The organism is Hamadaea flava (genome assembly GCF_024172085.1).
Lineage (GTDB): Bacteria > Actinomycetota > Actinomycetes > Mycobacteriales > Micromonosporaceae > Hamadaea > Hamadaea flava.
Genome location: NZ_JAMZDZ010000001.1, coordinates 5,770,281 through 5,884,800 on the forward strand (window position 1 = coordinate 5,770,281; position 114,520 = coordinate 5,884,800).

The following is a 114,520-nucleotide window of genomic DNA, read 5'->3' on the forward strand; positions in this document are numbered from 1 at the left end:
CATTGCGTGGTACGCGATGCAGCACCGCGACGCCGCGGGTGAGTTCCAGGCGGGCCTGGAGTCCGTCGCTCACCCGGGGTACGCCGTCGTGGTGCCCGACGTCGACGCGTTGCTCCGGCGGGACGCGCCGTTCGCCCGAGCCGGGCGCACGTCGATGCGGATCACCGCCTTCGCCGGCACTCCACTGTTCGTCGGGCTCGCGTCACCACCCGACGTCGCGGCGCTGCTCCAGGGCTCGCCCTACACGTCGCTGGACGGCGTCACGGTGGGCAGCCGGGGCCCGCTGGGCGTCTCGTCGCGCGCCTTCACGGGCACTCGGATGGCCCCGTTGGGCCGAGTCGAGGAACAGCCGATGTGGCTGCGATCCGGCCTCGGCTCGGTCGAATACCAGCCGTCGGAGTGGCGCGGGCGTACCGTCGCCCTGGTCGTCGTCGCCCCCGACGGACGTTCGCTGAGCGACGTCTCGCTCGGCGCGGCCGTACGCTTCGGCTGGCTCGACTCGACGACCTGGGGACTGCTGATCCTCGGCCCGGTCCTGCTGCTGCTCGGCTTCGTGACGCTGGCCTGGCCCGCGCGGCAGGTGGTCTACGTGCTCGCGCCCGGCGACCCGGGGATCTCGCTGCGCTCCGGTGAACCGGTGAGCTGGACGGACGCGCCCACGCGGGAGAGCCCGGTGATCCTGGCCCGGCCGGGATCGGTGTACACCTCCGCCACCTCTCCGTCCTCTCCAGACGCTTCGTCGCCGGTCTCTTCGGTTCCGGCTTCCTCGGACCTGGGTTCGGCTTCGTCGGCTTCGTCGGCGTCGTCGGCGTCGTCGGCTTCGTCGTCGCCGGAGGACTGGGCTCGGCCGCCGGCTGGCCCAGCTTCGCGTTCCACTGCTTCGGAATCCGGTGCTGTCTCGGCATCGGCGGTCGGCTCCGACGCCGTCTCCGGATCGGCGACCGGCTCCGGATCGACGGTCGAGGATCCGCCGTCGGCGGAGTGGCCGCCCCCGGAGGAGCAGCGGCGTACGCCCCCGCCGATCGACGTGCCCACCCAGGAGATGCGCGTTCTCGAGGATCTGCCCAACGTGCCGCTCGTGCTGAGCGGAAGCCGGTCCTCCTCGGCCGACTCCACGCCCGTCGCCCGATGACCTCCGATCCGGCGTACGCGATCACCATTGACAACGACTCGCAACTGGACGACAACCAAGCTCTCCGTGTATCAGCGCATCCGGTCGCTGCCGGCCGGCGCGGTTCCGCTGGTCTGGCAAGCGAAACCCTGCCACGTCAGCGCACGCGCGGCCGTCGACTGGACCGTCGACCCCGCCTTCGTCCGGGGCGAGAACGCCCGGCTCGCACCGGGTGCCAACTACCAGCCCGGCGACGTCATCCGAGCCCGGCCTGACCGAGCAGAACCAGGTGGTCCTCAGCTACGTCGGAGACGGGTTCGGGTTCAGCCGGCTCGGCACCGTGCCCGAATCAGGATTTCACTACGTCGCCGAGGACATCTCGGTGCCGGGCCCGGGCAACCCCGACCAGGGGAGCGTGGGCATCGGCATGGCAGGGGCAGGCAGCTTCGTCATGCCGACCGCGCCCACGGCAGTCTTTCGCGCCTCGCCCTTCGCGAAGTTGATCAGGCCGGCGGGGGAATGATCAGGGTCGCGGGGACACGACACTCCGGTCGATCACGACCGATAGTTCATGATCGCGCGGAAAGCTACGGGCGGGGCGGGGTGGGGTGGGAAGCCACGCGGGTGGGCCCGCGGGGAAGCGGGCCCACCCTCACCGGGGGAACGGTGTAAACGGCGAAGGCCCGAACCTTCTGGAGCCTTCGTGTGGGGAGACGAGTCCTGCGCGGTGGATCGTCCCTTCTATACGAAAGTTTAGCCCTGCGTCCCAGAACGGACAATAGGTCCGTTTTCGAGTGGCTCCGGCGCGGGCCGCCGGGTCGGCACCGGCAGCAGCAGGACGAGCGCCAGCGACAGCAGCACGAATGCGTTACGCAGCAGGAATTCGCGTACGCCGGGGGTCGGTCGCTGTTCGACGCCCCAGTCCACGAACGTGTCGACGCCTATCACGCAGATGGCGTACGCGGCGACGGCGGCCGGCAGCAGCCAGCCCCGGCGGTTGCCCCGGGCGGCGTACGCGGCCCCGACGAGCGCCACGATCGCCGGCACGAACCAGTACATGTGGTGGACCCAGGTGATCGGGCTGATCAGCCCGGCGGTCAACCCCGTCAGCGCCAGCCCGGTGATCTCGTCCCCACCGCGGGCGGCGATCGACGCGCGCCACAGCCCGTACACCGCCACCGCGACGGCGAGCCCGGCCCACAGCGCCTGATCCGGCCGGTCCGGCGCGGCCAGCCGGCTGAGCAGCCCGTTCAGCGACTGGTTCGCGGTGTAGTCGGTCCGGCCGACCCGCGAGGTGTCCCACAGCGCCCCGAACCAGAAGTCCCGGGTCGCGGTCGGGGCGATCAAGGCTGCGAGCAGGGTCACGCCGATCGCGGTGCCGGCTGCCACGAAGGCTTCCTTGATACGCCGAGTGACCAGCAGATAGATGATGAACAGCGCCGGGGTGAGCTTGATGGCGGCGGCCAGCCCGATGCCGACCCCGGTGAAACGGCTGCCCCTCGGCAGCAGCACCAGCAGATCGAGGAGGATCAGGGCGACGAGATACATGTTGATCTGCCCGAACGACAGCGTCGTCCGGATCGGTTCGATCACGAAGACCAGCGGCGTCGCCAGGCCGAAGGCGTACCAGTGGGGAATGGCGAGCCGGTGGGCGAGCCCGCCGGTGACCCACCACGTGGTGACCACGACGGCGGCGATCGTGCCCGCGGTCAGCAAGCCGATCCCGAGACCCTGCGGCAGCAGCCCGAGCGGCGCCATGATCAGGGCGGCGAACGGGGGATAGGTGAAGTAGAGCCGGCCCTGCAGATCGTCGGGCTGGGCGAAGTCGTAGAGCTCGTGACCGTCGAGCCACCACTTCTCGGCGCTGATGTAGATCTTCAGGTCGAAGAAGTGCTGCCCACGGAACAGCCACCAGAAGGCGACCGCGGCGACCACCCAGGTGACGGCGACGATCGCGAGTCGGCGGTTGCGCGCTGGCTCAGGCATGCAGACACGGTAGTGGACGCCGTGGTAACCAGAGTTGAGACACCCGTCGTAGGCTGTCCCAATGGCTGCTGATCTTCTCGTCTGGATCGACTGCGAGATGACCGGTCTGAACCTGGGTTCGGACGCGCTCATCGAGGTCGCCGCGCTCGTCACCGATCCCGATCTCAACGTGCTCGGCGACGGCGTCGACGTCGTGATCCACACCGAGGACGCGCAGCTCGACGGCATGCTCGAGGTCGTCAAGGAGATGCACGAGAAGTCGGGTCTCACCGACGAGGTACGCCGCTCGGCCGTCACCCTGGCCGAGGCGGAGCAGCTCGTCATGAACTACATCACGCAGTACGTGCCGGAGCCGCGTACCGCCCCGCTGTGCGGCAACTCGATCGCGACCGACCGGGGCTTCCTCGCCCGGGACATGCCGCTGCTCGACAACCACCTGCACTACCGGATGATCGACGTCTCCTCGATCAAGGAGCTGTGCCGCCGCTGGTACCCTCGGGTGTACTTCGGGCAGCCGCAGAAGGGCCTGGCCCACCGCGCGCTCGCCGACATCAAGGAGAGCATCCGCGAACTGGCGTACTACCGGCAGACGATCTTCGTGCCGCTGCCGGGGCCGGACGTCGACACCGCCAAGGGCATCGCGGGGACGCTCGTCTGATCCGCTGCTCTGATCGGCCGCGAGCGCGGTGCTGTGTGTCGCCGCATACCCAGTGGACAGCGCCGGTGGTCGTACCGCTATCATTGGTCGGTCGCCGCGGGCTGATAGGTCCGCGGTTGATGATGGTGGTCGTAGCTCAGTAGGTAGAGCACCGGGTTGTGGTCCCGGGTGTCGCGGGTTCGAATCCCGTCGATCACCCCATTCGCAGAAGCCCTGTCCGTCCGGACAGGGCTTCTTTCATCTCATGATCGTCGGGCGTTACGCGGAGGGCGTGGCAGTCGCGGTGGCGCTCGCTGTCGGGTCCGGTGTGGCGGACTCGGACTCCGACGGGGCGGGTGTGGGGGTCACGGCGGACACGAACGGGACGGCGCTGCCCTTGACGTACTCGTCCCAGGTCATGTTCCAGTGCGTCCAGCCGTTGCCGTTCTTCAGCTGCCGCTCGGTGCCCTTGGTGATCACCGGGTCGCCGATGCTGGTCAGGTTGAACAGCCACTTGGCGTTGGCGGGGGACATGTTGAGGCAGCCGTGCGACACGTTGCGCTTGCCCTGGGAGCTGATCGACCACGGTGCCGAGTGGATGTACTCGCCGCCCCAGGTCAGCCGCTGGGCGTAGTCGATCGGGGTGCGGTAACCCAGCTCGGGGCCGAGTTCGGCGTACGTGTCGAAGATGGTGTGCACGAACTTCTCGATGATCACCACGGTGCCGCTGGACGACGGGGTGCTGGGCTTGCCGAGGCTGATCGGGATCTTCTTGACGACCTTGCCGTCCTTGGTCACCGTCATCTGCTTGGTCTTGTTGTCGGCGACCATGATCACGGCCGAGCCGATGGTGAGGTTCTCCAGCGTGATGTCGCCCTTGCCGTAGTACCCGTCGCCCATGTCGAGCCCGCCGATGGCCAAGCGCGCGTTGACCTTGGTGCCGGCCTGCCAGTACTCCTTGGGCCGGTAGTGCACCTCGGTCCCGGAGAACCAGTGCCAGATCCCGTCCTGCACCGGCTCGCTGCTCACGAACAGCCGCTTCTGCACCTCGGCCCGCTGCGCCTCGGGGATGGCCCGGCTGAACTTGTACATCAGCGGCATGCCCACGCCGGCCTTCGCGTTGTCGCCCAGGAAGCTGGTGACCCGGACCGTCTTGCTCGGCTTGGCCATCGTGGTGAAGCCGCTCGTCGTGGTCCCGGTCTTGCCGTCGCTTCCGGTCGCGGTCACCGTCAGCGTGTACGCCATGCTGTAGCCGAGCGTCTTAGCCGGGACCCAGCTGCTGCCGTCGGCGCGTAGCTCGCCCGTGACGACCGTGCCGTTGGCGTCCTTGAGCTCGACGGTCGCCTCGGTGGCGTTCTTCAGCTCGTAGACGATCTCGGTGGCGGCCGACACCCCGGTGGCGTCCTTCGCCGGGGTGACGATGGTCGCCGCGGCGGCGTTCGGGTCCGGCTTCGGCGATTCGGTCGCCCCGCCGGTGCCGCCGCCGGAGCCCTTGTCGGAAGTGCAGGCGGCCAGGCCGGCGGCCACGCCCACGAGACCGGCGCCGGCGAGCAGGCCACGCCGGGTCGCGGTGCGGCCGGTTGGCGTACGGCCGGAAACGGTGCGCTCCATGTGCCCCTCATCCATCGGCATCGCGAACCGAACCCGGTCGCGGTCAACGATCTATCGTGCCTTAAAGACGTGGCGCGACAAGGTCTCGTTGCCGGTGGTGAAGGAAAACACGCCCGTTCGTAGGCCGGATTCAGCTGGCCGAGGGGGTCGGCGTACCCAATTGGGCGTTTCCGGCCGTTCCTGGGCTGGTGCTCGGCGCCACCGTCGGAGACGGCTTGGGCTTCGGATACGGCTCGTACGCGACCGCGTTGGCGACGTCGGAGGCGACCGGGACGGCGCTGCCCTTGAGGAAGGTCGGCCAGTCCATGTCCCACACCGTCCACCCGTTGCCGGGGGCGAGTTTGACCTCGGTGCCGCTGACGGTGACGGGGGTGCCGACCTTCATCACGGTGAACAGGTACGCGGCGTTGCCCGGTCCGATGTTGACGCAGCCGTGGGAGACGTTGGTGTAGCCCTGGTCGCTGACGCTCCACGGTGCCGAGTGGATGAACTCGCCGCCCCAGGTCAGGCGCTGGGCGTAGTTCACGTCGACCACGTAGCCGCCGTTCGGCTCACCCCGGGTGTCGAACCGATAGGTGTACGCCTGCTCCATGACCACCATGTGCCCGCTCGAACTGGGCGTGCTGGCCTTGCCGAGGCTGACCGGCATCGTCTTGATCAGGGTGCCGTTCTTGAATACCTGCATCTGCTTGGGGTGATTCGTGACCTTGACCTCGACCTTGTCCTTCGCGATGCGTACGCGGGCGATCTTGTCCTCTTCGCCGTAGTAGCCACCGCCGAGGGCCTGTCCCTTCAGGCCCAGCCGGACGGTCAGCTTCGTCCCCGGCTGCCAGTACGCCGCCGGCCGGTACTGCACCTGGGTCGGGCTGAACCAGTGCCACGCACCGGGCTGGGGCGGGTCGCTGGTCACGAAGAACCGCTTCTGCACCGCCGCCCGCAGGTTCGCCGGGACGTCCCGCACGAACTCGATCGGGATCGGCATGCCGACGCCGTACTCCTGACCGTCGAAGAGGTAGAAGCCGACGCCTTCCACCTGGGACGGCTGCTTCATCGTGGTGAACGCGACCGACTTGGACTCGTGATGCGTACGCGAGCCGACGGCGGTCACCGTGGCGGTGTAGCGCTGGGCGTACTTGAGCGGGGCCGTGGGCACCCAGGCCGACGCGTCCGAGCGCAGTTCACCGGCGATCTTCTGGCCGGCGGCGTCGCGTACGTCGACTCCGTCGACCGTTCCGGACCCGAGTTTGATGCCGATCTCGGCGCTGATCGGTACGCCCGACGCCCGGTCTGCAGGGCTGACGGTGAGCGCCAGGTTCTCCTGCGGCGCCTGCGCGCTCGTCGTCGACTGCGCGGCGTCCTTAGTGGCGGTGCATCCCGCCAGTGCCGTCGCGCCGCCCAGTACGGCGACCATGATCATCGCTCGGAATCCAGCCATCCCGCTGCCCCCCGTTTGTCCGCTTCACGGATATCGTGCACTATCGCGGGGGTTCGTGGGGCTTGGTCCTGGGATTCCATCGGGAGCCGGTTCGTAGCGGATCACGGATATGCATGTGATCATGAGGCGATTTGGCATGCATATCCGTGATCTGCCGCCGAAAGAACCTGGGAGCTAGCGGGCGGCGGCGGCGAGCCGCAGCGAGCGAACGTGTTCGATGAGCGCGATCAGCACCTCCCGGCCGGACGCGCGATCCCGGACGTCGCACATGACCAGTGGAACGTTGGGATCCAGGGCCAGCGCGTTGCGTACGGCGTCGGCTTCGAACGGCTGCTCGCCGTAGAAGCAGTTCACCGCCACGATGAACGGGGTCTCCCGCCGTTCGAAGTAGTCGATCGAGGGGAAGCAGTCGGCCAGCCGCCGGGTGTCGGCGAGCACGACCGCGCCGAGGGCGCCGAGGGCCAACTCGTCCCACAGGAACCAGAACCGGTCCTGGCCCGGAGTGCCGAACAGGTAGAGGACGACGTTGTCGCCGAACGTGATCCGGCCGAAGTCCATCGTCACCGTCGTGGTGGTTTTTCCCTCCACTCCGGACAAATCATCGGATTCGGTGCTCTCCGATGTCAGGACTTCCTCGGTGTGCAGTGGCAGGATCTCGCTCACCGCACCCACGAGCGTCGTCTTGCCTACGCCGAAGCCGCCCGCGATCAGGATCTTGATCGCCGTCGGCACCGGACGCGCCCGGCCGTCAGCTGGTTCGGAGGCCATGGATCACCGCCTGGAGTAGGTCGTCGTCGGGAAGGGTGTCGGAGGGGGCGTCGACCTTGGTGATCGCGCCCGCCTCCAGCAGGTCGGCCAGCAGCACGCGGACCACGCCCAGGCCGTAGCCCAGGTGAGAGGCGAGTTCGGCGACCGAGACCGGGTCGCGAGCCCGGGCGAGGATGGCCCGGTGCTCCGGTTGCAGGTGGATGGTGCTGCGTTGCAACGCGAACGGCGCCGCCGTCACGTGACTCAGCAGGTCGAACGTGGCCACGCCGGGTTTCGCCCGGCCGCCGGTGAGCGCGAAGGATCGCACGAGCGGGCCGGCGTCGTCGTCCAGCCAGTCGTGCGAGTTCCCGGACTCCCCGTCAGCGCGCATTCGCCGTGCTTCTGGGCTGGGTGGCCAGGTTGTGCCCGATCCGCTCCACCAACATCGCCATCTCGTAGGCGACCATGCCGATGTCGGAATCGGCGGCCGCCAGCACCGCGAGGCAGGACCCCTGCCCGGCCGAGGTGACGAGCAGGAAGGCGCTCTCCATCTCGATGATCGTCTGCCGGACCGCGCCCCGCTGGAAATGCCGGCCAGCACTGCGCGACAGGCTTGCGAAACCGGCCGCGACCGCCGCCATGTGCTCGGCCTCGGCCTGCGCGAGGTTGCGCGAGGCGCCCATCAACAGGCCGTCCACCGACAACACGACGGCCTGCTGGGCGGCGGGAACCCGCGCCACGAAGTCGTCGATCAGCCAGTCCAGGCCGTGGGCGGGGTTGCTCATTGCTGCTCCTCCGAACCTTCCAAGGGGGGCGCCGCCTGCTGGGCGGCCTCGGCGCGGCCCCGATTCGTGCCGGCTTGCAGCGAGGACAGCATCGAGCGACTCGCCTCGGGCGCGCGCGAGGTCCGCACGGGTTGCTCTTCTTCACCATTTTGTACGCGCAACTGAGGGGCCAGACTGGCCTGCCGTTGCCGCATGGGCAATCCTTCGGGGCTGAGCTGATGCGGCCCGCTGACCGGCTGGACTGCACTTCTGGCGGCTGGCCCAAGAGGTTCCCCGGCGAGTGCGGCGATCATGGGCTGCTCGGCGGTCGCCTCGTCCATCAGGGCAGGCGGCGCCGGTAACGATGAGCCGCTCGGGTGAAGAGCAGGAGTGCGGTCAGCAGCCACGGCGGTCGCTGCTTTCGGCGTATCACCGGCGGGGAGCGCGGCCAGCGCGACCTGGGGGCGGGCCACGGTGAGTTCGCCCTGCGCGGGCCGTTCCTCGACCACCAGCTCGCGCGGCAGCAGCGCGACGGCGGTGATCCCGCCGTAGGGCGACGCGCGGAGGGTGACCTTGATGCCGTGCCGAGCGGCCAGCCGCGCCACCACGAACAGACCGAGCCGCGAGCTGTGCGCGGGGTCGAAGTCCGGTGGTTCGGCGAGCCGGCCGTTGGCCTCGTCGATCGCCTCCTGGGGCAGGCCGACGCCGCGGTCCTCGATCTCCACCGCGAACCCGTTGGGCACCAGCTGCCCGGAGAGCTGGACGTGCGTGTCGCGCGGGGAGAAGGCGGTCGCGTTCTCCAGCAGTTCGGCGAGCAGGTGCACGACGTCGCTGACAGCCCGGCCGATCAGCGCCATCTCGGGCAGCGTCACCACCGTGATCCGGGTGTACTCCTCGACTTCGGACACCGCCGAGCGCAGCACGTCGTGCAGCGGGACCGGGTTGCGCCAGCCCCGGCCGGGCACCGCGCCCGCCAGGATGACCAGGTCCTCGGAGTGGCGGCGCAGCCGCGTGCCGAGGTGGTCGATGCGGTACAGCTCCTCCAGGTCCTGCGGGTCGGTGACCCGGCGTTCCATCGCGTCGAGCAGCGACAGCTGCCGGTGCACCAGCACCTGGCTGCGCCGACCGAGGTTGAGGAAGACCTGGTTGAGGCCGGCCCGCAGATGCGCCTCATGGACCGCCGCCTCGATCGCCGTACGCTGCATCTCGGCGAACGCGCCGCCGAGTTGGCCCAGTTCGTCGTCGGCGTGGCTGAGCGGTGGCGCCTCGGCGTCCACGTCGACCGCCTCGCCGCGCCGCAGCCGGCCGACGACGTCGGGCAGTTTGCGATCGGCCATGTCGAGCGCTTCGGCCCGCAGCTCCCGCAGGCGCCGGATGATCGAGCGCGCGATCCGGATCGACAGCAGCACCAGGCCGATGATCAGCAGGAGGCCGAGCAGACCGGCGATCAGCAGCCGCAGGATGATCCTGGTGGCTGCCGGGGTGGCCGCCTCGATCGCCCGGCCGGCGATCTGATCCTCCAGATGCGACAGTTCCAGGTTGAGCGCGGTGATGTCGGCGTCCCACTGCTTGCGGTCGATGCCGCCCGGCACCCGGGTGCCCGTCGACTCCGAGATCTTGTCCTCGGCCGCCCGGACGCGGGTGTACGCCTCACTCGTCGTGATCTTCTCGTACCAGGCGGTGTCCTCGGCGAGCAGGGAACGCGTACCGATGATGTAGAGATGGCGCTGGGCGCCGATGGCCTGCACGATCATGCTGCGCTCGCCGGGCGCGTACGTGCCGCCGCCCGCGAGCACGCCGCTGATCAGCGCGTCCTCAAGGGAGAACAGATCCCGGGCCTCGTTGATCGTCGCGGTCGTCGTCGACGCCTGGGCCAGCGTGTGATCGTCCACTTCGATCGCGGTCGAGAACACCGCGAACGCCTTCTCGATCATCGCCGTGTAGGCGTTGACCACCTGCAACCGCGAGTACCGGCCGGTGTCGACCGACGCGCGGGCGGTCGGCAGCGAGCCGAGCGCGGTCAGCATCTCGTCGATGCGTCGCATGGCCGCCGGCGACGCCGAATCACGGAGATCCTCGCCCTCGGCGAACTGCTTCAGCTTGGCCACCGTCGAGTCGGTACCGGACCGCTGATCCTTCAGCGCGCCGGCGACGCCGGTGTCCCCGCTGACGAGCTGGGACGACAGTTTGCGCTCCCGTTCCAGGGAGTACGCCACCGCACCGGTCGGCAACGCCGCGTTGTTGGCGCTGGTCTCGGCGTCGAGCAGGTTGCCGGCGGCCGACACCGACAGCGTGGTGCTGAACGCCCACATGCCGACCAGCGGCAACAGCGGCGCGAGCAACAGCAGCAGGACGCGCGACCGGATCGTCCAGGTACGCCGGAGGAAGAGGGGTCTGTTCATGGGACCTCATGGGCGGGCTTGGAGTTCGCGGAGGAGGACCCGGTGATCGTAGGCGATGATCACCGGTTGACGCAGTACGTCAGGCTCGGCTTTCGTTCCAGGACCGGTCGAGGGCCGTCACGCAGTAGCTCGTGCCACCCGTTTTGGCCGCCGCGGCGTCCTGCCACGAGTGCGTGCCGCTCGGCACGGTCGCCACGAGGACCCCGTCGCGATACACCGCGTACCGGTACGCCTTCGGGCCGGATTCGGTGGGACGCCACGTGACCATGGTCTTCTCCGCCGTTCGGCGTACCACCAGGGTGGGAGCGAGCGGCGGATCGGCCTTCAGCCGCGCCGAGACCGGGATGAGCGCGGGCGTCGCGTTGTGCGCGTCGCGGTAGCGCGTCACCGCTCCCAGCTTGTTCGTGCGGACGCTTTTGGCGCTGAAATGGATGCTGCCGAGCACACCCGACTTCTGGTTGAGCGCGATCTGCCGATCCAGTTCCGCTGGATCCTTCCACACGCCCGCGTTGTTGATGCGGTAGTCCGCCTGTCCGATGTAGAGATGCACGTCAGTGCCCTTGACCACCTCGGTCCACCAGCGCAGCAGTATCGCGTAGTCGGCGATCTTGAAACCGATGTACCAGTAGAGCTGCGGCACGATGTAGTCGAGCCAGCCCTCCTTGATCCAGGTACGCGTGTCGGCGTAGATCGCGGAGTAACTCTCCAGCCCCCGGGTGGCCGAGCCGCGGCGGTCGCTGTCGTCGTTGCGCCAGATGCCGAACGGGCTGATCCCGAAGCGCACCCACGGCTTGACCTGCTTGATCCGCTCGTACGTCTCCTTGACGAGCAGGTTGACGTTGTCGCGCCGCCAGTCGTTCTTGTTCTTGCCGCCGCCGTACCTGGCGTAGCTGGCCTGGTCCGGGAACTCCTGCCCGGTCTTCGGGTACGGGTAGAAGAAGTCGTCGAAGTGCACGCCGTCCAGGTCGTACTTCTCGACCGACTCCAGGATCGAGTCCTCGACCCACTTACGCGCCTCCGGAATCCCCGGATCGAAATACGCGTGCTTCTCCTCGCCGGCCTTCAACGGGTAGGTGACCGTCCACTCAGGATGCGGGTAGCCCGCCGGGACGACGGGATCCTGGCTCGCCTTGTACGGGTTGTACCAGGCGTGGAACTCCAGGCCCCGCTTGTGCGCCTCGTCCACCGCGTACGCCAGCGGGTCCCAGCCCGGATTCGTGTTGTCCTTCCGGCCGGTGAGCCAGTAGGAGAACGGGGCGAATCCGCTCGGCCAGAAGGCGTCACCGCTGGGGCGTACGTGGACGAAGATCGCGTTGTGGTTCATCTTCACGGCGAGATCGAGCCACTGCTGATACTCGGCCTTGACGGTCGCCTCCGGCAGACCCGGGCGGCTCGGCCAGTCGATGTTGCGTACGGTGGTCAGCCACATGCCCCGCAGCTCCCGGGGCGCGGTCTGGCCGCAGGCATTGCGATTGACGACCGCCTCGGCGGCCTGCTCGCCGATCGCCCGGCCGGGCCGGCTCACATCGGCCGCCGCCCACAGCCCCAAGCTCCCCACCAGGGCCAAGGCTGTCGCCGCGAACACCCACCTCGCGCGCATTGGCGGACTCTATCCGGAGTTCGCCCCCACCGCATGGGTTGACCGCGGCGATCTCCGCCGCTTTGTGATCTCCGGTGGGCCGTGCACCTATCCGTGCGGCCGATAGGTGCGCCATCCACCGGAGATCACCAGCCTTCGCCACGGGGAAATCGGTGGCTGGGGCGGGGTGGGGCTGGCAAGATCCACATATGGACGTGGTGGCGCGGGCGCGACAGCTCTGGGAAGTCTTGGCGGATCGGCCGGGGAGCTTCCCGGGGTCGGGAACGGCGATCGTCGTCGCGCCGACGTCCAAGCTTTGCCCGCCTGGTTGGTGCGGCACGGTGACGATCGGCGGCGCGACGCTCGTGACCTGCCCGGATGAGGCTTCGGCCCAGGCGATGCGTACCACCGGCGAGTGGGACGACCTGGCGGCGCGGACCCTCGGCCCGGCGCATTTGGCGTACCTCGATCCGGCACGGTTCCGCCCGGCCGGCTCGGCTGACGCGGTGGCGAAGGACGAACTGCGCGGCCTGCTCGGCGTGGTGGACCAGGCGGATGTCGACGAGTGTGGCCTCGAAGAGATCGACAGTCTCGCGTACACGCTGGAAGCGAAGGGTGAGATCGTCGCGGCCGCCGGCTATAAGCGCTGGCCGGACGACATCGCGCACCTTTGCGTTCTCACCCACCCCGAGCACCGCGGGCGCGGTTTTGCGCGCCGCGTCGCCTCGGCCGCCGTCGAGGCCGCGCTGTCCGAGGGCTTGTTCGGTCAGTGGCGGGCCCGGCCCGTGGCCAGCCGCAAGGTCGCGGCGGCTCTGGGATTTCAGGATATTGGTACGCAGTTCAGCCTGCGTTTGAAGGAGCGATGATGATCAGGTATCCCGCGCCGCTGCGCCCCGGTGACCGGATCGGAGTCACCTCGCCGTCGAGTGGGGTGCAGGAGCGGTTCCGCCCGCGGCTGGATTTCGTGCTCGCGGATCTGGCGCGGCGCGGCTACGCGGTGACCGTCGGCGAGTGCATGGACGGTTCCGGGATCGTGTCCGCGCCGGCGGCGCAGCGGGCGGCGGAGTTGACGGCGATGCTGACCGACCCGGGCATCGGGGCGGTCGTGCCGCCGTGGGGTGGTGAGCTGGCGACCGATCTGCTGCCGCGGCTCGACTTCGCCGCGATCGCCGAGTCGGACCCGGGCTGGCTGGTCGGCTACTCCGACATCTCGACGCTGCTGCTGGCGATCACGACGCGGACGGGTGTGGCGACGCTGCACGGGCAGAACCTGATGCACACGCCGACGCAGCGGCCGGACGGGATCACGCACTGGCTCGACGCGCTGGCCGCCGGGCCGGGTGCGGTGCTGGAGCAGCGCGCGTCGACACATCACAAGGCGCCCGGCTTCTACAACATCATCGAACAGCCCGACCTGGTCGAGGCGAACCTGGATCAGCCGGGCTCGTGGCGGCTGCTCGATCCGGGAGCCGGACCCGTCCGGGTGGCCGGGCGGCTGATCGGCGGCTGCGTCGAGACCGTCGTCTGCCTCGCCGGTACGCCGTACGGGGATGTGCGGGCGTTCGCCGAGAACCATGCGCCGGAGGGGCTGATCGTCTACGTCGAGGTGTGCGAGCACGCCGCCGCCGATGTCGCCCGGGAGCTGTACGGATTGCGGCTGGCGGGCTGGTTCGACCGGGCGAACGCCATCCTCGTCGGGCGTACGGACGCCCCGGCGGCGGGCTCGTTCACCCAGGACGACGCCGTACGCTTCGCGTTCGGCGATCTGGACATTCCGGTCATCCTCGATGTGGACTGCGGACATGTCGCGCCGGAACTCGCCCTGGTGAACGGTGCTCTCGCCGAGGTCGTCGTCGACGGCGCTGACCAGCGGATCGTTCAGACCTTGAAGTGAGGGCTCCACTGGACGGCCATCGCCTTGTACCTTTGCGGGCATGGGTCTCGCCACGAAGTTCCGCCAGAAGCTGCGTACGTTCATGCAGCGCCCCGGATCCACCGTCAGCCTCGCCCCGTTCGAGGCCCTGCTGCCTCGGATCGAGGAGCTGGAGGAGGAGCTGAAGGCGCTGTCCGACGACGAGCTGAAGGCTCGGGCGCTGGAGCTGGGCGACCGGCTGACCGGCGCTGGGGAGACGGAGGACAGCGAGCCCGAGGAGTCCCCGGAGTACGTGGACTCGCTCCAGCGGGCCCAGCCGGTGATGATCCACGACGACGACCTCGTCGAGATCTGCGCGCTCGGCCGGGAGGCCGGTCGGCGGGCGCTCGACGAGCGCGCCTTCGACACGCAGCTGCTGGGCGCGATGTCGATGCTGGCGGGCACGATCGTCGAGATGGCCACCGGTGAGGGCAAGACCCTGGCCGCCGCGATCGCCGCGTTCGGGTACGCCACCCGCGGCGCGCGCGTGCAGATCATGACGGTCAACGACTACCTGGCCCACCGGGACGCCGAGTGGATGCGCCCGGTCTACGACCTGCTCGGCATGACCGTCGGCTCGGTCGGCGAGGGCTCGACGCACGAGGAGCGCGTGGCGGCGTACGCGTGCGACGTGACCTATGCGTCGGTCAGCGAGGCCGGTTTCGACTTCCTCCGTGACCAGCTCGTCACCTCCAAGGACGACGAGGTGATGCCAGGTCTGGCGACGCTGATCCTCGACGAGGCCGACTTCATCCTCATCGACGAGGCCCGGGTGCCGCTGGTGCTGGCGGGCAGCGTCGAGGAACTGGTCTCGCCGGCGCAGAAGGCCGCCGAGATCGTGGCGAAGATGGAGAAGGCCCGCGACTTCATCCGGGTCGAGGGCGGCCGCAACGTCCAGCTCACCGAGGCCGGCGCGCGCCTGGTCGAGCGCGAATGGGACGGCATCGACCTGTACGCCCAGGACAACCTCGACAAGCTGACCGCGATCAACCTGGCGCTGCACGCACGCGTACTCGTGCACCGGGACGTGGACTACATCGTGCGGGACGGGCAGGTCCAGCTCGTCGACAGCGTACGCGGCCGGGTCGCCCAGCGTCGCCGCTGGCCGGACGGGCTGCAGGCGGCGGTCGAGGCGAAGGAGGGCGTGCACTCGACGGCCGAGGGCGAGATCCTCGCGACCATCACCGTGCAGGGGTTCGTCGGGCTGTACCCGACGGTCTGCGGCATGACCGGAACGGCCGTCAACGTCGGCGACGAGCTGCGGGAGTTCTACCGCCTCGAAGTCGCGGTGATCCCGCCGAACACCCCGTCGATCCGTAACGACGACGAGGACCGCGTCTACGCCACCGCGGAGGAGAAGGAAGACGCGATCATCGCCGAGGTCGCCGAGGCGCACGAGCAGGGCCGCCCGGTCCTGATCGGCACCCTCGACGTGGCCGAGTCCGAGCGGCTGGCCCGCTCGCTGCGGGAAGCCGAGATCGAGTGCGTCGTCCTCAACGCCAAGAACGACGCCGAAGAGGCGGCGATCATCGCCGAGGCCGGCGCCCTGGGCCGGGTGACCGTGTCGACGCAGATGGCCGGCCGCGGCACCGACATCCGCCTCGGCGGCCGGGACGAGCGCGACCGGGACGAGGTCGTCGAGACGGGCGGCCTCTACGTCATCGGAGCCGGCCGGCACGACAGCCGCCGCGTCGACGACCAGCTCCGCGGCCGCGCCGGCCGCCAGGGCGACCCCGGCGGCTCGGTGTTCTTCGTCAGCCCCGAGGACAGCCTGATCGTCCGCAACGGCGAGCCGTTCACGGCCAACGTCGCCGCCGACGGCCGGATGACCGGCGCCGAGGTCGACTACTCCGTCAGCCACGCACAGAAGGTCTCCGAAGGCGTGCACTTCGAGATCCACCGCAACACCTGGAAGTACGGCGTACTCGTGGAGCGGCAGCGGCAGCTGCTGGCCGCCAAGCGCCGGGAGCTGCTCAACACCGACCTCGCCGCGCGGTGGGTTCTCGAAGCCGACAAGGAGCGCTACGACGAGATCGCCGACGCCATCGGCGACGAGGAGACCGAAGAGGCGGCGCGCTCGATCGCGCTGGCGCACCTCGACCGGGCCTGGGCCGACCACCTGGCGATGCTGTCCGACGTACGCGAAGGCGTCCACCTGCGTGCCCTCGGCCGCCAGGACCCGCTCGACGAATACCACCGGGTCGCCATCCCGGCGTTCAAGGAGCTGACCGAGGGCATCCAGACGAGCACGGTCGAGACCTTCGCCGAGGCGGAGCTGACCGACCCGGACTGGGACACGTCGGCGGCGGGCCTGCCCCGCCCGACGGCGACCTGGACCTACATGGTGCACGAGAACCCGTTCGGGTCCGAGATCGAGCGGTTCGTCTCCGCGATGGCCCGGGCGCTGCTCGGCAAGCGCTCCTGACCCGTTTTCGCAAGGCGCCGGATCCCGTAAACAGGTCCGGCGCCTTCGTGCAGGTGCTGCACTTGAATTATGGCTAAGTACCTGATTCTGTACCGCGCCGACAAGACCATGAACGAGCAGATGAGCGGCTCCACCCCGGAAGAGATGAAGGCCGGGATGGACGCCTGGAACGCCTGGGCCGGCAAGGCCGGTTCCGCGATCGTGGACTTCGGCAACCCGACCAACCCGGTCGACGACGCCGGTGGCGGCCAGCCCGTCGGCGGCTACTCGATCCTGGAGGCGACCGACACGGACGCGCTCGACCAGATCCTGGAAGGGCACCCGCACGCGGCGCAGGGCGGCACCATCGCCATCTACGAGATCATGCCGATGCCCGGCATGTAACGCACTCTTTCGTTTCCTGCAGATCAGGGGTATGCAGCCTTCGAGGGCCCATGATCACATGCATATCCCTGATCTGCAGCCATAAGTCCGCCGGCCGAGCGGAGCGAGGCGCGCGGAGTGGGCGGAGCGAGGCGCGCGGGTCGGGCGCGGCGTCAGCCGTGCCAGGAGCGCCAGAGCGAAGCGTAGGCGCCACCCGCGCGTACGAGGTCGTCGTGGCTGCCTAGTTCGCTCACCCGGCCCCCTTCCAGCACCGCGACCCGGTCGGCGTCGTGGGCGGTGTTCAGCCGGTGCGCGATCGCGATCACCGTCCGTCCTTCGAGGACGGCGGCCAGCGCCCGTTCGGTGCGGCGGGCCGTCGTCGGGTCGAGGGCGGCGGTCGCCTCATCGAGGATCAGCGTGTGCGGATCGGCCAGGACCAGCCGGGCCAACGCCAGTTGCTGCGCATCCGCCGGGCCGAGCGTACGCACACCGTCGCCGAGTTCGGTGTCCAAGCCGTCCGGGAGGTCGCCGTACCAGTCGGCGCCGACGGCGACCAGCGCGTCGAGCATGTCGTCGTCGGTCGCGCCGGGCGCGGCGAACGCCAGGTTGTCCCGCAGGCTGCCCATGAACACGTGATGCTCCTGTGTCACCAGCGCGATCCGGCGACGCCGTTCGGCCGGGTCGATCTTCGTCACGGCGAGCCCGCCGAGCGTCACCACGCCTTCCCGCGGCGCGTCGATCCCCGCGAGCAGCCGGGCCAGCGTCGACTTGCCCGCCCCGGACGGACCGACGATCGCCAACCGCTCCCCTGGGCGTACCGCTAGATCTATGCCGTGCAGCACGTCGTGGCCGTCACCGTAGGCGAAGCGCGCGCCGCGCACGATCAGCTCGCGCTGGTTCGAGGCCGGAACCTCGCCGCGGGGCTCGGGCGGCACCATGCCGACGCCCAGCACGCGCGCGAAGGACGCGAGCCCGCGCTGGGCTTGTTCGAGCCAGATCATCACGCGGTCGAGCGGGTCGATGGCCTGCTGGACGTAGAGCGTGGCGCTGACGACGACGCCGAGGCTGAGCCCGTGCCGCATGAAGAACCCGCCTGCCAGCAGCATGGCGGCGGCGGGCAGTGCGTAGCCGGCCTCGACGATCGGGAAGAACACCGAGCGCAACGCCAGCGTCCGCCGCCGCGCCTGCCACTGCCGCCCGATCTTCTCGGTGCCGTGCGCCACGCGCTCGTCGGCCAGGCGCAGGGCCTCGACGGTGCGGCCGCCCTCGGCCGTCGTGGTCAAGGCCTCGGTCAGCTCGGACGCCGTCTCACCTTCCATGAGGTACGCCGGACTCGCCCGGCGCAGATACCACCGCGCCACGGCAGCAGTGGTGGGTACGCCGGCCAGGGCGACCAGTCCGAGCGGCGGATCCATGACGATCACGGCGCCGAAGATCAGCAGCAGTTGGATGGCGGAGATCAGCAGCGTCGGCACCACCGTACGCACGGTGTTGCCGACCGTGGCGACGTCGACCGAGCTGCGAGTGGCGAGATCACCGGTGCCGGCCCGTTCGACCGCCGAGACCGGCAGCGCGAGCGTACGCGCGACGAAGTCCTCGCGGAGCCGGGCGTTGGCCCGCTCACCGAACCGATGCCCGAGGTACTGCGCCTGTCGCGACACGAGCACCTGGACCAGTACGCACGCGCCGACCGCCAAGGCCATCTTGTCCACATCGGAAGCGCCGGCGCCCTTGCTGACGGCGTCGACGATCCGGCCGATCAGGAACGGTCCGCCCAGGCCGGCGACGGCCGCCACGACATGCAAGGCGATCGCGGCGGCGACGACCTTCTTCTCCCGCCGAGTCAGGTCCGCGGTCTCGCGCCAGACCGTCTTGCGGTCGGCGACCGGAAGCCCCTTCTTCATCGCGCCGCCCCCGTCGTCTCGTCCTCGGAGTCCCGGGCGACCAGCGCTCGGTAACCGGATTCCTGGTGAAGCAGATCCTCATGCCGCCCGCACGCGACGACCTTCTTCTGCGCGATGTAGGTGACCTCGTCGGTGCCGGCGAGCAGCAGGGGAGATGTCGCGAACACAACCGTCGTACGCCCTTCCCGGTGGTCCCGGAGACGGGCGGCGATCCGAGCCTCGGTGTGCGAGTCGACCGCCGACGTCGGGTCGATCAGGATCAGCACCTCCGGTTCGGCCAGCAGCGCTCTCGCGAGGCGTACGCGTTGGCGCTGGCCGCCCGAGAGGTTGCGGCCCCGGCTGTCGATCGGCTCCGCCAGCCCGTCCTGGAGGGACTCGACGACGTCGTCCGCGGACGCCGTGTGCACTGCTCTCGCGATCGCCCCCTCTGCTTGTTTTGGCGCTGGATCAGGGTTCTGGGTCGAATCTTGGGCCTTGATTCGACTTAGAACCCTGATCTGCTGCCCATCCATTTGCGGGCCGCCGGTGCCGGTGAGGATTTCGCGGAGCGTGCCGGCGAACAGGTACGACTCGTGGTCGGCGACCAGGATGCGTTCGCGTACCTCGGCCAGGTCGATGCTCGTGATCGGCAGCCCGCCCCAGGTCGCCGTCTGCTCGGCGGGATCGGCGGAGAACCGGCCGAGCCGGTCGGCGATCGCCACCGCCTCGCCCGGATCGTCGCAGGCCACCCCGATCATCCGGGCGGGCTGGACGGTCAGCCCCGACTGGGGATCGTGCAGCTCCGAGTTCGCCTTCGGCCCTGGTTCCTGCCCGGTCGAGCCCACCTCGTCCGGTTCGATCCGCAGCACGTTGATCATGCGTCGCGCGCCGACCATGCCGCGTACGGCCATGTAGCCGCCTTCGAGCAGGAACCACACCGGCACGATGAGGATCGCGACGTAGCCGTAGACCGCGACCAGTTCGCCGACGGTGATCTCCCCGGTGGCCGCCATCCGCGCGGCCAGCCACACGACCGCGGCCAGGAACAATCCCGGGATGCCGACGGTCAGCGCCTGCACCCAGCTCATGATCGATCCGACCCGGTAGCCCTTGTCCAGCAGCGTCTGGGAGCGCTCGGCGTACCGGCGCAGGAACAGGTCCCGGCCGCCGACGCCGGCGAGCACCCGCAGCCCGGAGACGATGTCCCCGGCACGGGCGGTCAGGATGCCCAGCTCATGCCGGTAGCTGCTGTCCACGCCCTGCAGCTTCGACAGCAGCGGCCAGACGAAGGCCGCGACCACGGGCACGCCCAGCAGCACGAACAGGGCCAGCATCGGGTTCACCGACCAGAGCACCACCGCTGCGACGGCGTACGCCAACACCGCGCCGACGCCCGGCCCGGTCATCGTCAACGCCCACGAGATCTGCGTGATGTCCGTGCCGCCGACAGTCGCCACCTCACCCGAGGTGATCTTCTTCGGCAGCACCGAGCCGACGCGCGTGATGTGCTTGAGCAGCACCTGAGCCGACCGGGCGGTGGCGTCCTCCCGGATGAAGGTCATCGTCCGGTGGCGGGTGATCCCGAGCCAGGCCAGCACCATCCCAGCCAGCACGATCGTGCCGACCCAGAACAGCAACGCCTCGGTGTCACCCGTACGCAACCCGTCGTCGATCGCGCGGGCGATCAGATACGGGCGTACGGACAACCCCACCATCCAGAGCGTGCCGACGACACTTCCTCGCAGTACGCGGGCCTTCTGAGCGGTGACGAGCCACCAGAGGTAGCGGATCGGGCTTCGGGTGTCGGGGACGCCGGGATCGGGGTGGGGGAGGCGTGGGGGCATGATCTCAGGCTACCGAGCCCGTCATGTGCCGTTCACACCCATTTCGCGTACGGCGAAGGGTGCGGTCAGGCCCTGCACGAGCTTCAATCGCGAACGAGCGTGACCTGCTCGGCCGTCAGATCGGCGCCCTGAGGTCGAAAGCCTGCGGCTTTGATGGCTTTTCCGAGCGAGTTCTGATGGTCGTACCAATAGGGCAGATGCCGCCGGGCAGACGGTGGAAGGAGTTGGCCGAGTACGTCCTCCATCTCGGTGAACGTCAGCGGAAGCGTGTCAGCCGTCTGTGCTTTGAGCCATTCGGTTATGGGCTGATATTTGCTCGTGTGCCCATTCGTCGAAGACTCAACGTCGGCCAGTTCCGCCGTAGGAAGCGCGTCCAGCTCAGCGTTGGCCAAAATGACCACACTTGGCAGCTCCTGGCTCGGCCTGAGCCAGATTTCCGTGAGCACCGTCGCGAGCTTGGCCGTACGCTGCTGGACGGCGGCGTCGTTCCACCGCTCAGCAGCCATCTCTACTATGTCGGCATTGATCTTCAGCGTGCTGTGCCGGAGGAGTTCCGACCGTTTGCCGCTGTTCCCTAGCTTCCGGCTCTGGGCGCTGGCGTCCGTCCAGGGGCGGTTGGACAAGGCGGGATTGAGCTTGTTGTTGACCAGCGTCAGGTTGCCCAGCGTGTGGAGCAATTGATCCCGTTTTGCTGGGTCGATGTCCGGGTCCAGGTCGGGTGCCCAATGTTCACGCCACGCCTGAGGCATGACGTGCTCGATGGTAAGTCCTCTGGGGCACCCCGGCTGCTCGCTCTTGTCGGTGCGCCGGTGATCCTCAATCGCCTCCAGAAGCATCCGGAGACGCCCGCGCAGCAGGGCCTTGTAGGCCGGCATCGAGGTGAGCGCTTCCACGACCATCGCGTCCGTCGGCCACAATCGCGAGTCGGCTGTCTGTGCTAGGAGGAAGGCTTCTGTGACGTCGCCCGCCGAACTCGGTTCTGCGTCGGCAAGCCGCTGAAGCAGATCGATGATCAGTCGATTGATGTCCTTGCTGGTCAAGCGGCAGACCGCCCGGCGAATCAGCCAACTCTCCAGGGCGGCGAGCGCCTTGTCTCGTTGGGCGACAGTCAGAGCGCCAGCGGGTTGACGCAGCAGGGCCAGCAGGAACGGTGTGACGACTGCCGAATCGAGAGCTTGAATCGCGCGATAGTGGAAGCGGCCGACCGCGGACCGTGCGGGGTGGGAATCCAAGGCCCGGTAGATGGCAGCGTCCTGGGCCAGTTCGGCCAGGATCGGTTCGATCGCAGGCTGGCCGGAGACAAGGTGGTCTCGGAACTCTACGAAGATGCGGTCGGCAGGCACTTCGTGCCGAAGGTGCATGACCAGCCAATAGTTGACGAAGATATCGATGCGTGGGATGTACTGGCGACCCCGAGCCACCTTCTGCCGCCAGTAGTCGCTGTCCAGTTCGCGCCAGTAACGGTTGTACAGCTCGGCTGTGTCGAGTCCTTGGCCGGCGGCGGTTTGGAAGACGAGATTCTTGATCAGGTCCGCCGCGAGAAGCGGCGCGCCTCGGTGGTTGAGCGTCTCGAAGATCACCTGAGCGTTGTCGCCGGGTTCGAGATCTATCACGACCATCTTGAGGTGCTCGCGAAGGGTCAGCGCAAGCGCCCTTATGCGAGCGATCGTCCGGTCGGCGTCGTCGGGCACTACCGCCCATTTCTCGATGGCCTTGGTGAAGAACTGATGTGCTCGCGCGACAGGACTGCTCTCGAGGTCAGGTGGAACGTCCGTGGAGTTGTCCATCGCCGCGAGGAACGCGTCCTGATCCCGATCCGTCGGCCAGACCTTGTAGACCTCGTAAGGATTGGGAGTGATCGCTGACTCGTTCAGGACCAGAACCTTTAGCGCCTGCGCGTCGATGGCTGCGCCGTGTCGGGAAGCTACCCACTCCGCGGCGTCCAGCATCAGCTGGAGTGTTGTGAGGCGCTGCTGTCCATCCACCACATGGCGTACGCCGATGTAGCCCGTCGGCGTCGGCGGTTGATCGAGGACGATCGCGCCGAGAAAGTGCACTGGCGGCTGCGGCGTTCCATAGCCGACTGGCCCGGCGAGCAGCTGTTCGGCGATGCGATGAACGTCGTCCCACAGTGGAGCCCACTGGTCCTCCTCGGACCAGACGTAAGGACGCTGGAATAGCGGAACCACATAGCGAACCTGGTTGCCGAAGATTGCTGCCGGAGTTAGCGTTCGAGCTTGCATCCGTTGCCCTCCCACGTGAGGCGACCAGGCGCGCGTTCGTGCGCGCTCGGCGAAATCATGAGCCACGTGACGATATGCGGTCGTCATGTCGGCCGTGCACCGATCATCGGCCGCGCGTGGTGTCCATTTCGCCATTAATCGCACGACATTGGTGCCGAGAACTACCCGAGTCGCTCGGTTGACTATGGCCGCGTGCGAGGCCCGTAGAAGACCCGTCTTGTACACAGCGCGGGCATCGTGCCATCCCGACGCCTGCTGGGTTGTCGCCTCCGGAACAGTGGGCGCGGGCAGCGATTGACCTAGCATCGACGAACTTATAAGTTTAACGTCACGACAAACTCAATCGTGGTCTACCAGGGATGTTGCTGGCCATTTCGTCGCCGTCGCCGTTGCGATGCACCACGTGCACCGCCGCCCAACGACGCCCCGCGCCGACCACCTCGTGGAAGGTCAAGTCATGCGTAGACGTGCTTCCGCCGCCCTGGCGGGTGTGGCGGCGCTGGTCGCCGCGACCGGAGCCGCGGTGATCACCGCGCTCCCGGCGTCGGCCGCGGCCGGCTGTACCGTCCAGTACTCGGTCTCGTCCCAGTGGCCTGGCGGTTTCGGGGCCAACGTCGCCATCACCAACCTCGGGAGCCCGATCTCCTCGTGGACGCTGGTGTGGTCGTTCGGCGCCGCGCAGACCGTCACCCAGTACTGGAACGCGACCGTCACCCAGAGCGGCTCCACGGTCACCGCCAAGAACGTCAGCTACAACGGTTCGCTCGCCACCAACGCGTCCACCTCGTTCGGCTTCAACGGCTCGTGGAACAACTCGTCCAACCCCGTGCCGGCCAGCTTCACCCTGAACGGCACTGCTTGCACCGGCACCGTCACCAGTTCGCCGACGCCCTCGGCGACGTCCGCCTCGCCGACGGCGTCCCCGAGTCCGAGTTCGAGCGGCTCCACGGGTGTGCCGTCGGATGCCGCCTGGGTGGCCACCGGGCAGTGGGACAGCTGGACCAACAACGGGTACACGCTGAACAACGACGTCTGGGGCTCGGGTGCCGGACCGCAGACGATCTGGGCGCGTACCGGGACGAACTGGGGAGTCATCGCCAACCACCCGAGGACGTCCGGGGTCAAGGCGTACCCGCACACCGGGAAGACGATCAACCGGACGATCAGCTCCCTGGCCAGCCTCACCACCTCGTTCAACGTGAGCGTGCCGGGCGATGGCGACTGGGAGACCGCGTACGACATCTGGGCCAACAACTACGCCTACGAGGTGATGTTGTGGACCAACAAGAACGGCGCGGTCGGGCCGATCGCCGACTCGTACGACTCCAACGGCGCGGTGCCGTCGTTCACCAACCTGAGCGTCGGCGGCCAGACGTGGAACGTCTACAAAGGCAACAACGGGAGCAACGCGGTCTTCTCGTTCCTGCGGACGAGCAACACCAACTCGGGCAGCATCGACGTGCTGGCCGTGCTGAAGTGGCTGCGGACCCAGGGCTGGTGGGCCGACGTGACCGTCGGCGACGTGCAGTTCGGCTTCGAGCTGTCCGGAACCGCCGGCCAGCAGGCCTTCACCTGTAACAGCTTCGCGATCACCTACAGCTGATCCGATCCCCGCCGCAGCGCGCACGAGTCTCCCCGCCAGGAGAGGAGTCCTCCTTATCCTGGCGGGGTGACGTTGCGATTCGAGACTCGCGGGTCCGACTCGCCGTGGATCGACACCGTGTGGACCTGCACCAGCGATCAGGTCACCGAGATGACCTCCGTCGCGGGGGTCTGCTGGGGTCTGGTGTTCTGGGAACGCGAAGGCGACGCGTACGCGGCGATCACCGGCCCGGAGACGAGCGCCGGAACCGCGCCGGTGCCCGAAGGCGCGACCTTCGTCGGCATCGAGTTCGCGGTCGGCACGTCGCTGCGCGCAGTCCCGGTGCCGGTGCTCGTCGGCGGCGGGATCGGCCTCCCCGACGTCACGCGAAGAAGCTTCCCCCTCGATGGAGTGCGCTGGGAGCGGCCATCCGCCGATGACGCCGAGGCACTGGTGGAGCGCCTCATCCGGGCCGGGGCCGTCCTCCGCGACCCGCTGGTCAGCGAGGTACGCCGAGGCCATCCCGCCGACGTGTCAGCGCGTACGCTCGAACGCCGGTTCCGGTCGACGACCGGGCTCACCCAAGGCGCCGTACGCCAGATCGAACGGGCGCGGACGGCGGCGGCGCTCCTGGCAGCGGGAACGCCGATCGCCGACGTCGTCTTCGCGCTCGACTACTTCGACGCGCCGCACCTGGCCGTCGCGCTGCGCCGCTACATCGGGCGTACCGCCGTGCAACTTCGCGAGGGCGACGGTGGCGCGATCGCCTTGGACCTCGGTCAGCGGGTCACGTCGTAGATCACCTTCATGATCCCGTTCGGGTACGCCTGCGACTCGCGGAGCGTGAGCATCTGCTTCTCGCGGTCGGACCGGCTGAACACGCTCTTGCCGTCGCCGAGCAGGATCGGGAAGACGAGCAGGTTGTACTGGTCGACGAGACCGGCGTCCGACAGGCGCCGGGCGAGTTCGGCGCTCCCGTGGATGAAGATCGCACCGCCCTCGCCCTGCTTGAGGGCGGCGACGTCGTCGGCCGAGCGCAGGATGGTCGTCGGACCCCAGCCGTCGACGACCGCGTCCTCGCCCAGCGTGCTCGACACCACGTACTTGGGCAGCTCCTTGTAGGCGGCGTGGTCCTCCGACTCGCGCCAGGTCGGCGCGAACGCCTCATAGCTGCGCCGGCCGAACATCAGCGCGGAAGTGTCGGCCAGTTCGTCACCCTTGAGGGCGAACGCCTCGGGCAGGAACTCGATGTCCTTGAACACCCAGCCGCCGCTGCGGTGCTCCTCGCCCGGCCCGCCGCCGGGGGAGTCCACCACACCGTCGAGGGACATGAACCCGGTGTAGACCAGCTTGCGCATCTGCCGTTCTCCTCACAACTCACGCGGCGTCGGTCGACGCGCTGTCGGGGCGTGACTTGACGATGCTAGAAGCCGGGCGCCGGAGCCGTCTTGTACGGAAACGACACGCCACCTGTTTCAAGAAGAAAGCCAGGCCCTCATGCGCTGCTCGGCCTTGGCCGTGAGCCGCTCCATCGACGCCGGCTCCGCTGACCAGCCCATCTCCCAGCCGGTCTCGTAGAGCACGGTGACCACGTTGCCGACGCGCACCACCGCGATCAGGCGGATGTCCTTGCCGCCAGTGAGCTTGCCGTCGATGTCCCGGGTCGGATACGCCCGCTCGAAGAGGAGCGATTCATCGCCGTGCTTGGGCCCGGTCAGCAGCCGGTTCGTGTAGGTGTAACCCTCGAGCGTCTCCTGCGGGCACGCCTCGACGGCAGCCTTGATCTCGGCGACCAGCCGAGCGCCGCCTTCACTGGTGTAGCTGCTGATCGTCTGCTGGATCGTGCCGTCCGGGGTGTTGTCGAGCGGCGTACCGGGGTTGTAGTAGCGCATCGTCCGGGTCTGCCGGACCTGCCGGACCGCGTCGCTGGCGTACCGCGCCTTGCACAGCGGCGGCAGCATCGGTTCCGAGATCACCGCCGGCCCGTCGGTGGACCGGGTGTCTTCCTTCTGCAGGAACGCCTTCGCCGGAATGGTCTTCGGGCCCGATCGCGTGGCCGGCGAGGACGACGGGGAGGCGGAGGGCGCCGCCGAGGTCGCGGTCGCCGTGGGCGAAGCCGGCGTGGCCGCCTGTTCGCGATCACAGCCGGCGACGATGACGGAGGCCAAGGTCAGCAGGGCGAGGCTGTAGCCGGTGGTGGTCTTCATCGTCATACTCCCCACGAGGTCTTCTATATAGATAGCTCACGGGAACAAGTGCCGAAGATTTTCCTTGGGCCGTGTCGATCCGTGGGCCGCTCGTTCGACCTGTGGGTGCGAGGGCCGAAGGGCGGCCCCGCCGGACGAGGAGAAACGCGATGTCGAAGTACATGCTGATCATGCGGGGCACCGACGAGTCGAACGCGGCCTTGATGGCCGGCTTCGAGGAGCTGGCGGCTTCGACGTATCAGTACATCGAGGAGCTGGTCAAGGCCGGTGTGTTCCTCGCGGCCGAGGGGCTGGACGATCCCGGCCAGAGTGTCGTGATCGACTTCAACGGCGCTGCCCCGGTCGTCACGGACGGGCCGTACGGCGAGACCAAGGAGCTGTTCGGCGGTTACTTCATGATCGATGTCGCCTCGAAGCAGGAGGCGGTCGAGTGGGCCAAGCGGATTCCGGCGGTGACCGGGTCCAAGATCGAGGTACGCCGCGTGGCCGGCGACGACGAGATGCCGGCGTTCGTCGAGGAACGGGCCGACAGCGAGACCACCGGCCGGATCTGATGGATGCGGCTGACGTCGAGGCCGTCTGGCGGATCGAGTCGGCGCGGATCGTCGCCGCGCTGACTCGGTTCACCGGGGACTTCGGGCTGGCCGAGGATGCCGCCCAGGAGGCGGTGGCCGAGGCGTTGGTGTCGTGGCCCGTGGAGGCGCCGAGCAGTCCGGCCGGTTGGCTGATGGCCACCGCTCGGCGGCGGGCCATCGACGCGATCCGCCGCCGGGCCGCCCTCCAGGACCGGTACGCCCTGCTGGCGGCCGAACCGGAGGCCGCGTTCGGCGTCGAGGAGGAGGCCGACCCGGATCGGATCGACGATGACATCCTGGCGCTGATGTTCGTCAGCTGCCATCCGGTGCTCTCGCCCGAGGCCCGGGTGGCGTTGACGCTGCGGGTGGTCGGCGGCCTGTCCAGCGAGCAGATCGCCCGCGCGTTCCTCGTGCCGGTGCCAACCGTGCAGGCCCGGATCACCCGGGCGAAGAAGACCATCGCAGCGGCCGGCGTGCCGTTCGAGCTGCCACCAGCCGACCAACGCCGCGAACGACTCGGCGGCGTACTCAGCGTGCTGTATGTGATCTTCACCGAGGGGTCGACGGCCACCTCCGGCGACCGGCTGGTCCGCCCCGACGTCGCGTACGAGGCGATTCGGCTGGCCCGCACGCTTGCCGCGCTTCAGCCGGACGAGCCGGAGGTGTACGGTCTGCTCGCGTTGTGCGAGCTGACGGCCGCGCGCTTCCCGGCTCGGACCGCCGCCGACGGGTCGCCGATCCTGCTGGAAGATCAGGACCGGCGGCGGTGGGACCGCTCCGCGATCCGCCGCGGACTGGCGGCGTTGGCCAAGGCCTCGCCGCGCGGTCTGGGTCCCTACGGTCTGCAGGCCGCGATCGCCGCCGCCCACGCGACGGCGCCGTCGGTGGAGGCGACCGACTGGGACCGGATCGTGGTCCTCTACGAGGTGCTCGGCCGCGTCGCGCCCTCGCCGGTGGTGGAGCTCAACCGGGCCGTCGCCGTGGCCATGGCTTCCGGTCCGGCGCAAGCCCTGGCCATCGTGGACGAGCTGATCGCCTCGGATCGGCTCCCTGGTTCCCATTTAGTGCCGACGGTACGCGGAGAGCTGCTGGCCAGGCTCGGCCGGCGGCCGGAGGCGCGTGCCGAGCTGGAATTGGCAGCCCGGCTTTGCACGAACGAGCGCGAACGTTCGGTGCTGGTACGCAAGGCGGCCGCATTGGGCTGACGAGGCACCCGAGCGGGTCAGGCGTTGACGCCGGCGGAGAGCTGCTGGGCAGATGAACGTCGGCGGCCCACGGCCAGAGCCGCTGCCAGGGTCGCCACCGTGAGGCATCCCCACAGCAGGGCCGGGCTGACATCGAGCAGTCCCATGAGCGCGGCCGGGGCGCAGGCCATGCCGAGCCCGGTGGAAAGCTGGAAGCGCACCAACGCGCGGCCCACCTGCGCGGGCGGCGTGGCCGCGATCACCAGGGCGGTTCCGCTTCCGGTGTAGAGGATCTCGCCGAGCGTGTAGACGACGCCGACCACTGCGATGGCCGTAGCTCCCACCGCCTCGCCCGCCCAGAAGCCCAGATAGGACAGGCCGAGCACGACCCCGGCCGCAGCCCACACCGTTCCGCGGGCCCAGCGCGACAACCACTTGACCAGGGGTACCTGAAGCGCGATCACCAGCACTGTGTTGGCGACGAACAGGGCCGCCGGCCAGGCAGCGCTGGCGTGCATCCGGGTCACGAGCAACGCCGGCAACACCACCTCCAGCACGCTGAAGCACATGGCGAAGGGGAGGTTGGCCACGAGCAGCCCGGCCATGCTGGGCGGCGTACCGGGGTCGTGGTCGTGCCTCGACTCGACGGCGGTCACTCGGGTCGACAGCGCGAGGCCGCCCGCAACGAGGAAAGCCACGGCGGTGCCGGCCAGGAGGCCGGTCAGAACGTTCCCACCGACGGCCACGGCGAGCATCGCCAGTAGTGCGCCCGAGCCCATCCCGGCATTGCGTACCGATCTCGTCATCGCGAGCGCGGCATCGCGTTCCCGCCCCTGTCGGAGCGCTGCCACCACCGCCGCGTGCGCTGCCGGGAACGCCTGACCGCCGATGCCCAACAGGGCCGAGGCGACAGCGAACGCCGCCAGCCCATTGCCGGTGAGGAGGACGGCCACCCCGACGACGCGGACGAACAGCGCCGTCGCGACCGTCGCCGACCGCGCCCCGCGGTCGATCCACCGTCCCACGAGGGGGAGCACCGCAAGCCCGGCCAGCGAGCCGACCGACAGCGCGACGCCGGCCTGGCCGACCCCCAGCCCGAGCACGGTCACGGCGTAGAGCACCAGGAACGGCCGAAGTATCCCGCCGCCCACCGAATCGACCACCAGGGCCGCCACATATCTGCGCACGCCGTCGAATCTCCCCGCGCGTACGCCGGGAGGCCCGTGGGTTGACGGGGATCGTCAACTCACGGGCGGTTGGGCGGAGTGGCGAGCACTATTGGCAGCGTGGCCATCTCGATCGACATCACCGGCGTGCCGCAGGAGCGATTCCTGTTCGCGCCGTCCCCGCTGGCCGAGCTGACCTCGATGCTGCACGCGCTGTCCGAGCCCGGCCATCACCCGGCACTGCACGGCTGGATCACGGCCACCTCCGCCGCACTCAAGCCGGAACTCAGCGAGCGCATGATCGAGGCCGACTTCCTCTGGCGGTCCTCCCGGGCCGACTTCTTCGTGCCCAGCCGGCCGAAGGCCACGCTGGCCGAGGAGCTGGACGAGGTCGACCAGCTCGACGACGAGGCGTACGTGTTCGCCGCGTTGATGACGACCAGCTGCGGCTCGGCACCGCTGTACCGCCGCTTCTCGCGCGAGAAGGCACTGGAACGGGCGTCGGCCCGTGGTCCTCGGCAAGCCGAGTTCGCCGAGCGCCTGCTCGCCGACCCACCACGGGTGCGGACCTGGGTACGCCGCCTGCTCGAAGACTGCGAACAGGCGTTCTTCGCCGAATCTTGGGCGCGAGTGCAGAACCAGCTCGCCGCGGACTCCCGGCACAAAGCGGATCTGTTGGCGCACCACGGTCTCCCGGCCATGCTCACCGCCGTGTCACCGTCGATCTCGCTGCAAGACGACCGGATCGTGGTCGACAAACTCCAGGACAACGCGACGACCGCGTACGGGGCCGGGATCACCTTCGTTCCGACGGCGTTCGGCCACCCCCACCTGCTGGTCGTGCACGCCCCGGGCTGGCGGCCGGTGATTCAATACCCGGCCGCCCAACCCGGTCTGCCACACCCGATCTCGCTCCAGGACGTGCAGCGGCGCATCGACGCCCTCGCACACCCGGTGCGGCGCAGGCTCGCCCGCACGATCGCGCGCGGGCCGCACACCACCGGCGAGCTCGCCGACGCCTGGCAGCTGACCGCGCCCGAGGTCTCCCGGCACCTGGCGGTGCTCAAACAAGCCGGGCTGGTGACGGTCAGCCGACGCGGGCGATATGTGCTCTACCAACTCGACCTCGTGGTCTGCGCCCGGCTCGGCGCAGACTTCGTCGAGGCGATCCTGCGCTAGTCGCGCTGTCCTCGTCGGTCCACCACCGCTGAGCGATACAGTGCAGCGAGTGAGCCATGATGCCTGGCTGATATCTCTGCCTTCGCCCATTCCCACGATGCTCGGCCTGGCCAGGAACCCAGCGACACCCGTCGAGCTGTTGTTGCGCTTGCTGGACGAGCACCCCGATCAGGCTCGCGTCGGTCTGCTCCGACGTCCGCACCTTCCGGCACCGGTCCAGGTCGCGATGCGGAGCCATCCCGACCCCCGGGTTCGTGGCGCCCTGGCGACCCACCTGGATGCTGAGCCTCGGCATCGGGCCGCCTTGCTGGCCGATGCGGACTGGTTGGTGCGAGTCCGCGCGTTCAGGCGGCACGGGCAGCGCCCCGTTCCTGATGATGCGTTGACGCAGCTGTTGACCGATATCGACGACGGCCCGGCGGACGTGCCGGCAAGCCGCCACGAGCTCTTTACGGAGTTCTTCATTTCCGGGGGGTTCCGGGTCGACCTCATCCGGCTGGCCGCCACCCATCATCGCCCGGGCGTACGCCGGGCCGCGGCCGGCAGTTTCGGCGCGCTCGACGAATCGACCCAGAACGCGCTACTGGCCGACGTGGCGGAAGAAGTCAGGCAGGCGGCTGCCGCGAGTGTGGCGTACGACCGTCAGATCATGCGGCCCGACGATCTACCGGAGTTGCGGGGTCACACCTATTTCATGGTGTTGCAGCGCACGCTGTCGCCCGAGCTCGCCCGTCAAGTCGCAGCCGGGGACGACATGGCGGCCATCGAATTCGTGGCCGGCAACCGGACGACCCCGCCGGACGTGGTCGAGGCGCTGCTGGTGCACTCCGACGTGGCCGTACGCCGAGCGGTCGCCAAGCGCCAGGATCTCACCGAGGAGCAGCTGACGCGGCTGATCGCAGACCCCGACGTGGCCGTACGCACCGAGGTCTCCGCCCATCCGAGCCTGACCGAGCCGCAACGGGCACTCGTGGACATAGATGTGGATTCCGTGTCGAGCGGCGACTTCGGCCCGGCGTCGGGAAATGTGCGAGTGTCACTGGAAAGCCGCTGGAGCGACGAAGACGTGTTGCGCTGGGCCCGGTCTGTGAATCCGTTGTTACGCCGACAGGCGGCCTACGACTCGCGGCTGCCGCTCGACGTCGTGCTCGACCTGGCGAACGATGCCGACCTCGGCGTACGCACCATTCTCGCGTTCCATCATCCCGAGGCCCCGCCAGAGTCGCTGCTGCGCTGCTACCTGGAGTACCGGGGTCGCGGGCGTGCACAGTTGATCGAACTGCCGCAGTTCCCGACCGCAGGGCTTGCCCACTATGCCGAAGATCCCGACCCGACCCTGCGGCAGTTGGCGCCCCGCGATCCCGATGCCGATCCGCTGCTGGTGGAGCGCCTTGTCATCGACCCCGAGCCGCCGGTGCGGCAAGCCGCGGCGGCCGGTCCGCGACTGCCCATCGCCCGGCTCGTGGCTCTGTTGGGCGACCCCGAACTGGCCGAGGTCGCCGCGACGAATCCCAGTCTGCCGGTGAGCGAGATGCGCCGAATCCTCACACCGGGAAGTTCGAGCGGAACAGCTGGCCCGGGTCGACCTGGCTCTTGATCTGCCGCAGGCGCTCCACCACCTCGGGGGTGAAGGCGTCGGCGACGGTCTCGGCCGGGTTGAGGAACGTGAACGGCTTGCGGCCGCTCACCGGCAGCGTCTCGGCCAGCGCCGCCTGCTTCACCAGCACGCCGGCGGGGTCCTGCGCGAGGCCGAACAGGTAGAGCGCGTACGGCTCGGTGAGGGGTCCGTGCGGGCTGTCGGACGGCTGGGCGAACGCGCCGCCGAGGTGGCGTACTTGGACGCTGAGCAGCGGTGCGATCGGCTCGGCCAGCAACGTTTCGTCGAGCGTGGTGAGCAGTTCGGCGCGGGACAGCCCCGCGCTGGGGTCGGTGGGTTCGCCGGTGATGCCGCCCAGTTCGGCCACCGTCATCACGCGCCGAGTGTCCGCGATCGGCTGCGGCAGCCGGTCCAGCTCCGCGATCAGGTCACGCGCCTCGGCCTCCGGGCCGAGGTGGGTGAGGTCCACGGTCACCATCGGGTCCGCGCCGGGGAAGTGGACCAGGTTGAACCACAGCGTCAGCTCGTCGGGGGCTTTATCCACGATCTGCTGGTACGCCGAGAGCACGGCGGAAGCGTGCGCCCCGGCCCACATCATGCGCCCCCCGTAGACGTGCGGTGCCGGGTGCAGCTCGAGTTCGAGCGCGGTGACGACGGCGAAGTCGCCACCACCGCCGCGCAGCGCCCAGAACAGGTCGGGTTCGGTGTCGGCGGTGATGTGTCGTCGGCTGCCTTCGGCGTCGACGATGTCGAAGGCGCGGACGCTGTCGGCGACCCAGCCGTGCTTACGCCCGAACCAGCTCAGTCCGCCGCCGAGGGCGACGCCGGTGACGCTGACGACGGGGGAGCTGCCGGGCAGCCCGGTCAACCCGTACGCCGCCGCGGCCTGCTGGAGCCGGCCGGACGAGACGCCGGCACCGATGCGGGCGCGCCGGTTCCCGGCGTCGATGTCCAACGCATCGAGCCGCCGAGTACGCAGGAGGACCGTCCCGTCAGTACGCCCGGTGGCGCCGTGCCCGTTGGGCTGGGTGGTGAGGGTGAGCCCATTCGCGCGGGCGTAGCGGACCAGGTCGGCGACGTCGGCTGCGTCGGCGGCTTCGACGACGGCGTCCACCGGTTGCTCGACGGCACGGTTCCACGGCAGGCGGGTGGTGTCGAAATCAGCCTCGCCCGGCAGCCACACCTTTCCGCGTACGACATGGTGAAGATTCTGGATATTTGACATCTAGGATAACCCCCTGAGAAGTGGCCGCGCGGAGCTGGTCAGGCGCGCAGCGCCGTGAATCTGTTGACCGTGTTGCCGGGTGTAGCCGGATAGCGCTGCTCGACCTGGGCCTTGAGCCCGGCGAGCGTCTGGCCGGCCAGCTCCTTGCGCCAGGCCAGATCGGCCCGGCTCATGGCTTGTGAAACGAGGCAGGACTGGCGGTAGTCGACGGTGGGATCGGCCCCCGGGCCCTCCTTGAGCAGCTGCTCGCAGCGGAACGCCGCGTCGGCGCCCTCGATGGCTACGACGATGTCGAGCAGGGTGATCGTCTCCGGGCTGCGGGCGAGCTGGAAGCCGCCGCGCGGACCGGAGGTCGACGTGACGATGCCGGCTCGCGCCAACGCCTGCAACTGCTTGTTCAGGTACGCGGCCGGCAGGCCGTAGAACGCGGCGAGCTTGGCGGCCGGAACCGCCTGCCCCGACGGCAGCCAGGTCAGGTTGAGGCAGCTGTGCACCGCCCACTCGACGCCCTCGCTCATCCGCATATCCTGGACAGTACATGTCCAGAATAGGTTGCGCAACCATCTTGGCAAGCCGGAGCGGAAGCCGACGACCATGGTCGGTCGGGGCGTAGCCTCGGCGGGGAGGGGTTGAGCGCCTCAACGGGGGAAGCATGACGAGATCCATCGTCGGCTTGATCACGCATCGCCGGGCTAAGTACGGCTTCATCATCTTCTGGCTGATCGTCGTCGCGGTCGCCGGACCGCTGGCGGGCAAGCTGACCGACGTCGAAAAGAACGAGGCCAAATCCTGGCTGCCGGGCAGCGCCGAGTCGACCAAGGCGCTGGACGCCCAGGCCGCCTTCGCGTCGCCGAACACCCTCCCGGCCGTGGTCGTCTACGAGCGGCCGTCCGGGCTGACCCCGGCCGACCAGCAGAAGATCGCCGCCGACGCGCAGACCTGGTCGGGCCTGAGCGAGCTGGACGGCAAGGTCGTCGGCCCGATCCCAGCACAGGACGGCCAGGCCGCGGAGATCATCATCCCGCTCGACCTGGGCGAGGAAGGCTGGAACAAGGCCGCGGCGGCGGTCGAGGGGATCACCGCGACCGCCCGGACCGGCGCGAACGGCATGACGGCCTACGTCACCGGCCCGGCCGGCATCGCCGCCGACTCCAGCAAAGCCTTCGAAGGCATCGACTCCACACTGCTCTACGGCACGATCACGGTAGTCGTGGTCATTCTGCTGCTGACCTATCGCAGCCCGGTGCTGTGGCTGTTGCCGGTGATCTCGGCCGGCGTCGCACTGACCGTCGCGCAGGCGGTGATCTACCTGCTGGCCAAGAACGCCGGGCTCACCGTGAACGCGCAGAGCGCGGGCATCCTGACCGTGCTGGTCTTCGGCGCGGGCACCGACTACGCCCTGCTGCTGGTCGCCCGATATCGGGAAGAGCTGCGTAAACACGCCGACCGGCACGCGGCGATGGCGGTGGCGCTGCACCGGGCCGGCCCGGCGATCATCGCCAGCGCGTCGACCGTCGTCGTCGGCATGCTGTGCCTGATGTTCGCCGAGACCAACGCGACCCGCGGCCTCGGCCCGGTCGCCGCCATCGGCATCCTCGTCGGCCTCGCCGTCATGCTGACCCTGCTCCCGGCACTGCTGACGACGGTCGGACGCTGGGTCTTCTGGCCCAAGCGGCCGGCCTTCGGCTCCCGCGAACCCACCACCACCGGGTTCTGGGCGAAGATCGGCGCGGGCATCGCCAGGCGTGCCCGGCTCACCTGGATCGTCACGACCCTGGTGCTGGCCGCGCTCGCCGTCGGCATCGTCCAGCTCGACGCGAGCGGGCTCACGAACGCGCAGTCGTTCCGCGGCAACCCGGACTCGGTCGTCGGGGAAGAGACAGTGTCCCGGCACTTCCCGGCCGGCGCGGGCAACCCGGTCGTCGTCGTCAGCGGGGCCGGGCAGGCGGATGCGGTACGCGCAGCGTTCGCCGGCACGAGCGGCATCGACCCCGCCAGCGTCACCCCACCGGTGATCCGCAACGGAACCGCGTACGTAGAAGGCACGCTGACCGCCCCGGCCGACAGCCAAGCCGCGTACGCGACGGTCGACCGCGTACGCGACGCCGTGCACGCAGTCCCCGGCGCGGACGCGTTGGTCGGCGGCAACACCGCGATCAACCTCGACGTCCAGCGAGCCGCCGAACACGACCGCAACCTGATCATCCCGATCGTGCTGTTCGTGGTGTTCCTGATCCTGATGATGCTGCTACGGGCGGTGATCGGACCCGTCCTGCTCATCGCGACCGTCGTGCTCTCGTTCGGCGCCGCCCTGGGCGCGAGCGCCCTGGTCTTCCGCCACATCTTCGGCTTCGAAGGCGCGGACACGTCCCTGCCGTTGTTCGTCTTCGTCTTCCTGGTCGCGCTGGGCATCGACTACAACATCTTCCTGATGACCCGCGTACGCGAAGAGTCGACGCGGCACGGAACCCGGCGAGGCGCACTGGTCGGCCTGGCCGCGACCGGCGGTGTGATCACCTCCGCCGGTCTGGTGCTCGCCGGCACCTTCGCCGTCCTGGCGACCCTGCCGCTGACCGGATTCGCCGAGATCGGCTTCGCCGTCGCCTTCGGCGTCCTGCTCGACACCATCGTCGTACGCTCGGTCCTGGTCACCGCCCTGAACCTGGACCTCGGCCGGCACATCTGGTGGCCGAGCCGATTGGCCCGGCAACCCGACGTGCCGGCCGAACAGGCGGCAGCCGAGGCGATGCGATCGCCCGCACCAGGCCCCGCCGCCCGCCTCGACTAGCTCTGCTTTCGGCGCCGGATCAGTTTCTCCTATGTCAAGGGGCTGATCGTGGCGTCGGCTTTGAGGCATCGATAGACGACGTCGGATAGGCGTCGTTTGAGCACCCGCAGGGCTTCCCTGCGGGTGTTTCCGTTGGCGAGGCGGCGCTCGTAGAGCTGCCGGCCGGGTGGGTAGTGCGACAGCTGGGTGATGGCGATGGTGTGCAGGCAGGAGTTGAGCTGGCGGTTGCCGATGCGCGAGAGCCGGTGGCGCTGTTGGTTGCCCGACCAGACCGGGACCGGTGCGCTGCCGTTGTGCCGGGCGTAGGCGTGTTGCGAGCGGAACCGGGTGATGTCGGCGGTCTGGGCCACGATCCTGGCCGCGGTCAAGGATCCGCAGCCGGGCAACGCCAGCAGAGTGGGCGCCAGGACCGCGATGTGCTCGCTGATCTGCCGGTCGAGCTCGCCAATACGCACGGTCAGCTGAGCACATCGCTGGGCCAGCTCACCGGCGAGTTCGGCGACCAGGCCAGTGGCGTCGGCCAGCCGACCACGCAACAGGGTGAGGTGTTTAGGCCGGTGAGCGCTGCGGGCGGGTGGTTGCCAGTCGGGGTTGATCTCGTGAATGTGCCAGCGCAGCTGGTTGATCACCCGAGTGCGTTCGGCGACCAGACCGGCACGGTGATCGACCAGAAGACGCAGCTGCCGTGGCGGGCCGTCCAGGACCGCGGTGGGCAGATCCGGTTCCCGCAGCGCGGCCCGGGCCACCGCCAGCGCATCGATCGGATCGGACTTGCCATAACTACGGGCACTGTCACGGGCCTTGGCCATCAGCTTGGGCGGCACCCGCGCGATGCGTTCCCCCACCGCCAGCAGATCGGCCTCCAGCCGCCGCGACAACGGCCGGCAATCCTCCACCGCGAACCGCCGCTCACCGAACTGACCAGCCCACCGCACCAACAACAGATGACCGGCGGCATCAGCCGAGACCGTCTTGGTGGCCAGCAGCCGACCCGCCGCGTCCACCGCCGCCACCGTATGACTGCGCTTGTGCGCATCGATTCCCAGGACCACCATGAGAAGCGTTCCTCTCACCAGTCGAAGCAGGGGAACCCCGCATCCGACCCGGAGGCACACCTCAGCTGGGGCGCAGCCACGCTCCTATCAAGCCACCCGGGACGGACCAGGGCACCCGGCGGGCCGCACTACTGACCAACGCCACGCAGGCAGGGTTCCGGAGAGCGAACCCGCCGGGCATGCCCCAACAATGACACTGAGGGTTCCGGGTCGAATCTTGGACCATGATCCGACCCGGAACCCTGATCTGGTGAGCGCGAAGGCGGGTCAGCCGCCGATCTGGTCGGCGACGTTCGTGGCCAGGGCCGCCAGCTGCTCCTTGGTGAGCACCGGGGTCGCCGCGCTCACCGGGACCTGGTCGCCGCCGAAGTAGTTCACGGCCAAGACATGCAGGGCGTACCCGCTGCGGGTGACCACTTCGGCGCCGTAGAAGACGTAGTGCTGACCGCCGTGCACCGGGCGCTCGGTCCACGTGGTCAGCCGCAGCCTGCTCGCGGTCTGGGTCTGCTCGCACTCGGCCTTGGACTTGTCGCATTCGATCAGTGGGGTGCAGGCCCGCACGCCGGGCTGGCCGACGGTGTCGCAGTCGGGTCTGGCCAGCCTGAAGAAGAAGCCGCCCCGCACGCTTCCGTTCGCCAGACCCGAGCGCGCGGAGAGCGAGACGGGCGGCGAAGCCGAGGCGTGCATCTGCGGATGCCCGTCGGGACCCGGCTGCTCGCCTGGGACGTCGGGCATGTACACCCAGGTCACGCCGGGTGCCGTCGACGCCAGGGCGCTTTCGAGCGCGGCCTGTAGGGCGTCGAGCGACTGCTGGCGCTGCTCGGCGGTGGCCACGCGAAGAACGAAGCCGGCGGCCGAACTCGACGCCGAGACCTCCGCCGCCAGCGGTGAAGGGCTGCGACCCGGTCCGGGCCCCGCCGCGAGGCTGACCGCGATGGTGATCGCCACGATGCTCGCGAACGCGGCCGAACCGAGGGCGGCCGTACGCCGCAACACCGATCGCCGCCGCTGCTGCGCGATGATGTCGTCGAGGTCGATGGTGGACGGCGGGGGAGTTCCCAGCCGCTGGTCGAAGAGTTGCTGATTCATCCGATGCTCCCTGGTGAGTTCGCCAGCGAGCGCAGCGTCTCGAGTCCCCGCGCCGACTGGCTCTTGACTGTAGTCAATGAGCGAAAAAAGCCAGAACAAATCTGAACCCAAGATCGTCCGCCATTCTGAATGGTGTGACCAGCAGAAATGCACCGCAACCCCGGCGTGCGCCAACGGCGAATCCCACCAGGGAACACCCGTCGTCATGCCCCTGGAACGCGGTGGCCCGTTCCCCGTCACGGTCACCGCCCAACTCCACATGCCGCACGCCGATTGGCTCACCGAGGTTTACATCAAGATCGAGTGGACGGGGCTGACCAATGCCGATCACGTGACGGTCGGTGGCACGGCCTACATCCCCGCCGACCTGATCGGCGAACTTTCCCAAGCACTCGGCGGCCTCGCCGCCCGCGCATCGGCCGACAAAAAGATCGAGCTCACCGAGTACCTGAACACCTTCCGCGCCGCCCACACCGACGAGGAGGTGACCGGCCCATGAACCGAGTCGACGCCGCCATCAAGGCAGCCGCCGGCGTGACCGTCGTCGGACTCGCTGGGATCGCCGGGGCCATCTCCTACAGCCACATGACCGAACTGGCCCACCTGCACGGCGAGACCGGCTGGCGCGGCCACATGTTCCCGCTGTCCGTGGACGGCATCGAGATCGTCGCCTCCCTCGTCCTGCTCGCCGACAAGCGAGCCGGACGGCGCTCCGGACGCCTGCCTTGGGCCGCGCTCGTCGCAGGGACTGGGGCCAGCTTCGCCGCCAACATCGCCGTTGGCGGCTCGGACTGGATTGGCCGCGCCGTCTCCGGCTGGCCCGCCTTCGCTCTGCTCCTGGCGGTCAAGCTGCTGTTTGGACTGTTGGAGCATCCTGCCAGCGTGGCTACCGCGACGCTGTCGGGGGCGCGGGTCTACGTGCAGGACACCGACGGTGGTCGCGGCGTCCCGGAAAGCGTCGCGCCGATCGAGCCGCCGGTGTTCGTTACTGCCTCGGCCGAACGGCCAGCGGCGTTTGCGGACGAAGATCAGGACGCGAACCGGACGGACGGACCGCAGGCCCCGGACGCCGGGGCTTCGGTCCAGGACCGTCGTCCGGTACGCCGGGCACGCCGGACGGGAACCGTGGACGGCGCGCGTGGCGGACGGACGGACCGGACGGCGTTGGAGGAAGCCGCCCGCGCCATCCAGGCCGCGCTGACCGAGGAAGGCACACCGCTCAGCCGTGACGTGCTCGCGGCTCGGCTTCGGGACGCGGGGCACACGGTCTCCAACGAGCGGGCCAGTGGCCTTGTCCGGCAACTCCGCCTCAACGGTGTCACGGTCGCATCAGCCGCAGGTGGTGAGCCCCAGCGTTAGCACTGGGGCTGAAGAGGGCGGGTGCCGCGTAGTCGGCTGCCCGCCCTCTCCTTTGATGCCTAAGCTTGCGGGTGACGATGATCTCGTTGGCTTCTATGCTGCGAGACGTGGATGACGTAACCCTGACCCGCCTTGGTGCGGACGACGTTCCCGCCATGCTCGACGAGATCTGCGACGCCTACGCCGACGCATATGGTGAAGTGGCCGGTGAGGATTCCGGCGTGAAGTCGTCGGCGTTTCGTGACCGCGCGACCTCTGCGCTGGATGCGCGCAATTACGAGATCGTGGTTGCTCGCAATGGGCAACAGATCGTTGGCTTCGTGTTCGGCTACAGCCTGCGCCCGGAGCGGGAGTGGTGGAAGGGCCTCAAGCCGGAGCCGCCATCTGGGTTTACGACCGAGACCGGTGATCGCACGGTGGTGCTGGCTGAGATCGAGGTCCGCCGTGCCTGGCAGGGGCGTGGTGTCGGGCGGGCACTGCATGACGCGTTCCTCGGCGGCCGGTCCGAGGAACGTGCAACGTTGGCTTCGAATCCGGCCGCCACGGCGACTCATGCGTTGTACGAGGGTTGGGGCTGGATCAAGATAGGCACCGTCCCCGGTCGCCCCGGCTCGTACTACCCCGAGTACATCAGGTTCGTGTTGCCATTGCCGGTCCAGAACTTGCCGCGATAGGTGACGAGTGCCTGATCGAGTTCGCGGACCGGCTTCGACCGCTGCCAGGGTTTGAGGCTGGCCCGCAGCTCGCTGATGCGCTCGTCGATGCGCTTGGACGGGTTGATGGTGGTCATGCGGGCGACGTCGGCAATGGTTCGTGCGGCCTCGGCGATCTCCTCTTGCATCATCCTTGCCTGGGCTTGGAAGAGAAGTCGGAACGACCAGTTGTGCACGTTGGCTGGATCGGAGGTCTGTAGCGACCGCTTGACCGTGTCCAATGCCTCGTCGGGCCGGTTGGTGGCAAGGGCTAGTTCGGTCTCGGTTCGCCAGTAGAAAGCCTCGTCGTAGAAGTACCACCATGACGCCGGCGTTGGTGCCTTCCTGGCCTCTTGAAGGGCTTCGTATTCCAGGTCGAGGTTCACTCGGCTCATGTCGGCCTGCTGGTCGGCGACGTAGGCGCGCACGGCGACATCGGCTGCGTACGCTCGGGCGTATGGGCTGTTAGCGCGTTGCGCCCAGACGGAGGCGGCTACGGCGTGGTCGATGCCGACTCGTGGCTTGCCCTGCCAGGTCGCCAGATGACTCATGGTGCACAGGATGTAGGTCACCAACTCGACGTTCTTGGCGTCGTGAGCGACGGTACGCGCGTCCTCGTAGTAGTGCAGAGCTGATTGGTGGTCGCCGATGTTAAAGCACAGCCATCCCGCGAGCTGGCTGAATTCGGCGTAGACCGACAGTGTCCGGTTGCGAAACTCTGCCGGTGCGTTTCGGGCGAGTCGCTGGGCGATGTTGCGGTAGGCCAGTGCGCTTTGCAGAGTGATTTGACCGCCGAGCACGTCGCCTTGGCGGCGAAGCTGGCCGATCATGTGCTCACAGTGGACCAGGGCGGCAGGGTCGAACCTGTCGTTGTTCAGTTTCTCCAGGGCTCGCTGCTGCTCGCTGCGATCGGCAGCGTCGAATAGGGGTGCCGCTGACGCGAGCGCGAAACCGGATGCGATCTTCGCCAGGAAGGTACGCCGGTCGAAGTAGGGGTCAAGGCGTTGTGCCCACATGACAATCACTTGTGCCAATTCACTGAGATCGACCTCCGCCAGCGCCCATTGGAACGCGGTCGCGCCCTCGGGCAGGAGCAATGGTTGCAGCACGCCAAGGGTGTCGGCGTGCTGGGGCATCAGGTCGACGATGCGGGACTCAAGGGGTGACCGCTCCAACTCTGCCCCGGTGCGTGGGGCAGCGGTGGAGCGGTCAGTTCGCGGTGAAGCCGGGTCCAGGCTTCGATATTTGGGCAGGTCTGCGATGAGGTCGGCGACGTCGCACTCGTAGAGGCGCGCCAGTCGGGTGAGCACGGCGAGGGACGGCTCGTGGCCGGATTCGCCGGGCCAGACCTCCCAGTATGAAAACTTCTTGAGGTTCTTCGGATCGTCCGGCCACCGCGAAGTCCACTCCTCGGCGGCCTGCCGCTGGCTCCACCCACGTACCAGCCTGAATGCGACGCGAGGGTTGACGCTGTAGCGCTGCCTGAAGACCTCGGCGATCTCGACCCATGTCTTGCCCTGCTCACGCAGTTCTGCCGACAGGCGAACCTGTTCCTGTTTGGTGCTGCGCGCGCTGGTCATTCCCACCTCCCGGTGGCCACCGGCCGGGCGTCGTGACCCGTCGTGGTCGGTTATAGACATTACCGCCCATGTGGGGTGTGCATGTCTTCCCCGTTTGACAGGGAAGATTCGCCGCGAAAGGTCCCCCCGTCGCAAGGTTGGCCAGCACAGCCTATTCACCCAAGCTGATCTCACGGAATCACCGCCGCGCAACTACACACAGTGAGATGTGCCGTGGATGAACCGATGGAGCGCCCCGGCCAGCCGAGACCTGCGCGCCGTCTGGCTGGGTGCCCCATCGACGCCGGAAGGGGGAAGACGTGCAACAACTCGCCGAACGGCAGCCGACCTTGGTCGACGCCGACGTGCGACGCGCCCAGAAGCTCGTTCGGGTGCATTGCTCGATCTCGTGGCCACACGGGCACCGCTGCCTCAATGACAACCTGCCATTCCCTTGCGCCGCTTACGGATGGGCGTTCGACGTGCTCACAGACGCGGGGTGGACGGCGGAACAGATCGCCGCCCTCGATGAGAGGACCGGACCATGGTCGTGACCGAGACGAGCCCATTTGCCACCGAGGACGACTCGGCCCGCCGGGTGCTGATGGTGCACCGGCCCAACGGCGATGACCTGTGCGCGGGATGCCTGGAAAACCGAGCGGTGTTCGCGTGGTTTCCGTGTGAGCAAGCGCGATGGGCATTGAAGGTCATCAGCCCAAGGTCGGAGGGTGATGCGCTGTGAAGCCGTTGCTCTCGCCAGTGCTGTCTGTGCATAGCCACTCGCGTGCGCGCATCTACGCGGCGTTGCTGGCCGAGTCGAAGCGCATCTGGACCATTAGCGGCCTGGCAGCACTGTTGCCGGACGTGTCGGTGGAGGCTGTCCGCGCGACGCTGTACCTGATGCTCGATGACCGGTTGCTGGACACGGTTCCGCACCAGCGCGGTTTGACCGTAGCTCTGACAGCCGAGGGCCGTGCCACGGTCGAGCAGATCACCGCCCAGTGGAAGCCCGCCGAGCCTGCGCAGGATCGGCCGTGAGCGGCGATGCGACGGCGACCGTCGCGGTGATGCGCGGTCCGGACGACGCCCGGCAGGTGATCGCCGAGCACCTGCGCTCGGACGCTGGTGGGCGGTGCCTTGGCTGCGGGCAGTTGGAACCGTGCGCCAACCGCACCGCCGGACACGTCGTGTTGTTCACTCACGGCCGTCAGCTTCCACGCCGCCGCCCGATGACGCTGATCGGCGTGCGGGGCGACTTCTCAGCCGCCGACTCCAGCCCATTCGACGCGTTCGGCTCGGCGGCATGAACACCTACAGGATTCCGGTCACTCCGGCTGACCGCCGGATATCCGGCCTGGTGGCCCGCGCGGAGCTGCGTACCGCGCGGGCCACCCAACACCGCACGACCTCAGCTGAGGGGAGGTGATCCATCGTGACGGAGCCCGACGAGCAGACCACCGCCGACGAGCAGTCGGACAACAGCGGCGAGCAGCCCGAAACCACCAGCGACGAGCAGCCCGAGCAGTAGGCCGCGTTTGCGGCCGGAAAGGAAACCCTGGATGACGACGAGCACCCCGCCCCGGGTGATCGCTCCGCTGTTCGCACCCTCGGCGCTGCTGCCGATGGGCGAGCCCGGCGGTGTGGCCTACCCCATGCAGCACACCCCCGGTGAGCTGCGGCCGTTCGGAGCCAGCCTCGCGGTGCCGATGCCGCAGGCGGGCAAGCACAGCACGGACTCCACGTCGCCCGCGACCAAGCAAGCAACCCAGCGGTCCGACGACGGCAAGGTCTACCCCGACACACTTCCCGACACCGGCTCCGACAGTTAGGCACGGGGTGAGACGGCCGTGAACAGCAAGGACATCATTTTGGCTCTGACCTGCGAGGACGATCCGACCACCGATGCCGTGGTGGCCGCGATCGACGCTATGCAGGAACCGGTGCGAGTCATGCGGCTCGACACGGGTGACTTCCCGATGGAGCTGCGGTTGACCGCGACCACCGCAGCGGACGGCGGCTGGAACGGCTCTCTGGTCCACCAGGCCGGCACCACGCTCGATCTGGAGCGGGTCCGCTCGGTGTACTACCGGCGGCCAACGCGCTTCCGGCTGCCTGCCGGGATGTCGCCAGCCGATGAAGTGTTCGCGGCCGTCGAAGCCCGTCACGGCCTCGGTGGGCTTCTAGCATCGCTGGACGCGTTGTGGGTCAACGACCCGATCAAGACCGCCGTCGCCGAGTACAAGCCGCTGCAACTGCACCTCGGCGCCCATTGCGGGCTGGCGGTGCCACGCTCGCTGCTGAGCAACACACACAGCGACGTCGCCGACTTCGCCAAGAGCGTCGGCGGGCCGATCGTATGCAAGCCGCTGTCGTCGCTGGTCTTCACCGAGGACGGCCAGCAGATGAGCAAGCAGTACACCACGATCATTGACCCGAGCACGGTCGACGAAGCCGCGTTCGCGGCGACAGCGCACCTCGTCCAGGAGTATGTCGACAAGGCGTACGAGGCGCGCGTCACGGTCGCTGGAGACGAAGTCCTCGGCGTGGCTATCCGCTCGTCGTCGGACGCCGGGCGCGTCGACTGGCGCTCGGACTACGACTCGCTGACCTACCAACGCGTTGAGGTGCCCCTTCCTGTGCGCCGTGGCGTGCGACGGTTCCTGCACCGGCTCGGGCTGGCCTACGGCGCGTTCGACTTCGCCATCACCCCGGCCGAGCATTGGGTCATGCTGGAGTGCAACCCAGCGGGTCAGTGGCTGTGGCTCGAACACCAGACCGGCGCGCCGATCGCGGCGGCCCTAGCGCAACTGCTGATGAAGGGAACCGGCCAATGACGGCCTGGCAGCCATACGCCGAAGAGCTCGCCGAGACACTGACCGGGACAGGCGTGCTCGCGCCAGGCTGGCGCGAAGCGTTCCTCCACACTCCGCGGCATGTGTTCGTCCCGTACTTCTACGACGGCGACACCAAGGTAGCGGCAGACAGCCCCGAAGGGCTCAAGGCTGTCTACGCTGATGAATCTCTTGTCACGCAGCTTGCCCCCGACCCGCGCGGCGCGGACTACTCCTGGCCGACCAGTTCTTCAACCCGACCCAGCCTTATGGCCCAGATGCTGAGCCTCCTCGACGTCACCGAGGGGGAAAAGGTGCTGGAAATCGGCACCGGAACCGGCTACAACGCCGCCCTGCTGTCCTACCGGCTCGGCGATACCAACGTCATCAGCATCGACATCGACCCCACCCTCGTCGAGACGGCCCGAGCCCGCCTCGCAGACCTCGGCCACCGACCCTTCCTCACCGCTGGCGACGGAGCTGCCGGAGTCGCCGACCGAGCACCATACTCGCGCATCATCGCTACCGCCGCCGTCGCTACGATCCCGCCTGCGTGGATCTCGCAGCTCGTACACGGCGGAAGAATCGTCACCGACATCCGAGGCGAGCTGGCCTCCGCGCTGCTGGTCGCCGACAAGAACACCGACACCTCCGTGCGGGGAAGGTTCCGCGACACACCCGGCCACTTCATGTGGCTGCGCGCTCGCGCCGACAACCCGCTTCGGCTCGGAGACGCGCCCTCAGCAACCTTCGACTTCACGAACCCGCAGCGCGACAGCAGCGAGATCCCGGCCGACGCATTCGACGAACGGGATTTCCTCTTCCTGCTCCAACTGGCCATGCCCAGCTTGGGGCCGGTGGGCAAACAGTTGCCCGATGGGCGACCGGGCGTGTTCCTGCACAGCGAGGATGACTACTCCTGGGTTCAGTTCGAGGCCAAGCATGGCGACGAACGCACCGGCGTCGCCTTCGGCGGACCACGCGCCCTCTGGCCGCAGATCGCCGAGCTATGGCAACGCTGGTACGAGTGGAAGCTACCGGGCGTACGTCGCTTCGGCATGACTGCCTACACCGATGGCCGGTGCCACATCTGGCTCGACCACGAGTACGCCATCGTGCTCACCCATACCAATCGGGAGGAAGCCGCCTGATCAGCGGCGTCCGCCGCCATTAGCCCCCGGCGGGCGTTCACCGACCCGAATCAGCGTCACCTGCCGCACTGAGGACCTGGCCTCGGCGCGTGATGACGCACGCCCGCCGGGCTCAATCCGTTATCTCATAAGGATTTCCCTTCATGGCTGCACATCTTCGGCAATTGGCGCCGAACCTTTCGGCGCAGCATTTCTTCGGCGCTGAGCTTCGTCACCGCCGAACCGAGGCCGGTCTTTCTCAAGCGGCGCTGGCCGGCAAAGTCTTCGTCACCGCCAACATGGTGGCCAAAGTTGAGGCCGCGCAGCGGTTCCCGAGCCTCAATCTTGCGACGCGCAGTGACACCGTTCTCGACGCGGGCGGAGCGCTCATGCGTCTGTACGCGTTCGCCGTGGCCGAACGCGATGAGCATCGCCGTCTGCGTCAGCAGTCCGGCCTCGACGTCGGCGAGATCATGCAGCTTCGTCGGCTGCTGGCCACGATCACTATGGTCCGCACGGTTGAGCCGAGTGTTCCGAGCCTCGATGTGCTGGACCTGATCGACGGTGCGTTGTCGTCGGCCGGTGCCATGGGCGCACAGACCGACCGCGTCGCGGTGTCGCGAGGGGGGCGGTGACTGTGCAGCGCAAGCCCAATACTCTGCTGCGGGCGGCGCGGCTGGGGATGCAGTCACCGTCAGGGTCCGGGCGGCCGTTGTCGCGTCAGGAACTGGCGGATTTGGTCAACGTCGAACTGGTCGCGCAAGGCATCCGCTATGCGGCGATGGACGCCAGTCACGTGGGAAAATACGAGCGTGGCGAGTATCGCTGGCCACAGCGCGCCTACCGTGACGGGTTGCGGGCTGTTCTGGGCGCGGCCGCCGATGCCGAGCTGGGTTTCTACATCGTCCGTGGTGCTGACGCCCCTGCGGCCGATGTCGCCGAGCCTGCGACGGGTGCGGGCACCGGCCACGGGTCGACGCTGGTGCCGACGATGGACGAGCGGCGCGCCTTGACGGTCTGGCTGCGTCCGAGCACCAGCGCCGAGCAGGCCGGACGTGTTGTCGCGGAGGCCATCGATGCGTGAGCCGACTTCGCTCCGCCTGCGTACGGCTGTGGTCCGCTGGTGGCGCATGCGCGGTGTGCGAATGTCGGGCGGGATCATCCGCAGCGACCGGCTGTGGGACGGCTGGCTGGCCGCGTACGCCGCTGCCGACCCGCGCACGGTCGACCAGCCTGCGTTGCGGTGTCCTGGCTGCCGCAGTCTCGGGTTGCGGTTGGTCTACACCGGCGGCGAGAACTTGATGGGATTCGCGTCGATGTGGTGCCCAGGGTGCCGGACCGGGATCTGGACCTGCCGCTCCGGCATTCCCGCTGACGCGCCCCGGCTGCCGTGGGACACGCCCGCCGAACAGCGAGATCAGATCATCGACGACTTTCAGGCGGTGCAGTCACGCCACGACGAGCCGACGCTGCGCCGCTGGACCAAACATGGGGCCGCCATCCTCGGGCTTGGTCTGGCTGTGGTCGCGATCCTCGGACTCGGCACGGCTGTGCTCGGACTTCCTGACGTCGCGCGCTTCCTGCTGACGAAGGCGATGCCCGCCGTGTTCACCGGCTTCGGGATCGTCTCGGCGATCAGCCTCGCCCAACGCTGGCTCGACCGTCGAGACGTCGACCCCGCGCACCCGCCCGGTCGCTTCGGCTGGCGACGCAAGATCCCCGCCAGCCGGATCGTGACCGGTCCGGACGGCATCCGTCGAATCGTGGAGTGACCACACGGTGACCTCAGAACACACCGCCGCCCAGCACACCGCTCCGCCAGTCGCCGGCTCGCCGGAGCCGGAGGGTCTGGTGTCCGCCGAAGTGCTGGCCACGCCGGACCAAAAAGCCCACGACAGCTTCACCACCTTCCTGCGGGCGTGCGAGGCGCTGGGGGCAAGCCTTGCGGTGTATCGCACCGCGGCAGACCTTTCTCGCCAGCAACTGGCGCAGCGGATGCGCAAGAGCGTGTCCACGATCCGCCGGGCGGAGACCGGCCAGAGCCTTCTGACGATCGACTTCTGGCGCACCGCCGATCACCTGCTGACCACCGGCGGGAGGCTGGCGGCGGCCTGGCCGCACGTCGCCGAACTCAAACGCATCGCCGACCTCAACCGGTCCGCGAGCGTCGCCGCCCACGAGATCGCCCTCGGCTGCCTGAACCCCCGTGACTGCCTGTGCTTCGTCGCGGTGGCGCACTGGACGCAACGAGAGGTCCGGGCGCTGCGGCTGGCACTGCGAATGGGGTTCTACGACTGGGCGTCCGCGATGCAGACCGATGTGGAAGTGGTGCTGGGCTGGGAAAGCCCACGCGGCCCGCTTCCGCGCCTGGAGGAACAGCTCCAGCTCGACGAACTCCTCGAACGAATCGCCCTCGGTGGGCGCGCCCGCTTCCGCCTGCTACTTGCCGGACCCGGCCAGCCGCCACCGCCCGCCACGAACTGACCCTCATGAAGCCCGGTTCGCCTGCACCGCAACGACTTCGCCCCTACTACCCGCCGAGACGGAACCTTCGGACATGCTGATCGCACCACGCCATGTACACCTGCACGCCCCGGCCGTGGAGGTGACGTTGTCGTCACGACCGGCGCGGCCCGCCAACGATCGGCTGCGATCGGCTCGGCGGGCGCGACGCTCACCTTCGGGCTCCGGGCGGGTCCTGTCGCGTCAGGAGTTGGCCGACGCGTGCAACGAGATCCTTGACGCGATGTACGCCACGGCCGGTCACGCCCCCCGGTGGGCGGGCATGAGCGCCAACTACGTCGGCGCGCTGGAACGCGGCGAGGTCCGCTGGCCCAACGAGAACTACCGGGCGGCACTGCGGACATACTTCAACGCCACCAACGCCGACCTTGGCCTCTACATCGACCGGCCCGAAAGCCCCGCCTCGGCCGAACCGTCGCCGGCCGGGCGCAAGGCCGCGTGATGGCCCTGGCGTAGCGCTCGGAACGCTTGCGGTTCTGGTTCACGGTCGTCGTCGTGGTCTGGATCGTGGCGGCCTTCGTGGTGCGGCTGCGCCTTCGGCCCGCACGCACACCGGTGACCGCTGCGACACGGCCGCGTGCCGCCACGACGGGCGGAGGCGATGCCGCCTGTCGTGGCGGTTGGCTACACGCCGTCCCCCCGTGGAGAGATGAAACCCGCAGGGAGTCTGGATAGGTTGATCTCGTCTTGCGCCGCCTGTCAGGTCGCATATGGGCAGGTCGCCCACCTGACAGGCGGCAGGTCGGCGGCTCGTGCGGGTCCTCGTCTCGCTGCTTCGCGAAGCGAGTACCCGGCTGAGGGTGAACCGAGAGCCCGAACGCATCGGCGAGAAACCTGACAGTCCGTGCGCCGCCCCGTCAGGAGGTCGGGCCTACGGAATGAGCGTGGCAGAATCGCTGCATGACGCTTCGTGCCCGAGTCGACATCAACGAGAACTTGACCTACGGCGACCTTTTCGACTTCGTGGACCTTGTTCGAGACAGCGACGTTTCACCGGACGATGTGGTGAAGCAGATCCGTGCCGATCACCACGGCGAAGACCTAGGCTTGGAGGCGTTCGAGGCAGACGTCACCGTCCCGCAGGTCCGGTCCGTGGTCCTGTACGGCTACGAAGTACGACAGCTCCTCGGCACGCTGGAAGAGATCATCGACAGCGAGGGAGACGCCCGGTCGGCTCTCGGCGCGCTCACCCGGCTACGCAAGCGGCTCATCGGGCTCGACGACTGATCATCGAGGTCGTTCGATCGATTGTGCGCCGGTTCAGCCGCGCCATTGACGGTAAGTGAAGTACCCAGTTACCACGGCCACCACGACACCGATCACGGTCCAGATGGTCGCAGCCTTGGACCATCCGGATTCTTTGGATTCTGCGGGCGGTGTGACGGTGACGGTGGCATTGCCGCCGTCCGTGGCTTGCGCGGTGTTGATGTTGACGATGTTTCGCTTGCCGCCGTGCAGGACGACGCTGACGGCTTCGGCGGCTGCCTCCTTGGAGGGAACGGTAGTGCCCGCCGGCCGCGTCGAGCGCATCTCGCTGGCTAACCGGACGAGGGTGGTGCGTATCAGGTCGAGCGTGCCCGCGATCTGGGCGGTACTCACGCTCCAGTAGATGCGCTCAATCCCGCCGCCTTGCTGGTGGTTCATATACGTCACCAGATCGGCGGCCCCGGGCGGCTGGAGGCGCACGAACGTTTCGCCGTTGCGATCGGCGTTGCGCAGTAAAGCTTCGAGCTCGCCCACACCACGCGCAAGCGGCACCTCGTTGGTGATGTGGTCGCGAGCGAATTCCGGAAGCTGCCAACTGCTGATCTGCTGACCTTCGATCTTGTGCCACGCCGTCTGACCATCGATGAGGATGGGCGCGTGGACGATCCGATACTCGGGGAGCTTGGTTTCGTCCCGATATCCTGTGGCCTCGTCGCTGGCCCAGTCCCGCAGCTCGGCGCTGCCAGTGGCACCACCGAGCGCGATGCATTTGCGAAGCAGCGACGCCATCGGGACGCGATCGTCAGCGGCACCCCGCGTGATCTCGGCAAGAAGATCCGGCTCCTTGGTCACGCGTCCATTCTGCGCGGACCGTCCGACGAGACCAGAGCCGGGCTCGCCGCGCCGCCGAACTCGCCGCCCAGGCGGAGGCGGCCCGCGACGCAGTCATGTCGCATCCCCCTGTGGAGAGTGAATCCCGGTAGGGAGTCGGCCTGGGGTGATCTTGGCTGTCAGGTGTGCGGCGGTGACGGATACGCAGGCGGGGCACGTGACAGGCCCGCCGGGCGGGTTGCTGTTCGGCGACGCCCCCTGCGGAGTCCCCAGGTGTAAGGACGAACGGAGCCCCCGGCGGCGCGCCGAGCTGCGGACCTTCCGGACCTGACAGGCGGTGTCTCGGCGGTGGTCGGGCGGGCTGGGAGGGGTGGCTGGGCTCGCCTGAGGCGGCGGTGGGGTGTCAAGCTGTGGGGGTGAGCTCTGACGCCGACCGTGTGCCCGCCTGGACGATCGAGGCGGCGGTTGCGCGTATGCGGGCGGCGACCAAGGCCCTGGACGGCCCGGCGGGCCAGATCCCGGCTGGGCATGAGTACGTCGGCGGGCTTGGGTTCTTCCGGGTGTGGCGGCGCGGCCAGCAGGCCGCCACACCACCTGCCGGGGTGAGCGAGGACGCACGGGCGCGGCGCAGGTTCGCCGAGCGGCTGGCCGACACGTTCGCCTACCCGGGGGCGGACGTTGCCCGTTACGGGCACGGCGGGGACTTCGTCGGCGAGTCCAGCGAATACGTGCCGGTCGCCGCGTCGCCTCTTGCCCTGCGGGTCATCGCGCAGGCGGAGGCGGTCACCGAGCAAGTCGCGACGATCCTCGGCGAGACCCGCGTGTACGCGACTGGTGCGGCCGGTGTGGTGGTGCTCGTGCACGGGCCGGACTGGAGTCTGGTGTTCGAACACGACACGATCGAGACCACGATCCGCGTGTGCGGCGACGAGTGGGACGAGGTCGCTCTCGCCGTGGATGAGGACCCCGATCCGCAGGTCCAGGCCCGGCTCCTCGCCATGGTGCAGGACGTGCTGTGGCAGTTGCAGCGGACCTCGGTCGGCGGGGACCGGTTCGCCGAAACCCCGACCGGCTCCGGCGACCAGTAACCCCGTCGTTCGCTCCTATCTGCTAGTCATGTTGTGCCGCAACGTTGTCGGCCCGTTCATGGGCCAACCGGTCGGCGACGAGCTTGATCGCCCGATGCTGGCGCATCCGCGCGGCCGGTTCGGTGAGTCCCAGCACGGCGGCGGCCTCGGCAAGCGAGTAGCCGACGATGTGGGTCAAGGCGATGAGCTTCGCGTCGACCTGGGCCAGGCGCTGCCCAGGGCGCTGCCGTGCCGTTTCGGTGACCAGCCGGGCGAGGACCGAGTAGGCGTCGGCGCGGCCGGGCTCATCGTGGCGGCGGCTGTGGGTGTTGCCGTCAGGCAGGATCTCGTGCAGCAGCTCGAATGTGGCCAGGTCGAGGTTGCGCCGGTCGCGGTTGTGCCGGTTCCACCGCCGGGTGGTCACCATGTAGACGCAGTGATCACGCAGCCGGGCGAACACGTACGGCTTGGCCAGGTCGAACCCGAACACGTCCCGGCCGGTCTGGTCGGGTTCGGTGCGGTGCAGTTCGATGACCATCTCGGCGGCGAGGACGTGTTGCACGCTGGCTTTGACCGTGGGCGGCTTGGCCGGGGTGAGCTTGTTGGCCTGTTTGAGCAGGCCCCGGCGGGCCAGCCCGAGGGCGTAGAGGTTCCACAGTCCGCGGTGGGCTCGGGTGGCCGAGATGACGTAGCTCCACACCCGATCGACGAGGTCGGCCGGGGCGGTCTTCGGGCCGATGACCGCCATGACGTACGGGACGCTGAGCCCGCCTTCGCCGGGGTCGTCGGCGGGGTCAGGCAGCGGCGCGCTCGGGTCGAGGACGGCGTCCGGCACGGTGGGCCAGCCGAGGCGGCGCGAGAGCCAGTCGATCTGCTCCAGGGGGTAGAACGGCCAGGTGTGCTCGTCGTCCGGTGTGGGCGCAGGGTCGAGCGTGCCGGTGTCGGTGTCCCGGCGTTGTGCGGCCCAGGTCGTGTCCGGGCGGGGGCGGGCGGGTGGCCCGTGGCGGATCGGCACAGGGGTGTCCTTCCAGCGGCAACACGTGCGGGTTGTCGAGGAGGCACACCGGAGGCAACGTAGGCGTCAACAAATGGCCGGTCGGCGGTGACCGTGTTCTGCTCCGGCGTGCTGCGATTCCGCCGGGAACCGAACAAGCGTACGAGGCTCGGTGCCGGGATGTCATCCCCGGTCTCGCCCCGTGAACTGCCTTCTTCGCGCCTTCGTGCCCTCGGGTGATCACCGGCAGCCGGTCGTCACCACCAGAGGCAAGACTAGATCGTCAGCCTATCGACCGGCACGAAGCGAATTTCCGCGAACGAATTTCGTTGATCTTGTGATTCCGAGCCAAGATCAATTCCTCTTGAACTATGAGAGCCTTTCCGGCTCGCACCGCCTGTGCCGTCTGGCCAGGCGGTTTCTCTTCTTCGTCCACGCACACGGGCCGTGTGCCTGGACGCCGTTCACCTGGAGCACACCCGTGACCGTTCACACCCTGCCCAAAGCCCCTACGACGTCTGTCCCTGCTCAGTCCACTGTCGCCGATGAAGGGACGTGGTCACGATTCCGACGACGCTGATCCTGCTGGCGGCCTGGCTGGCCGCCGGAAAGCCCTCGCCCGCTCCGTCTCCGAAGCCGGGCACGAGCCGACCACCGGAACCCGGCGATCTGGCTCACCGGCTGCTTGCCAGCGTGCTCGGTTGGCTGCACGCCCACGCGGCGCTGCTGGTCTTCGCCGTGGTGCTGACCGTCGCGATCGTGGCGGCGGTATGCGTGGCACGCCGCGCGCTGTGGCGGCGCGCGGTCGCGGCCGGTACCTGGGTCGAAGTGGTCCCGCCCCGGCAAACCCCGATCGGCCAGTCCGCCGCCGCGTGGAAACTGTTGTCCTCTTTGGTGGTGCGGGCACAAGGCGGCTGGCACCTAGTCAAGCCGCCCCTCGCGATGGAGGTCCACGGCGACGGCGGACGCCTTGCCCTGACCGTCTGGGTGCCCGCCTGGATCACCACCTCCGCCGTCGCGACGGAGGTACGCATGGCGTGGCCGGGCGCGACGACGCGCCCGTTCACCCCGCCGACTGGTGGTGACGGCTGGCACGCCGCCGGTTACCACCTGATCCCAACCCACACCGACCTCGGCCCGCTGGTCGACGAGACCAGCATGGGCCGCGACGCCCGTGATGCCGATCCGCTGCGGCCGGTGTTCGACGCGCTTCGTCACCTCGGCGGGCCGAACGTGCTGCAAGTCCTCGCCAGACCAGCAGGCGACCGGCGCATCAACGCCCTCGCCTCGGCGGCCCGGCGTCCGGCCAAGCCCCGTCGGCCGATCGGAGTCCACGCTGCCGATCTGGTGGTCAAGCTGCTGCTGTGGCTGCTCCGCACGGCGCTTGACCTGCTCCAGAACCTCGGCTATGGCTCCAGGCGGCGCACAGCCGGCGGCGAGGCATACCGGCCGCCGGACGCGTTGCAGCGGGCGCAGATGCGCCGCGCGGCCGACAAGCTCGCCGCCGGGCCACATCTGCTCGTCGCGATCCGCACCCTCGCGGTGCGGCCCGCACGCGCGTACGCGCGGGCCGAAGCCCGCACGGTGGCCCACGGGTACGCGGTGGCCACGAAACTGCGCCCACGGCGGCTACGGCGGGCTCTGTGGCTGGTCACCGAACGCTACGCCCACCGAGGTCACTGGCTGTTGGCGACTGCCTCGGAGCTGGGGGTGCTGTTCCACTTCCCGGCCGACCCCGCCCGGCACGGGTTCCCCGTCGCCGCGCTCACCCGCCCGTTCCCCACTGACGCCGCTGAGATTCATCCCGAGCGGCCGACCGCGCACACCTCCGGCTGGACCGGCCACCGGTGGAGCGCCCCCAAAGGGCTCGCCATCATCGACGACGAGCCGGACGAGATCGACCCGATCGCCTACCTGACAACCCATGGAGACCATCACGATGAACGCTGACCAACCATCCACAACAGACACACGCGAGCGCGGGCCGGAGAATTCTCCGGCCCGCCTTCTTCTTCGCCCGTTCGGCGACCCGTCCCGCACGCGTCCCAAACCGCTCGGTATCAGCGACGCCGACACCTCGGGGGCGCTCGTCGGCCTGCACGTCGTTGATGCCCGTCACCATTTGCACGTGCTCGGGCCGACCGGCACCGGCAAATCCACGCTGCTGCTCAACTACACGATGAGCGAGGTTCGGGCCGGGCGCGGCGTGGCCGTGTTCGACCCGAAAGGCGATCTCACCAGGGATCTGCTCGACCGGCTCCCACCCGAAGCCGCCGAGCGTCTGGTGCTCATTGATCCGGACGAGACGCAGGCGCCGGCCGCGCTGAACCTGCTCCAGCTCGCCGAGGACCCGTATGACACCGCCGATCAGCTCGTCGGGGTCATGGCCAAAGTGTGGGCGAGCACATGGGGGCCACGCACCGACGACCTGGCCCGCCACGCCCTGCTCACGCTGATGCGGCTACCGGGGGCGAGCCTGGCCGACCTGCCGACCCTCCTCGCGAACCCGCGCCTGCGGCAGGCGGCTCTACGGCGAGCTGACGACCGCGACGACGACGGCTGGGGCGTGGACCTGCACGCCTTCTGGTCCTGGTGGGACTCCCAATCGCCCGCGTTGGCCGCGCAACAGCTCGGGCCGCTGCTGTCCAAGCTCCGCGCGGTGCTGTCACGGCGGTTCGCCGCTGGACTGTTCGGCGTACCGCGTTCCACTTTCCGACTGGAGGAGATCCTCAATGGCGGCATCCTGCTCGTCCGGCTGCCCAAGGCCATGGGCGATGACACCGTCCGGCTCACCGGGTCGCTGCTCCTGGCGGCGTTACTGCACACCGCCGGACGCCGCGCCGCCGTGCGCGAAGCCGAACGGCTCGACGCGTCGCTGATCGTGGACGAATGCCACCAGTTCGTCAACCTGCCGATCGGGCTCGATGACGCACTCGCCGAAACCAGGGCGCTGCGGCTGTCGATGCTTCTCGCGCATCAGCACCTCGGCCAGTTGTCCAAGCCGGTCCGTGACGCGATCGACGCCAATGCCAGGTCGAAGGTGTACTTCGCCCTCGCCCCGGCCGATGCCGACGCGCTCGTGCACCACGTCAAGCCGTACTTCGCCGCCGACGACCTGATCCACCGCGACGCCTACGGCATGGTCTGTCGCCTGGTGATCCGGGGCCGCAACGCCGAGCCGTTCACCCTCCGCGCCCGGCCCGCACCGCCGGTGTGGCCCGGCCGCGCCGAGCTGCTACGAGCCGCCGCCCGCAACCGCGGACTGCCGCTCGACGAACGGCGCAAGCTCGCCGACGCCCGCCGTCTCGGCCCGGCTGTCCAACGAGCCCGCCGCACCCAACAGCCTGATGAGCTGGATCTGTTGGACGCCGACAGGTCCGCTGACAGCGGGCCGATCCTGCCGCCGGGAGGAACCCGGTGACCTGGCCCCTCAATCGCACCCTCACTCCAACCCTCGTCTGGTTTGGGGCCGCCGACAGAACCTCCGACCCTGCCATGCCTGACAGCGCAGCTCACGGCTGGTCTGTGACTGCCACACGAAAGAGAGACATATGAGATGACCTACCCAGATATCTACAACCAGATCCGAGCCTTGCGGGCCGCCCCGCGCGGCGGGGCGAACATCGCCGACGAACTGCGTCGCCTCATGCCCCGCGACCGGTGGCTGATCGACCTGCTTGGCCAGCACCGCGTCTTCACAACCGAACAGATCAACACCCTCGCGTTCGACAACCTGCACACCGCCCGCAACCGCCTCGTCCTGCTCAACTCCCGAGGCATCCTGGCCCGGTTCCGCAACGCGATCCGGCCCGGCAGCGAGCAATGGCGCTGGACCCTTGACCTGCTCGGCGAGGTCTACCTCGCCAGCCGCGACGACCAGAACCCGCCCCACTTCACCACCGTTCGAAACAAGATCAACAAACTGTCGGTCAATCCGCAGCTCAACCACCGCCTCGCCGTCAACGGTCTGTTCGTCGAGCTGATCGGTCACGCCCGCACCACTCCCGGCGCGGCCCTGACCGCCTGGCGGTCGGCCAAAGACTCCTTGGCGATCACCGGCGACTTGGTCCGCCCGGACGGCTTCGGCGACTGGACCGAGCACGGCCGGCGGATCACCTTCTGGCTGGAGCAGGACCAGGGCACCGAGTCCACACGCCGCATCCTGGCCAAACTCGACAGCTACGACGCGTTCACCCGCGCCTCCGGCCGCCGCGACGCGGTCCTGTTCCGGATGTCCGGCCCCCGCGCCGAGGCATCGTTTCGCGCCCGGCTCGCCGAACACCCCGCCGTCGCGGGCGGACGGCTGCTCGTGGCCACCACAGGCGGCAACCAGGGCCACCCGGCCGCCGCGATCTGGCAGCCCGCCACCAGTGGGCAGCGAGTCCGGCTCGCCGAACTCGCCGACCACCTCCCGACCTGACAGACAGGTCCCGTGTCAAGCCCTGCAAGGTTCTGTCAGACCGCCCCTGACCTGCCCTGTTAGACCGTGTCAGGTCGTGACAGGTCAGCGAAGGCGAAGCACGGCAAGCCTCTGCGGCTCGCCACACACCATCCCATGTCACAGCGGCGGCGGACCTATGGTCCGCTCGTGGCCCAGCACATTCCAGAAAGGACACCCAGCCATGTCCAAGCCGCAGCGCACTCACCGTATCCATCGAGTACACACCAAGGAGCCCTATGGCTGAACGCAGTCCGAGCGGCACCCCTCAACGCCGTACTGCAACCACACCACGCATCCCACGGCCCCGGCGAGCCGACCACGACACCATCGGAGACAACCCCGACACCGACGACACCACGAGCGCGCCCGCACCAGTGGGCGCGCTCGTGCGCTACCTGACCGACCCCGCCATCGAGGAAGCCATTCAAGCCTTCGTCGCCACCGCACCACCCATGAGCGAGGTCAAACGCGCCAAACTCGCCCGGCTGCTCGGCACCGACCGGTGCAACCTCGAACCCAGAGATTGACCGCCTGTCCGGTGTCAAACTCGCACCGTATGAGGCGGCGCACCGCGCGAGGCGGCGACGTCGCGGCGTGCCGCCTCACCCGGGCAAGCGGCGAATAACAACGCCCAACCAGCGCGGTTGCATGTCAGAGGGCTTCAGCGGAAGCTCCCACGAGACTAAAGACCCGGCCTCGCCGGCTTCGCGAGTTGCTTTGCCCTGCAGACAACCGTGGGTGACGATCGTCCGATGCCAGCACTGAGGAATGCCAGGCTCGAACAACTCCTGGGCGGCCAGATCAATGACAACCTCACCTACGGTCAGATCAAAGCGCTGATCCCCAACGTTGGCGAGGCTCCCGACTTGGACTTCAAGCGCGATCTGTACGACACGAAGGACAGCGGTCGCAAGTCGATGTGCAGCGACGTCGCGGCGCTCGCCAACGCCAACGGTGGGGTTCTGATCCTTGGCATGGACGAGGACTCGCAGGGCCGGGCCCACACGGACACGGGTGTTTCGATCGCCGATAGCGAGAAGAGCCGAATCTGGCAGACCGTACTCGATGTCGTCCGTCCAAAGCCCCAGTTCGGGGTCATAGCCGTAGAAGACCCCGACAGACCTGGAACCGGCTTCCTGATCATTTGGGTCGCGCCCAGCGCCGACCCACCGCACGCCCTCGTCATGCCGAACAAGTCGTTGCTGTACCCGCGCCGAATCGGCACCAGGACCGTTCATCTTTCGGAGACCGAAGTGGCGGAGGGCTATCGGGCACGGTTCGCCGGACTGGCTGACCGACTCGGGCACGCGAAACAGATCGAGAAAGACTTCGCGCCCAGCATCGACCCCAGCAGAGTGTTCGTCGTCGTGACACTCGTGCCCGACATCCCCGGCGCGTTCTCGATCGACACGGCCACGTTCCGTGCGTTCGAGCAGAGCATCCTCACAAGAAGGCCATTGGCGTTTGGTATCCCTGTTGTCCGCGGGTTCACCCGCGCCACAGTGCGCCACCGGCGGCTCGTCGGAGTCTCATCGTGGCAGCCAGGCAAGCCATACCAGGGTGCCGCCTGCGAACTTCATCACAACGGAAACGGCGTCTACGCCGCCGAAGTCGAGTCACATGCGCGTGACCTGTCAGATACGCCTTCGCTGGTCGACAGCCAGCAACTGGTCCTGAACATTGGCGCCGCGTTGCGACACCTGGCGCTGCATGCACGTGACCGGACCAGCGCCGGGGGCATGGCGAATCTTCGCGCCACGATCATCGGTGGCCCGCGCCCTGGCTTGGCGCTCGTCTCGAACCTCAGCTATCAGAACGAGCAGGTCGGCACCCACGTAGCAACAGCCCAACCGGAAGCCGACGCTCTAGCGGACATCGACGAACTTTGTGAAGCCAAGGCTGGCCACGTAACGGCAACCTATCGGCTCGCGAGCGGTCTGTTTCAAGAATTCGGCAGGCCGGAAGCTCCGCTCCTAACGCCGAGCGGAGACATCCGACTGCCTTACTGGGGTCGCGACGAACAGCGCATGATCTCAGCGTGGGCAGCGGAGTCCGGGGTCGGAACCGTTGCTACTGAGATCAACTAACGGCATCAACGACCTCGGCGCACGGGCCGCGCGAGCTGCACAGACCTCGCATCTGCGTTCACAGATGCAGCCGAACAACGACCAACACGCGGGGCGGTGTCCCAACCGGATGCCATCCCGCGTCAAGTTCGGACGACTGAGCTGGCTATGCGTATCAGGCGGGCAACGTGAGCCTCACGTTCAGGCTGTCCGCGGAAGGCCGCAGCTCGATCGGAGGGCGGATCGACGAGGCGCACTGGCGACCCAAATCGCCAAGGGCTCGCACCCAGATCGCCGCGTAGAACTCCCACCAGGACCCGAACGAGAGCACAAGGTGACGGCGAACCTTACTCGTCGTGTCCGCGTCGAGCAGCGACAGGTCGAGCGCGAGGGCGGTCCGAACGACTAGCTCGTCCCAAGCACGCTCTGGCGCGACGCGGGCGCGCGCTTCGTCCTCTGGCGTCACAGGATTGAGTTGCTCCGGAGCGATCTTGCCGTGTGCGCGGTCGAGATGATGGTAGCGCTCGCCTTCGCCGTAACGCCCCAGAATTGCGAGTAGTTCTCCGATCACTGGATCGGCGGCGACGAACTCAGCGAGCATCCGCAGCCATCCCCAGGTGGCTATGACGTCCTCGGCTGCTTCGGATACCGATCGGCGCACCTCGGGTTCGAACAGGTCAACACGGTGACCGCGGCGCTCGGGCGGGAGGGTGCCGTGGGCGTGCAAGTGCGCCAGGATGCGGGTGAGCTTGACCAGAGTCTCGCTGCCACGTGCCAGTGATTGAAGCACGACATCGAGATCAGGCGAGCGATACTCAGAGGAGGCGAGCATCTGAAGGCCGTGCGTAAGATTGCGCTGTGTTGCGCTCATCTGCTCAATGAGGGCAAACAACTGCGGCCGAGGCAGAGAATCCACGCTTCCATTGTGCGCGATTGTCGTAAGCGCGTCGTCAGGTTTGTCCGGTCGGTGATCATGACCCGCGCTGGCGCCCTTGGGGGAGCTGACCACTATGGGCCTTGTTGCGAACGTGGTCAGCTTCCAGCCCATCGGTGGAAGACTCGTTCGTGTTGCCCAGAGACCACAGACAGGAGGGTGATGTGCCGGTCAAGCCGAGGTGGTAGTGGATGTCGCGTCCGCTGTGGCGAGACGACGATGAAATAGCTCCTCCAGCGTCTTGAACATCAGCTGGACGGACTCCACGTAATCCAGCACCACCCGTGGACTCGCCTCGAATTCAGCATCGAGGTCACCGCTTCCCCGGTCGTCTGCATCGAAGTTGCCCATGTTTATCCCTACTAGGGACTGCCCATGCGTCATACCGCTAGCTGTGGACCAGGCCCAATAGGCGCGCAACTGCCCCAACTGCGGAATGTGTTCACCCGCAGCCGCCACGATAGATGTGAGTGCGAGCCGGCGATCAACCTCGACCCCTGTAGCTGCTGTAACCTGCGCAAGCCTTGCCCGAAGTTGATCACACGCAGCATCGTGTTCGTGAATGCCGGGGTAGTTCGGGTTCCCGGAGTACTTCTTCACATTCCTGCCGAATTTCGCCGCATCGGATAGTTCCGACTCCCAGGAAGCGAGCGTCCGCTGAATGCGTACGGTGGAATCTTCCGGTCCGAGAATCCATATCGCGGTCAGCAAATTCTCGATGATCGGCCGGAACAACATGTAGTCGACGTGCACCCCGAGTCCATGGTCTCTGAACTTGTACGACCATGAGCGAGTTGCCTCGCAGGCGGCGACCGTGGCGTAGATGGCCTTGGAGGAGACGCGGAATGGCGCAGTGAGAGCATCATCCTGTCCCAGGGCGCAGGCCGGATCGACAAGCGGGATGCCAGCTTGGAGCCAGGAGTCGGAGGTACGAAGTAGCTCGAACGCAAGCCTTTGTAGGGACGTAAACGCAAGAGCTTCTGCCTCATCGGAGGCTTTGCGTTGACTCACGACTGGCACGTCTGCACGCTTCCTTCTGACGGAAACCGGGAAGAGGTCTCGGATTGGCTGATCAGTTCCGTCGCAGACTGGTCGGCGTGCCGACCTCCGAGCCTACCCGGTGAACCCTAGCGGCATTGGCGTTGGCATTCCGACCCAAACACGCGCCAATGTCATCCTCGATCAGGCGACCGATCGTCGGCTCGACGCCTTGGACGTCGAGCGCGGTGTGGGCCGCCGGCCCGCGACGATTGTCACGCCCAGGTGACGGGTGTTAGCTCCGGTCGGCGATGGCGCCGGGGAAGACGGAGTTCACATCGTCCGTCCACTTTTCAACGGGGGCGTCGTCGTGCCCGTGGAACTGCACGATATTCAACAGCGCTGTGTAGAACATCTGCGTCACAAGTCGGCCTATCTTAACGAGCTCCTCGAACTCGAACACCCGGGCGGCGGCACCATCACCGATATCGACAAGTTGCGCGACGCTGGCGCTCATGCCCTGCGGGTGGGCCTGCAACGCGAGGTATTCGTAGATGGCGCCGCCGTTGAGATCGATGCCGCATGCGGTCGCCCAGTGGGCGGCGACCTCGGTGAAGTTCAGGTACCTCTCGCCTTCGAGCGTGATGTTGAGCTTCACCTTCGGCGCGTCCTCCAGCCGGAACCATTTACCCAACTGCTTAATCAGTTCCTTCCGCTGCTTCTTGGTCTGCTTGCTCAGTTCGGAGGAGTCCCAGTCCTCGACCCGGTACTTGACGGCCGCCACCCTCATGTCGAAAGTGTTCAGCTCCGTGAGCCACTGCCGCGCGCAGCGCCTGCGATGACTGACGTTCGGGTCGAGGAGCCAGGTGGAGCGGGTCATGAACTCGACCGCGGCCCGCGCGAGCGTCACCGGTGACTCCATGAACTCGCCCGCCTGGAACAGGATGCCGAGGCCGACGAGGTTGTTAACCGCCTGCTGGACCCAATTGATGGCGAGCTTGCTGGGCTCATGCGGAAGCCCGCTCGGCCAGGGCTCGTCCGCGTCGTGGCAGCGCTGGATGGCCTCGAAGTCCTGCGAGGCCGAAGATCCGGGCCTAGGTGTGCGAAGGCCAGAGTCCCAGACCTGGTAGAAGAGGTCGCGCGTCGACATGAGCAGGCGCCCGATCTCGGCCAGGCGCGCGGCCTGGCCCGAGTCCAAGGTCGTTTCGTACGGCATGACCCAAGATGTTATGAGTCTGTGCGACTCAAGTCGACCGAGTTTCGTCCTGGCTCACCGCTTGACGGTTCACCTTCGACTTCGCTGCTGGGCGCGGCTTGGCCGCCTGCAACGCTGCCGCAACCGGCTGCGCCGCCTGCTCGGTCAGCTCCGGCAGTTGCGCATCGTCGTCGGCCAGCTTCCACCGCCGCCACACCCGATGCGGGCCGAACGTGCGCGTGCCCTTCCCGACCGGGAGCAGCTTCAATTCGAGGACCTCGTTGATGATCTCCCGCTTGCGGGCCACGTCATCGCCGAGTTCCAACCAGTGCTGCTCGGCGTGCGGGCCGATCATCCCGCGCAGCACCGGCGGCACGCCCGCCTCTTTCGCTTCGACCTCGGCTGCGGCGATCTTCTTCGACAGCCCTTTCTCGGCGCGGGCAAACGACACCGCCGTCACGTCGCCCTCCTCTGCCAGCCTGCGCCAGTCCTCCAGTTCGTTGCGCAGTCGCTCGGCCTCGGCGCGGGCTTCGGCCACACCCTGATCGTCGAACCTGCGGTGCAACTGCTCTGCCGTCTGCGGCAGGGCGCAGTAGGCCACCACGATCCTCTCGACGAACTCGTCCAGGTACTCCTTCTTCACCGCCGCGCACCGGCGCAGCATGCACGAGTACACCTGCCCGGTCCAGCCGTGCCGGTTGACATTGGTGCATTGCAGCGGCCCGTCGCAAACCCCGCACTTGACCATGTAGGACAGCAGATAGCGGGCACGGGCGGGCTTCCACGTCGTGCGCTCGGGGTTCTCCAGCATGTTGCGCACCGACCAGTACAGCTCCTCGCTCACCAGACCCTTCCACAGCCCGTCACCGACCACTTCGCCGCGCAACACCCGCTTGCCGATGTACGCCGGGTTCAAGGCGATCTTCCGCACGATGCCGCGCCGCCACACGCCACCCTGCGAGGCGGGGATACCCCGGTCGTTCAAGTCGTTCTCGATCCGGATCAACGGCACGCCCTGGGCGATCTTCTCGAAGATCTCCCGCACGATGCCGGCCTTCGTGAAGGTCTCCGAGGTGCCGCCCTTGCCGACCGCCGTGTGCGGCGTCTCGTCGGGCTGCTGGCGCAGGAACGCCTTCGTCCGCGAGTCGTGGATGCGCTCGTAGCCGTAGGTGAGCTTGCCGTGCGGGCGACCGGCCGCCGCCGCGCCGTCGATACCGCGCTTGACGTTGTCGCGGATGTAGTCGGACTGGAACTCCGCCTGCACCGCCTGAAACCCCAGGAACATGCGGTCGTTGCGGTCGCGCAGGTCGAACAACTGCCCGCCCACCAGCCAGAAGTACAGCCCCACCTCGTAGCACAGATCCCGGATCTGCACGTAGACGCCAAGGTCCCGCTCCTTGCGGGAGATCTCCCACACCACCAGCACGTCATCGGTGCCGGTGCGGATGCGCTCCATCAGCTTCTCGAACTCGGGTCGGTCCTTGGTCGCGTGCCGCGACGCCGACCGGTCGTTGTCCCAGAACGACTTCCCGTGCCGCCACCCGTGCCGGGACACCTCGGCAAGGTTCAGCTTGCGCTGATCCGTGACCGACTTGCCCTGCTCCTTCTTGTCCTGGCTGGCCCGCTCGTAAGTCAGCGCCGAAACCAGATCCCCGCCAGCGAGGAGGTCCGATTTGGATTCCCATACCCGCCGCCGCGTCGCACGTCGTACCATGTCCGTATCACCAGCCCATCGGTCTCTACCTGTTAGGGACCAGCTTAGCTGTTATCGACCCTTGGGAGTTCCCGCGGAGATCCCGAGCAGCTCCGCGGTCTCCTCGACCGACTGGCCGAAGTAGAAGCGCAGGACGATCACGGCGCGCTGCTTCGGCGCCAGCCCTGCGAGCAGTTCGATGACGTCGCCGGAGTCGGCCGGTTCGGCGTACGCGCCACTCGGTTCGGGTGGCGAATCGGTCGGATGTTCTCGCCGCCAGGGCCGCCGCCGCTCGTCGAGCCAGGAATGCGTGAGCATGCGCTGCGCGTACGCGTCGGGGTTGTTGGCCGCGGCCACCCGCCGCCAGTTCTGGTAGAGCTTGCCGATCACGACCGCCGTGAGGTCGTCGGCGAGATGCCAGTCGTGACAGAGCAGGTACGCCGCACGCCGCCACCGGTCCATCCGGGCCCGCACGAAGGCGCGGAACTCGATCTCGTCGGACTTGTTCACTCAGCCTCCCCATCGTCGAACGAACGACGGAATCGACGCGGATTCAGGTTGCATCGAGCGAGCGGAAGACGCGCGGCGAAAGGGCGTCCGGGCGGACTCTGCAATCTGGGATAACTCGCCCCTGGAGGGGGCGGCTTCCCCGAATGGAGCATCGGCTCGCCTCGTGCTGCTGACGCTCGCTTCGGGTCAGTTCCTGATGGAGTTGGACAGTTCGGTCATGAACGTCTCAGCCGAAAGGCAGCGACAGCCCAGAGCCGTCCACCCGACTGTGATGTCCGGATCTTGCAGAACACCGTCATTGCCGCCAGCCGAGTCACCAGGTCAGGATGGGTTCATGCCCAGCACCCGCCGCGTCGTCATCCCGGTGTTCCCGGGCGTCGACCTGCTCGACGTCACCGGCCCGGCCGAGGTCTTCGCGCTGGCCAACCAGGAGCGCGGAGACGCGGCCGGCTATCAGGTCGACCTCGTGGGGCGTACCCGTGGTGAAGTGCGGACGTCGGCGGGCCTGAAGCTGGTCGCGGACCTGTCGTTCGACGAGATCGACGGGTGGACACGTTGCTGGTCCCCGGGGCGATCGACGCGGCCGCCAGTGGATCGACGGCGCGGGTGGACGCGGACGTGGTCGCGTGGATCGCTCGCGTCGCGCCGCAGGCTCGACGCGTCGTGTCGGTATGCGTCGGCGCGCACCTGCTCGCCGCGGCCGGACTGTTGGACGGCAAGACCGCGACCGCGCACTGGTCGACGGCGGCGCAGCTGGCGGCCGACCACCCTGAGATCACCGTGGACCCCGACCCGATCTTCGTCCGCTGTGGCAGCGTCTGGACCGGCGCCGGGATCAGCGCCTGCATGGATCTCGCGCTGGCGCTGGTCGCCGAGGATCTGGGGGAGGGGGTCGCCCTGACGGTGGCCCGGCAGTTGGTCATGTATCTCAAGCGGCAGGGCGGCCAGAGCCAGTTCTCGGTTCCGCTGAGCCGACCGCCCGGGACCCGCCGCGACATCGACGAGCTGCGGATGTTCATCGTCGACCACTTGGACGGCGACCTGTCCGCCACCACCCTCGCGGCCCGGATGTGCCTGAGCGAGCGCCACTTCGCGCGGGTCTTCCGCCGCGAGACCGGGACCACGCCGGGCGCCTATGTCGAGGCCGTCCGGGTGGAAGCGGCCCGCCGCCTCCTCGAGAGCACCGACCAGCCCTTGGCGCAGGTCGCCACCGCATGCGGGCTCGGCTCGGTGGAAACCCTCCATCGCGCCCTGCGCAAGCAGATCGGCACGACGCCGGCGGCCTACCGCCGACGATTCCGCCTGACCGCCTGACCCTCTTCCCTCGCCGGTCCGCGCGTCGCGCGAGACCGCGCTTCCCCCTGCCCAGAAAAGGTTCCGTCGATGGTCTTTCCGCAATCATTGAGTACGCTGCGCGAGCGCCCGTATCGGCTGCTGTGGACCGCGCGCGGCGTCTCCGCGCTGGGCAACGCGATGATCCCGGTGACCGTGGTCTTCGCCATCCTTCGCTCCGGTGGCAGCGCCCTCGACGTCGGCCTCGTGCTGACCTGCCAAGCCGTCGGCCAGGTGGCGATGCTGCCGGTGGGCGGAGTCTGGGCCGACCGGCTGTCCCGCAAGCTCGTGCTGATGGCGACCGACGCCATCCAAGCCATCTGTTACGGCCTGCTCGCCGTGCTGACCTTCCTGCAGTACGTGGCGGTGTGGCAGTTCGCCGTCACCTACACGATCGCCGGGATGGCTTCCGCATTCTTCACCCCGGCGTCCCGGGCCGTCATCCCCGAAGTGGTCCGCGCGGAGCAACTGCAACCGGCGAATGCCCTGCTGGGTCTGACGGACAGCACCACCAAGGTGGTCGGCCCGGCGCTTGCCGCCCTGTTGTTGGCGATCTCCAGCCCCGGCACGGCGATCCTCGTCAACGCCGTCAGCTTCCTGCTGAGCTTCGTGCTGCTCGCCCGGATGCGCCCGCACCGGCAGCCGCAGCGCTCCGAGCGACAGAACTTCCTGGCAGATCTGCGCGACGGCTGGCGGGCGGTGGCCCAGCGCCGCTGGTACCTGGCCAACCTGCTCACCTGGGGTGTGTGGAACTTCGCGATCGCGTTCTTCTTCGTCCTGGGCCCGGTCGTGATGCAGGACGGCAACGGCGGAGCCACCGCCTGGAGCGCGATCATGGTCACCGGCTCGGTCGGCTCGATCGTCGGCGGGCTGGCAGCCTTGCACTACCGGCCCCGTCGTCCACTCGTCACCGCGAACGCGGTCGCCGTGCTCGGTGCCGGCCCGCTGGCCCTGCTGGCTCGGCCCGCCCCGGTCTACGCCATCGCGATCGCCGTGGCAGTGGCCTTCGCGATGACGTCGCTGGTCAACGAGGTTCTGGCGACCACACAGCAGCAGTTGTTCCCCGAGGAGTTGCTGGCCAGGGTCAGCTCGCTGGACTGGATGATCTCGATGCTCGCCATGCCCGCCGGCTACGCCGCTGCGGCGCCAGTCGCCGAACTGCTCGGTATGCGTACGACCCTGCTGGTCGCAGCGGTGCTCATCGGCACTCCGTGCCTGCTGCTGAACTTGCTGCCGGGGGTCCGTTCGGTCCAGCGTTTCCCCGACGGCACCATCGGCATCGCCGCATTCGCGAACCGTTGATGGGCACCGCGGCGGCGGTCAGCCGGCGTCGGTGAGCTTTCGCAAGAGCCGCATCAGCTGGCTACGTTCGTCCGCCGACAGCGGTGCAAGCACCCGTTCTTGGACTTCGTCGATGACGTGGTCGAGTTCGCGGAGCCGGGCGTCACCGGCGGCTGTGATCGAGACGATGTTGCGTCGCCGGTTGCTCGGGTTGACCGTGCGCTCGACCAGCCCGAGTTGCTCCAGGTCGCCCAGCACGGCGACGACGTCGCTGCGGTCGACGCCGGTCGCCCGCCCGAGATCGGCCTGACCGACTGGCCCCCATTCCTCCAACGCGGCGAGCAGGCGGTAGTGGTAGCTGCGAAGCCCGGCGCCGTCCGCCGCGAAGCCGTCGTTCAGCAGGCCCCGGGAACGCTCGTAATTCCGGCTGATCAGCCAGGTCACCCGATCACGGATTCGGGACGGGACAGTCGCTGACGGCACTACCTGGTCGTGCACGAACGCAGCGTAGCACTTGTTGGTGTCACCAACATCTGCGTCGACCGTGCGGCTTCAGGCGTACGGTGGCTTCGGGTGATCATGCTGAGGGGTGCTTTATGGCGTACGCGATTCGCAGGATCGAGCCAGGGGAGTGGCGGCAGTTGCGGGCGCTTCGGCTGGAGGCGCTGTCGAAGGAGCCGACCGCCTTCGGCATCCGGTACGCCGACGCCGCGGCGCTCGCCGACGAGGACTGGCGACAGCAGGCAGAAGAGCACGCGACGTTCGTCGCCACCGTCGAGGACGGCGGTTGGGTGGGGATGGCCGGGATCGCTCCGCTGGAGAGGTTTCCCGGTACGGTCTGCGTCCACAGCGTCTACGTGACCTCAGCTCATCGCGGTGGTGCGGCCAAGCTGGCCGCCCGGCTGATGGATTCCGCGATCACCTGGGCGGCGGAGAACACCGACGCCGCCCGGCTCACCTTGGGCGTACACGAGGACAACCAGCGTGCACAGGCGTTCTACCGGCGCATCGGGTTCACCGACACGGGCATGGTGGTTCCCTACAACCTCGACCCGGCCAAGCGACTGTTCATTCTCGGCTACGAAGGATTCCGTCAAGGGCTCGCGGAATAAGGTCAGGAACGTACAAGAAGCCTTCGCCGTCGGCGGTCCAGAATCGCTTCCATGCAGACCGCGCCTGTCAATTTGACCGAAGCCCTGGCTACCTTCGACGACGTCTACAGTCCCCGGATCGTGGCCCGGGTGAACGACTACGACGTACGGATCGCGCATACCGAGGGTGAACACGTCTGGCATGTCCACGACGACACCGACGAGTTCTTCCTCGTCCTCGACGGCCGGTTCGACGTCGCGATCCGTGACGTCGACGGCAACGAGACCACGGTGGTGCTGCGCACAGGTGACACCTTCGTCGTGCCGAGGGGCGTCGAGCACAAGCCGTCGTCGCCGGGCGGGGCGATCCTCATGTTCGAACCGTCCGGGACCGCGACGACCGGCGACCGCCACGAGGGCGAGATTCCGGAGCACGTCGACAGCACCACTGGTCACCAGCTGACCTGACTTCCGTCCCCGAACCTGCCGATGCGGCGGGCTCGGGGACGGTTCGCGATGGTGGTCAGCCGTCCACGCTGGTGTGGGTGGCCGTGCCGCAGGACGAGCCGGTGGTGTCGCCGCTGCCGTCGACCAGGCAGACCTTCAGCTTCACGGTGTCGCCCGCCCGCACGTTGCCGTCGATGAACGGGTCCCAGATGACGTCGGCGCCCGCGACGCCGTTGCCGTTGTATTTCGACCCGAGGCTGTAGGTCAGGTCGCCGGCCGAGGTGTGCTCGGTGACCCAGGCCCACGCCCGGATCCCGTGGCTGTCGGAACAGTTGTCGCGGATCTGGACGTAGTCGTCGTTGTTACCGCCGCCGGCGGCACCCTCGCCGTAGTCGACGAAGATGGCCGACCCGCATGCGTTGGCGGTGGTCGCGGCGAACCCGTCGTTGTACGACGCGAACGCGGGGTTGGACAGCAGCAGGACTGTGCCGATGCTCGCGGCGGCGAGGGTCGACACTCTGCGGGCGGACCGTCCGAACGGGAGTTTCATGCGCACCCACCTTTGTGGAGAGACAATGAGCGGGTACTGATCATGACGGAGGTCGTTCCGTTGATCAAGAGTCGCCTCGTTGACTCTGCTGGTCGGGCGTGACGCTTGTTGGCATCACCAACATGCAGTATGTTGGTGCTGCCAACATTGATTGCTCAGTCCGAGAAGGAGCCGACATGCTCACTGTGCCCATCGAAGCCGCCGACGCGGACCCCGTCGTCCGCGTACTGGCGATCGGGCGAAGCGAGAACGTGCTGACCGACCTGGTGGCGATCCTGCGAACCAACGGGCACGCAGCCGGTGCGACCAACGAGTTCGACCGCGTCCTCGACCTGTTCGACGTCAGCCGGCTCGACGTCGTCGTCTTCGGCGGAATGGTGCCGCCAGACACCAAGGCGTACCTCCGCGAACAGATCACGAACCGGAACGCGGCCGTGACCTTCGTCCAGGGCTACGCGGGAATACCCGGGCTGGTGGCCATGCAGGTCGAGGCCGCCGTCGCCGACACCACCGACGAACCGGCCAGCTCGGTCACGTTCGACGCCGGGACGCGTACGCTCGACGTCTCGCTCGCCGCGCCTCGACAGGTGACTGTGGTCGCCTGGTGGCACACCTCGTTCACGCCACCGGAACCGAGGAGCACCTCACGGGTGCTCGTCGACACGCGACTATCGGCCGGTCGCCACGACGTCGCCATTCCGGAGGACGTGCCCGCCCAAGCGTCGTTCGCGACGGTCTCCGTCGGCCCGGCCGTGCACACCTTCATCATGGGAGCCATGCCGACCGGGACGACCATGGCGCGATTCCCCGGCACGGCGGGCCCGGAATAAATCGATTGCCTCGGCTTGCCTCCTCGGGCCAGCATGCGCCGATGGAGATCCGTCGGCTCGATCCGCACGACGCGACCGCCGCCGCCGGCTGGTACGAGGCGTTCCGCTCCGGTGGCGTCGCCGACCGCGAAGCGCCGACCTTCTTCGCCGCCGAATCGGTGCTCGGACCCTTGCGCGACAACGAAACGCGGCACGCGTACGGCGCTTGGGCGGGGGACACGTGTCTCGGTGCCGCCCTGCTCCACCTGGAAAAACCGCCCAACATGCACCTGGCGGAGATCGAACTCAACGTGCCTCCGGCGTACCGCAACCGCGGCGTCGGCGGCGCGCTGTTCGACACGGCGATCGGCGTGGCCGCCGACGACGGGCGGACCCGCTGCTCGACCGAACTCAACGTGCCCCGCGCGTACACGCTCGATTCGCATCCCGGCGGCCGGTTCGCTCTCGCGCGCGGCTTCACCAGCGTCTTGTCCGAGCAGCGCTACCTGCTGGATCTGCCGTTCGACGAGGCCGGCCTCGCGGTACTGTCCAGATCCGCGACGACCGGCTACACGGTCGAGTCCTGGACCGGCCCGGTCACTGCGGCCCGCGCGGACGTCTTCGCCCAGATGCGTACGCAGATGGAGCGCGACGTGCCGGCAGGCGAGCGCGATCACGAGCCGCCGACCTTCGACGCGGACCGGGTCCTCAGCGGTGATGCCGCGACCGCCGCGCGCGGCTGGGGACTGGTGACCACGCTGGTGCTCGACCCGGCCGGCGCCCCGGTCGGATACACGCGGATCTACGTCAACGCCGACGGCGTTCACGCCCAGCAAGACGACACCTTCGTGCTTCGCGCGCATCGCGGCCATCGGCTCGGCACCCTGGCCAAGGCCACGAACATGCGACAGCTCGCCGCACAGCATCCGACCGTGCGGCATCTGCACTCGTGGACCGCCGACAGCAACACCGCGATGCGTGCCATCAACGCCCGTTTCGGATTCCGCCCGGTGGAAGCGATGCATGTGCTCGAAGCCGACCTGAGCCGACCATAGTGGACAGATGATCATGTCTTTGCGCAGTCGTCGCCGGTTCGCTCCAGCGGTCGTGCGTTCACTCGCCATGCTCTGAGCACAAGGCGCAAGCCATCGTCTACGTCATCGCGCAGCACGACGCGAACGTCGCCCTGCTGCAAGAGACGGAGAAGCCGGCAGTCAACTGAGCCTGCTCGCCGAAGACCTATACCGAGGCCAGGCCGACGCGACGTTCGCCGCGCGCACCGTCTTCGGTACGCGCGGCTGGACGCCCACCAATCGCCCGCTGATCGCCGCCGGCGACGCCGACGGCAACGGGACGATCGACCTCTGGGCGACGGCAGGCGACGGGACGCTCCAGTTCTACGCCGGCGACGACAGCTCCGGGACCCCCACCGACGGCCCCCGAACCCAGGTCGGCGACAGCGGCTGGGGCTCGATCACCCGGATCAGCTGACCATCCCAAAGGACGCCCTCTTCGGAACGCCCCGCCGCCCGGTGCTCATCGAAGGCCGGCGAACAGGTCGTCCTCGGGAGTCGGTACGCCGGTGGTGTCGTGCACCCGGATGAACGTCTCCATGCCCATCAACTCGGTGAACTTCTCCTTGCCCATACGCAGGAAGAAGATGTTCTCCCCCTGACTGGCATGCGCGGCGAGCGCGTCGAACTTCTCCGACCCGTACGCCTTGGTATCCACCCAGGAGGTGACCTGGTCGTCCGGCGTACCCATCTCCGACCAGTCGATCTCCTGCTCGTCGTCGCGAGTGGGCTGCTCGTCCCACTCGACACCGAGCCCGGCCATCCGCTCCTGGAACCCCGCCATCCACGACCGCGGGATCGCCGACCAGTAGACCTTCGCCACCGGTGCCTGCTCCAGCGCCGCCATCGTGATCCGGTGCGTCTGAATGTGGTCCGGGTGACCATAGCCGCCACGCTCGTCGTACGTGACGATCACATCCGGCTCGTACCGCCGGATCAGCTCGGCCAGCCGAGCGGCAGCCGTCTCGACCGGCACAGTCCAGAACGAGCCGGGCGCGTCGTTGGTCGCCCAGCCCATCATCCCCGAATCGGGATAGCCGAGCAGCTCCAGATGATCAACCCCGAGTACCTTGGCCGCAGCCTCCAACTCGGCCCGCCGGAGGGTCGCGACCGCCTCCGGGTCATGCCCGGCATCACCGGGTTTGACCCCGTCGGGTCCGTCACCACACCGGCCGTCGGTGCAGGTTACGACAACTGTTCGGATGCCTTCAGCGGCATAGCGCGCGAGTACGCCGCCGGTGGAACTGGCCTCGTCATCGGGATGGGCGTGAACCGCCATGAAGGTAAGCACGCTCCCGACCCTACGTCGCGCCTCCGACAGACCTGAGCCGTTTTCGAGGCGCTCAGTCTTGGGGCCAGGCGGCCAGCGCCAGTTCTGCCGTTTCGGAGAGCTCTGTGATCGTCGCGCCGTCGCGGGCGCGCTGTGACATGCCCTGGATGACGGCGGCGAAGTACGCGGCCAGCGCGTGCGGGTTGGCCGCGGCGGACAGCTCTCCCTGCCGCTGCGCGGTCTTCAGGCGTGTCTCGAAGGCTTCCAGGTTCGCGTTGCGCAGGTCGCGCAGGAATTCCGCGACGTCGGCGTCCTGGACGGTGACGTTGGTGGTGGCGCTGATGGTCAGACAGCCGGCCGGGTGGGACGGGTCGGGGTAGACGACCGCCGCCTCGCGAAGGATGCGGCGGAACGCGTCACGGGCTGTGGGCTCCGCTTCCAGGGCGGCGCCGACGAACGCACCGACGGGGGAGCGTCCGTAGCTGCGGACGACCTCTTTGAACAGGGACTTCTTGTCCCCGAACGCCGCATAGAGGCTGCCGGGCTTGATGCCCATCGCGTGGGTCAGCTCGCCGATGGAGGTGGCCTCGTAGCCGTGCTCCCAGAACAGCAAGGTGGCGGCTGTCAGGGCAGTCGTGCGGTCGAACGACAACGGTCGTCCACGCTTCACGCCTGGTGCACTCATGCCTCGATTCTAGAGCGAGCGCTCAAGAATTTGTGCTAGGTTTCTTTCTTGAGTCAACGCTCAAGAAATGGGGAGGCGGGCGACTGCCATGGAAACAGGACCACTTGAGGGCAAGATTGCGCTGGTCACCGGCGGCAGCCGAGGCATCGGCCGAGCCATCGCCGAACGACTCGCCAAGGACGGCGCCACCGTTGGCGTCGCCTACGCCCGCGACGAGGCGGCGGCGAACGACACCGTCGAGCGAATCCACAAAGACGGCGGGCTGGCCTTTGCGGTGTGCGCGGAACTAGGACGGCACGGCGATGCGACCCGCTTGTGGGCCGCGTTCGACGCCGGGGGCAAGGACCACGTGCCTGACGGGAAGCTCGACATCATCGTCAACAACGCCGCCATCGGACGCAGCGCGGCGCTGACCTCGTTGACCGAGGACGGGTTCGACGAAGTCTTCGCCGTGAACGTGCGTGCGCCGTTCTTCATCGTGCAGCAAGGGCTGTCCCGTCTGCGGGACGGCGGCCGGATCATCAACATCTCCAGCGGCGCGGCCAGCCTGGCCATGCCAGAGATCATCGCCTACGGCGCAACCAAGGGAGCCCTGGACACCTTCACCCTCAATCTCGCCAAGGAACTGGGCCCGCGGGGCATCACGGTCAACTCGGTGGCCCCCGGAATCGTCGATACGGACACCAATGCGGGCTGGCTCCGTGGCAACCCGCAGGCCGAGGCGTACGCGGCATCCTTGGCTGCGCTAGGCCGGGTCGGGCAACCGGAAGACGTGGCCGACATCGTGGCCTTCCTCGCGTCCAACGATGCGCGCTGGGTGACAGGCCGGGTCGTCGACGCCACGGGAGGCGCCGGGCTGTGAACCGCTCCTGCCTGGAGCGCGCTGCGCCAGGCTGATTCGGGACCACCGGGGCGCTCAGCGGTGCTGGGCACGTGTGCGATCACGGTCCCAGCACCGCTTCGGTTTCCAGTGAGTCCACACCGCAGCACGAGGGGTCGCCGCGACCGCGAGGGCCGTCGTTCTGCGGGTTCGCCCACCATCAAGCAGCTACGGGACGTCCAGCCTCAGGAAACACTGTCCGTGACCACATAGGAGCACGGTGAGCACGCGGCTGGACCTTGCTCGGCGAACCATCGGCAGGAGCGGCGAATCGCACACTTCGGCAGGTCGAGCTGTGGCGCTCCGGTGCTCTGATATGACTCCACCGCCTTGGCTGCGAGTCCACAGTGTTCCCCCGTCCAGAAGCCGCAACCGGTGGTGACGCAGGGACCCGCGAACCGGTAATTGCGCTCCAAAGGCCCCTGCGACTCGTCCAGGCTCTCCCGGATCGCGTCAAGCGGCACCTGAGGAGTCACGTACGCCACTGTCCGCGCCGGTGTGATCATCCCGAGGAATACGGTGGAGTTCTCGACCGAAGTACTCGGGCACATCCGCTCCACGTCACCCGTCATCTCGGCACCCGCCTACTGGTAGAAGCCGATGTCGTTGATCTTTTGGCCGATCTCGTCGGCGAAGGGACCGTGAATTACCACCAGGCCCCACCACTCCGGACGCAGCTTGATGTTGCTGTGTCCCACCATGACAGGATTCGTCAGGCGGGCGACGTCCTGCAACGCGGCCAGGCCGGCCCGCTGAATCTCGGCGGAGATATGGGACTTGGCGGCCTCGTCCAGTTCGACCCCGTCGACGGCGAAGCGGAATTCGCTACGTGCCATGCGTACTCCTCACAGTTCTGTTCCGAGGCCGCGCCGAAGCGTGGCGCGGGTGAAATTCGCCCAGCCGGCGCGGCTGGTGATGCTGCCCTCGCGGCCGGACCAGCGGATAGCCCGGCCCGCCGCCTTCTCCCAGTCCGAAGACGCGTCTTGCCACACGGTGGCGAGCGCGGTCCGCACGAATCCGACCTGCGCGGGTGATCCGGAGAATCCGGCATGCCCGTCGCCGACCCGAATGTGCGTGTCGGCCAGCGTCACCGAGGAGAAGTGGTGGTAGAGGCTGGCGACCGTGGCCCAGTAGCGGGCATCGCGCTCGCGGGCGACGAAGCCGTCGTGACGGCGATCGGCGCGCGTGTACGCGATACCGGTCAGCAAGAACGCCTCGCCATCTGGCGTGGTCCCCGCCGATTGCACCTGGAACGGTGCGATCCAGCCGGTGGGTGCGTTGGCCCACCAGAATCGCAGCCATTCGCTGAGCCGCTCGTGGAAGTCCGGCGCGTACTGCAAGGTGACGCGACGCCCCTCCGGTGAAGTGGTGATGGCCTTGCCGAGCTGGTCCCGATCGACGAGTGCTGCGGCTGTTCGGACGTCAGCGCCTGTAGCGGCAACCGCCGGCGTGCCCAGCGCGAGGACCGAACCTGCGGCGGCCGCGCTGATGACCGTTCTTCGGGACATCGCTGACGATGTGGGTCCCATAGGCCCCCTTTCGTTTGATCATACTGATGCATAACGATAGATCAATCAGCTCGAGCCCAGGTGTCGGAAAGTTGTCGTCATCGATATTGACAGGCGCCAGTGTCGTATGCGCAGTCTGGCGCGCGCCAGGTATCTGTTGATGCGTCATGATCAGGGGCAATTACGTGTCGCTACGGCACGCTATGGCGACGTGGAATGACCCTGATCATGATCGGTACAGGTAGCCGGCGTCGATGATTGCCCGAATAGCGGAAGAGCCGGTCGAAATCGACCGGCTCAATCTTTGGTGCGCCGCCAGGGACTCGAACCCCGAACCCGCGGATTAAGAGTCCGCGTAGATTAGCCCATGCTTCGCCGCGCGGCTGTCAAGAGCCGCTGTTTGAGACTCTACGACGGTCGCACTCCAATGTCAACAGAGGAGCTTTGACCTGCTGTTTCATCACCGGATCGAGGTACGCGACGCCCTGACGTTAGCTGAGGGTTGAGATGGCCGATTTGGTGCTCCTGTCACCTCGTGCCAGCGCGTACCTTCCCCGTACACCGCATACGAGCACACGGCGAGCACACCGGTCGCGGTGTCTGCGGTACGGTCCGGGTGGTCCATAACAAGTGATCCACAACCCGGTGTACGTCGCGGCCTGGGGATACAGGTAGTTGGTCGGTGGGCGCGGAGAGCCCCATTCCAGTGTCGCGTACCGGCGGAGAGGGCGCGGCATACTGCCCGTCATGGGATCGCATAGCGGTCGGCTTGCCGATGAACTCGACGAACTCGGACTCTGGAGTCACCTGCCCGTGCACCAGCGACGAGGCGCCCATTCTGCTGTTGCTGAAGGCGGCTACCCGTTCAACATCAAGACGTTGATCGACTGGGTCTTCGTCGATGCGGACGTCATGGCGGAAGGCCGTGGGGAACAAGTGCTGGACGAGCTAGCGCCGATTCTTGAACGCCACGGCGTTCAGTTGGAGGTAGCCACGGTGCACGATCGCGGAGACGTACTTCTGATCATCAATGGAATCGGTTGCCGCGTCACCGATACGGTCAGTGATCCTCTACCGGCGACGTTGCAGCCTCTCGGAGTCGTCAACCATTTCCTCGAACGAAGTGGCGCTTCGACCCGGGTGCACCTGCTTTACGCTGGCACGAACTACGGCGTCGTACACCTTCTTCGTCCGGAGGTCGTCCAGGCTGTGCGACGCGCCGGAACCTTTCCTGACTACGAGATACCTGAGTTGGTCGAGCCTTATCTTGGACATCCCTGAACGACCGAGTTCTTACCTGTGTACGACAAGGTCCGCAGCCCGTTCGAAGACGGCTAGCGAGCCGTGGGCGCCGAAGATGGCGTCGGGCTCGATGCGGTGTGCACCGGATGACGCGGGGACCCGATTAGGTCCCCAGGGGCTCTCTCGCCGATATGCCGGACATCCTTAGGGACCGTACCCTGCGGTTGGCGCTTAGCAGTTGAGCCTTTGAACGCCACGGCCGATCTTGAGGAGTCGCAGTGGACGGCCGCCGTCGGCTAGGCAGGTGCGAGCTGGTTGAAAGCATCAGGATGAATGATCGGGATTCCGTACTTGGCGGCCTGCTTCGCTTTGCCGGACATGGAATCCGGGTCAGCCGCGATCAGCAGCCGAGTGTGCTTGGTGACCCGCTCGGCGACGACCAGTCCCTTCGCGTGGGCGCGGGCTTCCCAGACGTCGCGGGGCTCGTCCATCTGACCGGTGAACACCACGGTGTCACCACGCGCCAACGTGAACCGCCCAGCCTGTGCGGGCGCCTGCTGGGGTGTGTTGTCACGGGTGGCCTGGCTGGCGGCGTCGATGGCCTGGTCGAGATGGTCCGGGCCGAGTCCGAGAAGGCTGGCAACTGCGACGAGGTCGTCGTGCTCGTCGTCGGTGACGACGCCGTCGGCTAGGGCGGCGAACGCGAGCGCCTGCAGATAGTTCTCGTGTAGGGCGATGACCTCGTAGTAGCCGAGGTCGAGCTGCTCGGCGACGAAGATGAGCGCGTCGGCCTCGGTGGTCGAGATGTGTCGGTCCAGCAGCGCCCGGTCGAGGACGTCGAGGTATGCGTCACCCTGCGGATTGTGTAGACGCGGCAGCCGGGCGACCAGCCGGGACAGAAAGTGTTCCGCCGGTTCGCCTGGCTGCTGACGCGGCACCGGGCGCACCCCGGCAGTGGACGTTATGGGCGGCCAGACCTGCGCAGGCGCCTGTGTGACCAGACCCGTCCAAGGTGCTGGTTGTCCGGCCGCGCTCAGATAGCGGGCGAGCAGGGTTGCGGCGGCGCGAGCGTCGTGCAGTGCCGAATGTGCGTTGTCATGGGCGATGCCGGCGACGTGGCAGCAGTCGAGCAGGCTTCGTCCGGCTGCTGGCAGGTATCGCTCGGCTAGGCTCATCGTGCATAGGCCGTAGTCGAAGCCGATCGGAACGTTGAACCCGAGGCGGTTGAACTCATGGCTGAGGAACTGGGCATCGAACCGCAGGTTGTGCGCGACCACCACCCGGCCCCGCAGAAGCTCCACAACGGAGCCGGCGAGCTGGGAAAACGTCGGCGCACGGCGAGCCTCGCCGGCGGTGATGCCGTGGATGGCTTGCGGACCCAGGTCCCGCTCCGGGTTGACCAGACTGCACCACTCGCGTTCGGCGTTGCCGGCCGCGTCGACGTGCACGATGGCGATCTCGACCACCCGGTCGTGCCAGCTCGGCCGCAGGCCGGTGGTCTCCAGATCCACTACCGCATACATGGGCTCACCTCGTGACATCCCTCGCCGCTGACCTTCGCGCGCACGGCGGCTCGCGCGATGCTCCGCATCGGCCACCCCGCGCTAGCCTGGCCATGGCCCGCCATCAGCATCCGTGTCCAGAAGAGACTAGATCCGCGTGCCCGTTGAGCAGGTCGTCCGGATGAGCAGACTGCTGGATTCCGCCGTCTGGCAAGACGCCGCTTCTGGGCGATCTGGACGGCTGATCGACGGAAGACAGTGGGCGAACCGGCGTCCCCCACACGGACGGTCGAACCACTCATGCGCGTGCTCTAAGCGTGCCGATGCGCACGGTCGTTCCTTCGGAGGGTTGTTCATCATGTTCTCAGCGGACTCTGCGGGTGATCGCAGCCAGCCACGGTAGCTTCGTTACCTGGTCAGAGTCTCTGACTCACCCCCCGGTAGAGGTCTCACTGGAGGCGGGTGAGCGTGATGATCGACAAGGTGGGCGGGCAACCGGACGGCGTCTACCGGCGGTGTGGTTGCAAGGATCCGGCGACGGGCCGGCGGTGGGGGAGTCGTTGCCCACGGCTGGCAGATCCGGATCATGGGACCTGGTACTTCGCTGTCCAGGCCACCGATCCGCGCGGACACCGGATCCGGTTGCGCCGCGGCGGCTACGACTCACCGGCCGCGGCACAGGCGGCACGGAACGCGGTTGCCGATCACGATCTGCATGAGCGGTTCGGTGAGGTCGCCACGGTCCGTGATTGGCTGTATTCGTGGCTGGCCGATATCGAGGGCACGGTGCGGCCGACGACGTGGCAGGCGTACCGGTCGCATGTGGTCGAGTACCTGTCGCCGGGGATCGGCCGGATTCCGCTGCAGGAGCTGACCACGGGAGAGATCCAACACCTGTTCGACGGCTTGGGGAAACGGGTCAACCGGTATGCCGACCCGCTAGCTCCGGCGACGTTGCAGCGGATCCGAGCCACGTTGCGCCGCAGCCTCAACATCGCTGTCCGTGAACAGGTGCTGCGATGGAATCCGGTCCTGGGCCTGGTCCTGCCGGGTGGTCGAAGGTCGCGGCCGACGGTGTGGTCGCGCAACCGGGTCGATGCCTGGCGCCTGGACGGGTGGCGTCCCGTGGTCGGGGTGTGGACCGTCGATCAGCTCGCCGGGTTCCTCGACGGCGTCGAAGACGATCCGCTGTACGGGTTGTGGCATCTGGCTGCCCTGACGGGGCTGCGGCGCGGGGAACTGCTTGGCCTGAAGTGGATCGACGTCGACCTCGACTCACGGGAGCTGACCGTGTGCCGGCAGCGCACCGAGATCACCGGGCAGATCATCGACAGCCTTCCGAAGACCGACGCCGGCGTCCGGACCATCGCCCTCGACCGGGACACCAGCCAGGCGCTGGAATGTCACCGGTTGTCGGACTGGTCGTCACCAGCCGCCGACGGGTTTGTGTTCTGCTGGCCCGACGGAAGACCGTTGCGTCCGGACTGGCTCACCCACCGGTTCGCCGAGCTCCTCAAACAGCTGAAGTTGCCACCGATACGGCTGCACGACCTGCGCCACGGCGCGGCAACCCTCGCACTGTCTGCCGGCGCGGACGTCCGGGTCGTGCAGGAGATGCTCGGCCACACCAACTACGCGTTCACCGCCGACACCTATGTCAGTGTGCTGTCCGCGCAGAGCCGGGCGGCCGTCGACGGTGCCGCCGAGGCTGTGCGCGCCAAACGTGCACGCCCGCATCGCGCCATCACCAACACCGTGCACGACAGGGGCGGTCGACTTGGTGGCTGACGGCGCTGCAGTGGAACCGCCGCTAGCCGGTATGCGGTTCTGGTAGGCATGGTTCGATTGCGGTGGCTGTCGGCGGGTGATGCCAGAATCAGCGCATGGCAGACGAAGCCACTGTCGGCCGGCATCCTGCGCTCGCTCGACTGGCCTCACTGCGGCAGCATCGGCGCGATGGGCGGCGTGCCCCGCACAAGCCGCTGCTGGTCCTGCTGGCGTTGGGCCACCTGGCGACGGCCGGGTCGAGCCGCTTGACGTGGGCCGACGCCCAGCGCAGCCTGGGCGACCTGATCGCCGAGTTCGGACCGGCGTCGAGGACCAGCCGGGTCCAAGCCGCCGCGTACCCGTTCACCCGGCTGCGCTCGGACGGCATCTGGATGCTCGACCACGAGGTGCCGATGGACGCCATCGGACCGCTGAACGCTGCCGGCGCCTGCGGCCAGCTCACGCTAAACCTCGAACAGGTACTGCTCAACGACCCGGCGCTCCTGCTATCCGCAGCGCGGACGCTCGTGGACAGCCACTTCCCGCGGTCGGTCGCCCCGGACATCCTGACAGCGGTCGGACTCGACCCCGAGACCGTTCTGCGTGCTCCGAACGAAGCGCCCGACTCGATCACACCACGCCAGCGAGACCCCAAATGGCGTGACCTGGTCCTGCAAGCCTGGGATCGTCAATGCGCCTTCTGCGGATTCGACGGCCAGGTCTACGGCGCAACGGTCGGGGTCGACGCCGCTCACGTCCGCTGGTTCGCCCTCGACGGTCCCGACACACTCGACAACGGACTGGCGCTGTGCACGCTGCACCACAAGCTGTTCGACCGTGGCGTCCTGGGCATCGACCACAACCTGCGCCTGTGCGTCTCGACCGTCTACACCGCGCGAACCACTGCCGGCAAGGCGGTCTACGACCTGCACGGCCAGCAGTTGCAAGGCAGGCCCGGCACACCACATCCGGCTCAGCCACACATCGCCTGGCACCGCGAGCAAGTCTTCAAGGGGCAACCCCTCACCGCATGACGAGCCGCAGCGGCCGCATCGCGGTGTGGCCGGCAATCTCCGATGCTGTCGAAGAACCGAGTCGCAGGCGCCGATGCGAGCGCAGTACGACAGCCTTGCTGCCGCGTTACGGTGTGGGCATGGCCGCGATCACCGTCACCAATAGCACGCCGGGATGGCTCACATTGTGGATTGAGCCGCTTGGTGAGGACCGCTGGCTTCGACCGGGCGAAGCTTTCGTGGTCCGGTCCGACTACTCCGGTGACCAGTCGGCATTCACCGTCCAGTACTCGGTGAATGCCGGCGACCGTGCCGCTGGGATTGAGAACGTAACGGTGTGGATCGATCAGGGCGATATTTATGCAACCGTGGTCGACGACCAAGGCCGCGTCATCGAGTGCGGACATCAACGGCCCGCCGACATCAGCGCGAGGTGGCGTGCCAGCACGGACTTGGCTGGCGGAGGTAGAGCAGCGCGGTAGCGCGCCAGCCATATAAGCCGGAGGTCGCAGGTAAATCCTGCCTCCCCAAATCCCAGTGGGTCTAGACGCGCTTCCAGTGCCATCGGCCGTCGCTGGAGTAGTACGAACACCGGTAGAGGTTGCCCGCCGCACTACGGCCGTACCAGCCGTGCTCGGAGTCGGGGCAGTACGCACCGGGGACCACTGTCCCGCTGTGGTTGTGTGTCGCCGACGTCTTCGGCGACGGTTTCGGAGACGGCTTGGTCGAGGTCTTCGGCGGTTTCACCGTGGTCGGTTTCGGTGAGACGACGACCTTGGCGACCGTCGGTGAGACGGTGGGGGCCGCTGACGGCGAGCTGGACGTGGAAGCGGATGCCGTCGGTGTCGCGCTCGCGCTCACCGTGGCGTACGCGTCGGGCTGTTCCTTCTCCGAGGGGCTGCTGGCGCATCCGACGACGGCGATACATGCGGCCGCGATCGCGACCGCGATCCGGCGGTGTGACGAGTTCGCTGCGGGCATCACCGCACCGTACGGAGACAGCCCACGGCAAACAACCAACTGTCGGTGACACGACGCCAGGCGCGAGTCGGCATCGTCATATATCTATAGGTCAGCGGGCAGAGCATTCGCGCGACTGGTGAGGGGCAGTCGGTTCGAACTCGCCCGCGGACAGGCCTGATCAGGTGCCGTGCCGGCGCTTTGTCGGTCCAGGGCGGGAGTCTTCGAGGTCTTCGCGCAGATTTGGATCTCGATGCGAACGGTTCCCTTGTCGCCTAGCGGGTAGAGCGCACGGCTGTTGACTGACAAGTCGGAGGTTTGCATCCTCCTGATGGGGCTTGTAAACGCAACAGCCTGCCGCGGCCACGCGGCGCCTGGCGAGCGGGGGTCCGTTCGTCAATCGTCGTTGCGCTGCTGGCGCAGCCAGGTGCTGGCGTCCTCCCGTTCGTCAGGACGTCCAGGACCTCGGCCTGGAGCAGTCGCGTCCAGCTCGTACGGGGATCGTGACCTGGATCGAACGCACCCACCCGTCGGCCGACGGGTGGGTGCGTTCGGCAGGTTGACCCCTGTCGAGTTCGAGACCATCAGGAACCCAATAAGCCAGTCAGACCGCGTGACGACACATGCCACGGTGCAGCAGACCCGTTCGAGTGGCAATCGACGGCCAGTGCGGTGGCGGCACGGCTGAGAAAGCGGCCGTTTGAGGCGGTCCGACGTCAGGCACATAGCGTTACTGATAACGATTACGTAACGCCTGCATATCTGCTGGTGAATGTCAAGATTCGACGACGGTCGCTGCGTGCGGCGATCACTGAGAGTAATCGATCCTTGCGGTGAAGGGAAGGCTCATCGGGATCTGTTAATCAGGTTATGCATTCGAGCGAGGGCCGTTCGACTTGCCGAATGGCCGGGCGGCCCCCCAGCTGAGCAACGGTGTCGTTACTGTGCCGATCCGCTAGGTCGTTGATCAAGGAGCCGTCGTGGATCGTCTCAGCTCGTGCCGTCTGTCTGCGCGTAGGTCCAAGCCTGTACATCGCGTGAGTTTGCTTCTGGTGCTTGTAGCGGCGATGTCGCTGCTTCTGCAAAATGTGGTCGTACTTCCAGCGCGCGCTGCGTGGCTCTGGGACGATCCGCTGACTGGCGCGGCGTATGAGACGAGCGCGTTGGCACATTATCGGCTCGACACAGACTCAGGCTCCCAACTGAAGAACTGGGCGGTCAGCGGCAAGGACGCGGTTGTTCATGGCGACGTCCTGTTCGAGGCGAATCAAGGCTGGTCCATGACCGGCGGATCGTCGGCGACCCTCGATGGGGAGGGCGATTATCTGAGTAGCCCAGTGGTAGTCGACACCGCACGGTCTTTCACTGTCTCGGCCTGGGCATCGCTCAAGAAGAACTCAACGACAGCAGTCGTCGTCTCGCAGGATGGCACCGAGACTTCCGGTTTTGCGCTCGAGCTTGGATCGGACGGCAAGTGGGCATTCCGCATGCCTACGGCGGACTCGGCGGGTGCTGGCGCAGACTTCGTCGTAGGCCCACAGCCGAACCCCGACAACGGCCAGTCTGACAATGAACACTTCCGATGGGTTCAGCTGACGGGTGTCTACGATGCCGCCGCGAGCCATATGCGGTTTTATATCGACGGCACGAAGGTCGGCACCGCTCAGCACGCCGCGGCATGGAAGGCAACTGGCGGCCTGCAGATCGGGCGGGGGCAAACTGCTGGCAGCCCGTCTGGTTACTTTCCCGGCTACATCGACGACGTCCGGGCTTGGCAGCGTGCCCTGACCGAATCTGAGATCAGCGACCTCACGGTGTCCGCGGTGGTAGCGCGACAGGATGCCTGCGCGGTCGCGTGGTGGTTGCATGCTGGCGCATCCGAGGTCAAAGCCACTGCGGCTCAAGCCCTACAAGGCACGCCCGCCGATCGTCACCTAGCTCTCAACGCAACATCCTCGGACAAGACGCTTCCAGCGGCACTTCAGCGCGACGATAATGCCAGACAGGGACGGGCCAGCAGCTTCGCGCAGGAGGCCTCCGGCTGGGAATCGCTCGTCAGCGGTTACCCGATCGCCGAGCGGCCTGCGGACTGGGCCAAGCCCCCGACCGATATCTCCGACGAAGTTCGGCTCTACTACCAGCAGCGATCGGACTGGAATAGCAGCTACTACACCATCCCGAAGCCTTCCAAGGGCAACCCCGACCTGGTCGAGTCCGCTGTCGCGGTATTCCACCAGTTGGAGAAGAGCGACCCGTACATCTCCTGGTTCGTCAACGAGGAGATGATCCGCGATCCCAACAGCTGGTTCGCCGAGGACATTCGCATCTTCGTCCAGTACGGCGGATTCCCGACTACCGCGCCGACGCCCGGATCGACGACGTTCCGATCTGAAGTCGAAGCGCTCAAAACGCGGTGGGCCGGATGTGATCCCACCAATCCGATCGACAACAACCATGTGTGGACGGACGTCGTCAGCACCGCCCGCAACGAATACGAGGCGGAACTCGCGGCGGTCACGACACAGCGAGTCGGGATCGTGGACGCAGAGGCCAAAGCCTCCGTCCAGCTCCGGATCGCGACGGATGCGCTGATCAGGTCGCAGGCCCAGGCCTGGATCGCGCGGCAACTGCTGGACTGGCAACAGTATTGGACCGATCACAAGGATCAGTTCACCCAGAGCAACTACGACCCAGCGCTATTCGACGAGGCGACCAGCGAACTCGCGGCGGCACAACGTCTTGCGTCCGAGCAAGCTCAAATCGCAGACGCCGCCGCAGCCGAAGCCAAGGTGCAGGCACAGCGGGTTGCTGCGGCGCAGGCGACCGCAACACAGACAGCGACCGTCAACGGCACCCCGATTGGGCGTGGCCTCGCCTACGCCCAGCAGTCGGCTCAGGTTGCCAAGGCGTCCGCCGCGGCGGCGCTGGCTGCGGCGAAGGCATCCGCGACCGCGGCAGCTGCCACCACGGCGACACTCGCTGACAGCGCCGCGTTGGCGACGTTGTCGTCGGTACAGGCGCAGGCCGTGCAGTCGGAGTTCCGCCGTGCGGCAGCGGTCGAAGCGGCCGACCAGGCACAAGCGGCCGCTGTTCAAGCCGCTGATCAGGCAGATCGCGCCACAGCGGCGGCCAGCCGGGCACAGATCGCGAAGACCAAAGCCGGTCAGCTTGAGCAACTCGCGGGGGCGGCAGCGGCTAAATCGCGTGAACAGCGGTTGATCGCTGAGCAGGCCGGGACCGCGACCGCCGAGGCGCGCGCCAAGGCTCAGGCTGCCGCGACCGTGGCACAGAGCCAGTCGGCACAGGCCGCCCAAGCCGCGCAGGACGTCAAGGCATACACAGCCGAGGCCGACGACGCCGAATCGAAAGCCAAAGCTGCCGCGGAAGAGGCCAACACGGCAGCCGTTACGGCGCAGAAGGCCCAGACCGACGCGGACGCTGCCCGCAGTGCAGCCGACGCGGCGATGACCGAAAGCGCCAAGGTCGCAGGGCAGGCGTCCGCCGCGACCGCGGCGGCTGCTGCGGCGCGGGACGCGGCCGCCGCCATCGTGGCCGCAGCCGATGAAGCGATGGCGCAGGGATCGCCGTTCCGTCAGACCGATCAGACAGCTGGCCTGGCCGTTCTCGTAGCAGGCAAGGCTAGGACGTTTGGTCTGGCTCAGGCGGACATCGCGCAGGCACGGGCCGACGAGGCCAGCCGTGCCGCCGTCTCAGCCGAAGCGGTGGCGACGATGGCCAACGGCGACGCGAAGGTCGCAGCCTCCGCTGCTCAACGGGCTGCAGCAGACAGCGTTACCGCGGCGCAATGGCTCGTCACGGCCCATGACGCCGCCGCAGCAGCCACCACCGACGCCGAGTCCGTCCGGCAGTCCGACGCAAACATCGTCAACCTCGCCGACCAAGCCCGTGTCGACGCCGACGCCGCAGCGCTCGCCGCCTCCGGCGGCACGCCGCAGCCACCAACCGGCGACATCAACTACAGCCCGATCAACGGCCTGGGCAGCGAACTTCGGCTGGAACAGTGCCGGGCCGGGCTCATTCTGCAGGCCGGCGGCCAGCACGTGCAGAACACGATCGCGGGTGCCTTGGCTGGTACGAGCGACGACGTGCACAACGTCCTCAGCGCCGGCGGCTGGTCAGCCAGCGGCCCACTGGTCGACGCGTACCTCGCCGACGACGAAGCGACCCGCACCTACCTGGCCAACCGCGACCATCGCTACCAGTCATGGGAGACGATCCTCGACCCGTACCCGATCTGGGGCGAGGACTTCATGACCTTCGACCGAGCCCAGCCGTTCGACCAGAACCTCGCCGACTTCCGTACCGAACGCGGGGAGCAGACTCTCAACGCCTGGAACGCCGATCTGACGACGCACGCCTCGCAGACCGAGCTGGACCGAGCGATCACCGTCATGAGCGAGCAGGCCGGCGCCGACCCCATGGTAGATCTCGTCTACAACGGCGAATGGCTGCGCAGCTACGCCTCGGCCGATGACGTCCGCCTTATCCTGCAATACGGTGGCGCGCCGAAAACCGCGCCGGACAAGGGCTCGCTGGAGTACCGCAGCGAAGTCGAGGCGCTTAAAGCCCGGTGGGCCGGCTGCGACTACCACGGTCTGCTCGACCCGTACAAGGTACTCACCGACGTTGCCGCCACCGCCCACAGCGAATGGCAGGCCGAGCTGAGCTCGCAGGCCACACAGCGGGCACAGATCGTCACGGCGCAGATGCAGGCGACCAAGGATCTGCAAGCCGCCTCGGACGCCATGGTGGAGGCCATCGGACAAGCGTGGGTCGCCGCGCAGCTGCTCAAGTGGCAGAAGTACTGGTCGGGGCACATGGATGCATTCGATCAATGGGGCTACGACCACGCGTTGTTCGACCAAGCCACGGCTGAACTGGGCTCCGTCAGGACCCGCATTCAGGCCCAGATCGACATCGCCACGTCAGCCGCTCAATCGGCCAAAGCCCAAGCGGACGCAGCCACCGCGGCGCAGGAGCAGGCCCAGCAGATCGCAGTCGGCAACGGAACACCCGTCGGCCGCGGCCTGTCGTACACACTACAGTCCGCCCAGGTGACAAAGGCCGCTGCCGCAGCTGCGCTCGCTGCGCAGAAGGCAGCTGAGACCGCCCTGAACACCGCCAAGGCGACCGCTGAAGACAGCGCCGCGCTGTACTCACTCGCGACCGTCGAAGCGAAGGCCCTGCAAGCCGAAGCCCGCCGCGCGGCCGCTCAAGAAGCCGCAGCCCAGGCAAAGGTCTCCGCCGACGCTGCCCGCGCTCAGGCCGACCAGGCCCAGGCCAACGCCGACGCGGCCAAGGCCAGCATGGACGCGGCCAAGGCGGCCGAGAAGAAGGCCGAAACCTTCGCCGCCGATGCCCGCGCGAAGCGGCAGGCCGCCGAAGCCGAGCGGCCAAAAGCCGCCGCCGCTCGAGCAACGGCCGAGTCAGAACGTGCCAAAGCGGCAACCGCCGAAGCCCAGGCGCAATCACAGCGTTCGGTAGCGGATGCAGCAAATACCGACGCCCAATGGGCGGCAGAGACTGCCGACCAGAAACGCCGTGACGCTGAAGCCCAGGAAGCCAGAGCACATGAGGCTCGGCTCAACGCCGAAGAAGCCGAACGCAAACGAGACGCCGCCGAAGCACGCGCCGAAGCGCTAGAAGCCGCCGCGGCCGCCGCAGACGGCACCGACGACGCCGAAGCCGCTCGGGCCGCAGCAAACGCCGCTCGTGCGGCGGCCAACACCGCCGCCTCGGCAGCGACAGCCGCACGGTCTGCAGCCAACGAAGCCACGGCAGCAGCGGTCGCGGCACGCAAGGCGGCCACCGAAGCCACCGCTGCCGCCAAGCGGGCGCGAGCCGACGCCGACAGCGCCTGGGCCGACGCCGCACAAACCCAGGCACAGGCGGCGGCAGCGCACGCCGCGGCAGCTGACGCGATCCAAGCCGCCGACGCAGCAGCCCGCAACGTCCGCGCGGCCGAGCAAGCCTCCGCAACCGCATCGACCGAAGCCGCCAAGGCCCAATCGGACGCAGAAGCGGCGCTGACCGCCGCTAACGCCGCGCTTACTGAGAGCGCAGTCACCGCGGGCAAAGCCATCGCGGCAAGCCAGTCCGCACAGGCAGCAACCGGTTCAGCGTCCGCCGCAGCTACCGCAGCCGATGACGCGGTCCAGCTAGGCACCCCCTACCGCAACAGCGACGCCGCCGCCGGCCTCGCGGTGCTAGTCGGCCAAACCGCAATGACTCTGGCCGAGCAGCAGAACGCCGCAGCGAACGCCACAGCAGCCGAAGCCGAAGCAGCCGCACAGCGGGCCGCCCAGCTCGCTGCTCAGGCAGCCGCAGACGCAAAGCTTGCCGCCCAGGCTGCCGCAGATGCTGCAGCTCAAGCGGCACGTGCCGCCCAAGCGGTTACCGAGGCACGCACGTCGGCGACCCAAGCGGCCCAGTACGCGGACGAAGCCAAGGCCGCAGCCGAACACGCTGGCAAACTCGTCGACCAAGCCATGGCCGACGCATGGCTGGCCGAACAGGCGGCCTTTGACGCCGAGCGCGACGCCGCCGTCGCACGCGCAGCTGCCTCCGAAGCGGAAAAGGACGCGGCCAGCGCACGCACCGCAGCTTCACAGGCCGCAGCCGAGGCCGCCTCCGCACGTACCGCAGCTAACGACGCAGACGCCGACGCCGACGCAGCCGAAGCGGCAGCCGCTAACGCACAAGCCGACGCCCAAGCTGCACAGGACGCGGCGACCCGCGCCGAGCAGAACACCAGCCAACAGCAGCAACAGGATTCCTCAACGTGGGACGGCAACGTCGCCGGCTTCGAGGGCGCGTGGATCATCCCGGACGAAGACTTCACCCAGGAGACCACGATCCTGGACTGGAGTTGTACCGGCTACCACGACCTATCAGACCCCAACGACACCTGCGACATTCCGTACAAGATTCATGTTCGCGGGCATCTGCACTATTATGAGCTCACTTGCGCCTCCGCTGATGCCACCGGCACCACCGCGTACTGCGACGCCGACTATGTCGGAACGTTCCTACTCGATGAGACTTACCCCGAGTCCGGATCAGCGATCGTCAAGGTTCCGGCGGGACAGCTCGTTGACCAGAAGATCGGAGGCTTGATTTCCAGCCTCACCCACGACTTCAAAGAATGCGCAAAGTGGCTGACCAGCCAATACGGAAGCGCGACAGCATGCGCCTGGGTCATCGCCATGCTAGCCGCACCGTACGGGTTCGCCGCAATCGCCAGAGGGCTGCGAGCCGCCCGATTCGCGATCCTTTCGGCTGATGGGATGGAGTCGGCGCTTGCGACGATCCGCGGCCTCAACCTCGACAGTGCGATACTGGCCCGACTCGAAAAGATGGTCGACTTCGCCCGACTGATCAAGCAGCTCAAGGTCGAGGGACTGCTCGGCGACGCGATCCCTTCTGAATTCGCTGCCCAGTTCAAGAGCTGGAGCCGTTACGGTTCCATGTCTCGTGAAGAGTTCATCAACAAATACTGGGACCCGGCGGCGTCCGGTCCATTCGGGATCACCGGTAACTGGCGGTATCCAAGCAACTACGCCGTCGCGGGCACGGAGCAGATTTACCGCCCTGCTGTTGGCCAAACCATGGACCGCTGGGGCTTTACCGGAGGAAAGTGGTTCTCGCCAATACCTGCGGGTGGGCCGTATGACTACGCGTCTCGTGCAATCGCGCCGTCCACCGTCAAAGACGGATATCATCAGTACCGCTGGATCAAAGAGTGGACCGCTGCCGATGAAGCCGCATACGGCACTTTCGAACGAAGTAAGGTTGCTCCGTGGTTCGAACAGCCAGGAGGTGCCTTGCAGATCAAGTCTCCCGTCTCGGCCGAGTGGCTCGAGACAAACGGGTACATTGAGCCGATCTCATAGTGAACACACTCGAGCTGCTGAATGCTCTTCGGGCTGCCGGCGTTCCCGACCGCGCCTACGGAGTCCCTGGTAAGCCCAGGCCGATCGGTGAAGGCGCGCTCTACCTCGCCAAGGAGGCCGACGGGCGCTGGGTGGTCGGTGTACATGAGCGTGCGCAATTCACCCCGGAGACCTATTTCGAGTCCGAGGAAAGTGCATGCCGGCATATGTACGAGCGCTTGACGCGGGTCAAGCCTGAACCCAGGGCACAGACCAAGAAAGAGCAAGAAGAGTCCGCTGCGGCCAACGCCGATTTCTTTGCTGATTATGAGCGGCGGCAATCCGAAAGGGGTACCGGCGAGTAGCGCGAATCGAACGGCATTTCTGGTCTCGGGAGGGCTCCGCAGTCTTGCGGGGCCCTCCCGATGACGGCCGGGCAGAACAGCTGACCGGACGTGTCAACGGCTGGCGGCAAGATTCGTTCGGGCGCAGCCGAAGTGGTCGGTGCCCGCTGGCCGTCGCGGCTGGTCTCACGCTTCCGCAGCGCCCGATCGGCGTCCCTTGGCGCGATATGATTCAAGGTCTGTGACGCCGAGCAGTTCTAGCTGCTCGTCATGTTGGCCACCGTTTGCTGTCTCTATGGGAGGCCGCCACTCGAACGTCGGCTTGCGAGACGTGGCGGTCCAGAAGATGTCTGCCGGCACTCGGCACTGGTCGGCGAGCACTCCGCCGTCGTAGCCGGCTTCCTCGAGAAGTTCCACGCTTCGCGCTAGCAGCGAGGGCTGTTCGGGTAGCGTTCCCTCGCCTGGCTCGTTGGTTCGCCAGCCTTTGGTGGACAGATTCACCATGGCGCGCTGGTAGGTGGTGTCGTTCATGACTTGCAGTTGACGGCAGCGCATGAGCAGCGCTTGGATGCTGACGCCCCAGCGCTCCTTGAGTTCGAACAGCCGGGGCCAGTCGGTCTTTCGTGGCAGTTCGTGTTGAATGTCGATAGCTGGCATGAGGAACTCTGCCGCGAACCGGTTGGCTTGATCCTCGGCGATCTTGTTGCCAGGCTCTGGATCTGAATGCATGACGAGATGACCGAGCTCGTGTGCGACATCGAAACGCTGGCGGGAGAAGTCGTACTTTGCCGGGTTGAGCAAGATCAGCGGCCACGGCTCGGCGTCGATGGAAAACGCGTCGATGGACACCGCTTGCGGGATGGAGTAAGCGACCAGGACGCCGTTGTTCTCGGCAAGCCGGATCAGATGACCAAGCGGTCCGCTTCCAACGGCCCACGCCTTTCGCAGTTCCATGGCGGCTACCTCAGGTTCATCGACTGAGATTGTGTCCGGCTGAACGGGCAAACGTGGGGTGTTACGTGGCGGAAGCTCCACATAGCGATCTAGGAAGATCGCGATCTCGTGCACCAGGCGGCCATACGCATCGGCTTGGTCGCGAACGAGCTGCGTGGTCGTGCGCAGCGACCTGAAGTGTGGTGTTTGGGTCACCGCTTCATCGCCGCGGCCGCCGATGAAGAACGACGGGTCGACGCCGAGCGTGAGCGCTAGCTCTGCCACGGTGGACGGTGCCGGCCGCTTGCTACCGCTTTCATAGGCTGCTACCGCTGTCGCTGTCTTGCCGATCCTCTCGGCGAGTCCGTTCTTCCGCAGGCCTGACACTTGGCGTGCAAGTGTCAGGCGGCGGCCGCTGAACAGCCGCGCGACGTCTGCGAGTCGCGCGGCTGCTGGCTGGTCGCTCCTCATTGTCCCTTAATATCCTGAGTTGCCCGCTTTTCGGTGATGCTTGGCCGAAGTCGCACCGGCGCGTCGGCGACGCTATCAGGATCTTGGGGACGAGGCGCGGGGCCATGCACGCGACTGGGCATGCCGTCGTCGCCGCGCCCGATCAGCTTCTCCAGCCAATCCCAGGACGGGCCGCCCTCGGTATTGAGGCGAGGCCGACCGAGGAAGACTTCGTCGAAGCCGGTCAGCGGCTCGATGGCGTGGGCGAGGATCAGCTGCACGACGCCGCCCGCAGACGCCTTCACGAGCTCCTCGGCGATCGTCCGGAAGTCGCCGGAGAGGTTCAGCGGCTGGTCCGGCCCGTCATACATCGGGATAACCAGCTGGTCGCGATCGTTGCCGCCCATCCGCGCTGCGATGCTCTTCTTCGTCGGACTCTTCTGACCCCACGGGATCTGGCCGACCTCACCGTAGGTGTAGGACGCCAGAAACCACTGATAGTTGTCGTAGCGCCAGCCGGGCGAACCGTTGAGGTTCTTTCGTATCACCGGGACGCTGATCTCGCGCGGCATCTCCTTCTGATCGCGGTCGGTCAAGCCTTCGATGAGGGTGTCGATCGCTTCGACCTCTGCTTCGGCGCCGTCGTCTACCGCAGGTCGTGCGTACTTCATGCACCGGAAGGCTCGATCCTGGCGATCCCGGATCAGGGCATGCGCGATGGTTCCGAGTACGACCAGATCGTGGCCGGTCTCAGGACGAAAGTCCTGGAAGGCCTGGGTGTGGGCAGAGCGCGCAGCCCACTCCAGGGCGTCGACGATACCCACTGCTCGAAGCGCGGCTAGTACATCTTCCTGCTCTGTCACGTCATGGATAGTAGCATTTCTTGAAGATTGCGTCCGAAAATGAACCAGAGTCTAGGCGGAATTTGGGAGGTACTGAGAGCTACCGGCGAGCAGCGCGGTGATGTGCCTGCGTTGCTCGCTGTGCGCGCCACACCCCCAGCACCGTAGCTACGCGGTACGACAAGAAAGCCAGATACCACTGGGCCGGTCACGCGTTATAACTCCCGGCGGGCTGATCGGCCGTGGGAGGAATGTTGAAACAGCGAAGGATGAGGTCGGACGGCGGCTCGAGCGACGGAGGCAAGAGCTGGATTCGTGTCAGCATCCGCCTCAGGGGCGCGCTAAGCGTGGGCGGTGTGGCTCTGGTGGGCCTGATCTCAGCGATCTTCGCGCTGAACCAAGACGCACGTGGAACCGGCGCTGGCCAGAACGCGAACGTGGCTGTCGCCGCCTCGCCGTCGCCGACCGGCATGAGCCCATCGCCATCGCCGTCAAGTCTAAAAACAACGCGGCCTAGGCGGCCTTCAGCACCTGACCCAGCCCCTAGCAGGTCGGCTATTCGGTCGCCGGCTCCGGAAAGCACAGTGGCTCCGTCTGCGAGTCACCCGATTTCGCTTGTTCGACCGGCAGAGCCGTTCGAACGCGGCAACCCGATCATGGCTCAGGTCGACCAGGCGACCACGACCACGTCCCGTCTGGCGCTCATCGGACACATCGCGAATGAACCAAACTGGACGGTCTTCGGAACGTGTGAACGAACGTCAGCGACCACGTTCCGCTGCTTTCTCGACCCGTGGCCGGACGCCCCCGCTGGCGCCCGATACTACGTTCGGGCGTTGCTGCTTACTGATGCGGGCCTCGACCTGGCCGTGGCACTCGGCTGCATACCTGTTGGCGAGGTAGCTGAGCGTTTGGCTGGGGTCCTGATCGCTCAGGCGGAGCAGGTGTCCATCTTGCTCGGATAGAACCACACGGAGCGCGTGACCCGGAGTGCCTGGCAGTTTGCATGGCGTGCCACTTCGGCGGTGGCTCCAGGGCAAGCACGTCGCGTCACCCAGGGTTTGCCAAATGCCCGAACTGGATGTCTCGCCGCCGACGGCGAATGTCTCGCCGCCGACGGCGCTCCTAGCCGTGTCCGTTTCGTCGACCCGTGGCGTCAAAAGGCCGCCGTTACGCGGCCGCCAGCACCAAGCCGAAAAGGATTAGCAAGATCAGCAGCCATGTCACCGCCGTCAGGATGTGGCGCGGCGGCCGCAGCAGGCTCAGCCCGGGTGCTTCTTCCTGACGGATTTCGATCCATTCGCCGTGGTCGGTCATCTGCCAGTCGCGGATGGTTTCCATCGGCGGGGGAGGAGTGCGTCCGACGATCGTGTGGCCGGCGGTCGACAAGGCCGCCCACCGCGGTGTCGGTAGCTGCGCGTACCCGCGGTAGAGCGCCACCCACTGGTCGAGCCATGCCTTCTGCTGTTCGTCGGGTAGGTCGATGGCTTTGAGGAAGCTGGTCACGTTGGGTTTCGGGGGCAGCTTGTTCGGGTCTCCGCCGTTGGTGGCGCGGTGCCAACTGCTCTGCCGGAGCGTGGGGTGGTAGTTGCGCTCTACTGTGATCTTGTAGATCCGGTTGTAGCTGAGCCCGGACAGTTCGCGCAGCATTTTCAAGCCTTCGACGTACAGCTGTTTGGTGCTGCACGTGGTCGGGTCGGGCAGCGGCTGCCCGTGCCACCAGGGTGTGGCCGGCTGGACCGCTTCGGGCGGGCTGGCGGCGGCCTTAAGCCCAGCGGCGATCCGATCGCGGTGCTCGACGAACGCCTTCACGTCTGCCTTGCTGTCGCAGGCGCCGACGTAGGCCTTGACCACCTCGACGGTGGGCAGCTGGTATCCGTGGTCGGCGGCGTGTAGCGCCGCCCGTGAGTAGTAGGTGCGCCGGGCCAGTTCGGCGTAGGAGTATCCGCCCTTTTGCCGCAGCTGCCGCAGCTCGTAGCCGAACTCGGCGATCGGCCCGTCGGCCGGGTCCGCGGGCGCCCGTTCGTTCTGCCGTGCCATGTCGTCGTCCCTTTCCCCGTGCGTGGAGGACGGGCCCACCATCCGGTGGGCCCGACTTCTCGCGTGGATCAGCTGTTGGCCCGCTGGTGGATGCGTACTGCGGCCAGCCCGCCGGCGAGCGTCACGGCGACCGCGGCGTAGGGCGACACTCCGGCTGTCACGAGGAGGGTGACGAAGACGAGTACCACCACGATGATGGTCACGACCGCCGGGCGGCGGCGCGGGCGCAGGCAGTACGCCGTATACATGGCCACGAGGGCCAGGTAGCCGGGGATGGTCGCTGACCGGTCCGGCGCGGCGGGCAGAGCGGATCCTGCCGGTGGGGTGAGGGACACGTGCGTCTCCTAACGCGTTGTGTGTGTGGGTGTGCGATCCGGTTTGGCGGAGCTTGGGCACCGCGCGTCGGCGGGTGGTCGGACTTGGTCCCGTCAGGACTCACCCACGCGGTGATCTCTTCGCCGACACCACTTCACCCCGTGTGCGCCGGTGCCGGTAGTGCGACGCTGTCTGGAGTTACCTGTTCCAGCGAACCGAACACCGCGAGGTACGAAAATGTCGCTGTGCCCCGATTCGCGAGAATTGCTGACTCGGAACGGGACGGCTGAACGGCAGAGTCGGCTCGTATGTTCAGGGCGGCCGTTCTGGAACATGCAGACCTGAACGCCGGACCCCTTTCTGTCCCGTGTGGTGTGTCGGTAGACATGTGGCACCGCATTCAGCGGTGCTGCCGCCCGCTGCTCCTTACGGTGTGGCGGTGTGCGATCCCCTGTAACGAGACCGTCCGTTTGGTCCCGGGCGAGCTCACCGTTCACGGCGTCATCTGCTGATATGGCCGTGAACTGCTCCATCACCCCGGTGCTTTTCGCCGGTCGGCGTGATGCGTTTCCATCTGCGGATCGCGGGTGCCGGGCTCGACGCACCGCCGCGGTCCCGCCTGCGGATCTGCGGCGGTGCTCAGAGCGGTTCTTCACGTCGCGTTCACCGCAGAGTGTTCCGGCGGTGGCAGGTGCCGATCCGTGCTGTGCCGATCCCGGTCCGTGACAGGCTCGCCGTGACGTCCGGTCGGCTGGACGGCGGCAGACCCGCGCAACCGTGATCGGATGGAAGTTCCGCCAGCCCGCGGTGACGCGCCCAACCTGGCCGGCCTCGCCCCGGCGCGGCCGGCCGCGAGGCGCCCCTGTCCTTCCGGCTCGTCGGCGAACATTCCCCGCCGGCTGAGGCTGGGGAGGTGGTCTGCCGCTCGGGTTCGTGGCGTCCGCCTGCGGGGTGGGTGTGGTCGCCTGGTCGTCATGGGATCCGGCTCATGGTCGTGTTTTCCAGGTACAGGACATAGTGGGCGGTGGCGACCGCGGTCCTCGTCTGACTGCCGGCGGCGGCCGGGGCGAGGAGGTCTTCCTCGTAGCTGAGTAGCGCCCCGGTTTCCTCGTCGATCACCATCAGGAAGCGGGTGGCGCTGGGGCCGTCGGTGTCGAGGTCGATACCGAACGCGATGCCGGGCCGGCCGGCCCGGTCGTGGACGTCACCCATGTAGCGCAGACCGCTCTCGGCCAGGATCGACAGGACGGCGGCGCGTTGGCGTGGGCTCAGGTGATGCTGCCGGTAGAGATCGGCGACCGCCCGCAAGGTGGCGGTGGTGCCCGTGGTGCCTGGGTGTGCCGCGGCCAGTTGCGCGGTGAGCTGGCTGGGGGTGTCGGCCGGGTCGGGGATCTGCAGCCGGATTCCGTCGTCGTTGCCGGTGCCGCTGCCGGGCAGGTCGCGGTAATCGCGCACCGGCTGGCCGGCGGGGATGGGTTCGTGCAGATACGGCTCGTCGAACACCCCGGCGGCCGGTGTGGGCAGGGTGACTCTGCGGGTGTGGGCGCTGCGGTCGGGAGCCCACCACACGTGCAGGTCGTATGCGATTTGGCTGCGGGCGTGGGTGGGGTCGGCGTCGCTGATGTCGGCCCAGTAGTCGCGTAGCCGGACGTAGGTGACGGGCAGAGCCGGTGGCGCCGTAAGGTCCCCGACATGTTCTGACATGGTGCGCAGCATCATGGTCCCGTCTTGGGAGATGCTCACCAGTTGCGGTGCTGGGGTGTCGGCCATCCGCGCCCGGGCGGTGGGGGCTGGTGACGCGGTGGTCGCGACGGGCGACGCCGTGGGCGGGGTGGCGACGGTGTTGGCTGTGGTCGTCACGACCGCCGCCGTAGCCAAAGCGAGAAGCCCAGCCGCCGCGGACACCACCGCTGCCACCCGATTGCGGACGCGGTCGGTCAGCAGACGTGCCATCGACACCGGCTCCGGCAGCCAGTCGCCCCGCCGGGCACGTGCCACCGGAATCGCCATGATCTGCTCCGGGGACGGCGGCGCCGCAGCAGGCCGCTCGGCGTCCGCGGCCGCGTGCAGGAGCGCGGCGACGTCGTCAGGGCTGAGCGCACGCCGGCGGTCTGTGCGCGTCATGCGTCGTCTCCTTTCCGTGGCTGGATGAGGCGAAGCCGTTGCAGGCGATGTATTTCCTGAACATGAGGGTCGGAGCTCAGCTTCTTCAGAGCTCGTTCCCGTCGCTTGGTGACCAGGTTCGCCGAGTACCGCACCCGGAAAATGCGGCCCATGATCGTGGCCACCTGTTCGTGTGGCCGTTTGTCGACGTCGGTGAGCCACAGCAGGATGCGGTCGACCGGTTTGAGCGGCCTGACGAGGTCCTGATAAGCGTCGTTGATGAGGATCTTCTCGTCCGGCTCAGCCGAAACCGGGTGCTCCGTGAGGCTTTCCAGGGGAGCTTGCCGGTCGCTGAACCGCTTCTCGTGCCGCCGGCGGGTGCGGGCCTTGTTCCTCGCGACGGCGTAGAGCCACCCCGTCGGATCCTCGTCCAATTCGCCGCGGCGCTGCACCGCCAAATGCAGGGCATCATTGACCGCGAGCGGAGCCAGGTCGACGAAGTTCGGATAGAGCATGTTGCTGATGAAACACACCAGTTCGGTGTAGTGAGCTGCCGTGAGTTCCCGTAGCCAGGTGTCGTCATCGGCACCGTCCGCACTGAGGGGCAAGGGGATCTACTCCATCGTGTAAGCCCGGCAACCCGGCCATTGCCAGATCTGAGTGTCCTTCCACTTACCTCAGTGCCGGGTGATGCCCCCCAGATGACACCTGACCGTCACGAATCAGCAAGAAACCACGAATAGCCGAGTAGCCATCCACGTTGGTCGCTTGCCTGGTCACATAACATGAGGTCAGGATGATGACAATCACTCATGTATATTTTCGGTCAGTGTTCGCCGCCATTCGGATGACCCGGCATACGATCAGCGGACTCGTTGCCTAAAGCAATCGCAGCATCACTCAGAGGTGACGATCGTGAGGCTCTGGCCAAGCCTCGCACCGCGCGCGGGACCACAGTCTTCAGCGCCCACCGTGGCGCCATCCCATCCGGAGGCACACATGACCCCCCGCATCACCCGGCGCATCCTCGCCATCGTGCTGACCCTCGCCGCCACCGCCATCGTCGCCGACGCCGTCCAGCCCGAAGCCGCCACCGCGGCCGGCACCACGAAGCTCCAGGCCGAGATCAACGCCTACCTCGTGAGGAACCCCGGCGGCACCCAGATCAACGCCACCGACATCTCCTACAGCGGCGGCGCCTTCATCGTCACCCTCGGCCGCACCACATCGCTGAGCCTGACCGCGGACTGCCCGGCCGGCTGGTTCTGCTTCTACGACGCCACCGACTACAACGGCGCCCGCGGCCGGCTCTCCAGCTGCGGCTGGCAGGACCTGGCCCAATGGAACTGGAACGACCGCGTCGTGTCGGCCTACTTCAACACCCAGAAGTCCGGCTACGTCGACTTCCTCGACCACGCCGCCGGCTACACCTCCCACGGCCACGACACGAAACTGTTCACCGTCAGCGCCAGCTCACCCGGGCTGCGGCTCGTCCCGTACCCTTACCGCGCTGACCACGTCAACTACCACTGCTGACCCCGCAACGCACGGGGTGGACGGCGGTGACCGCCGTCCACCTCGGCCACCGGCGAGACCTCGGCCGCGCACTCCGACGCCGGAACAGCACAACGCAGACGACGCTTTGAGCGCCGCAGCCCGGACATCCACATAGAACCGAGACGTACTCCGGCCTATTCGCGCGGCGAGCGCCAGAGCGGCCAAGTGATTCGCGTCGGGCAGGCCATCGAAGATCTGTAGTTGATCGATCAAGTTGTCCACAGATCATGCGTAGGGTCTTGTCTATGGCTGACTCGTCTGCCTAACGTCGGCACGAGTGCCCCAGGGGGAGGGGTGCTGCGACGGGGGAGGTTCGCGAGGTGGGTAATCCGCTGGTAGCGCAGACACAGTCGTCAACCACCTGGTACACCGGGCTCGGCCTGATCGAAGACGCCGCCCAGATCACGAACGGCATCAAGAACGACAGCTGGGTCGACGGCACGCTCGGCACCGTCGGCGGCGCCCTCGACGTCCTGGGCATGGTCATCGACCCGCTCGGGACGCTGGTCGCCTGGGGCGTGTCGTGGCTGATGGAGCACGTCAAACCGCTGAAAGAGGCCCTCGACTGGCTCGCCGGCAACCCCGACGAGATCTCCGCCCACGCCCAGACGTGGGAGAACGTCGCCAAACACGTCCTGGACACGCAGAAGTACTACGCCGACGCGGTCAAGACCGAGACCGCGTCGTGGATCGGCCCGTCCGGCGACGCCTACCGGCAGCACGCCGGCAACCAGCTCAACGTCATGGAAGGCATCGGCAAAGCCGCTCATGGCATCCACTACGCCGTGATGGGCGCCGGGCTGATCGTCGGCCTGGTGCGCGGCATCGTCCGGGACCTGATCGCCCAGTTCATCGGCACCCTGGCCGCCCGGCTGCCGCAGTGGCTCGCCGAAGCCGGACTCACCCTGGGCCTGGCGACACCAGTGGTTATCGGCCAGGTCGTCTCGCTGGTCACCACCTGGGTCAACAAGATCCAGAAGTTCATCCGGGCGCTGCTGTCGAGCCTGCGCAAACTCATCCCGATGGTCAAGAAGCTCGGCGACATCCTGGAAAAGCTCAAGGACCTGCTGCGCAAGCTCGGCCGCACGGGCGCCGGCAAACACGGCGACGACCTGCCGACCTCGACGCCGAAAGGCCCGCCGAAGATCGACGACCCGGACTTCGCACCCCGCCCGTCACAGGTCGACCGGCACGGCAACCTCACCGACGGCACCTACCGGGTCAACAGCGCCGGCAACAAACGCCACACCTACGGCGAAGCCCCCGAAGGCAAGAGCTACTTCAACGAGGGCACCGACGTCGACCAGCTCAGCATGGACGCCGCCCAATACGCCGATCAGAAAGGCCTGTGGTACGGGCAAAACCCCGGCCACCCCAGCGACTACCCCAACAAAGCCAAGGTCGTCTACGACCAGCCCGTCGGCGTGCACGGCAGCACCAACCAGCCCACCAATGTCGTCAACGTCTACCGTAAGAAGAACGGAACCATCCACGTCACACCGGGGAGCCCAGAGTGATCAACCTCGACACCGCGCTGGCCCCGTTCCAGGACCCAGCCGCACACGCGGGCTGGTCCGGCGAACAAGCCAAGAAGGCCGCCGACATGGCCGCGGCCGAGGCCGGCTACGCCGTCACGTGGGAACCCGGCGACGAAGAATGGGTCCTGCTCGCCGACGACACCGCCTACCAGGCGATGGTGTCGGTCCGATACCCCCTGGCCCTGGCCACCCCGACCGCTGCGGTGTACCTGCGTGGTGGTGAAGTCCCCCTGACCCTGATCGAGATCACCGACTTCCTCGCCGAAGACCTCGAAGCAACCCCGGAACTGCTGACGATGACCGTCCTGCCCTACGGCTGGGCCGACGACTTCGACCCCGGCGCGTTCTGTGCCAACGACCTGTTCGTCGAAAGCGTCTGAGCAGACACGGCAGTGATGAACCAGCAGTCCACGAGTGCGTGGGCAGCTCTGCGGACCGCCGCACCCAATGCGCCTGACAGCCGCTGGCCAGGCGGCTATCAGGCTCCGCAGCATCACAGCTTGTAGGACCGCAGGCGCCGGCGCATCTCAGCCGCGCGGTCGCGGAGAGCGACCGCGGCTTCGAACTGATCGATCGCCTGGCGGCCAATCACATGACTCGGCTGCGAAGCCGCGTCCGACATCGACCGCATACGCCGCCGCAGGTTCGACGGCTGTGGCAGGGCCGATCGGTCAGTCCCAGCAGGCGCACCCGGTGGGGGATCGAAGGGGTGGGCGAGCAGATCGAATACAAGGCCGGCCACGCCGCCTTCGTGACGACCAAGCTGAAGGTCATCACCAAGTCCCTGGTGAAGGTCTTTCGCCAGGACCTCCAGTTCCTCAGCCAGCTCGCGGATCCCGCTATGGTCGAGTTGTGCCCGGCTCAGCGGGATCTTATCGACAACAATCCTGCTCGTTTGCACCTCCACTCTGTTCAAGATCTCAATCGCGCGGTCGATCTCCGGCTCGTGCTGGCGGCAACGTGCTTCGAACTGCCGCTGCTTGGCTGCTTCTACTTTGTCCGCTCGCTGTTGCTTGCGGCTGCCGACAAGTCTGATCGCGCGAATCGCGCCCAGTACCACGGCGGCGCCGAACGAAGCGGCACCACCGAAGTTCGCCACATCCTCAAGCGAAGACATGTGCCATCCCCGGCGGGAGCGAGCGTGTCCGCACCACTCGGCGGTGCCCCGAACAGGGGTGATGTGCTGCTGTCGATGTGAACCCATCGACGTCACAAGCCGCGGTGCGGACCGGCCCGCTGGCACTCGGCCCCACCCGCCGACCGGCGCGCAACCGGGCTTCGAGACCGGTGCAAGCGCTTGTGCCGCCAATCCCACGCCCACGACCGTCCCACGCCTGGCGCCGAACCCACGGTGCCACCTTCACGATTCTTCTCCTGTCACACCTCGCTGAGCGGCTGGAGGCGGTCGCCAAGCCAGACCGTGGAGCGCGTTGTCTCCGAAGACGAATGACCGCCCTGCCCGCCGAACTCGCTGAACTCGCTGAACTCAGTACGATCGGCGGCCCTCCGCTCGTGGCGGAGGTCGCCGTCGAACACTATGAAGAGGCTCCAGGCCAATGTCGACGGACAAGCAGTGCGACGGTGGCAGATGTTGGTCTCGTGAGTAAAGCGTGCGACGTGGGGATGTAGATCCAGACGGCCCTCGCGAGTAACCCCAATTGCGCAAGACTTTTAACTCACGGGTTCAACAACTGGGCGGCGATGCACCTACAGGTGAAACCGCTCCGGCACGTCATACCAGGCCGTGTCGACTGCACTGTAGAACAGGTAGCATCGGCGCGCATGAGCGTAGGTGAGGGCATCCACCGTGACCCTCCCGCGCGTTCCCGCCTGCACACCGGCAGGCAAGATCGCATACTCTCGGCGGCCTACAAGGTGTTCCTCGTCGACGGCTATGTCGCGGCCAAGGTCGAAGACATCGCTGCCAGAGCAGAGGTCGCGAAGCCGACCATCTACAACTATTTCGGCACGAAAGAGCGTCTGTTCGACCAAGCGGTTGGCCGCGCCATCAAAACTCTCCGCGCCGAGCTGATCACCGTGACGGGCTCACTTCCGCATCGTCTGTGCGCCTACCACCTTCGTCCGGCGCTGACCCAGTGGGCGCAGGCAATCACCTCCACCTTCACCAGATCCGATGTCACCGAGCTGAGGCGTCTTCTGCTCATCGACGGCGTGCGCCTTAGCGGCTGGCCCCACGTCGGCCGCGACTTCATCGCTCATCCGTTCCCGATGACCATCCGAAGCTGCCTCGCCCGGCAGGTCCAATTGGGGAACCTGCTCGTGCGATCGCCAGAGGAGATGTATCAAGCAGGTCAGCAATTTGTCTCCCTGGCCCTGGGCGACGTCGCCCAGCTCACCTTGATCGGTTTGGCGCCAGATGGCGACGGCGACCTCGTGGTGAACGCCGGGATCGAAACTTTCCTGGCCCGCTACGGTGCTCCCGCGACGGTGATCGGGCACCAAAGCGAGCCCCGCGATCATCAATACGTCTGGCATGAGGGTTGCCTGAGACCCGTTCCTTCAGCCTCCGTTTTGGGATGACGCGCTACGCCGGTGTGCGGGCGGTGGTTGCCGTGCTGGTGGCGGACAGTTTGTCTGGCAGATGAGCGTGCCGCCGACCGGTGTCGCTGCCCGGCGTGGTGGAGGTACCAGCGTCGGCGATCAAGGTCCTCGTCGGGCCGGGTGCGGCGATCCAGCGGGTGCCACTGTTTGCTCGCCGAGCGAGCGCTGCCGTTCGCAGCTCGTGGAAGAGCCGCGAACTAAACGGTGGCCTCCTGGCAATGACTATGTAGAAGGGCGTCAGGGGAGGTTGTCTGGTGGGGGTTGAGCGGGGGTGGCGATGGGTGGGATGCCGCTGGTGACTGTTGAGGTGGAGTCCGATGCTGCGGTGCTGGCCGCGTCGGTTGTCGACGTCGGCCAGTTCGCCACGGTCTACGACCGGCATGTGTCGGCGTTGCTGCGTTACGCGGCGAGCCGGATGGGTGCTGAGACCGCCGAGGACCTGGTGTCGGAGACCTTCCTGGTGGCGTTCCGGCTGCGAGCGCGCTTCGACCAGAGGTATGCCAGTGCACGGCCGTGGCTGCTGGGGATCTTGACAAACATGATCTCCCGGCATCGCCGGCGGGAGCGCGCGTATCTACGTCAGCTGGATGCGCTGGCGGCGCCGAGACCGGTGGACTGGCAGAGCGAGCTCGTGGATGAGCTGGCGGCGGACGCGGTGCGGCCGGCGATCCGTGCAGCGTTGGCGCGGGTCCCGGCACGGGATCGCGATGCGCTTCTGCTGGTGGTGGTGGGTGAGCTGAGTTACGCAGAGGCTGCGGAGGCGATGAGGGTGCCGATCGGGACGATCCGCTCCCGGGTGAGCCGGGCACGACAGCGGTTACGGCGGCTACTCGGCGATGTGATGGGTCAGGCGGGAGGGGAGGTTCGATGAACGACGAGGACCTAGACCGTGGTGTTCGGCTGGCGCTGGTGCCGGCTATGCAACCGACAGGAGAGCTTCGCAGGCGGGTGCTAGGACAGCTAGCGGAAGCGGGCAGCTCGCCCGAGGGGAGTCGGCGCGCGGGACGCCCGCTGATGGCGCTCGGGTTCGCGCTGGCTGCCGCGGCTGCGGTCGTTGCAGTGCAAGTGCTGCCCGGCGGCAGCACGGGGGGTACACGGGCCTATGCGGCGGGTGTGCTGCATGACGCCGCGGTGGTTGCCGCTTCGCAGGACGGGGCGGCTCCCGAAGGTGACCAGTTCGTGTTCACCGAGACGATGGCCGCCGCTCCGGCCAGATCCGGTAGCACGACGACGGTGCTGACGCGGATCTGGCGGTCGGCCGACGGCGCGTCGGATGGTCTGGTGTGGACGCAGGTGCCGAATGCGCAGGGGCGTACGCAGGTACCGCTACCGGGTTGCCGTGATGGCAAGGCCAGGTCGTGGCTGCCCGATGGGCAGCTGTCGGCGACCGCGGACCGTGCGTGTGTGGCTGAGCCTGGGTTCGCCGCACAGTTGCCGGCAAACGCTTCCGCGATGACCGACTATGTGCGGTCCTTGGGGCCGGACGTGTTCGCGCAGGTGGTCACTCTGCTGTCGACGAGCTACCTGACCGGGCCGATGCGGGCGGCGCTGTTCGACGCGTTGGCTGGGTTGCCTGACCTGCATGTCATTGAGCGGGTCGACGACAGCGCGGGGCGCTCAGGGGTGGCCGTATATCAGGGCGAGTCGCAGGCGGCGTTGGCGCTGATCTTCGACCCGGCAACCAAGCAGTTGCTGGGCTGGCAGGTTGTGGGATCGGCGAGCGTGCAGCTGCGATCGACGGCGATCCTGCGTCAGGCCGTCGTCGACACTGCCGGCCAGCTGCCCTAATGCGAGCCTGATGGACGCACATCGGTGCCGACCCGGCTGGGAGATGCGGGTCGGCACCGATGCTCACTGCGACATCACCCGGTTAGGGGTAGTAGACCGTCCAGCTGTTTGCGGTGCTCAGGTAATTGCCGGAGCCGTCGAAGAAGTCGACGATGGTGTACGCGCTACCGCTGCCGACGGAGGTCATCCAGACCGGGGACTGACCAGTGAAGTTGGTCAGGATGGTGCCCTTGTACAGCTCGCTGCCGTTGATGTTCTGGTAGACGTACGCGGTGCCGTTCGAGCTGATGCCGTTGAAGCTGTTGATGTAGAAGTCCGACCAGATCTTCGGGCTGTGGAAGCTGATGCACGATCCGGCGCCCAGCGTGTCCCGGCAGCCACCGCCCGACTGCAGCGGCCCGATTCCGGCGGAGCCAACCGACGGATTATGCGGCTTGGGGTGAACCGTGGGGTCATACCACTGCGTAAACGTGGTGCTCTTGGCCGGTGTGCCGGCATCGGCCAGCGCCGCCGACGGCAACGCGAGCAGGGACAGCGCCGCGACAAACGCCGTGGTCAACCGCTTGATGACAGACAAAAATCCTCCCGTGTGCTGAGGGGAAACCTCAACTCCCAGCAAAGATCACAATAGTACATGTGTTCTAATCGCGCTAGATCTATTCCGGATAGAACGGTGGTCGGAGGGCGACGATCGTTGCTGGGCAATGTGAATCCTCGACCGCCCCATGCCGCCTTGCGTCCTTTAGGGCGTGACTGGCGCCTGCATCCCACGGTGTTAGGCGACAGCGGCAGTGGGGATTGCCGATGTAGTGATGTCGCGGGCGCGACGCGACGCTGCCATGATCTACGGCGAGCTGTGGAGCCCAAGTTCCAGCGCGCCATGCACGGCTTCAGGCTGTCGGTCAACCGTGATCCCGACACTATCTGGGCGCCACGGCTGGCAGGTAGTGCTCCAGCCCGGCTCGATGTATCGACGTTGCGGCTCGGCCGGAAAGATCGAGGCAAACCAACCAATCGCGCAGCAGTCGACAGCGCGCCATTTCCCGACCGAGTGGCAGGAGAGGGAACAATCCGTTGGCCGCCGGATCTGCGGGCGCCGAGCCATGCCTGGCCCTCGATCTGCCCCTTGATTGGCACGAGCTCCTAGCGGCTGAGTATCACCACGGTGCTCCATCCGGCGTAGGAGACCGGGTTTGCGCCGTCGTCACCCGCCATCTCGGGCTCGCCGACCAGCACTCCTCGCCATACCTGTCGACCGCTGGCGACCTCGATACCAGCGAACTCACGTTCGACCCGCGCATCTTGGCCACGGGTAGTCGCCGGAATGTGGCCGAGCCTCATCGGCGTCAGCTACGCGGTCGAGTCGGCCTACCAGCAGGTTCTCATTCAGCGAAGGTGCGAAGCGCTCAACGTTGTCAAGGCACACAACAGTGCGGAGGTTGCCAGAGCCAATGCCGTGATCGCAGGCAAATAAACAGCCTGGCAAGCCCGCGGGCGGTTGGCTGGCTCGCGCCTATGACACCGCAGCTGAAGATCGACGGGCTCCTGTACCCAGGGCCTCACGACGTTGTCCGAAGTGACCACGGAGCAAAGGTTCCCCTCCCCTTCGACCAGTCTGGTGTTTCGGACGCCCAGGCACCCATCAGTGCGACCTCGAGAAGGAGCGCCGCCCTCGGCGAGCTCGCGAAGTATGCCTTCGAGGCTGGGCAAGGGCTGGACAACGCGCGACTCGGTGACTTCCGGCAGCGCGCAGCTACAGAGCGGCCCGGCGTGGAACGCCCCTTCGCAGTTGCCCGCCGGCGCGGCCTTCGAAGTCCCCACGTCGACACCGCCGGGCCGTCCCGGAGGCTGGCGTCAGGAGGCCTGACCCGACCTCATTGCGTATGCAGGTGTCCTGAAACGACAGTGCGTTGCTGGGCCGCGGAACCTTCAAGTCAACGCTCGAAGCTGCAAAGATCTAAACTTGTAAGTGTAGGGCTATTGCGCTGGGTGAAGGTCGGTTGCTAGCTTCACAAGGTCATTCGCGCGGGGGACGGTGCTGATGACACCACCCCCCGCCGGTCATCATTGCACCGATTAGGAGCCGGTATGACGACCAAAGGCATCGTACAGCGAGCCCTTCGAGCGGCGGCAGTGTCTGGAGCCGCCGCCACCCTCGCGGTGGTAACGATGCAAGGCCCAGCGTCCGCGTACGCGTTCGCTTCGATCCCGGGTGGCCTCGGGACTGCAGAAGCCGCGGTGGGAAACCGCTACTTTACGGCCTGCGACGGCAAGCCGAACGGCATCGGCGTATATGGACGGTTCCACACCAACAACAATGCGGACGTTGACGTCGCCGATCTGGACGGCCACGGCGGCAACTGCGGCGAGCTTGATTACTCCGATTCGCCCTACTATGCGGTGCGCATCCAGGCCATTCAGCGCGACGGCACCGCGTCTGCGTGGTCGAACACGACCGTGTGCCTTGCCGCCTGCTAGAAAGACTCGTCAGAGGTCGCAATCTGGTTATTGCGGCCTCTGACATGGTGGTTTAGGTGAGGATATCGGTGTGAAATTCTGGAACCGTCAGGCATTGGTCGTGACTCTCTGTCTCGCCACGATGTTCGCCACTGGCTGCTCCTCGCAGGAAGATCAGTCGCGCGAACCTCATGCCGAGCCGTCGGTCGGGCCACTCGCACCCGTAGGATCCGCTGCCGAAGTCAGCCTGCCGTTGGAAGCCTATAAGCCGAGTCCTGAGCAGAAAATTCTCAACGCCCGCGGACGGGACATCCTTATTGCCGACTGCCTGCGTAAATCGGGCGAGACCTGGGGAAACAGCGAAGAGCAGTTCGCGATATCCGTGAGCAACCGCAATAGCCTGCGACGAGAGACCCGATTCGGGCTCGTCGCGGAAACTGACGCCGCGCAATTCGGCTACCACGGAAATCCTCTGCTGAGGCATCCTCCAGGCGGACAAGGTGAGGTGTCGCCCGCCGGGGACAAGTGCATCAAAGAAGTGACGGCCAGCATAGCCGGGGACAAGTATCCGTCGCCCGATGATTTCATCAAGGCGGACAAACTCTCGGAAGAGGCTGCGGCCCGCACGAACAACGATAGCCGTTACATCGCGATGGCCCAGCTGTGGACAAAATGTATGGACGACAAGGGGTACGACTTCCAGTCGCCGGAAGATGCCTCGACGGATGTCCGCTGGCCCACAGAACAACCCACTGCGCAGGAAATCCAGGCGGCGACCGCCGACGTCAAGTGCAAGCACGACGTCGAGTACCTTCCACTGGTCGTGGCGCTGCGCACGGCGTATGAAAATCAGCTGATTGACGCGAGCGCCGAGGCGCTGCAGGGTGTCAAGGAGTACTACGATCGCCTGGCAAGGTTGATGGCGACGATCCTGGCTGGCAAATGACAAGCGAGAATCAACAGGGCGGTACGCACCTCAACACCAGACGCAAGGTGCTGGCGGTGGCAGCTGGTGCCGGCCTGGTATCCCTGGGCGGCGTCATCGGTGCGGCATTCGTCAAATCGCCCGAGCAGTTCCGTGCAGAAGCTGCTGGTCCGGATGCGACTGTCTTGACAGCCCGAGTGGAAAAGCGGGTTCTGGCTTCAACGGTGATCACCCGGGGAGCCGTCGGCGCGACACACCAGGTGGAAGTCACGCCAGCCACGGCCGCAGGGGCGTCGACCGCGTTGGTCACCGGTGTTTACCGGGAGATCGGTGCCCGTGTGCAGCCGGGCGACCTGCTGCTAAGTGTGTCGGGGCGACCGCTGATCGCATTGCCAGGTCCGCTAGCCGCGTACCGGGATCTGCGGCCGGGAGACAGCGGACTGGACGTGGAACAACTGCACCGTGCGTTGCGGGCACTCAAGCACTACGCCGGTGGTGACCGCGTGGGTGTTTTCGGCCCAGCCACCAAACTCGCGGTGCGCCGCTTGTATCGACGTGTTGGTTATGCGGTGCCCGACACCGGAGGATTCAACGGCCGCGGCGACCTGCCGGCGTTGCGTGCGGCCGCCGACGCGGTCGAGCTAGCCCAGGCCGAGGTCGACGCGGCACAGGCGAGCGTTGCTGGTCAAGGACAACTGGCGGCCGCGAAGCGGAAATTGGCCCGGGCCAAAGACGACCAGGCGGCGTTGATCGCGACTACAGGTCCCATGGTTCCCATGGCTGAACTCGCGTACCTGGCGGCCTTCCCGGCAACTGTCGTCTCGGTGGGCGCAGTCGGCCAGCCGGTGAAAGCCCCGCTGATCGTCCTGTCGTCCGGCGCGCTGGAGGTCGCCTGCCGGATGCGTCCGGACCAGGTCGGCGCCCTCCAGAATGGAATGAAGGCTCAAATCACTTCGGAATCGTTAGGCAACAGCACGTCCGGGACGATCACCTCGATCGGCCCGCTGACTACCGACACAGAAACGTCGGCCACCGGCGCAGCGCCAGTGTCCAGCGGTGCGGCATACCGGCTGGTCACGGTCACGCCGACGAAGGCGCTGGGCAGCGAGTGGAATCGGCAGGATGTGCGCGTCGCCATCACCGCAGCGCAGACCCCCGGCGAGGTACTGGTCGTGCCGGTGTCAGCGCTCAGCGCCGGCGCCGACGGGAAGACAACGGTGAGCGTTGTCGCAGGTGACGGCCAGCAGCGACTAGTCGAGGTGCGCCCGGGGATCTCCGGGGACGGATTCTTCGAAGTAACCCCGGTCAACGACGACCTGGTACCCGGCAGCAGGGTCGTGATCGGGAAGTGACCGCGGTGCTGCGGCTGAAAGGGATCGGCGTCACATACCCCGGCCCACCACCCGTCTGCGCCCTGCAGTCGGTCGACCTGACCGTTGAACCCGCCGAGCACCTGTCGATCGTTGGCCCCTCGGGCTCTGGAAAGTCCACCTTACTCAACGTTATTGGCCTGCTCGATCGGCCGACCACAGGTAGTTATGAGCTCGACGGCGTAGACACCAGTCAGCTCGGCGAAGCCGATCGGGCCGCATTGCGCGGATCGCGGATCGGCTTCGTATTCCAGGCGTTCCACCTGCTCGCCCACCGCACAGCGCTGGAGAACGTCGCCCTCGCCCAGCTCTACACCGGGCCGCCGGCGGCAGCGAGGCGAGAAGCCGCCCGCGTGGCACTGGACCAGGTTGGCCTGACGCATCGGTCGATGGCGTTGCCGACCCAGCTGTCCGGCGGCGAACGACAGCGCGTGGCAATCGCGCGCGCACTGGTCAACGAGCCGGCACTTTTGCTATGCGACGAGCCGACCGGCAACCTCGACTCAGGCACCGCCGATGCTGTGCTCGCGCTACTGGACGCTGTACGCGACAAGGGATTCACCATCATCACAATCACGCATGATCCGCTTGTCGCCAGACGTGGAACGCGAACCGTCACCATCCGCGACGGAAAACTGCAATGATCCCCCGATCCCGATCCCGATCCCGATCCCGATCCCGATCCCGATCCCGATCCCGATCCCGATCCCGATCCCGATCCCGATCCCGGCTGCGGCTGCGGGACCTGCTCAGCGAGGCGCTGACTGGTGTGCTGCAGCGGCCCGCACGGTCCGCTCTCACCATGCTGGGGACAGTGCTTGGCATCGGCGCATTCATCGCCGTCGTGGGACTTTCGGCCACCGCGGGCGGTCAGATCGACAAACGCTTCACTGCGTTGGCCGCGACTTCGGTATCCGTCGAAGACGTGGCCAGAACCGACGCATCCGGCCTCACCACCCTCAGTTTTCCTGCCGATGCCAGCGACCGAGTACGACAGGTCGACGGCGTCGTCGACGGCGGTGTCTACTGGGCGCTGCCCGTGCAGAATCCACGAATCGCCGGCTCGCCGACCCAAACCGGCGGCAGTTCGGGTCTTGCGCTATATGCGGCAGATCCGGGTGCCATAGCAGCCATGCGACCGCATGTGACCGCCGGCCGAGTCTTCGACGGCTTCCACCAAGCCCAAGGCGCACGAGTGGCGATCGTAGGCAGAGCCGCCGCGCAGCGCTTGGGTATTCGCCGCCTGGACGCGCTTCCAGCCGTCTTCGTCAACGACATTCCCTACACCGTGATCGGCGTCTTCGACGACCTCCAGCGAGTACCCGAACTGCTGCTCAGCATCATCATCCCCACGTCAACGGCACTGGCCGCCTACGGGCCGCCCGTCGACCAACCAGCCCGAATGCTCGTGGAAACCCAACTGGGCGCCGCACCGGTCGTTGCCGGCCAACTCGCGGTCGCCCTGCGACCGGAAGCACCCGAAAGCTTTAAGATCATCGCACCGCCCGACCCGAAAACCCTGCGCCACAACGTCACCGGAGACTTCGACGCGCTCTTCCTGCTACTGGCAGCCCTCAGCCTGGTCGTCGGTGCGGTGGGCATCGCGAACACGACATTGGTCGCCGTGATGGAGCGCATCGCCGAAATCGGTCTACGGCGATCGCTTGGCGCACGTGCTCGCCACATCGCCGCTCAGTTCCTGGCGGAGTCCGCCCTCATCGGGTCCTTCGGCGGATTGATCGGATCGAGCCTCGGCGTCGTCATAGTGCTCGCCGTCGCCATCGCCCGGCACTGGACAGCGGTCCTACCGCCGTGGGCGGCAGTGTCGGCCCCGCTGGCCGGAGCCGTGGTAGGTGTAATCGCCGGACTTTATCCAGCGATTCGCGCAACGAAGATCGAACCAGTCGAGGCTCTGCGCCGGTAGGCTCGAGCGCCGAAACGCACCGCGAAGCCTCCTTGCCAAGAGGAAGCGCAGCGCGTGCGACTCATCGCAACTGCCAAGCCAGCAGTTGGGACCAGAGCCCCGATCGGCAGCCTCTGCCGCATAGTGCTGCAGGCACGACATCGCCACGCCTGACCGCGCGGTGGGTCCCGAGCCACCAACATGGCGCCGTAGAGCAGCGGACTCGGTCTCCGCCGGGTTCCTGGATCTACGCCATCAAGCTCGCGCGACACGGGCCGGGAACGGTCGCGCTGCATAGGTCGATGCTGGTGGGCCAACACTGTCCGTCGTGGATCTGGTGAGGTGACCTGGCGTCGATAGCGCGTTTGTAGAAAGTGGACGGAAAGCAGGTGGCACAGAGCAAATTTGCGCAGCGGCCTAGCTGTGCGGCCCGCCGCTGACCTTCTGCCGGGCTCGCTGGTGCCGTTATGTCTGTCCTGTCAGGTCGGTCGGCGATGCAGCCGGCGAGCAGATCGGCGTAGCAGCAATCGCAAGATCGAAACTCATTGCGCTCGATGGCGCCGAGTTGTTAGATTCACTGGCAACGCCGCGGGGGACGGTGGTGATGACACCATCCCCCGCAGGGTCATCATCTATACCGTTTGGAGGCGGGTATGACGACCAAGCCCATTGTAAGACGGAGTCTCCGGGCAGCAGTTGTGTCCGGAGTGGTGGCCACCCTAGCCATGGCAGGCTTGCAATCACCGGCGTTTGCTTATGGGAGAATGGACATTTCGGGTGGTCTCGGTCATGCCACCACCAACAACGTCAACGACGTGCTGTTCGGCTGCGATGACAAGGCCAACGGCATTGGCGTTTACGGTCGCTTCATCATGCAAGAGGGGAGTCTCGTCGACGTGCCCGATCCTGATGGCGAATCCGGAGGGTGCGGCGTAGACGACTGGCGCGGTACAGGCTACTACGCATACAAGCTTCAGGCGGTGCAGCGAGACGGCACAGCGTCAGCCTGGGGCTACACCTACTAGGTCGCAATTCACGTCGCCACGCTGACAATTGGTCAACCTGGACGGTCGCCCAGTCGTACAATGGCCGGGCGACCGTCCAATTTCGATGCAGAGGGTATGGCTACTGTGAACCGTCTTGGATGGCGCGGGCTGACCGCGATTTTCTTGAGTGCTTCCGTGTCGATGGGATGTTCATCTCACGACCAGAAGACGCAGTCCAATGTTATCGAACCGAGCATTGGTGTGCTTGCTCCCGTGAGTTCAGTGTCGAGTATCTCGCTGCCTCTCGACGCCTACCGGCTAAGTTCAGAGCAGAAGCTTCTCGACGCGCAAGCTCAGGACCTTTTAATGAGTGATTGCATGCATAAGGCCGGAGCCTCTTTAGAGGGCGAATCAGTAACCTATTCCGTGGCCGTAAACGAGTACGTCCAGAAGCAGCGCGACAATTCGTTTGGACTAGTTGACGAATCGAAGGCTCAGCAGTTCGGCTATCATGGCGAGCCGATGCCGATTCCGGAGGAGAAGCAGTACTCGCCCTCGCCGGCTATGAGCCAGTGTTCCGCTGAAGTAAAGCAGTCCATGGCAGAGAAGGCGCCATCTGTCCAAGATTTTAGCAAGAGCTTCAGGCTTCCGGATGAAGCGGTGGCCCGTACCCGTAACGACAGTCGCTACCTCGCCATGGCCAGGCGTTGGTCGGACTGCATGAAAGACAAAGGCTACGTCTACGATTCGCCAGAGAGCGCGGCGACTGATTCCAATTGGCCAACCAGCAATCCGAGCGCAAGTGAAGTACAGACCGCGACCGCTGATGTCCGTTGTAAGGCGGAGACCGATTACCTTCCGTTGGTTGTTGCCTTGCGGACCGCGTATGAAATCCAGCTACTTGAGGAGAATGCTGAGGCGCTTCAGCGAGTCAAGGAGTATTACGATAGGCGGACGAGGTTGGTTGCAGGCATCTTGGCCGGCAAATGAGGGCTCACGAACTTAGCGGGGGTCGAGGTGACCTCGGGCGCGTCGGGTGGTCGCGCAGCGGGTGTGTAGCCGCTGGTTGGCGGCATTTCTGAACCCGTAGGCAGCGCGGGCGACGGTCTTGATCACCCGGTTGGTGCCTTCGCTGCCGTCGTTCGTGATCCCGGTCTGCAGGAAGACCAGGACCTTCGGCCACCAGGTCTGCACTGTCATCGCGAGCCGTTCGAGCTCGGGCAGGCCGGACTGGCCGCGGCGTCTGTAGAACTGCCATAGGGCATCGACGATCTGTCCTCGGCTGGGGTAGCTGCGGGCCAGGGCAAGCAGATCGAGCAGGTCTTCCTTGGTGTTCCACGCGGCCAGGATCGGTTCGCGGACGTGCTTGGGCAGCAGTCTCAGGTCGGTCTGCAGTTCGGCCAGGTGCCGGTCGGATGGGCTGTCGGCGCGGGGGGTCAGGCGGTTGCGCAGCTCCCACTCCCGAACAGCAGCTCAGCCGGGCTGGCTGGATGCAATCTGTCTGGGAAGGTCCGCGGGAGACCGCGCTGTACTTCTACGGAGGGTCAGCCGCCAGAATCCACTCGGCCATCGAGCCGCTCCTCGAAACGTATCCACTTGCCACACGCAGACGCGTTGTGGACCTGCCCACCGTCCCGAGCTGGTAAACCCAACAGTCGCCCGATGGGGAGGCAAGGCTGCAGCTGCACACGCGCCGTCTGGGCCGAGACAACGCGACGCACAATGTTCAAATGCTGCGTCAAGTGCCCGCACCTTCCCAAACGTCGAGGGCATAACGATTTGGCGGCGACATGCCGCCGGTCCCGGCCGCCACGCCGCCGCCCATGAACCGAACGCATGTTCGAGGCATGTGGCAGGTCCGGCCATCGCGAAGGCGGGCTGCGGAACGACGTGAAGGAGTCGGCGATGATCGTTTCCGTGTGATTTGTCGCGGCGGGCATCCACACAGCCCGTCCCCCGAGGGTCTTGTAACGATCGATCTCTTCTGCGATCGTGTGCGTCACATCTGGACGATCACGGGGGAGTGATTCCACAGTGGTTACTCGCGGACATGGTTTGCTCAGTTGGGCACTCGGACGCGTGAGCGCGACGGTTCGAAGCGGAGCGGCGGCTGCAGAGCCGTCAAGCGTGATGAGACACGGACACCCTCCCAAGTTTCGTCGGCTGAAGGTTCCGCGGCCGGAGGTCGCACGCGACGTGGCGCGGCACCTCGCTCGTGAGCGACGCAGCGGCGGGCGGCCTGCCCTCGCGGCGATGATGTCACTGGTTCTGGTCGCTGGCATGATCGTCGTGACTCCATCGCCGAGTTCCGCGAGGTCGGGTGATCCGGCGGGAAGTTCTCGCGCGGCGCCCGGACAGGCCACCGGTTCGGCTGCGGGCAGATCACATACTGCTACGGCTGCGTCCACGGACGCCGACCCTGGTGAGCCAGGCACTCCTCCCGCACCACCGGGACTCACAGGAGTTGTCGGCCCTGAACGAAAGTACCCCGATCCGGTGCCCATGGA

At 67.2% G+C, this 114,520-nt stretch carries 104 protein-coding genes, 2 tRNA genes and 2 pseudogenes (1 of these 108 running past the window's edge); 65 read left to right on the top strand and 43 right to left on the bottom strand.

Annotated features, from left to right (window positions below):
• The 3 genes and pseudogenes from HDA40_RS27130 to HDA40_RS27135 all read left to right on the top strand — a co-directional run.
• A protein-coding gene (locus HDA40_RS27130; protein WP_253760627.1) for a hypothetical protein crosses the window boundary here: on the top strand, positions 1-1,132 show its 3' portion. 71 nt of this gene lie to the left of the window's left edge; 1,132 of the gene's 1,203 nt are visible here — the last part of the coding sequence; its start codon lies off the left edge, out of view; the stop codon is at positions 1,130-1,132.
• A gap of 27 nt (positions 1,133-1,159) precedes the next feature.
• A pseudogene (locus HDA40_RS42720) lies at positions 1,160-1,378 on the top strand (RhiA family protein); the annotation flags it as partial.
• Between the two features lie 22 nt (positions 1,379-1,400).
• Positions 1,401-1,634, top strand: a complete 234-nt coding sequence (locus tag HDA40_RS27135; RefSeq protein WP_253760628.1) for a hypothetical protein — start codon at positions 1,401-1,403, stop codon at positions 1,632-1,634.
• A 230-nt stretch (positions 1,635-1,864) separates the two neighbouring features.
• On the opposite strand, the gene HDA40_RS27140 is transcribed toward HDA40_RS27135, so the two are convergent.
• The gene (locus HDA40_RS27140) at positions 1,865-3,097 is read right to left on the bottom strand and encodes a glycosyltransferase 87 family protein (protein WP_253760629.1); all 1,233 of its coding nucleotides are present in this window, start codon (positions 3,095-3,097) and stop codon (positions 1,865-1,867) included.
• Between the two features lie 61 nt (positions 3,098-3,158).
• On the opposite strand from HDA40_RS27140, the gene orn reads away from it, so the two are divergent.
• Both orn and HDA40_RS27150 read left to right on the top strand, forming a co-directional pair.
• Positions 3,159-3,755, top strand: coding sequence for an oligoribonuclease (gene orn, locus HDA40_RS27145; protein WP_253760631.1), 597 nt, complete (start codon positions 3,159-3,161; stop codon positions 3,753-3,755).
• A gap of 125 nt (positions 3,756-3,880) precedes the next feature.
• Positions 3,881-3,956, top strand: a tRNA-His gene (locus HDA40_RS27150).
• Between the two features lie 57 nt (positions 3,957-4,013).
• On the opposite strand, the gene HDA40_RS27155 is transcribed toward HDA40_RS27150, so the two are convergent.
• The 7 genes from HDA40_RS27155 to HDA40_RS27185 form a co-directional block, all read right to left on the bottom strand.
• A complete protein-coding gene (locus HDA40_RS27155) occupies positions 4,014-5,345 on the bottom strand; it encodes a L,D-transpeptidase (protein WP_253760632.1) in 1,332 nt (443 codons plus the stop codon).
• 130 nt (positions 5,346-5,475) lie between these two features.
• Positions 5,476-6,780 (bottom strand): L,D-transpeptidase, encoded by a 1,305-nt coding sequence (locus HDA40_RS27160; RefSeq protein ID WP_253760633.1) that lies wholly within the window; start codon positions 6,778-6,780, stop codon positions 5,476-5,478.
• A gap of 174 nt (positions 6,781-6,954) precedes the next feature.
• On the bottom strand, positions 6,955-7,548 hold the full coding sequence (locus tag HDA40_RS27165; RefSeq protein WP_253760634.1) for a GTP-binding protein: 594 nt from the start codon (positions 7,546-7,548) through the stop codon (positions 6,955-6,957).
• On the bottom strand, positions 7,529-7,918 hold the full coding sequence (locus HDA40_RS27170) for a DUF742 domain-containing protein (RefSeq protein ID WP_253760635.1): 390 nt from the start codon (positions 7,916-7,918) through the stop codon (positions 7,529-7,531). The genes HDA40_RS27165 and HDA40_RS27170 overlap by 20 nt, the downstream gene beginning before the upstream one ends.
• On the bottom strand, positions 7,908-8,312 hold the full coding sequence (locus HDA40_RS27175; protein WP_253760636.1) for a roadblock/LC7 domain-containing protein: 405 nt from the start codon (positions 8,310-8,312) through the stop codon (positions 7,908-7,910). Before HDA40_RS27175 ends, HDA40_RS27170 begins: the two co-directional genes overlap by 11 nt.
• Positions 8,309-10,693 carry a sensor histidine kinase gene (locus HDA40_RS27180; protein ID WP_253760637.1) on the bottom strand — a complete coding sequence of 795 codons (2,385 nt, stop codon included), beginning with the start codon at positions 10,691-10,693 and terminating at the stop codon, positions 8,309-8,311. The genes HDA40_RS27175 and HDA40_RS27180 overlap by 4 nt, the downstream gene beginning before the upstream one ends.
• A 79-nt stretch (positions 10,694-10,772) precedes the next feature.
• On the bottom strand, positions 10,773-12,293 hold the full coding sequence (locus tag HDA40_RS27185; RefSeq protein ID WP_253760638.1) for a glycoside hydrolase family 10-like protein: 1,521 nt from the start codon (positions 12,291-12,293) through the stop codon (positions 10,773-10,775).
• A 188-nt stretch (positions 12,294-12,481) separates the two neighbouring features.
• On the opposite strand from HDA40_RS27185, the gene HDA40_RS27190 reads away from it, so the two are divergent.
• The 4 genes from HDA40_RS27190 to HDA40_RS27205 all read left to right on the top strand — a co-directional run bounded on the left by HDA40_RS27190 (position 12,482) and on the right by HDA40_RS27205 (position 16,993).
• The gene (locus HDA40_RS27190) at positions 12,482-13,138 is read left to right on the top strand and encodes a GNAT family N-acetyltransferase (RefSeq protein ID WP_253760639.1); all 657 of its coding nucleotides are present in this window, start codon (positions 12,482-12,484) and stop codon (positions 13,136-13,138) included.
• Complete coding sequence (locus HDA40_RS27195) at positions 13,138-14,166, top strand: S66 family peptidase (protein WP_253760640.1); 1,029 nt, start codon at positions 13,138-13,140, stop codon at positions 14,164-14,166. Before HDA40_RS27190 ends, HDA40_RS27195 begins: the two co-directional genes overlap by 1 nt.
• A 40-nt stretch (positions 14,167-14,206) precedes the next feature.
• Positions 14,207-16,609, top strand: a complete 2,403-nt coding sequence (gene secA2 / locus HDA40_RS27200; protein ID WP_253760641.1) for an accessory Sec system translocase SecA2 — start codon at positions 14,207-14,209, stop codon at positions 16,607-16,609.
• A gap of 69 nt (positions 16,610-16,678) precedes the next feature.
• Positions 16,679-16,993 (top strand): YciI family protein, encoded by a 315-nt coding sequence (locus HDA40_RS27205; protein ID WP_253760642.1) that lies wholly within the window; start codon positions 16,679-16,681, stop codon positions 16,991-16,993.
• 152 nt (positions 16,994-17,145) lie between these two features.
• Here HDA40_RS27205 and HDA40_RS27210 read toward each other — a convergent pair whose 3' ends face one another.
• From HDA40_RS27210 to HDA40_RS27220, 3 genes are all read right to left on the bottom strand, one after another.
• A complete protein-coding gene (locus HDA40_RS27210) occupies positions 17,146-18,876 on the bottom strand; it encodes an ABC transporter ATP-binding protein (RefSeq protein ID WP_253760643.1) in 1,731 nt (576 codons plus the stop codon).
• A complete protein-coding gene (locus tag HDA40_RS27215) occupies positions 18,873-20,699 on the bottom strand; it encodes an ABC transporter ATP-binding protein (protein WP_253760644.1) in 1,827 nt (608 codons plus the stop codon). The genes HDA40_RS27210 and HDA40_RS27215 overlap by 4 nt, the downstream gene beginning before the upstream one ends.
• Positions 20,700-20,782: 83 nt before the next feature.
• On the bottom strand, positions 20,783-22,942 hold the full coding sequence (locus tag HDA40_RS27220; RefSeq protein ID WP_253760645.1) for a DUF262 domain-containing protein: 2,160 nt from the start codon (positions 22,940-22,942) through the stop codon (positions 20,783-20,785).
• Between the two features lie 457 nt (positions 22,943-23,399).
• On the opposite strand from HDA40_RS27220, the gene HDA40_RS27225 reads away from it, so the two are divergent.
• Together HDA40_RS27225 and HDA40_RS27230 are read left to right on the top strand one after the other, a co-directional pair.
• Positions 23,400-24,545: a glycoside hydrolase family 12 protein gene (locus tag HDA40_RS27225; protein ID WP_253760646.1), complete on the top strand. Its 1,146-nt coding sequence runs from the start codon at positions 23,400-23,402 to the stop codon at positions 24,543-24,545.
• 66 nt (positions 24,546-24,611) lie between these two features.
• Entirely contained in the window at positions 24,612-25,322 is a 711-nt protein-coding gene (locus HDA40_RS27230; protein WP_253760647.1) for a helix-turn-helix domain-containing protein, read from the top strand.
• On the opposite strand, the gene HDA40_RS27235 is transcribed toward HDA40_RS27230, so the two are convergent.
• Positions 25,304-25,882: a dihydrofolate reductase family protein gene (locus tag HDA40_RS27235; protein WP_253760648.1), complete on the bottom strand. Its 579-nt coding sequence runs from the start codon at positions 25,880-25,882 to the stop codon at positions 25,304-25,306. The two genes, HDA40_RS27230 and HDA40_RS27235, sit on opposite strands and share 19 nt — an antisense overlap.
• A gap of 117 nt (positions 25,883-25,999) precedes the next feature.
• Entirely contained in the window at positions 26,000-26,731 is a 732-nt protein-coding gene (locus tag HDA40_RS27240; protein WP_253760649.1) for a hypothetical protein, read from the bottom strand.
• Between the two features lie 149 nt (positions 26,732-26,880).
• On the opposite strand from HDA40_RS27240, the gene HDA40_RS27245 reads away from it, so the two are divergent.
• The gene (locus HDA40_RS27245) at positions 26,881-27,285 is read left to right on the top strand and encodes a YciI family protein (RefSeq protein ID WP_253760650.1); all 405 of its coding nucleotides are present in this window, start codon (positions 26,881-26,883) and stop codon (positions 27,283-27,285) included.
• Positions 27,285-28,511 (top strand): RNA polymerase sigma factor, encoded by a 1,227-nt coding sequence (locus tag HDA40_RS27250; protein WP_253760651.1) that lies wholly within the window; start codon positions 27,285-27,287, stop codon positions 28,509-28,511. Before HDA40_RS27245 ends, HDA40_RS27250 begins: the two co-directional genes overlap by 1 nt.
• Positions 28,512-28,528: 17 nt before the next feature.
• On the opposite strand, the gene HDA40_RS27255 is transcribed toward HDA40_RS27250, so the two are convergent.
• A complete protein-coding gene (locus tag HDA40_RS27255) occupies positions 28,529-29,677 on the bottom strand; it encodes an MFS transporter (RefSeq protein ID WP_253760652.1) in 1,149 nt (382 codons plus the stop codon).
• Positions 29,678-29,776: 99 nt separating this feature from the next.
• Between HDA40_RS27255 and HDA40_RS27260 the strand changes: the two genes are divergently transcribed.
• On the top strand, positions 29,777-30,835 hold the full coding sequence (locus tag HDA40_RS27260) for a DUF5937 family protein (protein WP_253760653.1): 1,059 nt from the start codon (positions 29,777-29,779) through the stop codon (positions 30,833-30,835).
• Between the two features lie 49 nt (positions 30,836-30,884).
• On the top strand, positions 30,885-32,432 hold the full coding sequence (locus tag HDA40_RS27265; protein ID WP_253760654.1) for a hypothetical protein: 1,548 nt from the start codon (positions 30,885-30,887) through the stop codon (positions 32,430-32,432).
• On the opposite strand, the gene HDA40_RS27270 is transcribed toward HDA40_RS27265, so the two are convergent.
• Entirely contained in the window at positions 32,380-33,657 is a 1,278-nt protein-coding gene (locus HDA40_RS27270) for an FAD-binding oxidoreductase (protein ID WP_253760655.1), read from the bottom strand. The two genes, HDA40_RS27265 and HDA40_RS27270, sit on opposite strands and share 53 nt — an antisense overlap.
• 38 nt (positions 33,658-33,695) lie before the next feature.
• Positions 33,696-34,175, bottom strand: a complete 480-nt coding sequence (locus HDA40_RS27275) for an RrF2 family transcriptional regulator (RefSeq protein WP_253760656.1) — start codon at positions 34,173-34,175, stop codon at positions 33,696-33,698.
• A 134-nt stretch (positions 34,176-34,309) separates the two neighbouring features.
• On the opposite strand from HDA40_RS27275, the gene HDA40_RS27280 reads away from it, so the two are divergent.
• Entirely contained in the window at positions 34,310-36,445 is a 2,136-nt protein-coding gene (locus HDA40_RS27280; RefSeq protein ID WP_253760657.1) for an MMPL family transporter, read from the top strand.
• 29 nt (positions 36,446-36,474) lie between these two features.
• Here the strand turns inward: HDA40_RS27280 and HDA40_RS27285 are convergent, their stop codons facing one another.
• Together HDA40_RS27285 and HDA40_RS27290 are read right to left on the bottom strand one after the other, a co-directional pair.
• Positions 36,475-37,500 carry an IS110 family RNA-guided transposase gene (locus HDA40_RS27285; RefSeq protein ID WP_253750303.1) on the bottom strand — a complete coding sequence of 342 codons (1,026 nt, stop codon included), beginning with the start codon at positions 37,498-37,500 and terminating at the stop codon, positions 36,475-36,477.
• 267 nt (positions 37,501-37,767) lie between these two features.
• Positions 37,768-38,589 carry a hypothetical protein gene (locus HDA40_RS27290; RefSeq protein ID WP_253760658.1) on the bottom strand — a complete coding sequence of 274 codons (822 nt, stop codon included), beginning with the start codon at positions 38,587-38,589 and terminating at the stop codon, positions 37,768-37,770.
• Positions 38,590-38,665: 76 nt separating this feature from the next.
• On the opposite strand from HDA40_RS27290, the gene HDA40_RS27295 reads away from it, so the two are divergent.
• The 3 genes from HDA40_RS27295 to HDA40_RS27305 all read left to right on the top strand — a co-directional run bounded on the left by HDA40_RS27295 (position 38,666) and on the right by HDA40_RS27305 (position 40,622).
• On the top strand, positions 38,666-39,088 hold the full coding sequence (locus tag HDA40_RS27295) for a hypothetical protein (RefSeq protein WP_253760659.1): 423 nt from the start codon (positions 38,666-38,668) through the stop codon (positions 39,086-39,088).
• Complete coding sequence (locus HDA40_RS27300) at positions 39,085-39,948, top strand: DUF2637 domain-containing protein (RefSeq protein ID WP_253760660.1); 864 nt, start codon at positions 39,085-39,087, stop codon at positions 39,946-39,948. The genes HDA40_RS27295 and HDA40_RS27300 overlap by 4 nt, the downstream gene beginning before the upstream one ends.
• 107 nt (positions 39,949-40,055) lie before the next feature.
• The gene (locus HDA40_RS27305) at positions 40,056-40,622 is read left to right on the top strand and encodes a GNAT family N-acetyltransferase (RefSeq protein ID WP_253760661.1); all 567 of its coding nucleotides are present in this window, start codon (positions 40,056-40,058) and stop codon (positions 40,620-40,622) included.
• Here the strand turns inward: HDA40_RS27305 and HDA40_RS27310 are convergent.
• Complete coding sequence (locus tag HDA40_RS27310; RefSeq protein WP_253760662.1) at positions 40,565-42,220, bottom strand: NsdA family TPR-like regulatory protein; 1,656 nt, start codon at positions 42,218-42,220, stop codon at positions 40,565-40,567. The two genes, HDA40_RS27305 and HDA40_RS27310, sit on opposite strands and share 58 nt — an antisense overlap.
• Positions 42,221-42,743: 523 nt before the next feature.
• Between HDA40_RS27310 and HDA40_RS27315 the strand changes: the two genes are divergently transcribed.
• The 12 genes from HDA40_RS27315 (at position 42,744) to HDA40_RS27370 (ending at position 49,910) form a co-directional block, all read left to right on the top strand.
• The gene (locus HDA40_RS27315; RefSeq protein ID WP_253760663.1) at positions 42,744-42,941 is read left to right on the top strand and encodes a hypothetical protein; all 198 of its coding nucleotides are present in this window, start codon (positions 42,744-42,746) and stop codon (positions 42,939-42,941) included.
• The gene (locus HDA40_RS27320) at positions 42,938-43,237 is read left to right on the top strand and encodes a hypothetical protein (protein ID WP_253760664.1); all 300 of its coding nucleotides are present in this window, start codon (positions 42,938-42,940) and stop codon (positions 43,235-43,237) included. The genes HDA40_RS27315 and HDA40_RS27320 overlap by 4 nt, the downstream gene beginning before the upstream one ends.
• Complete coding sequence (locus tag HDA40_RS27325) at positions 43,234-43,506, top strand: hypothetical protein (protein WP_253760665.1); 273 nt, start codon at positions 43,234-43,236, stop codon at positions 43,504-43,506. The genes HDA40_RS27320 and HDA40_RS27325 overlap by 4 nt, the downstream gene beginning before the upstream one ends.
• A 252-nt stretch (positions 43,507-43,758) precedes the next feature.
• Positions 43,759-44,028: a hypothetical protein gene (locus tag HDA40_RS27330; RefSeq protein ID WP_253760666.1), complete on the top strand. Its 270-nt coding sequence runs from the start codon at positions 43,759-43,761 to the stop codon at positions 44,026-44,028.
• Positions 44,029-44,046: 18 nt separating this feature from the next.
• Positions 44,047-45,033, top strand: a complete 987-nt coding sequence (gene tgmB / locus HDA40_RS27335) for an ATP-grasp ribosomal peptide maturase (protein WP_253760667.1) — start codon at positions 44,047-44,049, stop codon at positions 45,031-45,033.
• On the top strand, positions 45,030-46,181 hold the full coding sequence (locus HDA40_RS27340; RefSeq protein WP_253760668.1) for a methyltransferase domain-containing protein: 1,152 nt from the start codon (positions 45,030-45,032) through the stop codon (positions 46,179-46,181). Before tgmB ends, HDA40_RS27340 begins: the two co-directional genes overlap by 4 nt.
• 143 nt (positions 46,182-46,324) lie before the next feature.
• Positions 46,325-46,795 (top strand): helix-turn-helix domain-containing protein, encoded by a 471-nt coding sequence (locus HDA40_RS27345; protein WP_253760669.1) that lies wholly within the window; start codon positions 46,325-46,327, stop codon positions 46,793-46,795.
• Positions 46,796-46,797: 2 nt separating this feature from the next.
• Positions 46,798-47,244 carry a hypothetical protein gene (locus HDA40_RS27350; protein ID WP_253760670.1) on the top strand — a complete coding sequence of 149 codons (447 nt, stop codon included), beginning with the start codon at positions 46,798-46,800 and terminating at the stop codon, positions 47,242-47,244.
• On the top strand, positions 47,237-47,932 hold the full coding sequence (locus HDA40_RS27355; RefSeq protein ID WP_253760671.1) for a hypothetical protein: 696 nt from the start codon (positions 47,237-47,239) through the stop codon (positions 47,930-47,932). Before HDA40_RS27350 ends, HDA40_RS27355 begins: the two co-directional genes overlap by 8 nt.
• A 79-nt stretch (positions 47,933-48,011) precedes the next feature.
• Positions 48,012-48,644, top strand: a complete 633-nt coding sequence (locus tag HDA40_RS27360; protein ID WP_253760672.1) for a helix-turn-helix domain-containing protein — start codon at positions 48,012-48,014, stop codon at positions 48,642-48,644.
• 73 nt (positions 48,645-48,717) lie between these two features.
• Positions 48,718-49,125, top strand: coding sequence for a hypothetical protein (locus HDA40_RS27365; RefSeq protein WP_253760673.1), 408 nt, complete (start codon positions 48,718-48,720; stop codon positions 49,123-49,125).
• A gap of 458 nt (positions 49,126-49,583) precedes the next feature.
• Complete coding sequence (locus HDA40_RS27370) at positions 49,584-49,910, top strand: hypothetical protein (RefSeq protein ID WP_253760674.1); 327 nt, start codon at positions 49,584-49,586, stop codon at positions 49,908-49,910.
• 33 nt (positions 49,911-49,943) lie between these two features.
• Here the strand turns inward: HDA40_RS27370 and HDA40_RS27375 are convergent, their stop codons facing one another.
• Positions 49,944-50,741, bottom strand: coding sequence for an AbiTii domain-containing protein (locus HDA40_RS27375; protein WP_253760675.1), 798 nt, complete (start codon positions 50,739-50,741; stop codon positions 49,944-49,946).
• A gap of 395 nt (positions 50,742-51,136) precedes the next feature.
• On the opposite strand from HDA40_RS27375, the gene HDA40_RS27380 reads away from it, so the two are divergent.
• Positions 51,137-51,808 carry a hypothetical protein gene (locus HDA40_RS27380; RefSeq protein ID WP_253760676.1) on the top strand — a complete coding sequence of 224 codons (672 nt, stop codon included), beginning with the start codon at positions 51,137-51,139 and terminating at the stop codon, positions 51,806-51,808.
• A 22-nt stretch (positions 51,809-51,830) separates the two neighbouring features.
• Here the strand turns inward: HDA40_RS27380 and HDA40_RS27385 are convergent, their stop codons facing one another.
• Positions 51,831-52,802, bottom strand: coding sequence for a sigma-70 family RNA polymerase sigma factor (locus HDA40_RS27385; protein ID WP_253760677.1), 972 nt, complete (start codon positions 52,800-52,802; stop codon positions 51,831-51,833).
• Between the two features lie 534 nt (positions 52,803-53,336).
• Between HDA40_RS27385 and HDA40_RS27390 the strand changes: the two genes are divergently transcribed.
• The 5 genes from HDA40_RS27390 to HDA40_RS27410 all read left to right on the top strand — a co-directional run bounded on the left by HDA40_RS27390 (position 53,337) and on the right by HDA40_RS27410 (position 59,309).
• Complete coding sequence (locus HDA40_RS27390) at positions 53,337-54,731, top strand: hypothetical protein (protein ID WP_253760678.1); 1,395 nt, start codon at positions 53,337-53,339, stop codon at positions 54,729-54,731.
• A 178-nt stretch (positions 54,732-54,909) separates the two neighbouring features.
• Positions 54,910-56,202: a type IV secretory system conjugative DNA transfer family protein gene (locus tag HDA40_RS27395; protein ID WP_253760679.1), complete on the top strand. Its 1,293-nt coding sequence runs from the start codon at positions 54,910-54,912 to the stop codon at positions 56,200-56,202.
• Positions 56,203-56,337: 135 nt separating this feature from the next.
• Entirely contained in the window at positions 56,338-57,201 is an 864-nt protein-coding gene (locus HDA40_RS27400) for a replication-relaxation family protein (protein WP_253760680.1), read from the top strand.
• Positions 57,202-57,458: 257 nt separating this feature from the next.
• A complete protein-coding gene (locus tag HDA40_RS27405) occupies positions 57,459-57,749 on the top strand; it encodes a hypothetical protein (RefSeq protein WP_253760681.1) in 291 nt (96 codons plus the stop codon).
• Between the two features lie 225 nt (positions 57,750-57,974).
• A complete protein-coding gene (locus HDA40_RS27410; RefSeq protein WP_253760682.1) occupies positions 57,975-59,309 on the top strand; it encodes an AlbA family DNA-binding domain-containing protein in 1,335 nt (444 codons plus the stop codon).
• Between the two features lie 154 nt (positions 59,310-59,463).
• On the opposite strand, the gene HDA40_RS27415 is transcribed toward HDA40_RS27410, so the two are convergent.
• The 5 genes from HDA40_RS27415 to HDA40_RS27435 form a co-directional block, all read right to left on the bottom strand.
• Entirely contained in the window at positions 59,464-60,204 is a 741-nt protein-coding gene (locus HDA40_RS27415) for a hypothetical protein (protein ID WP_253760683.1), read from the bottom strand.
• 189 nt (positions 60,205-60,393) lie between these two features.
• Positions 60,394-61,233 carry a hypothetical protein gene (locus HDA40_RS27420; protein ID WP_253760684.1) on the bottom strand — a complete coding sequence of 280 codons (840 nt, stop codon included), beginning with the start codon at positions 61,231-61,233 and terminating at the stop codon, positions 60,394-60,396.
• A gap of 262 nt (positions 61,234-61,495) precedes the next feature.
• On the bottom strand, positions 61,496-62,416 hold the full coding sequence (locus HDA40_RS27425; protein ID WP_253760685.1) for a hypothetical protein: 921 nt from the start codon (positions 62,414-62,416) through the stop codon (positions 61,496-61,498).
• Positions 62,417-62,444: 28 nt separating this feature from the next.
• Entirely contained in the window at positions 62,445-64,109 is a 1,665-nt protein-coding gene (locus HDA40_RS27430) for a recombinase family protein (protein ID WP_253760686.1), read from the bottom strand.
• Between the two features lie 51 nt (positions 64,110-64,160).
• A complete protein-coding gene (locus tag HDA40_RS27435; protein WP_253760687.1) occupies positions 64,161-64,598 on the bottom strand; it encodes a SigE family RNA polymerase sigma factor in 438 nt (145 codons plus the stop codon).
• Between the two features lie 334 nt (positions 64,599-64,932).
• Here HDA40_RS27435 and HDA40_RS42590 point away from each other — a divergent pair.
• The 3 genes and pseudogenes from HDA40_RS42590 to HDA40_RS27450 all read left to right on the top strand — a co-directional run.
• A pseudogene (locus HDA40_RS42590) lies at positions 64,933-65,079 on the top strand (hypothetical protein); the annotation flags it as partial.
• Between the two features lie 65 nt (positions 65,080-65,144).
• Complete coding sequence (locus HDA40_RS42595) at positions 65,145-65,912, top strand: GlxA family transcriptional regulator (protein WP_372502982.1); 768 nt, start codon at positions 65,145-65,147, stop codon at positions 65,910-65,912.
• A gap of 69 nt (positions 65,913-65,981) precedes the next feature.
• Positions 65,982-67,232 carry an MFS transporter gene (locus HDA40_RS27450; protein WP_253760688.1) on the top strand — a complete coding sequence of 417 codons (1,251 nt, stop codon included), beginning with the start codon at positions 65,982-65,984 and terminating at the stop codon, positions 67,230-67,232.
• An 18-nt stretch (positions 67,233-67,250) separates the two neighbouring features.
• Here the strand turns inward: HDA40_RS27450 and HDA40_RS27455 are convergent, their stop codons facing one another.
• Positions 67,251-67,709 carry a MarR family winged helix-turn-helix transcriptional regulator gene (locus HDA40_RS27455; protein ID WP_253760689.1) on the bottom strand — a complete coding sequence of 153 codons (459 nt, stop codon included), beginning with the start codon at positions 67,707-67,709 and terminating at the stop codon, positions 67,251-67,253.
• Between the two features lie 98 nt (positions 67,710-67,807).
• On the opposite strand from HDA40_RS27455, the gene HDA40_RS27460 reads away from it, so the two are divergent.
• Both HDA40_RS27460 and HDA40_RS27465 read left to right on the top strand, forming a co-directional pair.
• Positions 67,808-68,323 carry a GNAT family N-acetyltransferase gene (locus HDA40_RS27460; RefSeq protein ID WP_253760690.1) on the top strand — a complete coding sequence of 172 codons (516 nt, stop codon included), beginning with the start codon at positions 67,808-67,810 and terminating at the stop codon, positions 68,321-68,323.
• 51 nt (positions 68,324-68,374) lie between these two features.
• Positions 68,375-68,770, top strand: a complete 396-nt coding sequence (locus HDA40_RS27465; protein ID WP_253760691.1) for a cupin domain-containing protein — start codon at positions 68,375-68,377, stop codon at positions 68,768-68,770.
• A gap of 55 nt (positions 68,771-68,825) precedes the next feature.
• Here HDA40_RS27465 and HDA40_RS27470 read toward each other — a convergent pair whose 3' ends face one another.
• On the bottom strand, positions 68,826-69,299 hold the full coding sequence (locus HDA40_RS27470; protein ID WP_253760692.1) for a hypothetical protein: 474 nt from the start codon (positions 69,297-69,299) through the stop codon (positions 68,826-68,828).
• 176 nt (positions 69,300-69,475) lie between these two features.
• Here HDA40_RS27470 and HDA40_RS27475 point away from each other — a divergent pair, with 176 nt between their 5' ends.
• Both HDA40_RS27475 and HDA40_RS27480 read left to right on the top strand, forming a co-directional pair.
• On the top strand, positions 69,476-70,129 hold the full coding sequence (locus HDA40_RS27475; protein ID WP_253760693.1) for a hypothetical protein: 654 nt from the start codon (positions 69,476-69,478) through the stop codon (positions 70,127-70,129).
• 41 nt (positions 70,130-70,170) lie between these two features.
• Positions 70,171-71,163 carry a GNAT family N-acetyltransferase gene (locus tag HDA40_RS27480; protein ID WP_253760694.1) on the top strand — a complete coding sequence of 331 codons (993 nt, stop codon included), beginning with the start codon at positions 70,171-70,173 and terminating at the stop codon, positions 71,161-71,163.
• A 481-nt stretch (positions 71,164-71,644) separates the two neighbouring features.
• On the opposite strand, the gene HDA40_RS27485 is transcribed toward HDA40_RS27480, so the two are convergent.
• Complete coding sequence (locus HDA40_RS27485) at positions 71,645-72,472, bottom strand: PIG-L family deacetylase (protein WP_253760695.1); 828 nt, start codon at positions 72,470-72,472, stop codon at positions 71,645-71,647.
• A gap of 52 nt (positions 72,473-72,524) precedes the next feature.
• On the bottom strand, positions 72,525-73,136 hold the full coding sequence (locus tag HDA40_RS27490) for a TetR/AcrR family transcriptional regulator (RefSeq protein WP_253760696.1): 612 nt from the start codon (positions 73,134-73,136) through the stop codon (positions 72,525-72,527).
• A 67-nt stretch (positions 73,137-73,203) separates the two neighbouring features.
• On the opposite strand from HDA40_RS27490, the gene HDA40_RS27495 reads away from it, so the two are divergent.
• Positions 73,204-73,998 carry an SDR family oxidoreductase gene (locus tag HDA40_RS27495; RefSeq protein ID WP_253760697.1) on the top strand — a complete coding sequence of 265 codons (795 nt, stop codon included), beginning with the start codon at positions 73,204-73,206 and terminating at the stop codon, positions 73,996-73,998.
• 602 nt (positions 73,999-74,600) lie between these two features.
• On the opposite strand, the gene HDA40_RS27500 is transcribed toward HDA40_RS27495, so the two are convergent.
• The 3 genes from HDA40_RS27500 to HDA40_RS27510 form a co-directional block, all read right to left on the bottom strand.
• Positions 74,601-74,852: a hypothetical protein gene (locus HDA40_RS27500; RefSeq protein WP_253760698.1), complete on the bottom strand. Its 252-nt coding sequence runs from the start codon at positions 74,850-74,852 to the stop codon at positions 74,601-74,603.
• Positions 74,853-74,861: 9 nt separating this feature from the next.
• Positions 74,862-75,524 carry a hypothetical protein gene (locus HDA40_RS27505; RefSeq protein ID WP_253760699.1) on the bottom strand — a complete coding sequence of 221 codons (663 nt, stop codon included), beginning with the start codon at positions 75,522-75,524 and terminating at the stop codon, positions 74,862-74,864.
• 305 nt (positions 75,525-75,829) lie between these two features.
• Positions 75,830-75,905, bottom strand: a tRNA-Lys gene (locus HDA40_RS27510).
• Positions 75,906-76,271: 366 nt separating this feature from the next.
• On the opposite strand from HDA40_RS27510, the gene HDA40_RS27515 reads away from it, so the two are divergent.
• Entirely contained in the window at positions 76,272-76,805 is a 534-nt protein-coding gene (locus HDA40_RS27515; protein WP_253760700.1) for a hypothetical protein, read from the top strand.
• 257 nt (positions 76,806-77,062) lie between these two features.
• Here the strand turns inward: HDA40_RS27515 and HDA40_RS27520 are convergent, their stop codons facing one another.
• Positions 77,063-78,289 carry an exonuclease domain-containing protein gene (locus HDA40_RS27520; RefSeq protein WP_253760701.1) on the bottom strand — a complete coding sequence of 409 codons (1,227 nt, stop codon included), beginning with the start codon at positions 78,287-78,289 and terminating at the stop codon, positions 77,063-77,065.
• A gap of 450 nt (positions 78,290-78,739) precedes the next feature.
• On the opposite strand from HDA40_RS27520, the gene HDA40_RS27525 reads away from it, so the two are divergent.
• The 3 genes from HDA40_RS27525 to HDA40_RS27535 all read left to right on the top strand — a co-directional run bounded on the left by HDA40_RS27525 (position 78,740) and on the right by HDA40_RS27535 (position 81,530).
• Entirely contained in the window at positions 78,740-80,056 is a 1,317-nt protein-coding gene (locus HDA40_RS27525; RefSeq protein WP_253763837.1) for a tyrosine-type recombinase/integrase, read from the top strand.
• Between the two features lie 95 nt (positions 80,057-80,151).
• Positions 80,152-81,069 carry a phosphorothioated DNA-binding restriction endonuclease gene (locus HDA40_RS27530; RefSeq protein WP_253760702.1) on the top strand — a complete coding sequence of 306 codons (918 nt, stop codon included), beginning with the start codon at positions 80,152-80,154 and terminating at the stop codon, positions 81,067-81,069.
• Between the two features lie 119 nt (positions 81,070-81,188).
• Positions 81,189-81,530: a hypothetical protein gene (locus HDA40_RS27535; RefSeq protein ID WP_253760703.1), complete on the top strand. Its 342-nt coding sequence runs from the start codon at positions 81,189-81,191 to the stop codon at positions 81,528-81,530.
• A gap of 61 nt (positions 81,531-81,591) precedes the next feature.
• Here the strand turns inward: HDA40_RS27535 and HDA40_RS27540 are convergent, their stop codons facing one another.
• Complete coding sequence (locus HDA40_RS27540) at positions 81,592-82,029, bottom strand: hypothetical protein (RefSeq protein WP_253760704.1); 438 nt, start codon at positions 82,027-82,029, stop codon at positions 81,592-81,594.
• Between the two features lie 1,016 nt (positions 82,030-83,045).
• Between HDA40_RS27540 and HDA40_RS27545 the strand changes: the two genes are divergently transcribed.
• Positions 83,046-89,921, top strand: a complete 6,876-nt coding sequence (locus HDA40_RS27545) for a LamG-like jellyroll fold domain-containing protein (RefSeq protein WP_253760705.1) — start codon at positions 83,046-83,048, stop codon at positions 89,919-89,921.
• Positions 89,921-90,265, top strand: coding sequence for a hypothetical protein (locus HDA40_RS27550; RefSeq protein ID WP_253760706.1), 345 nt, complete (start codon positions 89,921-89,923; stop codon positions 90,263-90,265). The genes HDA40_RS27545 and HDA40_RS27550 overlap by 1 nt, the downstream gene beginning before the upstream one ends.
• Before the next feature lie 165 nt (positions 90,266-90,430).
• Here HDA40_RS27550 and HDA40_RS27555 read toward each other — a convergent pair whose 3' ends face one another.
• The 6 genes from HDA40_RS27555 to HDA40_RS27580 form a co-directional block, all read right to left on the bottom strand.
• Entirely contained in the window at positions 90,431-91,648 is a 1,218-nt protein-coding gene (locus tag HDA40_RS27555) for a helix-turn-helix domain-containing protein (RefSeq protein ID WP_253760707.1), read from the bottom strand.
• Positions 91,645-92,490, bottom strand: coding sequence for a hypothetical protein (locus HDA40_RS27560; protein WP_253760708.1), 846 nt, complete (start codon positions 92,488-92,490; stop codon positions 91,645-91,647). Before HDA40_RS27560 ends, HDA40_RS27555 begins: the two co-directional genes overlap by 4 nt.
• A gap of 1,149 nt (positions 92,491-93,639) precedes the next feature.
• Complete coding sequence (locus HDA40_RS27565) at positions 93,640-94,509, bottom strand: helix-turn-helix domain-containing protein (protein WP_253760709.1); 870 nt, start codon at positions 94,507-94,509, stop codon at positions 93,640-93,642.
• A 68-nt stretch (positions 94,510-94,577) separates the two neighbouring features.
• Positions 94,578-94,844 (bottom strand): hypothetical protein, encoded by a 267-nt coding sequence (locus tag HDA40_RS27570; RefSeq protein WP_253760710.1) that lies wholly within the window; start codon positions 94,842-94,844, stop codon positions 94,578-94,580.
• A 952-nt stretch (positions 94,845-95,796) separates the two neighbouring features.
• On the bottom strand, positions 95,797-96,948 hold the full coding sequence (locus HDA40_RS27575; RefSeq protein WP_253760711.1) for a hypothetical protein: 1,152 nt from the start codon (positions 96,946-96,948) through the stop codon (positions 95,797-95,799).
• A complete protein-coding gene (locus HDA40_RS27580) occupies positions 96,945-97,535 on the bottom strand; it encodes an RNA polymerase sigma factor (RefSeq protein ID WP_253760712.1) in 591 nt (196 codons plus the stop codon). Before HDA40_RS27580 ends, HDA40_RS27575 begins: the two co-directional genes overlap by 4 nt.
• 391 nt (positions 97,536-97,926) lie before the next feature.
• On the opposite strand from HDA40_RS27580, the gene HDA40_RS27585 reads away from it, so the two are divergent.
• The 7 genes from HDA40_RS27585 to HDA40_RS27615 all read left to right on the top strand — a co-directional run bounded on the left by HDA40_RS27585 (position 97,927) and on the right by HDA40_RS27615 (position 104,372).
• Entirely contained in the window at positions 97,927-98,463 is a 537-nt protein-coding gene (locus tag HDA40_RS27585) for a peptidase inhibitor family I36 protein (protein WP_253760713.1), read from the top strand.
• Positions 98,464-98,804: 341 nt separating this feature from the next.
• Positions 98,805-100,001: a hypothetical protein gene (locus HDA40_RS27590; RefSeq protein ID WP_253760714.1), complete on the top strand. Its 1,197-nt coding sequence runs from the start codon at positions 98,805-98,807 to the stop codon at positions 99,999-100,001.
• On the top strand, positions 99,998-100,402 hold the full coding sequence (locus HDA40_RS27595) for a hypothetical protein (protein WP_253760715.1): 405 nt from the start codon (positions 99,998-100,000) through the stop codon (positions 100,400-100,402). The genes HDA40_RS27590 and HDA40_RS27595 overlap by 4 nt, the downstream gene beginning before the upstream one ends.
• Before the next feature lie 329 nt (positions 100,403-100,731).
• Positions 100,732-101,220, top strand: a complete 489-nt coding sequence (locus HDA40_RS27600; RefSeq protein ID WP_253760716.1) for a hypothetical protein — start codon at positions 100,732-100,734, stop codon at positions 101,218-101,220.
• A 584-nt stretch (positions 101,221-101,804) separates the two neighbouring features.
• Positions 101,805-102,563 (top strand): TetR/AcrR family transcriptional regulator, encoded by a 759-nt coding sequence (locus tag HDA40_RS27605; protein WP_253760717.1) that lies wholly within the window; start codon positions 101,805-101,807, stop codon positions 102,561-102,563.
• Between the two features lie 316 nt (positions 102,564-102,879).
• Positions 102,880-103,455, top strand: coding sequence for an RNA polymerase sigma factor (locus HDA40_RS27610; protein ID WP_253760718.1), 576 nt, complete (start codon positions 102,880-102,882; stop codon positions 103,453-103,455).
• Complete coding sequence (locus HDA40_RS27615) at positions 103,452-104,372, top strand: CU044_5270 family protein (protein WP_253760719.1); 921 nt, start codon at positions 103,452-103,454, stop codon at positions 104,370-104,372. The genes HDA40_RS27610 and HDA40_RS27615 overlap by 4 nt, the downstream gene beginning before the upstream one ends.
• An 82-nt stretch (positions 104,373-104,454) precedes the next feature.
• On the opposite strand, the gene HDA40_RS27620 is transcribed toward HDA40_RS27615, so the two are convergent.
• On the bottom strand, positions 104,455-104,931 hold the full coding sequence (locus tag HDA40_RS27620) for a hypothetical protein (RefSeq protein ID WP_253760720.1): 477 nt from the start codon (positions 104,929-104,931) through the stop codon (positions 104,455-104,457).
• 1,529 nt (positions 104,932-106,460) lie between these two features.
• On the opposite strand from HDA40_RS27620, the gene HDA40_RS27625 reads away from it, so the two are divergent.
• The 7 genes from HDA40_RS27625 to HDA40_RS27655 all read left to right on the top strand — a co-directional run bounded on the left by HDA40_RS27625 (position 106,461) and on the right by HDA40_RS27655 (position 113,003).
• Entirely contained in the window at positions 106,461-106,850 is a 390-nt protein-coding gene (locus HDA40_RS27625; RefSeq protein WP_253760721.1) for a hypothetical protein, read from the top strand.
• A 70-nt stretch (positions 106,851-106,920) separates the two neighbouring features.
• Entirely contained in the window at positions 106,921-107,775 is an 855-nt protein-coding gene (locus HDA40_RS27630; protein WP_253760722.1) for a hypothetical protein, read from the top strand.
• Positions 107,772-109,106 carry an efflux RND transporter periplasmic adaptor subunit gene (locus HDA40_RS27635; RefSeq protein ID WP_253760723.1) on the top strand — a complete coding sequence of 445 codons (1,335 nt, stop codon included), beginning with the start codon at positions 107,772-107,774 and terminating at the stop codon, positions 109,104-109,106. The genes HDA40_RS27630 and HDA40_RS27635 overlap by 4 nt, the downstream gene beginning before the upstream one ends.
• Positions 109,103-109,768: an ABC transporter ATP-binding protein gene (locus HDA40_RS27640; protein ID WP_308197774.1), complete on the top strand. Its 666-nt coding sequence runs from the start codon at positions 109,103-109,105 to the stop codon at positions 109,766-109,768. Before HDA40_RS27635 ends, HDA40_RS27640 begins: the two co-directional genes overlap by 4 nt.
• Before the next feature lie 158 nt (positions 109,769-109,926).
• Complete coding sequence (locus HDA40_RS27645) at positions 109,927-111,048, top strand: ABC transporter permease (protein ID WP_275978314.1); 1,122 nt, start codon at positions 109,927-109,929, stop codon at positions 111,046-111,048.
• 632 nt (positions 111,049-111,680) lie between these two features.
• The gene (locus tag HDA40_RS27650) at positions 111,681-112,052 is read left to right on the top strand and encodes a hypothetical protein (protein WP_253760725.1); all 372 of its coding nucleotides are present in this window, start codon (positions 111,681-111,683) and stop codon (positions 112,050-112,052) included.
• A gap of 96 nt (positions 112,053-112,148) precedes the next feature.
• The gene (locus HDA40_RS27655) at positions 112,149-113,003 is read left to right on the top strand and encodes a hypothetical protein (protein WP_253760726.1); all 855 of its coding nucleotides are present in this window, start codon (positions 112,149-112,151) and stop codon (positions 113,001-113,003) included.
• Positions 113,004-113,015: 12 nt separating this feature from the next.
• Here the strand turns inward: HDA40_RS27655 and HDA40_RS27660 are convergent, their stop codons facing one another.
• Positions 113,016-113,465, bottom strand: coding sequence for a transposase (locus HDA40_RS27660; protein ID WP_308197839.1), 450 nt, complete (start codon positions 113,463-113,465; stop codon positions 113,016-113,018).
• Between the last annotated feature and the right edge of the window lie 1,055 nt (positions 113,466-114,520).

Excerpts from the sequence above, each read along its gene's own strand:
- HDA40_RS27140 (WP_253760629.1), bottom strand. The coding sequence starts at position 3,097 with ATGCCTGAGCCAGCGCGCAACCGCCGACTCGCGATCGTCGCCGTCACC.
- orn (WP_253760631.1), top strand. The coding sequence starts at position 3,159 with ATGGCTGCTGATCTTCTCGTCTGGATCGACTGCGAGATGACCGGTCTG.
- HDA40_RS27155 (WP_253760632.1), bottom strand. The coding sequence starts at position 5,345 with ATGGAGCGCACCGTTTCCGGCCGTACGCCAACCGGCCGCACCGCGACC.
- HDA40_RS27160 (WP_253760633.1), bottom strand. The coding sequence starts at position 6,780 with ATGGCTGGATTCCGAGCGATGATCATGGTCGCCGTACTGGGCGGCGCG.
- HDA40_RS27165 (WP_253760634.1), bottom strand. The coding sequence starts at position 7,548 with ATGGCCTCCGAACCAGCTGACGGCCGGGCGCGTCCGGTGCCGACGGCG.
- HDA40_RS27170 (WP_253760635.1), bottom strand. The coding sequence starts at position 7,918 with ATGCGCGCTGACGGGGAGTCCGGGAACTCGCACGACTGGCTGGACGAC.
- HDA40_RS27175 (WP_253760636.1), bottom strand. The coding sequence starts at position 8,312 with ATGAGCAACCCCGCCCACGGCCTGGACTGGCTGATCGACGACTTCGTG.
- HDA40_RS27180 (WP_253760637.1), bottom strand. The coding sequence starts at position 10,693 with ATGAACAGACCCCTCTTCCTCCGGCGTACCTGGACGATCCGGTCGCGC.
- HDA40_RS27185 (WP_253760638.1), bottom strand. The coding sequence starts at position 12,293 with ATGCGCGCGAGGTGGGTGTTCGCGGCGACAGCCTTGGCCCTGGTGGGG.
- HDA40_RS27190 (WP_253760639.1), top strand. The coding sequence starts at position 12,482 with ATGGACGTGGTGGCGCGGGCGCGACAGCTCTGGGAAGTCTTGGCGGAT.
- HDA40_RS27195 (WP_253760640.1), top strand. The coding sequence starts at position 13,138 with ATGATCAGGTATCCCGCGCCGCTGCGCCCCGGTGACCGGATCGGAGTC.
- secA2 (WP_253760641.1), top strand. The coding sequence starts at position 14,207 with ATGGGTCTCGCCACGAAGTTCCGCCAGAAGCTGCGTACGTTCATGCAG.
- HDA40_RS27205 (WP_253760642.1), top strand. The coding sequence starts at position 16,679 with ATGGCTAAGTACCTGATTCTGTACCGCGCCGACAAGACCATGAACGAG.
- HDA40_RS27210 (WP_253760643.1), bottom strand. The coding sequence starts at position 18,876 with ATGAAGAAGGGGCTTCCGGTCGCCGACCGCAAGACGGTCTGGCGCGAG.
- HDA40_RS27215 (WP_253760644.1), bottom strand. The coding sequence starts at position 20,699 with ATGCCCCCACGCCTCCCCCACCCCGATCCCGGCGTCCCCGACACCCGA.
- HDA40_RS27220 (WP_253760645.1), bottom strand. The coding sequence starts at position 22,942 with ATGCAAGCTCGAACGCTAACTCCGGCAGCAATCTTCGGCAACCAGGTT.
- HDA40_RS27225 (WP_253760646.1), top strand. The coding sequence starts at position 23,400 with ATGCGTAGACGTGCTTCCGCCGCCCTGGCGGGTGTGGCGGCGCTGGTC.
- HDA40_RS27235 (WP_253760648.1), bottom strand. The coding sequence starts at position 25,882 with ATGCGCAAGCTGGTCTACACCGGGTTCATGTCCCTCGACGGTGTGGTG.
- HDA40_RS27240 (WP_253760649.1), bottom strand. The coding sequence starts at position 26,731 with ATGAAGACCACCACCGGCTACAGCCTCGCCCTGCTGACCTTGGCCTCC.
- HDA40_RS27245 (WP_253760650.1), top strand. The coding sequence starts at position 26,881 with ATGTCGAAGTACATGCTGATCATGCGGGGCACCGACGAGTCGAACGCG.
- HDA40_RS27250 (WP_253760651.1), top strand. The coding sequence starts at position 27,285 with ATGGATGCGGCTGACGTCGAGGCCGTCTGGCGGATCGAGTCGGCGCGG.
- HDA40_RS27270 (WP_253760655.1), bottom strand. The coding sequence starts at position 33,657 with ATGTCAAATATCCAGAATCTTCACCATGTCGTACGCGGAAAGGTGTGG.
- HDA40_RS27275 (WP_253760656.1), bottom strand. The coding sequence starts at position 34,175 with ATGAGCGAGGGCGTCGAGTGGGCGGTGCACAGCTGCCTCAACCTGACC.
- HDA40_RS27280 (WP_253760657.1), top strand. The coding sequence starts at position 34,310 with ATGACGAGATCCATCGTCGGCTTGATCACGCATCGCCGGGCTAAGTAC.
- HDA40_RS27285 (WP_253750303.1), bottom strand. The coding sequence starts at position 37,500 with ATGGTGGTCCTGGGAATCGATGCGCACAAGCGCAGTCATACGGTGGCG.
- HDA40_RS27290 (WP_253760658.1), bottom strand. The coding sequence starts at position 38,589 with ATGAATCAGCAACTCTTCGACCAGCGGCTGGGAACTCCCCCGCCGTCC.
- HDA40_RS27295 (WP_253760659.1), top strand. The coding sequence starts at position 38,666 with ATGAGCGAAAAAAGCCAGAACAAATCTGAACCCAAGATCGTCCGCCAT.
- HDA40_RS27300 (WP_253760660.1), top strand. The coding sequence starts at position 39,085 with ATGAACCGAGTCGACGCCGCCATCAAGGCAGCCGCCGGCGTGACCGTC.
- HDA40_RS27310 (WP_253760662.1), bottom strand. The coding sequence starts at position 42,220 with ATGACCAGCGCGCGCAGCACCAAACAGGAACAGGTTCGCCTGTCGGCA.
- HDA40_RS27315 (WP_253760663.1), top strand. The coding sequence starts at position 42,744 with ATGGTCGTGACCGAGACGAGCCCATTTGCCACCGAGGACGACTCGGCC.
- HDA40_RS27330 (WP_253760666.1), top strand. The coding sequence starts at position 43,759 with ATGACGACGAGCACCCCGCCCCGGGTGATCGCTCCGCTGTTCGCACCC.
- HDA40_RS27340 (WP_253760668.1), top strand. The coding sequence starts at position 45,030 with ATGACGGCCTGGCAGCCATACGCCGAAGAGCTCGCCGAGACACTGACC.
- HDA40_RS27345 (WP_253760669.1), top strand. The coding sequence starts at position 46,325 with ATGGCTGCACATCTTCGGCAATTGGCGCCGAACCTTTCGGCGCAGCAT.
- HDA40_RS27355 (WP_253760671.1), top strand. The coding sequence starts at position 47,237 with ATGCGTGAGCCGACTTCGCTCCGCCTGCGTACGGCTGTGGTCCGCTGG.
- HDA40_RS27365 (WP_253760673.1), top strand. The coding sequence starts at position 48,718 with ATGCTGATCGCACCACGCCATGTACACCTGCACGCCCCGGCCGTGGAG.
- HDA40_RS27370 (WP_253760674.1), top strand. The coding sequence starts at position 49,584 with ATGACGCTTCGTGCCCGAGTCGACATCAACGAGAACTTGACCTACGGC.
- HDA40_RS27400 (WP_253760680.1), top strand. The coding sequence starts at position 56,338 with ATGACCTACCCAGATATCTACAACCAGATCCGAGCCTTGCGGGCCGCC.
- HDA40_RS27405 (WP_253760681.1), top strand. The coding sequence starts at position 57,459 with ATGGCTGAACGCAGTCCGAGCGGCACCCCTCAACGCCGTACTGCAACC.
- HDA40_RS27410 (WP_253760682.1), top strand. The coding sequence starts at position 57,975 with ATGCCAGCACTGAGGAATGCCAGGCTCGAACAACTCCTGGGCGGCCAG.
- HDA40_RS27425 (WP_253760685.1), bottom strand. The coding sequence starts at position 62,416 with ATGCCGTACGAAACGACCTTGGACTCGGGCCAGGCCGCGCGCCTGGCC.
- HDA40_RS27430 (WP_253760686.1), bottom strand. The coding sequence starts at position 64,109 with ATGGTACGACGTGCGACGCGGCGGCGGGTATGGGAATCCAAATCGGAC.
- HDA40_RS27450 (WP_253760688.1), top strand. The coding sequence starts at position 65,982 with ATGGTCTTTCCGCAATCATTGAGTACGCTGCGCGAGCGCCCGTATCGG.
- HDA40_RS27460 (WP_253760690.1), top strand. The coding sequence starts at position 67,808 with ATGGCGTACGCGATTCGCAGGATCGAGCCAGGGGAGTGGCGGCAGTTG.
- HDA40_RS27465 (WP_253760691.1), top strand. The coding sequence starts at position 68,375 with ATGCAGACCGCGCCTGTCAATTTGACCGAAGCCCTGGCTACCTTCGAC.
- HDA40_RS27470 (WP_253760692.1), bottom strand. The coding sequence starts at position 69,299 with ATGAAACTCCCGTTCGGACGGTCCGCCCGCAGAGTGTCGACCCTCGCC.
- HDA40_RS27475 (WP_253760693.1), top strand. The coding sequence starts at position 69,476 with ATGCTCACTGTGCCCATCGAAGCCGCCGACGCGGACCCCGTCGTCCGC.
- HDA40_RS27480 (WP_253760694.1), top strand. The coding sequence starts at position 70,171 with ATGGAGATCCGTCGGCTCGATCCGCACGACGCGACCGCCGCCGCCGGC.
- HDA40_RS27490 (WP_253760696.1), bottom strand. The coding sequence starts at position 73,136 with ATGAGTGCACCAGGCGTGAAGCGTGGACGACCGTTGTCGTTCGACCGC.
- HDA40_RS27495 (WP_253760697.1), top strand. The coding sequence starts at position 73,204 with ATGGGGAGGCGGGCGACTGCCATGGAAACAGGACCACTTGAGGGCAAG.
- HDA40_RS27500 (WP_253760698.1), bottom strand. The coding sequence starts at position 74,852 with ATGGCACGTAGCGAATTCCGCTTCGCCGTCGACGGGGTCGAACTGGAC.
- HDA40_RS27505 (WP_253760699.1), bottom strand. The coding sequence starts at position 75,524 with ATGTCCCGAAGAACGGTCATCAGCGCGGCCGCCGCAGGTTCGGTCCTC.
- HDA40_RS27515 (WP_253760700.1), top strand. The coding sequence starts at position 76,272 with ATGGGATCGCATAGCGGTCGGCTTGCCGATGAACTCGACGAACTCGGA.
- HDA40_RS27520 (WP_253760701.1), bottom strand. The coding sequence starts at position 78,289 with ATGTATGCGGTAGTGGATCTGGAGACCACCGGCCTGCGGCCGAGCTGG.
- HDA40_RS27525 (WP_253763837.1), top strand. The coding sequence starts at position 78,740 with ATGATCGACAAGGTGGGCGGGCAACCGGACGGCGTCTACCGGCGGTGT.
- HDA40_RS27530 (WP_253760702.1), top strand. The coding sequence starts at position 80,152 with ATGGCAGACGAAGCCACTGTCGGCCGGCATCCTGCGCTCGCTCGACTG.
- HDA40_RS27535 (WP_253760703.1), top strand. The coding sequence starts at position 81,189 with ATGGCCGCGATCACCGTCACCAATAGCACGCCGGGATGGCTCACATTG.
- HDA40_RS27540 (WP_253760704.1), bottom strand. The coding sequence starts at position 82,029 with ATGCCCGCAGCGAACTCGTCACACCGCCGGATCGCGGTCGCGATCGCG.
- HDA40_RS27555 (WP_253760707.1), bottom strand. The coding sequence starts at position 91,648 with ATGAGGAGCGACCAGCCAGCAGCCGCGCGACTCGCAGACGTCGCGCGG.
- HDA40_RS27565 (WP_253760709.1), bottom strand. The coding sequence starts at position 94,509 with ATGGCACGGCAGAACGAACGGGCGCCCGCGGACCCGGCCGACGGGCCG.
- HDA40_RS27575 (WP_253760711.1), bottom strand. The coding sequence starts at position 96,948 with ATGACGCGCACAGACCGCCGGCGTGCGCTCAGCCCTGACGACGTCGCC.
- HDA40_RS27585 (WP_253760713.1), top strand. The coding sequence starts at position 97,927 with ATGACCCCCCGCATCACCCGGCGCATCCTCGCCATCGTGCTGACCCTC.
- HDA40_RS27605 (WP_253760717.1), top strand. The coding sequence starts at position 101,805 with ATGAGCGTAGGTGAGGGCATCCACCGTGACCCTCCCGCGCGTTCCCGC.
- HDA40_RS27615 (WP_253760719.1), top strand. The coding sequence starts at position 103,452 with ATGAACGACGAGGACCTAGACCGTGGTGTTCGGCTGGCGCTGGTGCCG.
- HDA40_RS27625 (WP_253760721.1), top strand. The coding sequence starts at position 106,461 with ATGACGACCAAAGGCATCGTACAGCGAGCCCTTCGAGCGGCGGCAGTG.
- HDA40_RS27635 (WP_253760723.1), top strand. The coding sequence starts at position 107,772 with ATGACAAGCGAGAATCAACAGGGCGGTACGCACCTCAACACCAGACGC.
- HDA40_RS27645 (WP_275978314.1), top strand. The coding sequence starts at position 109,927 with ATGCTGGGGACAGTGCTTGGCATCGGCGCATTCATCGCCGTCGTGGGA.
- HDA40_RS27650 (WP_253760725.1), top strand. The coding sequence starts at position 111,681 with ATGACGACCAAGCCCATTGTAAGACGGAGTCTCCGGGCAGCAGTTGTG.
- HDA40_RS27655 (WP_253760726.1), top strand. The coding sequence starts at position 112,149 with ATGGCTACTGTGAACCGTCTTGGATGGCGCGGGCTGACCGCGATTTTC.